The following is a 111,686-nucleotide window of genomic DNA, read 5'->3' on the forward strand; positions in this document are numbered from 1 at the left end:
TGTGCCATATCTCCCAGTTACGGGCATCTACGGTAGCCTGGCTGTTCGGCTCGTCCAGCATGTCTACATAAGAATCACGCATTGCGAAGTCACTAAGAGCAGCCGTATCCAGCTGAATGCGGATAATTTTATCAGCCACTTTCTGTGCTACAGGATCGCTGTCATAAACCGTCAGATGATAATACAGCAGCTTACCGCCCGTGGCGGCTGTTACCGTTGGCTGCAATGCCTTAACATCATTTAACGTTGCTTCATTGCCCGGTATAGGCACCCAGCGGGCGGTAAAAGGAGCAGTACCGTTGGTAATGACCGGGATCAGGTGGGGGACCACACCATTACTGCTATAACCCGGTGCGCATATGGTATTGAACTCCACACCTTGTATAAACATCGTTTGGGTGGCTGGGTTGTTGCAAAGAGAGGAAAGGTTAGAACTTGCATAGTTTAGTGCAACCCCTGCTCTTAAACCGCCAGCGCCAAGTCTGCCGGTATATCGTAAATTCTCTGAATAATTCAATATTGCAGTATCAGCTGTACTTTTAATAACCCATTCTAACTGATATGGGCTAATGCAAGGGCTTAAACTATGCAATAATCCTGCCACCCCAGTCACTTGCGGAGCTGCGAAAGAAGTGCCAGTCCCGGCTAAGGGCAGGTAATGTCTTGAAGTATCTGCACTGTCTGCGGTAATAGCCCCCAAATCAAATGCAGGAGCGCATATATCTACACGGGTGTTATGCTGGTAGCAGTGATTAACCGAATCTCCTTGATAGCATTCGTGCGCTCCCTGTACATTATAATTTGTACTACCATTGCGGGCGTTTGCCCATCCTACATTGGTTACGGACATAACGTGATCCAGCGACGCAGGTGTAAAATATTGCCCTGCAAACCCCGGACTTCCTGTTTGCCCGTTGCCTGCTGCCGCTACTGTCAAAGTGCCATTCTCATAAGCATACTGGAGATTAGTTTGATCATAAACGGTAGTATTAAATATGTAGCCAAGATCAAAACCTGCGTTGGTGCCCCAGCTGGCATTAACAGCTGCACAGTTCCGATCAGACATGCTGGCCAGTACATCTGTACTTTTAATCCCTACAAGGTCGAGCCTGCAATTGAAGCCTACACCGGGATAAGCATAATGGTTGTCTGTCCCTCCGGATGCGATACCGGCCACCGTGGTACCGTGCCCAAAATCCCATGAATAATTAGGGGACACATTATACGTAAGCCTTTTTACTTTATAATGCTGTAAATCGGGATTGGCCATATCAAAATAGTTGTCTGATATACCGATCACTGTTCCTGTATCTCCTTTAGAGATATCCCATGCGTTCGGCATACCGATGTAGTTGAGATAGCCATAGTTGCCATACCCCCAATCATTCGGGTAATAAGCAAGGTTTTGCGGTATGATGGGCAGTTCATAATAGGGGAACGCAGCAGGCCAGTTGTTTTTAAGTGCCACAGCAAAAGCTGCGTCACTGCATTGCAGCGCGTACACATGTTGCATAAACTCAAAGCGGTGGCTGGGGTATAGCTGTGTAAAGCCTGTTACGTTGTACCGGCTCACCAGTACGTTAGCATCTGCAATCGAAAACGTAGGCACCCCGGCAGACACCCTTGTAATGGTTGCAGGATTGGGGATAGACAGGTAAACCGTTACCTGCGCATTGGATAATACAGGTACGTAACTTACCAGCAGCGCTATAAGCGCCACATAAAATTTAATCTTCATTGTTGTTTAGTTTTTAGTGATTAATAATAATCTTCCGTGTTATGGGTGAGAAAGAAGGGGTAAACTGCAAACGGAGCAGGTATTGGCCGTTTGGAAAGCCTGCTACATTCAGGGTGTTATTATTCACGGGGAGACGGGCAATACTCCTGCCGTCGATGCTATACAGAAGCGCATCTGCAATTGCAGCATTGGCAGGTGTATTGATGTGCAATAAGTCCGACACTGGTAATGGGTACAATGTAATATCCGGGTTAATTCCTATGTGTAGTCGAGGAACAATGAGGCGGCCGTCAGAATGATAACGAATTATTATAGCGTCAGTTTGTCCGTTTGCGACGCTGTAGTTCCCATAGTGGCCACAGGCAACAATTTTGCCATCTGTCTGCAATGTCAAATCATACATACGATTTCTATCAATGCCAATCGGCGTAAATATTTTGCCATACTGGCTGAAAGATGAATCTAAAGTGCCGTTGGGTTTAAACTGCATTACGACCCAGTTTTCACTATTGGCAGTAGTATAGCCGCCAACAACAATATTTCCATTAGCGCGCAATGCCATACAGGACGCAGTACAGGTATCAGCAGTAGCAATGCTATTGATGCCAAAGCTGTTGTCTGGTGTACCCCCACTATCGATCCGTTGCAGTACAAGGCTACCATCGATAGCCCCACCGAGGACTATTTTTCCGTCCGGCTGCAATGCCATTGTTTTGACATAGGTAAGAAACCCTGCCGCTCCCAAAAATGTGCCGGTATGATTAAATGTTGTATCCAGCGAACCGTCTGACAGGTAACGAAGGCAGGCAAAGACACTTGCCTGCGTAACCGGTTCATAAGATTGGGTGCCTACAAGTATTTTGCCATCCGGCTGCACCATTATCGCTCGGGGACTAAAACCATAACAACACGTTTCTGTATAAACCCGCCCATTGGCGCCAAAACTACTATCAACAAGGCCATTAGCGAGAAAACGATACATTACAATAGCGTTGCCACTTCCATTTGAAGCGCTAACAGTTCCCATTTCAACTATCTTTCCATCCGGCTGTATAGCGATGCCATAATAAAAATTACCGCCACCAGTAGGTGGCGCTACTGATCCGCCGGAGCCGAATGAGCTATCAGGTGTCCCATTAGTCTTTAAGCGGAATAAGGAAAAATTCGTCCCTGCAAGGCCTCCTAAAAGAATTTTTCCATCAGGTTGCAAAATGACATTATCAAAACCATAACCGGAGAAAGGTGGAGTTGAGTATTTTCCGTTTATACCAAAACTACTGTCCAGTACTCCATTATTCTTATACCGTGCGACAAACGTGGTACCCATTGCTCCACCACACACAATAATTTTATTGTCGGGTTGCATTACTATTCCTCCAAAACCGCTGCCCCACGTGGCGGGTGTAGAGTAAATAACCTTTCCATTCACCCCAAAGCTGCTGTCAAGGCCGGAGGGCTGGGCGATCCCGTTTTTAATGCAGGAAATAACAAACAATAGAACAAAACAAAAATTTCTCATAAGCAGGGATTGAATTAAAGTTAAATCAATTTAACATCGTAAGGATCACGGTAATGTCCAAGATTATCCCACATCAACAAAAAATGACAATAACCACCTGTTTAAATCCACAATAGTTAGGGGTTCTTGTTTGATCAAAGTAACTAATGGTACTTGCAACCTATTTGCAAGCATTGGCTTACGCTTTATATTCCCGGATATAATGAACGTTCAGCCAATCTATGAAAGACTGTATATCATCCGGCTCAAAGCGTATGATTCTTTCCTTGTCTTTTAGGGAAAGGATAAAGGTTTGAAGGGGCTGCACGTACCTGAAAGCAGAAATTTCATCCGCCTTTACAGGTAACTCGGGATAGGTGTTTTCAATAGCTGTTACAGTTGGGTTCATAACAATGGTTTTACACTGCATAAAAATGCCGTAGGTTTCACATTTCCGCTTCTGAGGCCGTCGAAAGCCCTACTCGCAAGAAATGCTAACGCCTACGGCATTGCCATAGACGTTTAGCATTAAACTTGGCCGCGAGTATAGAAATTTCGACGTTTCAGAGGCAGCTTTGTTTTGCTAAACGCAAATATGTTTATTCAATATTATCGTTACCGATTATGCCTTTTTTATTTTCAGACGGCAATGTTACGTAATACATTTGAAAAATTATACCGTCAAAAAACGAAACTGATTTTTTTAACTCTTTTTAAATCCGTTTAAATATTTTTAAATGGTAGTCAAATAGGATTCAAATAGGATTCAAATAGGATTCAAATGGAGATCAAATGGTTTTTAAATAGTTTTTAAATACGCTTGTGTCGTCCTGAATATGGTTTACACCTGATTTCGGTACAGCTAAAAAGCCCCAGCAGGAGAGCTTGCCGGGGATACTTATGGAAGCGGATATCTAACCCTGATTATTCAGACCTTGCGGCGGCCTTCTTTTTACTTTCCGATCATTCCAGTCTGATAATTCCTGAATTTCCAGATCAAACAAAGAATTGATCTTTTCCCTTTCTGCATTGCTTAACGCTGGTACCTTTATGTTCCCCAAATGATCTACGACATCTTTTATCCGCATTTTTCGATAAAATGTTGGGGTACTCCACTTGCATTCTTCGCACACACGTTTACGGAAGTTCACCACTGACCGGGCAAGTTCGGTGTGCATGGCCAGCAGGATATTAGTTTTAGGTGGCTTCATGGGTTTGCTTTTTAAGTATTTTGATTGATTGTTTTTTTATGTTTTTGACCAACTTGGTTTAATCCCTCGTAAAATGACTGCTCCACAGTAACCAGAAATGCCGTTACCCGTTTTTCCAGTTGGTACAGTTGCAGGTCAGTAATGATGTAATCATAATACCGGGTGGAGGTATAGGCTTTTACAAGCAGGTCGAATAGCTCCTTTTCTTCTGGTATGTCCAACTGGAATATATTCTCAAGCTGATGGGTACATCGCCCGCTGAATTGGAGTAATCGTTTAAGGTTATGAGAAACAAGATTAGTTCCTGTCAGCGAATAGACCAGCGCCATGATAGCTTGTTCTACCGCTTGGTGCATCATAAATGCCGCCAGCTCCTTTTGGTTGGTATGGCAGAAAAGCCGCGCCCCCTCTAAAAAGCCGTTTGCTTTACTAAATCGTTTGATAAAAACGCCACGTGCTTTATGTTTAATCTTCTTTAGCTCATAATTCCCATTTACAGGTAACGCTGTCTGGTTGCGGTCATAGATCAGGTACTCAGGTCGGCAAACCGCTGAAAAGAAGATATGCCCCTCCCTAATCATGCTATAGACAATACTCGTCCTATGAACAGAAATGATTACAGGGCATATGCTTTTACAGGCAGCATCAATCAGGTTTGCATAGTCTTGCAGCGACCGGGTTGCCGCTGGCGGCAATAAGACGAAAAGATCAAACACACCGCTACCTTGGCTATTTAAGTTATCGGCCTCTATTAAAAAGACCTTTTCAGGTTCGGCTATGGTACAGATAATATCCAATACCAATTTCAGCTTAGGTGTTTTTGCGACTTCGGCTGACAGGTTAGCACCGATACCTGCAGGATCATCTGCCACTACGGTTGTGGATTTGTTGACCGGCGAGCCTGCGGCCACATAGGCTGCTGCCAGCATGTAGCCGAATTGCTCCGTGAAAGCACCCAATACACCGTTATTGTTATCCTCTGTTTGGTCTGCTACTACTTTCTGTAGCAATTTCCATAGGATACTGCGTGTTTCCAGTAAGGTGTAACGATTGAAAAAACTGCGGATAATCAGTTTGGGCTTTTGTTGTGGCCCCATATGGGGCGGGGGAAAGAACAGATCATAAAGAGCTGGGGCATCCATCATACTTGTTTTCATTTTAGGTTTTATAGTTGGGTGACGGCATAAACAGGTTATTTATGGAGTGGGAGGGGACAATGGGATGTTCACAGTAAAGGTGGTACCCATATTGGCGCGGGTACTGGCTTGTATGGTGCCACCCAACAGTTCAGCATAGAGCTTACAGATATAAAGTCCCAGTCCTGCTCCCCCCTTGCCTTTATCAGTCAGTTTATATGGTTGAAATAGTAAGGGAGCCAATGCAACAGGAACGCCGCTACCTTCATCCTTTACCAGTATTATCAACTGTTCGGCAGACTGGCTGACAGTTAATAATATTTTGCTACCGGACGGTGCGTAATGAAAGGCATTGGTCAGCAGGTTACAGAGTATCTGTTCTATCTTCTCTTTATCTGTACAAATGGCGGCTTCCTTATTCCAGTAATTAATTTTGTACTCAAAGGTTATATTCTGGACACCTGCGACCAACTCGAAAGGTTTTACCCATTCCGGCAACCATCTGTCCACCCAAAAACTGCTTTTGTTGATAAGGGGAACTGCGATGCCTTTGCGGTAAACAACGGTATCTATCATGTTGGACAAGACCTTTCGGACGTGATGACAGGTAGCGCGGATAACAGACAGGTAATATTCCAGTTTATCGGTGTCCATTGTGCCAAACATGCTTTCACAGGCGATGTTAATAGCGGTTAGCTGGCTGCGCATTTCATGGGCAAAAAGGGCTAAAAAATCCTCCGCGTCTCTTAAACCTTCCGGTTGCTGCGCTATATACCCTAATTCTTCGCTACTGCCATGTAACGTATGGGCAGCTTCTATAAACTTTTCAAGATGCCGGTAGGTCATCATCAAAAAATCCCGCTGCTGTGGATTTTCCTGATATTTGCTTTGGGGATTGCTGATAGCCGCCACGGTGGCGTCCCATATGGTAGCTGTAGCTTCTTTGGGATCGAAGTCTATAAAAAAAGACCGGACGGCATCTTCTGCCAAGAGTATCCGTTTATAACCGGATACGGGCATAGTTCGCCCTGCGGGGCGTAGGTTTGCCTGCATAGTGAAAAGGATTTTGGTTTAAGGTATAGGCGGTGTAGTAACTGCCCGTTCATTTTGATACGCAAAGGAACGGGAAGGAAGCGGTGTAATTCACATTTTTTCTTTGTATCTTACAGGTAATCAAATGTTTTTTACTATATTCATTTTCATATATTTGCAACAATTATGACGACTATAGCGATGCCTAACAAAATACACCAGGGAAGAAACGTAAAGCGTATCCGCGAAATTCTGGACATCAAGCAGGATGCCCTGGCTTCTTTATTGGGGGATGACTGGAACCAGCAGAAAGTTTCCTTATTGGAGCAAAAAGAAATTATTGATGCCCCATTATTGGAACAAGTGGCAAAAGCACTGAATGTTCCGGCGGATGCAATTAAAAATTTAAACGAGGACGCTGCTAATAATTATTTCAATACGTTTAATGATAGCAGTGTCAATAATGGCACCGTTGGTTGTACCAACTATCATTGTACTTTTAACGCGATTGATAAATTAGTGGAAGTATTTGAAGAAAATAAAAAGCTGTACGAACGATTGCTGCAAACCGAAAAAGAGAAAAACGAGTTACTGGAGAAGCGATTGGCGGGGAGAGGCAAGAAATAGTAATTGCGAGAAACAATATATTATGTGTAAAAGCGGCTACATTTCTGTGGTGGCTTTTTTCATTTCTACCAATAGCAATTATTAATTCGACTGTATGGCATTGACGTTATAGACCCTCATGTGTAAAATCCCCTTATAACTAGGACGCCGCTTGTTTTCTACAAAGACAAGGAAAATAAACTACACGCAGAAGTTAAAGTCAGGTTGCCGGATGAAAGTATCCTATTACCATTTGTGTTGCATTCCTGAATGCCAGCATTACCGTTCCCCTGGGCGAACACACCAAATGCCGACAGTAGCGCAATGCCTGTCAGCAATACTTTTTTCTTTTTTTTCATAATTTGAATGAATTATTTTGTTTCTACTTTCCACTTTCTGCGGGCTTTCGGGCCAAAAGTGTCAGGGAAAAAGAAGTGCTATAACGATGTGTCTTTCAGTGGAATTACTTGGCAGTGAGTGGTTGGAATAAAAGAAATTTGTATATTAGACAGTTTATCGAGTAGGATGATATATGGGTGTAGTAATTATTTACCATCAGAACAAAACGAAAAGAGAGTAATTATTAGAATCCCAACTAAAAAGTGATTGATAATTAGAGATATTCAAAACTGTTGAAATTTGATATTAGATGAAATTTATTGACTTATTTGCGGGGATTGGCGGTTTTCATAAAGCATTACACGAACTTGGACATGAGTGTGTATTTGCCAGCGAACTTAACCCTATACTAAGAGAGACATACAAACTAAATTGGGGCAAGGATATAAATATCCACGGAGATATTAGGAAGATAGTTAAAGATAACATTGAGCTTATTCCTGACCATGATATTCTGTGTGCAGGCTTCCCGTGTCAACCATTTTCAAAAGCAGGAAAGCAACTTGGACGAGATGATGAACGAGGAACTTTATTTGACGAAATAGTAAAAATTCTCGAAGCACGAACACCCAAATTCTTTATTTTAGAAAACGTTCGTTTTATTGCCAAACATAACAATGAGGAAACTTGGAAAGCAATGAAAACTGACTTTGAAAGGTTGGGTTATGATGTTGACCATAGAGATTATTCGCCTCACGACTTCGGCATCCCGCAACACCGGCAAAGAATTTTTATCGTTGGAGCTTTTGGGAAAAATGCACTTGAACATTTCAGTTTTGATAATGTTGATAAACACAAAAAAAGTGTTGTTGAATTAGAAAATTTTATCGAACTCAGCCCTGCAAATGCAAAGAAACTTCCAAAAGCAAATCAGGACTGTATTAAACTTTGGCAAGAGCTAATAGATGCTTTACCTAAGGAGGTAAAAATACCTGGCTTCCCAATTTGGGGGATGGAGTTTGGTGCAGATTATCCTTACGAGGAAACGTACCCACATTTACTTTCAGCAAAAGAATTGGCTGAATACAAAGGTAATTTTGGTATTTCTCTCAATGGTAAGACCAAAGAAGAACAACTGGCAAATTTGCCAAGTTATGCAAGAGTTGAAGACGAATTCCCCGATTGGAAACAACGTTATATAAAATATAATAGGCAGTTCTATAAAGACAATAAAAAGGATATTAAAGAAATTGTAAATAGAATTGCGGGATTGCCTTCACAAAGTTGGCAAAAATTAGAATGGAATGTTGGCGACAGTAAACGAAAAATAAATAAATACCTTTTACAATTTAGAGCATCGGGTATTAGGATAAAAAAGCCAGACTTCTTTCCTTCCCTTGTTTGTACTAATACACAAATTCCCATCATTGGTTGGGAAAATAGATATATAACAAGGAAAGAAGGGTTGAAGTTACAATCTTTACAAGGACTAAAACTTCCTGAAAATGATAACGCCGCATTCAAAGCATTAGGAAATGCTGTAAATGCTAAAATTGTAAAACTCATAGCAACACAACTTTTAGAAAAAGAGAAAAAAGTTAATGGTGTTGCGAAGCAACGCCATTCGCCTAACTCCTTATCCAAATCTTATGAGTCAGCAAGATAAAGTAAGTATTCGTCCACAAGTCACTATGCTCTCTGTGTTGAAACACATAGAGTATCAGACTTGGTTTGCGTTGGCTGAATTTATAGACAATGCAATTGACAGCTATTTGAAAAATGAAAATAGAATCAAGGAAATTGAAGGCAAAAATTTTCAACTTGAAGTAAAAATAGAAATCAACGAATCAGAAAACAGAATTACTATTCGTGACAATGCGGGCGGAATTAGCAAAACTGATTATGCACGAGCATTTAGAGCGGCAGAAGTACCACCCGATAATTCAGGACTATCAGAATTTGGGATGGGAATGAAATCTGCCGCTTGTTGGTTTGCTGATAATTGGTGTGTAACCACGACCGCTTTAGGAGAAGACAATGTGAAAAAAGTTGTCTTTGATATGAAGAAAATTTTTGAAGATAAATTGGAGGAATTGGAAGTTGAAATCAAGACTTGTGATACAAATCATCATTATACAACTGTAGAGTTGTATAATGTAAACAGAATGCCAAGACGCAAAGGTGTTGCAAAAGTAAAAGACCATTTACGAGGCATTTACCGTGAATTTATTCGCAAGGGGATATTGAAACTAACCTTGAATGGCGAAGAACTAACCTTTAATGACCCCAACGTTTTATATGTTCCAAAACAGGATGAGCCAAGCGGAGAACCTATTCTTTGGCGTAAAGAAATTGATTTCGATATTGAAGAAGGATTAAGTGTTCATGGATTTGTCGCCATTCGTGAAAAAGCTTCGACAGCAGAAGCGGGATTTGCTTTATTTCGAAGAGGGCGCGTAATTGAAGGAAGTTTTGACGAAGGGTTTAGACCTGATTTTATTTTTGGAGCACCAAATAGTTACCGCTATCAAAGGGTTTTTGGAGAGTTGCACTTGGACGGTTTTAGTGTAAACTTCACCAAAAAGGGTATTCAATGGGATGAAAATCTTGATATTTTTCTGCGTCTTTTGAAAGACGACATTAGCACAAAAGAATTTCCGCTTTTGCAGCAAGCGGAGCAATATAGAGTAAGGGCTACCGAAAAAGAATATAAGGCAGCTGTTAAAGCTCTTGATGAAACGGTTAATGATTTTGAAAAGAAAGCCCCCAAAGCGGTTGCAGAAGTCGTAAACAATGTTGCAACAGTTGAAACATCCGAAAAAGAGGTTTTAACGACAACTGAACAAACTCTGCATCGTGAATTTGATTTGCGATTTAATAAAACAGATTGGAAAGTTTCAATAGAATTGTCTTATGACCCATCATTAACGGAGCTAATTGAGGTTGGCGACAGTTTTATAAAAGAAAGAGTTAACAATTCATTAGTAAGACAAATCGGAATAAGACTATCCCTTACTCACCCTTTTATGGTTGATTTTGCGGGCGCAGATACAAATAAAATTGAACCTATACTTCGTATTGCTGCAGCTTTTGGACTTTCTGAAATTATTGCAAAAGATAGCTATAAGAATCAAGGTGAAGTGCGTAGAAACTTCAATGAACTAATTGCCAATTTATCAAAATAAGTTACTATGACAGAGATAATTGAAATACAAGATAGCAATGGAAGCGGTGAATGGCAACCATTCGTTGGTGATGAAACAATTGAATTGCTACGGAGTAAAGGGTTTACTAATGCAGACAGGACGCCAAACGAAAGCGGTGAACGTGTTTTGAATGAAACGTACCGCATTATGCAGGTTTGCGGAAATCCTAATAATCCAACTAATAACGAAACGGGAATTGTAATCGGATATGTGCAAAGTGGTAAAACACTTTCATTTACTACACTCACAGCTTTGGCAAGAGATAATAATTACCAAATCGTTATTGTAATTGCAGGAGTTTCTACGAATTTGGTTAATCAGTCAACGAATCGTTTATCCAACGATTTGAGATTAAGTACACGTTTTGATAGACAATGGACATTACTGCAAAATCCAAGTAGTCGCCAAGACTTGGAAACAATTGAAACAACATTAGCTCAATGGTCTGACCCGACTTTCCCAAATGATAAATGTAGAACATTGCTAATTACAGTAATGAAAAACACTTCTCATTTAAATAATTTAGTAAACCTTTTACAAGGTAAAAATCTGCAAGGTGTACCAACTTTGATAATTGATGATGAGGGTGACCAAGCAAGTTTGAACACAAGGGCAAGGTGGGCAGCAAGACAAGGAATTGACGTTGAAAATTTAACCGAAAATCAAGTTTCAACAATCTATAGAAGAATAACTGCTTTGCGGTCTGTCTTCCCACACCATACATTTCTACAATATACTGCGACACCGCAGGCAAATCTATTTATTAATATAATGGATAGGCTTTCACCTAATTTTATTCGGTTATTAACGCCTGGACAAGAATACACAGGTGGAATTGAATTTTTTAGAAATAATCCGAATTTAATTGTAGAAATTCCAGCAAACGAAATTTCTACAAACAATAATCAGTTGTTTGAAATTCCCGAAAGTCTAAAAAGTGCTTTGCGGATTTATTTTTTAGGTGTTGTTGCAGGCGAAATAAACAAAGACCAACGGAATAGGACAATGCTTGTTCATCCATCAAGATTGCAGGGTGATCACAGTGATTTCACAAATTGGATTCGTAACACTTGTAACAGTTGGCAAAGATTATTGTCAGGTAATGATAATGAAGATAGAAGGGAATTAATAAACGAGTTTCAAGTTTCATATAACCACTTGCAACAAACCGTTCCAAACTTACAACCTTTTAAAGAACTGGCAGGTGTAAACCTAATTCACGCAATACGATACACGCAAATTGTAGAGGTAAACTCGCGAAACGGTGAGACACCTCAAATTCCTTGGAACGATTCTTATTCTTGGATTTTGGTTGGGGGGCAATCAATGGATAGAGGCTTTACAGTTGAGGGATTAACTGTTACCTATATGCCAAGAAATATTGGAACAGGAAACGTTGATACTATTCAACAGAGAGCGAGATTTTTTGGCTATAAGAGAAATTATTTAGGTTTTTGCCGTGTGTTTCTTGATCAAGTAACGATTGATTCTTACAATTTCATTATAGCACACGAAGAAGATGTAAGAAACAGGCTTTTAGAATTTGACTTTAACAATAAACACTTAAACGATTGGGACAGAGAAGTGGTTTTAGACCAAATGCTTAATCTGACAAGGCGTAATGTAATTTATGATGATTTAGACAGGGATACGTTCGGTAATGATTGGTTCAGGATAAATGCACCACACGACACCGAAGAACTTATTGAAACAAATAGAGAATCTTTATTTACGTTCTTACAAGCAAATTCTGCAAACTTTCTACAAGACACAGGACACGTAAACCGAACAGAAGAACAAAAACATTTGGTCGCAAGAATTAAAATCAAAGATTGTCTGGAGCATCTGCTAAATAAACTCCGTTACACAAGAGAAAGTGATTCTGCAACTTATTCAAGTTTACGCGGAATTTTGAAGGGCTATATTGCAGAACGTCCCGATGATGAATGTTTGGTTTATTTAATGAGTACCAATTCTATTGATAATTGGGAAGGTAGAACTCGTAGGCTTAATCGAAACGATGAGATTCAACAATTATTTCAAGGACGAAATCCAAGAACAGGCGAGGTGATTTATCCAGGTGATTCAGAAATTAAAGATGACTATTTACTAACTATTCAAGTTCACTTGCTGAATATTAGAGATACTGATTTCACAAAAGTACCAACACTTGCAATTTGGGTTCCCGAACACATCGGCACAGATATAATCAGGCAAGCATGAATTTAATTGAGTTATACGATACACTTTCAATTCCTGAAAGCAATAAAGTTTTCAATGCTATTACTATCCCGAATTATCCCCAATTTAGACTTGCCGTGGATATTGAGGGCAATGCAGTTTTATTATTATCCGTTACGAAACGCACAAAGGATATTAGCTTAAAAAATTTCCGCTTTAAACATTTACAACTTGAACAAAATATTGAATGTAAAATTTCGGAAAATAAAATAAGCAGATTGGAAACGTTTACTGTAATTACTTTTAAAAGTGCTGACAGAAATTTGCAAGAATATTTTTTAAGAATAGCAGAAACACTTGTGAAGACTATAGGTGCAAATCCAACACAGCAACAAGTTGTGGATTCTTTGAAAAAATTTGTGGAGGTATTTAAAGCCTTAACGGACATACCTACCAACACGGTGTACGGACTTTGGGCAGAGTTATTTTTAATTGATAATGCAAAAAATCCGCATGCCCTTTTGAATTTTTGGCATAACACACCTGAAGAAAAATTTGATTTCAATGCGGGAATAGAAAGAATAGAAGTCAAAAGCAGTTCCACTTTTGAACGTAAGCATACATTCTCGTCGGAACAGCTAAATCCGCCATCTGATACTCAAGTTTTGATTGCTTCTATATTTGTAAAACAACATAATTCGGGTATAAATATTCAACAATTAATAGATAGTATTTCAGAGAAAGTTGGCAATGACCATAATCAAATAGACAAGTTGCACGGTTTGGTATGTAAAACCCTTGCAAATACGTTAGAACACTCTATTGGAATAAAGTTTGATTATGAAATTGCCAAACAATCATTACGATTTTACAAGCATCAGGATATTGAAAAAATTGAACAAATTCATATTCCTGATAATGTCTTTGACGTCCACTATAAATCAGATTTGTCTCAAATTGTTCCTGTTGATACACTGGGTTTCCAAGATTCGATATTATTTCGCAACAGTTAATAATGGGAGTTTGCTTACAGAAACTCCCGGATGTCGAAACCGTCTAAATCCTTATTTCGCAAATTGAAAGAACTGAAATCCGTTCCGATGGGGAGGTTCTTATCCAACAGTTCTGCAATCTTCCGTGAAGCCCCTCCATTGAATGATAGAATAGTAGGAAAATATACTTTCCTGACGGGTGGGAAGCCGGCCGCTTCATTTTTGCTTAAATTGATCTCAGAATTACAGTTTAACGGAACCGTTCCAATGATAGATGTATTGACCTATTCTCAATGGCTGGCAAAGCCAATAACAGTGTATAACCATACTAAAAAGCAAAATAGGCTACTGGAGGGTTGATTATTACTGTATTGAAGGTATCTTGGGTTCATTTTATTGAGTTGTTAATCAGTAATTTAAGGTCATAAAGAGCTATTAAATGTTCATAAAATGAGTTCGAGAATTGTCCTGCCGGGATCACGAAAGAGCGTAAAAATAGGTACGCTAACGTAATTAAAACCTTGTAGAAGCTGATTCTACAAGGTTTTTTTGTTTTTGGTGGTAAATGTGTGAAAAGATAAGTAACGATAGAAAAGTGAGCGTTGAGGTTAGCAACAGAATGATTATTTTTGCTAACCGTCACTGGCCTTAAATGCTATACTGTATTGCATGACTGATTTCAAAAAGCATTCAATATTGCTCGATACCATTTTAAATTTAGTAAACTCATTTTCCAACAAGCTAATTTTTGATGCTGATTAAATGTACCTACGAAGATCTCTAGTGGGAGCGGCTTACCAGGGATGAAATTATGGTCTTGTATAAACAAGGGGCTGGTTCCGTGGTTGATCGAGAATTCGCTTACTTTTTCGAAGCCCCGGTGGAACAATATTTTTAAACGTTTGAGGAATTTGAAATTTACAAAATGAAAGCGGCTACCCTGGACATGATTGAGGCGCTAAATTTTCTAGTCAATAAAAAAAATTTGCGAATTCATTAGTTTGTAGATATATTTATGCATATCGACATGTATAGACATTTACATATGTCGATGCTGTTACTCTGTACTCAGTACCTTTACTATGAAAAAATACATGTATCCCCATGCAATATTATTATTCACCTTTATTCTGCTATTTAGCTTGAGAGGCTATTCATAGAACAATATGTTGGTCGTTTCTAAATGAGTATTCAGACTGAATTATTTTACTACTTAATTTTTATATGAAAGCATTACAAATCTTGAAAAAAGTTAGCCTATGTGGCGTAATAATGGCCTCATTATTCTCTTGTTCAAAAACTATTATCAATGAATCAAGTCCACTTCCGAAGGGCAATACGAGCGCTGATAGCGGCTTGATTGCTCATTGGCCATTGGACAGCGTTACATTGGCTAACGACGTATCCGGCCGTCACCACAATGGTATTTCCTATAATACCACGTTCACTATGGACAGGTTCGGCAAAAAGAATGGTGCTTTTTATTTCAATGGCATCAACAGCTTCATTGCTGTAAATGATTCTGCCGACCTCCGGCTGACCAATACCGACTTTACACTGAACACCTGGGTGAAGCTGGATGCTTATAATGCATCCTATAGCTCGGCTATGATTACTAAACGCGACAACGGTCCTGGTGGTTACGTTTCTGGAATCTGCGGATATGCTTCTACCGGCGGTGCAGGCTACTATGGTTATATGAGCGCCTTTAGCACTCAGGTAATCAACACCGGGGCCTGGCACATGTTGTCGAGCGTGTATACTGTAGCTGACCAGAAAATGAGTTTCTATATAGATGGCGTACTGAATAAAGTTGTCACTGGTATAATACCACCTAATGCTCCTGCAACGGTGAAACTGTATATCGGCCGTGATGACATTAACTCGCCTACCAACGGTTACTTTGTTCAGGGCGCTTTGGACGATATTCGCATCTATGGCAGAGCGTTGAGCGCTACAGAGATCCAGCAACTTTACACCCCGGCCGATCTTAACGCCGGCCTGATTGCTTACTGGCCACTAGATACCACTAACGGCGCGCGTGACCTGTCCGGCAACCATCACAATGGTATCAGCAGCAACACCACGCTTACAACAAACAGGTTAGGTGTAGCAAAAAGCGCATTCTACTTCAATGGCATCAATAGCTTCATTGCTGTAAATGATTCTGCTGACCTCCGGTTGACCAATACCGACTTCACACTGAATACCTGGGTGAAGCTGGATGCTTATAATGCTTCCTATAGCTCAGCTATGATTACTAAACGCGACAACGGTCCCGGTGGTTACGTTTCTGGAATCAGTGGATATGCTTCTACCGGCGGCGCAGGCTACTATGGTTACATGAGCGCCTTTAGCACTCAGGTAATCAACACCGGGGCCTGGCATATGTTGTCCAGCGTGTATACCGTGGCTGACCAGAAAATGAGTTTCTATATAGATGGTGTACTGAATAAAGTTGCCACTGGCATAACGCCACCTAATGCTCCTGCAACAGTAAAACTGTACATTGGTCGCGATGACATTAACTCGCCTACCAACGGCTACTTTGTTCAGGGCGCCTTGGATGATATCCGCATCTATGGCAGATCACTTACGGCAGCTGAAGTACAGCAGTTGTTTAACCTCAACAACTGACCTTAACGATTCGTGAAGACCAGGCTTGAAGGTGTATAATATGCCACCACGCTTTCCGACATTAGTGCCATAGGGATCACGAAAGAGTAAAACTAAATACTCTTACGTAATTAAAACCTTGTAGAAGCTGATTCTGCAAGGTTTTTTTGCTTTGGGTAGTAAAGCTGTGGAATGATATGTAAGGATAGAAAGTGAGCGTTGAGTAGCAAAAGAGTAGATTGATTAACTATACTAACCGTCACTGGCTTTAAATGCTATAATGTATTGCATTTGAGCAAACGCCACTTTAACAGCAGCAGTAACGAGTTTTATTATCGTGACCCGATATAAAACGAAAATCCATGTTGGTTGCCCGGATTGTTTAGACGAATTGAATAATTCAGCTTTGAGTAAAACCATTGCATTAGCTTGGTGGGGTTTGCCATGGGGAGTAATACGATCGATACAAGCAATAACTGTGAACATAAAAAGTAAGCGTAGTAATCACATGGATTCTCCAAACCAATTTTTAATATGCTTATTTCATTTGCCAGTTCTTCATTTTAATTTACTTATATTTGCGTATCATTGCTCCTGACTATAACGGTTACACGTAATCAGGTCAGCATAACGGTCAGCAATAAACGCTCACCACTATCAAATACAGGCTCTACAAGACATTACGAAGATACGTGCTACTCCCAAGGGGATCACTGGAGAAACTTGAAACCTGCGCACTGCGCGGGTTTTTTGTTTTTGGTCTATTTGTTAGTCTATCAAAGTGCGGATTCGCTGTTCTTACGTACTTAGTTTTATTTGGGTTGACTTGTCTATACTAATTTACAAAATATTTGATTACATAATTTTGAATTCTTTGGGAGGCCTAAGTACAAATTATTTAGCTAATGCTTCAAATTCAGAACCTCTTTTAGATTATAAAATTCCGGATTCCCTTCATTCCAGTCATAGTATAAAAAATCATTCCCAGGTGTCTTAGCTTCACATCTTATTGATCATTTTCATACCTGTCGTTGGATTAATTGGGTTAGTAAAAACGACGCTAATCTCAGGGGAAAAAAGTTGCTGATGATTCCGGCATTTATAGGGGTCATACTTGCGTTGGTGTCGTTTTTTGCTTTTATTTCGTCTATTCAATAGTGTTGTAATGATCCAAGCCTGATAATTGGTGGAAACTCAGACTAGCTTAACATATAATCCAGTATCGGTGAGCATTTCTCCTTACATGGCTTATAGTAGGCTCCATGTTTCCAGGTGGTTGATTTGGGAGATAAGCCCCACCAGAATTCGACTAAAGCTAAAGGTTCCATCTGATGACGAAAGGCGTATTGCAGTAATTTTGGACCAGCACATTCCCCGGCGCCTGCCGGCGGTTGTTTATAGCCGTGGGCGGTGAAGATATCTACCATATTTTTTAAATGGCCTGCCTTGTTGCTGAAATTATATTGCTCCAGGAGCCTTCGTTGTAACCTGATGGAATGGGCTTTACGTAATTCCTTTAACTGTGTAATGGCTGGTTGATGGAAGATAGCATCTTCCCGGGAGAGAGCGGCTATTTCATTGTTGATTTCTGATAAACGGATCATACCGGCATTTAGAAAGCTGCCTGTTTTAAGTCCGTCGAATACCGGTTCTACAAACCTGTTGTGATGATTTCCATTTGCCAGCTTGCCGGAAAATGCTGACAGATATCCCAAGGTTCCATACCGGGTTCTTACTACCAGTACACCGAACATTTTACCAATAACAGCCCCATTGCCATCATTGCCAAGGCCAAAATTATGTGTCCACTCATTTTGTAGGGAAAGATGTTGTTGAAGCTCAGCAACGGCAATTTCACAAAGCGGATGTACGTTGCCATCCAGGCTGAAGGTAAGTGTTTCGGCCATAGACCTGGCAGTGTCCTGGTCTATAAAGCGACAAAAGGCTGTGTCAGCCTGTTGTTCCTGTTCTGTTACAGATTGATGATAATCGTCTTCTACATCGGTCATATACACGCTTGCGGCATACTGCACCAGCCTTGATAGGTTGGCTTAAGAAGGCGCAAAGATAAGCGATTTTGTAATTATTGTGCTTTTTATAGCAGTGTTTTCTATGCGTTGCATCTGTCGTCATAGCTGTGGTTATCAACTTTGTTATATGGCCTGTTGACAAGAAAATCTTGTAAAAGGATAATAATGAAATACATTTCCTTACATTTGACGCCCCAATATGCCATGTGTATGGTAGGGAAACGATTCCGTAGCTCAGTTGGTAGAGCAATACACTTTTAATGTATGGGTCCTGGGTTCGAGTCCCAGCGGGATCACAGGATTTTTCCGAAACCCGCCGTAGTGGTGGTTTTTTTGTTTTTACTCTATAATTTATTCTATAAAAGCCGGGAAGAGCTGTTGTGGTTTACTACACTTTATGTAGCTGCCAACTATCTTTACAAAGATAACTATTCGGAACATTCACAGAGCCCAAAAATATGTTTATCTTCTTGCTATTTTTTTTGCTTTTTGCTGGTAACAATGCGTATGCGCAATCCAATTTAAAAGTAAAGACAAAATACAACTACGTATTGTTTTTGCCAAAGGGTTATTCGGAAGGAAGCAATCGTTATCCCCTTGTTATTTATCTTCATGGAGGGTCACAAAAGGGGAATGACCTGAATAAAGTAAAGGCATATGGATGGCCCCACCTTATTGATAGAGGACAAGAATTTGGCTTTATCGTTGCTGCGCCGCAATGCCCGGAAGGTAAGTACTGGTCAACTGAGAATTGGTTTGATTCGTTATATATGGATTTGATATCTAAATACCGGATTGATTCCAGCAGAATTTATTTAACAGGAATCAGCATGGGAGGATATGGCACCTATATTACAGCAATGGATCACCCCAATGAATTTGCTGCAATAATACCATTATGCGGAGGCTGTAATGATACTGACACGATAAGGATTTGCGATATTAGCAGGGTTCCAGTATGGGCCTTTCATGGGACAGCAGACGAGAAAATTCCGATAACTGAAACAGAGCGAGTCGTTAATAAACTAGATCAATGTAACGAAAATATCAGGTTTACCCGGCTCGAGGGGATAGGTCACGACCTTCAGTTTATTTATGAAAGGAAAGATGTGTTTGATTGGCTGTTGCTGAAAAAAAAGCAAGATGTACATGCTAGGTAGTCAAGTGAGTTTATTTTTTGCCTGTTTGGGTAAACTCCCCTAACTTGTCAAAAAAGGACTTGTGTAGGAAACAGATTTTGACGCAGTTGCAATCCTTCGCTACGTTTGACCTCCCCCTGAAAAACGGCTATATCCAGCAGACATTTGTAACCACCCACGAAAATTACAGTAAGGACTACCGAGGCTGGAGCCAACTTTGCAGCTGTAGTTGTTTATTATGCTTTGGCTAAAGCCAGCGGGTTACAGATAATGGGAGCAAACCGTCGGTATGGAGAACGGTTAATGCAACTTTTCGGCAAAGACCCCGACGATATGTATCAAGCTTTAAAGCTGATTGCCTGTAAAGTGCCAAAGCTTTCTCCTCATAAGCAAACCGAAATTGAGAAAAGTCTGGAAGAAGCACGCAGTCAAGAATGTAATCTACGGGATAATCGGGATCACTATCGAATAGATGAAATGGACCTATATTTCTATCGCAACCCAATACGTCTTTTGTTCTCCATAGCTGGATTGTGCAAAATGGGTATCCTTTATATATACTGTCCATTAAAAAAGCAACAGAGTCGGAGTCCCAAACAAAACAGATTTCTTTTCGTATGCCCGTGACCGGGATAATCAACAACTGACCGTTGCAGATACTAGTTGGTACAAGGCTACATCGGGAGACACCAAAACAGCCGGGTACGTTACACGGTATAAGTATACCGACCTCAGTAAATAATCGCACTACCTATAAAGCATGAGGCCATCCTGTTACGCGGGATGGCCTCGTGCTTTATTTCCCCTTTCCAGAAAAAAAATTTGGGTAACTAAAAAGTTACATATACATTTGGGTAACTTTAAAGTTACATATTGTGGCAAACACGATTAAACATCAATTCTTTTTCCCGCACCCGGCACAGATGGTATGGGATTATCTGATCAAACCGGAACTGATGGAACAATGGTTGATGAAAAACGATTTCCAGCCTGTTGTGGGCCTCGGCTTAGCGGAAAATTTCGATATGAGTCGTCCTGCGGTTTCCAAGCATATCAAAATATTGCATACCGCAGGATTTATCTCCATCCGGGATATCGGGCGGGAACGCTACTGTACATTGAAGTCCGCCGGGTTCCGTGAGTTGCAGAACTGGATCTCTTACTATGACAGCTTCTGGGCATCCAAATTGAAAAAACTGGAAACCTTACTGAATAACAAATTACCTAATTAAAAAACATCCAAATGGCAATTCCTGATTTCAACACTACCTTTGTGGTATCACAAGCACCATACGACGTATTTCAGGCTATCACGAATATTCGTGGTTGGTGGTCCGAAAACATTACTGGTGGCACCACACAGCTCAATGATGAGTTTTTCTATGAAGTGACTGGTCTTCATACCTGCAGAATGAAACTGGTAGAAATAGTGCCGGACAAAAAAGTGGTATGGCAGGTGCTGGAAAATGATTTCACTTTTACAAAAGATAAAACCGAGTGGATTGATACGCATCTCGAATTTGATATCACTCAAAAAGGAAATCAGACAGCCGTTCATTTCACCCACCGTGGATTGGTACCTTCTTATGAATGCTATGATATTTGCCATAACGCTTGGAGTGGCTATATCAACAACAGCCTGCGTGACCTGATCACTACCGGTAAAGGGCAACCCAATCCTAAAGGCGGAGGACTTCCTAAATAACGCATCTAAAAACATTACACCATGGATACAGGCATTATCGGTGCCGGCCCTATTGGGGCCGGTCTTGCAGCGCACCTGGTTAAACTGGGCCATACCGTTTCGATTGCCAATTCCCGGGGACCAGCATCCCTGCTGCAAGTAGCCGCCAATACCGGCGCCGCGGCAGCCACTGTGCCCGAAGCAATCCGGGAAAAACAACTGATCATCGTCACCATTCCGCAAAAAAACATACCGGATCTTCCTAAAGAAATGTTCCGGCAGTTACCGGCAGATACAGTGGTCATTGATACCTGTAACTACTATCCCCTGCTTCGCGATGGTGTGATCCCTGCCCTGGAAGAAAGTGGTCTCGATAGCCTGTGGGTACAGGAGCAACTGGGGGTTCCGGTAGTTAAAGTGTTCAACTCCATCTTCGCTGAAAGCCTGCATGACAAGGGCCTGCCGGCTGGCGATAAAAATCGTATAGCCCTCTCCGTTTCCGGCGACAAGGCCGCCGCGAAGAAAATAGTGCTGCACCTGGTGGAAGCCATTGGATTCGATGCGGTGGATATTGGCAGCATTGCCGACTCCTGGAAGCAACAACCGGGTTCCTCTATTTATTGCAGGGATATCACGCTGCCAGTGCTGGAAGAAAGATTAGCCGCCATGGCTACTACCGGGCGCGCCGAAGCTACCGCACAAAGGAAAGCAGATGAAGCGCTGATGAATACAGATATGGCCGCCTACCTGCGCAAAATGCGGGGATAAAAAATAGTGATGCCTGATGCTGCAAATGTAGATTACTTGTGCGTCCACCTGACTGGTGGGCGCTTTTTTTTAATGCCCTCCTTCTTCCGGAAAAACAAGGTTATCAAGTGGAGGAAGATTTTCGGAGTAAGGCACTACATTCACATTTTTTTATTTACTTTGAAGAAATAGCATGCATGAAGCACCCTTACCTTGTACTAGCCTTCCTGATATTCTGCTGTGGCCATGTATACAGCCAGAAAGTAGAGATACTGAAAAAATCTGACACCTTTCAACGCAAAAAAAAATCACGCGAGGTAGTTTATTGGAGCAACCCCGCTGACACATCAGGGCTAGAATATGTGGCCACCATTTCTTCCAGGACTGTTGCCATGGAAAGCAAAGCGCTTTCAAGGCTATGGGCTTTAGCGGTAAGTCGTGGTATGAAATCAGGCGCCAACACATTTATGTTCCACTCCTACACGGACACAGATTCAACGAAACCGGAATTAACGCTCGATTTCTTCTTTGCAGATGACTCTGCACTCCAGCGGAATACAGACCGCGAGGAAAAAAACGTGGTCTATATTTTCGGCAACAAAGGGAAAGCCATACCCTTAAATATAAATGGAGAAGAGGTAAAGATTCCCGCCGATAGCTTTCTCCGTTATGAAGTACCTTTTGGCACAGAGCTGAAGCTCAGCAAAGGTGGCACTTTCGGCGGCTCCACCGGAAGTATCAGGGCGGAAGTAGGAAAACCTGCCCTGTATTATGCTGTATCGGGCTTTGGTCTGGGCGGGATGGTACCACCTCCGGGAAGCGTAGGCCTCTCTTTCAATACCGGACGAATTACCCCTATGGATCCGCACTTCGCGCGTATGCTGATGGATATACAAAAACAAAGGAAATAGCTGATCTTCATTCCTGATACAATTGTTTATTATTGTAGCTTTCCATCCTGCTACATGGTGTTAGATTACTTTCTGTCGGGATGAGTATAACTGTCCGATTAAGTAGGAGCTTTTACATTTAAATGCTTATTATTTACTGTTGTATTCAACATCGGTCACTTTCTCTAACCAAACTGTTTCACCCTTTTCTCTTCCCGTTATTGCTAACTGAACAAAAGCACTGTTGACACTTGCTCCATGCCAATGGGGAATATTAGGTGGACACTTTATGGCATCACCTTTATGGAGTATTTTTTTAGGCTGCCCTTTTTCCTGATAGTAACCAATACCATCAATTACCAACAATATTTGCCCTGCCGGATGAATATGCCATTTGCTTCTTGCCCTGGGTTCGAAAGTTACATTTCCAACGGATATGGAGTTAAGGCTGTCTGCGTCTGCCAGCATTTGAAGATAAACTGTCCCCGTGAAATTTCCATTTGTAATTTTTTTACCCTGCGGAAATATAAGCACATCTTGCTGTTTTACGTCTTCCATTTTTTGATTGCTATTGCAAGCTGTAAATAGAACAGCTGCAAACGGGAGGATATATTTCATCGTTAGAGATTGTTTTGATAAAATTTAACCAATTTATTTACGGCTTGCGATACATATTCGGATTTCCAATAAGTCTGTATATGCGTGGCTCCATCAATCAGAAATAGTTCCTTGCTTTTTGCATGAGTTGCCTTGCGAAACGCTTCATCTGTCATATATTTTGTATCGGCTTTACTTCCGGCCATCATGAGTAGGGGCTGGTTTATTAAATCCATATTGGTTGCGGCATCCCAGGTCATTAAGTCGAGCAGGCTACTCATGGTGTATAGAAAGGTGGAATTTGGATGTGCATGGGTTCTAAAATAGTACTCGTAACCTTCACGGTATAAATCAGTTGAGATTTTGGCAATATTCTCCTCCGTTAGATTTGGGTTTGCTTCACCTGCATAAATTATTTTACCGCCTGCAGCTTCTTGTTCACGGGCATCCGATGCTTGTTTTAGGCGTTCCTGGATGGTGTTTAATTGTGAATTTTGAAAGCCATTACGTCTTACTTCACCTGTATTGAACATACTCAAGGTAGCTACTGCTTTAAAACGCTTGTCCGATTGGGCTGCTTTTAAAGTATAACCGCCGCCACCACAAATGCCTAAAATACCTAAGCGGTTTGCATCAACCCCAGCGTACTGACTAATAAAGTCAGCCATACCATGAATATCTTCAATTCGGTATGCAGGCTTATCCGTGTGACGTGGCTCTCCGCCACTTGCTCCCTGGTATGCTGCATCAGCAGCAATGCTTATATAACCCACCTCTGCCAAACATTGTGCGTATAGCCCGGCTGTCTGCTCTTTTATACCGCCGTTAGGATGTGCGACTACTATTGCCGGATATTTCATTGATGAATCGTATCCCGCAGGGGTGTAAACGTTGGCGGCTATATCAATCCCGTTCAGTTTGTAGGTTACAGGATGGATATTTACTTTTCCCTTTATATTTTCTGTAATCGCATTTTCATATACCAAGCCAAAGGGATTTTTTCTGTTGGTTTGAGCAGAGGATATTATACTTGTTGTCATAAAAATTGCTATTAGAACGAATGTTATCGGTTTCATCTTGCTTTGATTTAAAAGTTATTCCCTGTTTTTAAGCATCTCATCCAATACAGTCCCGGCTACTGTAGCTTCGTGTTCACCTACGGTCGATTTTATAATATTTACGAATTGCAGTAATTGCTCCGGTGTCAAACCTACATTCAGGCAAATATTCAGATGCGAACGCAGCATTGGCTCTACACCGCCAATCGTGCTAAGTACCGATACTGTAACCAGCTCCCTTTCGGAATAGGTTAAAACATTCCTTTCAAAGATATCAGCAAACAAATGTTCTTTCAGAAAGGTGTCTATTACAGGCGCAAAAGCTGAATAGCTTGTAAGTGTATCGGGTTGTGGTGTTTGGGTAAGCCCTCCTAAAATCTTTTTTCCGCGGTCATATTTGCTGCCTTTTTCATGGACAGGCGAAACATCATTTCCAATCTTATCATTGATGCCTTTGGCTTTGCGTTCATCAAGGACTTCCATAAAGGTTTGTAGCCCGCGAATGCTGCGGGGAAATCCGCAATAAGCATACAGATGTACTAATACTTCTTTTATTTCATTCACTGTAATACCTGCTTCAAGACCTATATTCAGCCTTTCTTTTAACCTTGGTAAATCGCCTTTTGCAGTCAATGCAGCAATAGAAATAATACTTTGCTCCTTTGGGCTTAACCTCTCATTTGTATTCGTGTTGTTTTGTGCTTTCAGATGATAGGTAAAACAAAAGACGGTTATTAGTAATGCTATGATTGTATTTACTTTAATTTTTTTCATTCAGCCTTTTTTCTTTTAACCACTCTTCAATTAAATCTGCTATCTCTTTATTGTTTAAATCTGACATGATGAAATGCGTATTACCTTTTATACCTGTTTCGGGTAAGTGAACAATGGTAGCATCACCACCGTGAGCGTTTACAACCTTTGCCCACTGCCTTGCCGTAGCCAAGACACCACGCCAAAAATTTAGCGAAGCAGCATTGCTTTCTTCATTCGGAATGTTGTCGCCATAGTAAACAACGATAGGAATTTTAGTCAGCTTCATAAATTCTTTAAGTGGTACCCCTTTGCCGCCGCGATTGTTCGCAGGTACTTCGCCTTCAGGAAATGTAAATCCGCCCGGTTCGATGGCTACAACAGCTTTTACGTGATCGCTTTTAATCGCAATTTTCCATCCTGGTGCTCCGCTCGCAGAATGCGTAAAGAGAACGCCGTCTCCCGATTTATCGAATACGGCGGTCATTGCCTTCACAATCACTGCCTCATCAACGTTGCCAGTGTTCGGAGTCATCATACGGAAAAACCTGTCCAGCGATAAACTGTCTTTCGGAAACTGAACGTCATTGTAGAAGTTAGGATATTGCCCGATACGGAATTGCGTAAACCAGGTTTGGTCATCGGGTGTCGCCGTGATTTGTACTGGTCTTGTGGTTTGCCCCGCATCGCCTCGACCCGGCTGGTCAACAAGATAAACGCCATAACCTCCTCGCAAAAATATGTCAGCGAAACCTTCCCTGCCATCAGCAGTGGTTTGCCAACTGCGGCGGGACTGGCCATATCCGTGCAGGAACACCATCGAATTGTGTTTTGCATTTACCGGAATCTGATAAAAAACATCAGCATGGTCTCCGTGCCGTGTTTGTCCTCCTTGGGGCTCATACCAAGGTTTTAGGGGGTCAAATGTTCCTTCACTTTTAATGACGGTGCCTCCCGCCGAAAATGCTCCCTGCTCTTTAATAACGAAATTGCCGCTGTTACGTTCTTTTATTGCTGCACAAGATACAATTGTAGTAACAACCACACACATTAACAGCCCACCCGATAATCCTTTTTGCATACTGATCGTTTTAGTTTTGACGTTATCAGAGGTCTAATTTTCTTTCACTTAGCCACTTAGCCATTGCCGGATCTCTATGGTCAAAGAAAAGGCTTGCATTGGTATCTAAAGCAACAATGTCCTGCATATCTTCCGGTGAAAGTTCAAAATCAAAAATGTTGAAGTTCTCAGCCATGCGCTCTTTGCGAACGGATTTCGGAATGGCAACAATACCTCTCTGTGTAAGCCAGCGAAGGATCACCTGTGCTATTGATTTATTGTATTTCGCACCAATGCCGGATAAGACGTCATTGTGAAAAATATTGTTTTTCCCTTCTGCAAACGGTCCCCAGGATTGTATTTGTACATTGTTTCCCTCCAGGAACTTTTGTGCAGCTATCTGCTGGTGAAACGGATGGGTTTCAATCTGATTGACGGCAGGTGTGAACCCACTGTTGATAATCAAATCAATTATTCTATCGGGATAAAAATTGGCTACACCGATTGCCCTGATCTTTCCTTCGTGGTATAATTCCTGCATCGCTCTCCACGAACCGAATACATCTCCGTAGGGCTGATGAATAAGGTATAAGTCCAGATAATCCAATTGTAATCTTTCCAAAGATTTTTGAAAGGCTGCTTTTGTTCTTTCATAACCTGTACCCTGTACCCAAAGTTTGGTAGTGATAAATAATTCTTCCCGGGCAATGCCACTGTTTTTAATAGCTTTTCCGACAGCGGCTTCGTTCATGTAAGAAGCGGCTGTATCTATTAACCGATAACCAGTTTCTATGGCATCGATCACCGCTTGTTCACATTCGTGTGCATCCGGTATCTGAAATACGCCGAACCCTAAAATGGGCATTTCAACTCCGTTGTTTAGCGTTACTTTTTTCATGTAGTTTACTTTGATTTTACAAAGGTGAGTTACATTTTTTGCAGAATGATTATACCGATTACTGGTCTTATTACCATTTTTACTGAATCAGGGAACTCATGCGGAAAGCAGTCTGATTATTCAGTAATTTTAACAAGCAAATGCTTAGGATGTTTATGGGTAATATGTTGAAATTCAATAGTGTTGGTGATTATAATATCTTTAATAATAACGAAACATTGCACCCCTTGGTCAGCGTGGTGGACCTTTCAAAGGCCAATCCCAGAAGTGGTTCCCGCATGTACTTTGGGTTTTATACCATCTTCCTGAAGGAGGTCAAATGCGGGGATATTGTCTATGGCAGGAATACATATGACTACCAGGAAGGTACGCTCGTGTTTCTGGCTCCCGGACAGGTGGCAGGAGTGAATAGTAATGGCGAGATGTACCAACCCAAAGGGTATGCGCTGGTATTTCACCCGGACTTAATACATGGCACCTCGCTCGGGCGCCGCATCAATGATTATACTTTCTTTACTTATGATACACGGGAGGCGCTGCATTTATCCGAACGGGAGCGGCAAATCGTGATGGATTATTTATCAAAGATCAGCTACGAACTACAACATGCGATTGATAAACACAGTAAAAAACTGATCGCCTCGAACATTGAATTGTTGCTGGATTATTGCGTAAGGTTCTATGATCGGCAATTCATTACACGGGAACACGTTTATAAAGGAGTACTGGAAAGGTTTGAGCAGCTGTTGAATGATTATTTTGAATCCGATAAGTCCCAAAATCTGGGATTGCCGTCAGTCGCTTATTGTGCCGGTGAATTGAATCTGTCAGCTAATTACTTTGGTGACCTTGTGAAGAAGGAAACAGGAAAGACTGCACAAGAATACATCCAGGCCAAAATAATAAACATCGCCAAAGAAAGAATATTTGATCTGAAGAAATCTGTTGGCCAGGTGGCAGGTGAATTAGGGTTTAAGTATCCGGCACACTTTACCCGCTTGTTTAAACAACGCGTTGGCATTACACCAAATGAATACCGGATGCAGAATTGACAACAAAACTTTACAATTCTTTACCGTTGTAGATTCATTCTGAAACCGGTGAAAGGAATCCTTTTGCAGGCAGTTATTTTCGATACATACCTACCAGCCATAAGATTGTGCTGGATGCTCAGAATAAGTAAATTTCATGCCCGACTTATTACAGAGAGGCCGTCTCCTGGTTTTTTTACATGCCTAGAGGACGACCTCTTCGTTTTATTCCTTTAAATTTTTACCGACGATTACTTGCCTGTTACTGGTTTTTAACTACTTTAAAAGTTTGAGTATTGCCATCAGTTCCTGTGATTTTCAGGATGTATGCCCCATTTGACCACTTGTCAGTGTTAACGGTTTTTGTTGGTGCGGCACTTGTTTCCCGATAGATGGACACACCCGCGCTGTTGTAAATGATAATTGTTTTCTTCTCTGTCAATCCAGCAATAGTCAACACATTATACACCGGATTAGGATAAACTATTATTTTTTCCTTAGTATCGGAAACAGAGATATTGTGGCCAGCTGCCAGTGCGCCTTGTGTAATTGTCAGTGTAGCGCTGTTGGAGACAATCTTGGGGCACCCACTGATAACGTCCAGGCGCCACTGCCGGCCATTTTGGGTGGAGGCATTCACTGTTTTCGTCAGGGTTGCTGTTGTTGAACCTGTAACAGTGCCGTCAGACCAGGCGCCATCTGCTTCATTGTACCAACCGGTCCCCTTATTGGTTTCCCATTGATAGGTATTGCCTGTACCGGCAACCGTTGCACTGAAAATAACCTGAGTACCTATGCTGGCTGTTGTTGAAACAGGTTGTGTGGTAATGGCTGCACCAGCAACAGTAAGCGTTACTGTATCCGAAATAACTGCACTACAGAAGCCGTTATTAACCAACAAACGCCATTGCTTGCCATTTTGAGTAGAGCTATTCACTAATTTTACCAGCGTTGGCGTTGTTGAACCTGAAACGTCCCCATCTGGCTTGGCGCCATCGCTTTCATTGATCCAGGTGCCGCCCTGGTAGGTTTGCCATTGATAGGCAGCATTTGCTCCTGCTACGTCTGCGCTGAAAGTCGCGTTGCTACCCATGCATACTGTTGTTGACACGGGTTGTGAGGTAATAGCAACTCCGGATACAGTAAGCGTTACAGGATTGGAGAGGATTGTGCCGCAAGAGGTGTTGGTAATCTGGAGCCGCCATTGCCGGCCATTTTGGGTGGAGCCGTTCACACCTTTTACCATGGTGGACGTTGACGATCCGGTAACCGTTCCATCGCCCCAGGCACCATCGCCCTCATTAAACCACCCATTGCCGTTATTACTCAGCCATTGGTAGGTATTGCCTGTTCCCGTCACTGTTGTACTAAACGTAGCATTGTTGCCAATACAGGTTTTGGCCGATACCGGTTGTTGGGTGATCGCTATACAGGATGATGAGATGCTGACACTATCGAAAACAGCAGTTGCGAGTCCCGTATTATCGTGATTGGTAAGGGCAAGGCCAATCCTTACATTTGCCTTCATTACTACGGTGACAGTATCGACCTTGGTCCAGTTAATCCCGTCCGCAGAGGTGTAAGATGTGAACAAGTTACCTCCCCGTATGAGCTTTACCCAATAAGGTGCTGTTGCGCCTGATGCTCCCTGTTTGCTGCTCGAAGAACCATTGGTAGAACTTCTGTACTGCATGTTAACTCCGTAGCTTGGCGTTACTGTGATGAACACCTGTTTACTGCCGGCAGTTGTTGTGTCCCGGATCATTACACCAGCTTTTGTCCATCCGCTGGAACCGCTAAGGCTTGAGACTTTTGCTATTATCTGTCCATCGCCGTTCAGTGTGGTATCATTGAACCTGAACTGGTCTGATGTATTCCAGATGTCGGCGCCGGAAGCCTTGACAGTGAAACGGTTCAAGGTCGACTGGTAACATGTTGTACCAGCTATTGACGGCCCCCCGATATCTTCTGATGACCAGCCGGGTGCAGTGCTTTGACAGCAGCCGGTTGAATCGTAGGTGATAAACCCGGAAAGTGTTTGGGTGCTGGTCCCGTATTGATCTGTAACGGTTAAGGTTACATCATAACTACCTGGCGACGCACCAAAATAGTTGACCAGCGGCGTTTCCGACGTGGAGGTGGATGGAGTGCCACCAGGGAATTGCCAGGAATAGGTGGCCCCACTGCCTCCGCTACTCACTACGCTGTAATCCCGGAACTGTACTTTCGGGGACTGGCAATTCGGCTTTTTTGTACTGGCCGATATTTGCGCCGTAGTGGAGGAATGTTCGTACAAATCATGGTCCCAGGCTCCCCGGCTGGTACCGATTAATAATTTACCTTTGTAATAATTGATAAACATGTTGCGCACCTCAAGCATTGGTAGCCCGGTGCCCAGCAGCGTCCAGTCACTCATACTATTGTTTCTATAGAAAACGCCTGACTTGTTACCAACATAAACACCGCCATTGGTACCACGTTGGAAAATTATCTTTGCAATGGGATATGAACCAAGTGTACTGGTAGTAAGATTGGTATAAGTAGCTCCCCCGTCTGTCGAATGCAATACTTTGCAGGTGTTTTGTACGCCGGAATAAGTTACCCAGATCTCGTTGGCATTCATGTCGCTTACAGCCACGTCGCTGATATTCCTGACGTTTGCGCCAGTCACTGATGTACCAGGTGTGATCTCTGTCCAGGTAGCACCACCGTCTGCAGTTTTCCACAAATGATTATTGGCAGGAGAAACAATACAATAAATGCGATTGGTATCCCTCATACAGATTTTTTCGCTCATCAGCCTGTCGCTGAAGGTATGCACCAGGGAGTTGACAGTAAGACCATTGTCGTTACTCCTGAGCAGGGAATTCCGCCAGGTCAGCCTGTCGCCGGTAGGCGTTGATTGATAAGGCTGAGGAAAGTTCCCTGCGGTGTGGCTTTCGATTGTATTGAACAGATTAGGATGGTAAGACAGATTATTAAACCAGTCTTCCCTGCCTGGATCAACCTGGCCGGAAACGGAGGTATAGGTACCGATACCGGTCCTGGTTACATAATAGGCATCATACCCTCTGGAGATCACATGAACGCTGTCGAGCGGGTTGATATCGGTATTCTGTTGATCCGCTCCCAGGAGATGATACCAGCCCCCGTTCCCAGCATAATCACGAACGGTAAGAGGTCCATGATTGCAACCTGCGGCCAGGATATCGGACTTGAAAGAGGCGCCAAAGCCCCAGAGCTCAATATTTGAGATGCCGGAAGATACATTAAAAAATGTAGCGCCTTTGTTGGATGATACAACCGTTTCTCCATCGTTTCCAACCATCACCTTGCCACTGACAATATGTATAGACCTGATGTCGTAATGCATCTGGTTGGATGCGGCAAAAGTTTGCCCGTTGTCTGTTGAATAATGAACATTTTGTTCCCCATACGTGCCATAAATGATGTTATTGGAATTATTGATATCCATGGCCACGGCATCACATCCCTGGTTATTGACCATGTTTTTCCGGACAAGTGTTGTTGTTCCCGTGCTTACGTCAGTTTTATACAACTGCAGATAGGAATAGCCACAGTTTAAAAGGGCAAAAACATCAGACGGCTGATCTGTTGTTGTAACAATTTTAATGAAGCGCAAGTCCTGCTTCGGAATGTCAGTAGGTATGGTGATGCTTGCCAGCGAAGAAAAGCTTCCGCCCTGATTGGCAGATGAATAAATGGTGGCTGTTTGCCCCCCTGTTACGGCATCTATACAAAAGACCCGGCTGGTGTCGTTGTTGCTCCATTCCAGGATTCCCCCGGTATTATTGACATAGCCGTCTGCGCTGATGTTATTTAACGCAGATAGAACAGAAGTCCATGTTGTACCGCCATCCATTGTCCGGTATAATGAATTTCCCCAACGTGCAACAACCATATTGGGATTGGCAGGAGATACCGCAATATCATATCCCTGTGTTGAGGAATAAGTGGATACGGAACTATTGAGTCCGGTCGTTGCCCAGGTGTAACCTCCGTCGGTCGACTTGATGACTGCGGACTTTGAAATTGCATAAACAATGTTCGGGTTGGCAGCGCAGGGGATAATGTCAAAATAGCTATTGTCAGGCATGTTGCCGTCTGTGAGCTGCCATGCAATTCCCCCGTTGGATGATACCCAAAGGCCACCGGTCTGAAAACTGATGAACATTTTTTGTGTATTGGTAGGGTCCATCCGCACGCAATAGGAGAAGCCGCCCCTGGTAAAACCATCTTGCAGCGTTTGGTTGCGCGGCCCCGTCATGTGCCAGTCTCCGGCCATAGTGTCTGTAACGGTTGACGCCGAAGCAACGCCCGCGCGCAGACGTTGGTAGTTAAAAGCGGGGGGAGCTTGAACCCTTCCCTTGCTATCCAGGTAGTATATATTGTTCCTGAACCATTCTTCTCCTGTTTCTTTGGGGCCATCCACCAGCGGATGTTGTTTCATGTACCGGTCGAATTTCTTTTTAATGCTGAAATAGTTGGCATTGGGCTTTTGCATTAATTTATACCATTGGGTATTTTTAAATTCCTGGTCAGATTGCTCATTTTCTTCGGGTTCCCTACTTGCTTGAACTGTTCGTTGTGAATGCGCACATTGAAATACCCCCAGGCATAGTGCGGTAAGAATAAAGTTTTTGATCATAAGATTACAATTCTGAAGATTAGGATAAATAATTAATTGCACTCCTTTTTTGGAGTGATTAAATTGTATTGATAACAGCTGTATTTAAATAATAGATTGTTCACCATTTTTTAGCTTTTATACAAATATTAACCTTGAATATGAGGGTGGCTAATGCTGTGTTTTGGTTGGGAAATCAAGTTTGATGAGCTATAATGAATATCAGTGAATTGGGTTAATGAATTCAAACTTATAGATTTCCATTTTGAAAATACTGTTTTTTTTTCTATTCTACTACTATTCTCAAATTTTTGATCAGAAGTTTGTAAACTCAAAATATTTTTTTCGAATTTGGTATTTTCATATGGTACAATTGCAGGTTGGAGGTGTTATGTAAAGAATAGCATGTCGTTCTTACCGGATATCAAATTAAATGCCTGGGCGGTGATTTTTTGTTTTCTTTTTGGAGGGCGAAATCTGGCTATTATTTAATTAAAAAAGCCGGTCTCTACTGATGAGAAACCGGCTTTCCATGTTGCTATTTCCTTAGTGATTCATTGCATTTCCAGTGAGGTTTTTGTTGTTGTCTAATTCGGCCTGTGGGAAAGGATAGTACATCGCTTTGGGGGTCCATCCTATAGCTTTAAGTGGTGCCAGCCATTGTGGATCAGCCATGCCCCATCGGAGTAAGTCGAAGTAGCGCTGGTATTCGCCACAGAATTCTACAAATCTTTCGTGCTGAATAATATTTTTGATATTATTGAGCCTGATACCGTTGATGGTGGTATCTTTTGCGAGAAGGCCGTCTACATCAGGGATGGTACCTGGCGAATGCTGATACCAGAGTTGCGGTTGTTCAGAGGGCACCACTAAATTAGCGCGCTGCCTGACCATATTGATGTATTGTTTTGCGCCGGCCGCGTTTCCTGCTTCATTGAGACATTCGGCGTATAGCAGCAGTACGTCTGCATATCTTAAAAGGCGGTCGTTGATGCCATCATCAAAGTCGGCCGTCTGTTTATCCGGGCAGTATTTGCGTGTACCGTATAGATCCTTGTTGGTAGCCAGATGTGCCATCCAATAGTTATAATCTGTCACTTTACCATCGATCTGCGTATAGAAGGCGCCGTTGTCGCAGAATAGCGTCATATATTTACGCGGATCACCGGGTTCGAACTCATTATATGTTTTTTTGTTGGGTGCGAGGTTCCACCATGCCCCACCGGTACCGTCATAGATACCGATCTCCTGCCATCTCCAGGAGTCGGACATATCATCGCCCAGCCATCCTGGCCCGTTGTGCAGTTGCACTTCAAAAACTGATTCGGGATTATTTTCAGTTGCTTCGAGGGAGTTGTCGCGGAAATTATTTACCAGGCTGTATTCTTTACTATCTATTACAATTTTCAGTTGTTCCTGTGCTTTCGCAAATTCTGCTGGCTTACCAACTTCCAGTATAGGGCGGTACATATAAGCCTTTGCCAGGTAGGACTGCGCAGCGCCTTTAGTGGCCCTTCCTATGAAGGCGGCGTTGCTGTACAATTCACTTCTGAGTGGGAGAAGGCCTGCCGCCTGTTGAAAATCACTGATGATAAGTGCATAGATCTCGCCGGGTTTGGAATTTGTCGGGTAGTAATCCGCATTGCTTTTCACAGGGGTTTGAATCAGGGGAACTGTTTCACCAAACAGCATTACCAGGTGCATATAAAGTAAGCCGCGGAGAAAATGTGCTTCTCCCAACAATCTTGATTTCTGTTTATCATCTATATGCCCTGTAAAAGCATTGATCCTGTCGATGGCTATATTGGCCGCGAAAATACCGTTCCACATATCTTTCCAGCTACCGGAGGCCATACCATCGCTGGAAGGCGTGTTATAGGTATCCTGGTACATGGGTTCCCATTTAAAGGTATGGTTGAAGTCATCACCGGGAGCCAGCAGTTCGTAGTAAAAAGAGCGGGCGTAGCCACCCTGCACTTTACCGATGAGCGCCTGGTATGCCGGGATAACAGCTGCTTCCAGCTGGGCAGGTGTTTTATAATAGGTATCTATGGAAATTTCCTGCGGGTTGTTAAGGTCCATGTCAGGTTTGCAGCTGTAGGTCATCATTGCAGCAGCAAGTACGCAGGTATATACATTGAATTTTTTCATCTTAAAGCATTTATTGGTTTACGACTAAAAGGAGACCTGCATACCGAAGAAGAATTCACGGGTATTGGTAAAGGTCAGTCCCCATGGCGTTTGTGCATCTATACCGCGGTTCAGGTTATAGCGGCCATTGCTTAAGCTGTTGTCGGAGGCCACTTCAGGATCATAGCCTGAGTATTTGGTAAACGTGAACAGATTTTTACCGCCAGCGTAGAAGCGGATGAAATCTATTTTATACCTGTTCAGTAAAGATGTCGGGAGCGTATAGCCTATGGTAAGGGTTTTCAGCCGGAGGTAGGAGCCGTCTTCTATAAACCTGTCGGATACACGAAGATTTTTATTAGGATCTCCTAACACCGCACGTGGCATATTGGTAGCTGTATTTTTAGGGTATGTGGTTTTAACGCCGGAGACAGGGTTGGTAAATACCAGGTCTTCCGCGCGGTAGCGGTCGAGCGTAGAGGAGAAGCTGTTATAATAGTGGTACATACCTTCTCCCCAGTATTTGCTGTTGTTATAGATGTCGTTGCCGTAGGAACCCTGCCATATCATGGAGAGATCGAAGGTACCGGCTTTTGAAGCATAGCTGACATCTGTGGTAAATCCGCCGCTGAAGCGTGGGATAGGATTCCCGATAAAGGCTTTGTCGGCAGCATTGATCACGCCGTCGTGGTTACGGTCTACGAAGCGAACGTCGCCCAGTGCAGCATTCGGAGCGAAGGCTTTATCGGCGTCCAGTTGTTCTTTGGTTTTGTATAAACCGTCGGTGACGTATCCCCAGAACTGACCGATGGAATTACCAACAGCGGTACGGGTCACGTTTTCACCGCCCGGGTTTACGCCCCCCGCAAGGATTTCATTACCATTACCCAGACCTAACACTTTATTATTTACTGTTGAGAGGTTGGCGCCTACGGCATAGGTAAATTTCCCTACTGTATTTTTATAGTTGACGAGGAATTCCCATCCTTTGTTACTGATACTACCTGCGTTCAATATCGGGAAATTGTCCAGGTATCCTGCGGCGTAGGAGATAGGAACATTCACCAGCATGTCGGCGGTTTTCTTATTGAAATAGTCTACCGTTACCGATAGTTTATTATTAAACAGGGAGAGGTCAATACCGAGGTCGGTGGAGTTCTGGCTTTCCCATTTAACATTTGGATTGGCCGGTGTGGCAGGCAGGGCGCCGGTAACCATTACATCATTGAGATAATACCATACATGGTCAAAGCTGACTGTACTCTGGTATTGGTATGGACTGATATCGGAGTTGCCTAATTTTCCGTAGCTGCCTCTGATTTTCAGGTCGGAGATGAAAGGTATGGATTTCATGAAATTCTCCTGGCTTACTCTCCATGCTGCAGAGAAGGAAGGGAAGTTACCGTATCTGTTTGCCTTACCGAAATTCGCGGAGGCATCGCGGCGGAAGTTGGCGGTGAGCATGTACTTACTATCGTAGGCATAGTTGATCCGGCCTAATAGGGAGTACATGGCGGTCCGTCCTACACCTGATCCAACCACGCGTGAAGAAGAAAGCTGAGCGAGGCCCAGGATCAGCAGATCGGGACTTGGCAGCGATCTGGCGCCGGCGTTTACGGCGCGGTATTCGGAATTTTCGGAGGTGATACCCGCCAGTGCGCTGATGTTATGTTTTTTTATCTGGCGGTCGTATGAAAGGGTATTTTCGTAGAGATACCTGTTGTTTTGTGCAGTGGAGATGGACAGTTCGTCCGGATCGTGGTTCTGATATTGACCTACGGAGTAGGCAGAGTTATAATTCTGGGTACGGTTCCTGTAAAAGTCGATACCCATATTGAATTTATAGCGGAGGCCCGGAATAAATTCATAAGACACCCATCCATTACCATTGGCGCCTATTGTTTCAGACTCGTTGGAGTTGAGGTAGGCATTGGCCAGGGCGCTGGCCACATCGGTACCGTTACCTGCTCCTGCGAACCCTGTAGTGCTGTTAGGGTCGTAGATCGGCAAAGTAGAAGACCATTTCTGTCCATCAATAATATTTTTATTACTCCAGTTTCTGAGGTTGCGGCTGAGTGAAAAAGTTTCACCGGCTTTTAACTTACCCTTTGTAAAATCGGATATGAACTGAATGCCATAATTTTTATAAGCATCTTTTATGATAACAGGCTTATCTGTAGAATAATTGGTATTGATGCGGAAGCGGGCATTTTCATTACCGCCAGAAATGGCCAGGTTATGTTTCTGGTAGCCTCCTGTTCTCAGCAGGGCGTCTACCATGTTATATCCTTTCCCGATTTTGGCGGGATCTGACAAGGCTGGGAGGTAATCCGTGCGGGAAGGGTTTTGGTTATACATTTCTTCGTTGATCAGCTCAGCCAGTTGCTGACCATTGAGGAGGCCAACATTATGCGACATCTCCTTGGTACCACCATAGCCATTATAGTCAATTTTTGTTTTGCCGGCGGCGCCTCGTTTGGTGGTTACCAGCACAACGCCGTTTGCACCTCTGGCGCCATAGATGGCGCAGGAGGCGGCATCTTTCAGCACCTGGATGCTTTCTATGTTATTTTCGTCCGGCATGGCACCACCGATCATACCGTCTACCACGTAGAGTGGGTCTGTATTGTTGATAGATCCTACCCCCCTGATCCTGATCTTATCGCCGGTGATTTGTACGCCTGGCACCTGGCTTTGCATGGCTGCCTGGAAACCGCCGGGAACCTTCAGCAGGTCCTTAGGGTTTACTGTTGCAATGGAGGAAGACAGGTCTGCTTTTTTCTGGGTACCATATCCTATAACTATTACCTCGCTCAGGGCTTTGGTGTTTTCTATCAGTACAACATCTACCACAGTACGTCCATTGAGGGATATCTCCTGTGTTTGATATCCCATGAGGGAAACGATCAGTGTTGCCTGTGTGTTGGGAGTATTCAAAGTAAATCTGCCTGCACGGTCAGTAATGGCGCCGGTGGAGGTTCCTTTTACCATGACGCTGGCCATTTCAAGCGGGTCCCCTTTTTCATTTTTAATGGAACCGGAAACCCCAATTAACTTGCTGGTATTTGCAGCAGGCGCCATGGCATAGGCTGCTTCTGCCCGGAGCGTGTTGCTGGTCAATAGTAAAATGGAGGCAGCAAGCATAAGGCGGCAGGTAGTGGAAATACCAAACCTCAGGTGGAATTTTGCATGACCTGGGCCTGCCAGGCTGCTGGATAACACTAATTTCATAAAATAAATTGTTGTATTTACCCCACTATAGTATGGTCTTTATACGTACCTGAGTTTGTACGTATAGGAGAGACGTATAGTTTCATAACGGGACTATTAAATAAAATCAGAAGTATTTCATAACGTTTCATTCCCTCCGGAGGGGTGATGAAACAAATATACCGTGGATGCTGAATAACAGTATCCAAAAGCAGATATTTCGGTTTAACTTTTAGATAATATTCCGTAAATGTAGTGCGTTTTTCATAGTCGATAAACGATGCATGCAGCCATGGGCAAAGAAATGATACCTGTTACTTTATTAAATGTATTTTAGACAATTAATAAACAGCGGGTATATATTTTATGCCTAATGCAGGTCTCTTTTTATAATTAATTGTAAAAATGATAATTACACCTCTGCGGGGGATTTTCCATAAAATTTCTTGAAAGAAGTGCTGAAATAGCTGACACTGGAAAAACCGCACAATTCGCTAATGTCCATCACACTATGTTTTCTGGACTGCAGTAACCCGAGTGCGTGGTTAAGTCGGATAGATTTGATGAAATCTACCGGCGACTGTCCGGTAAGGCTTTTTAATTTTTTATAGAGCAGGGAGGAGCTGACGAACATGGCAGCGGCAAACTCTTCTTTTCCAAATGCCGCGTTGGCGAGGTTGTCGCGGACTACCATTACCGCCTGTTTCACGAATTTGTCGTTGTGCTCATTTTGCAGGATGGGAATATTATTTTCAGGTTGAATCAGGCGAAGGGCTTTTTCCCTGATGACCGTTCTGTTACGTACGATGGTTTTAATTTTCTGGACCAGCAACGGTATATCGAAAGGTTTGGTCAGGTAATCATCAGCGCCCAGCCCGAGGCCATAAAGCTGGTCGGTTTGGGAATTGAGTGCCGACAACAAGATCAATGGGATATGTGAGGTTTCGAATGTAGCCTTTATGAGCCGGCAGAGTTCATGGCCGTTCATTTCAGGCATTAATATATCGGAAATTACAAGGTCCGGCAGCTCTTTCCGGATGAGCGGCCATGCCTCCTGTCCGTTATTTGCGGTGAATACCTGGAATTCTGTTTGTAAGGCAGTGAGGAGGAAGGCCCGTAATTTTTCATTATCCTCTGCGATGAATACACGTAGTTTGTTTAAAGGTTCCGGTGCATCCACGTCTGAGCATAACGGGGCAGAGACTATTTCATGGATTAATTCCTGCCTTGGAGGTGTCAGATCCTCTACTGAAGCTATCTCTGTATAAGGGATTTCAATTTTGAATAATGCGCCTGCATTTTCCTGGCTGGCAAAAGAGATCTCTCCGCGATGCAATTTTACATAACTTTTGGTAAGCAGCAACCCAATACCGGAACCTGTAATCCTGGCGTTTACTGCATTTTCGCTGCGATAGAATTCCCGAAAAATACTACGCTGTGCTTTTCTGCCAATCCCTATTCCCTCGTTTGTTACTTCCAGTGTCCAGCTTTGTTTGGTACCGGAAAACGCGAGCAGTACAGTACTATTCCTGTACGCATACTTTATTGCATTGGATATCAGGTTATCGACTACTTTCTCCATCATCAGCACATCTACTGCTGAAGTATAATGTCTGACATCCGTATTAAACCGGATAACAATTTCTTCTTGTGTGGCCCAGGCATCAAACAGCGCTTTTCTGGCTGCAATTAACTGTACAATATCCACGCAGCTGAAATTGACTTTTTCTTTGCCGGCATCTACTTTTTGAAAGTCGAGCAAACGTGAAGCGGTCGTTGTCAGTTCTTTTATCTGCTCAGTAGCCAGTTGCAGATGTTGGTGGCCTTTCTCTGAAAAAATCTCTTTTTTAAGTTCCTCTATTGGCGCCTTCACCAGTGTGAGCGCGTTTCTCATCTCATGTGCCGTGTTGGTAAAAAAGCGGATTTTATCTGCGGTATGTTTGCGTTGCAGTTTATCAATATATAATCGCAGGGCAAAGTACATCGCCGTAACCAGCAGCAGCAGAACGGCAGAATAAAACCACCTGCGTTTCCAGAATGGCGGGATTATCCGGAGGTCTATTATTTTTTCTGCTACCATTACACCATTGGCCAGGAGATGTATTTTTAATTTGTATTCTCCAGGGGCAATATTACTATAATTTATTTTCCTTCCTTCTCCCGACTTATTCCAATCTTTGTCCCAACCTTCCAGCATCCATTCAATTGCGGAGCGGGACACACCTTCGTCCAGTATCACCAGTTCAAATGAGAAGTCGTGCTGTAAATAATTAAGTTGTAGTGTGGCTAATTTTGAGAGGTCGATATCCCTTAATGGCGAAAGACTATCATGTACGGACCTGCCGGCAATTGTAAGATCCTGCAGAAATATCCTGCCATTGCTGGCATTGGGTTGTGTTATATCTGGGGGGAACAACACTGCACCGTTATTGGTGCCAATGATGATGCGACCATCTTTCAGAATGGAAGACGCATTCCTGTTGCAAGCCAATCGGTATATCGGTGAAATATGTGCAAATGTCTGTACCTGCTGCCGCTGCGGGTCTAATTTTGCGATGCCCCCTTCCGTACCTATCCAGATAAATGAATCAGCTACCATGATGCTGTTGGCGTAGTCTGATGGCAATCCATTATTCATGTTGAAATGCCGCATCGACTTATCGCCCATATCATAGGACAGTACGCCGTTTCCGGCAGTGGCCAACCATACTTTGTTTTTGTAGTAAACAATATCGCTTACCAGGAACCCATCAACAATAATCTGTTTATCACCATTCTGTTTGTCCATGACCCCCAATCCATAGGTACATCCCATGAGCAGCTGATGATTGCTTAGCTCAGCGAAAGCAGAAACAGGCTGATAGTCATATTTTTTAAAGCTATTTTCAGCAGTGACATATCTTACAATATTACCCAGGCCACCGCCGTACCATATATCCTTGTTACTATCTACATATATATCAAATACATAATTGTTAAAAGGCCGGTTACTGCCTTTTTCCTTTGCGTAGTGTGCCAGCTCCCTGCCGGTAGCCGGATCAAGTACATATACACCTGCCCCGTATGTGCCCGCCCATATGTTACCTGTACTATCTTCTGCCAGTACCAGGAAAGCGCTGACCGCTTCTTTTCTATCTGCGTAAAAGGTCTGCCATTTATCGGTCTTTTCGTTCCACCTGGAAATACCATTGTTAGTAGCAAACCAAAGATTACCCAAATGATCCTGTAAAACGCTGTTAACATGATTATTTACCAGGGAGTTTTTGCTGTTTATCTGATGCACAATATGTACTGCACCTGGTGGATGCTGTTCGAAGTAAGACAACCCTCCGGTGAGTGTGCTGATCCAGATCCTGTTGCTATCACAAAATATATCATAAACCCCATTCCCTTTCAGTGATTCAGGATCGTTCATATCCTCCTTGTAATGATGCAGTATCTTTTCCCCCGACCTTGAAAGCTCCCAGATGCCTTGTCCATCTATTCCCAGTAGCATTGTAGCGGCCGTGTTAAATGCAATTGCCAGAATCGGCTGCCGGGGCAAATCAATATTCACCTTTTTAGCGGCACTCTTTGCAGAAAAATCGTAATACATCAGTCCATCTGAAAATGTGCCGATCCAAAGCTTGTTGGAAATTTTATCATACACCAGTGCCGAAACGTTTTTGGGTATATTACCACAAACGTATTTCTGCTCACAGGTGCGCCTGTCTACAGTATATAGTGCGTTTCCGCGGACTACAGCGAGCAAACGGCTGTCCGATATAGCTACTCGCGACATCTCGTCGGCTTCCCTGCCTATTGCCCGGAGCTTACCATCATAAAATCTGTGTAATCCCATGGATGAAGCCACCCAGATAGCCCCGCTCTCGTCTATTACCGCATTATTGACGCTAAGATGCCCGGTTTTCAGTGGCCCCCTGAGATCAATCAGCAGCTCAAATTTGTCCAGTCTTTTATCGAACCTGAAAAGTTGACCGTTATTGGAATAGGCTACCAGCATGCCGGCACCATACATTAGTTTCAAAGAAATAACATCCGCCGAAACATAGGGTAAACGGTAAATCCTGCAGTCTGGTTCTGCCACCCGCAATACCCCCATCCGGGATGAAGCCCAGATGAATCCATCCACATCCTTGCATACCGATGCCATTTCTCTGATGGCAAGGGCATAGGTATTATTGAGACTGACAAAATTAACCTGCGAAGCAAAAGTAACCGCTGCATAAAGCATTGCTGCAACAAGCAGACCTCCCCTTTTCATTTAATAAGTTTTAAAGACGTGGACTTTTAATAGGTAATACTATTAAAGTATACCCGCGATCAATAAGTGCGTTATAAATTAAACGAACTTCTTCCCAAAAAACAAATATTAAATGTTAATATGACAATAATAGCAATTGCCAAACAGATGATCTGCTTATTTCTTCACCGGAATATTCATAATATAAATATTTATAGTATTGAATATGAGTTGATTATATCTTGTCTGAACTTTGTTCCCACTTTGTTTATACTTTCGAGGTGTTTCCATTTGCCTTCCGTTATGTGAGATCATAGATTGGGAATTATGGCGAAAAATTGATCCGGCTTTACGGGAAGTATCAAAAAAATGGGCCATGCCCATTAGAAACTGGGGCATGGTCCTAAAATCAATAGTCAGTTTACGCTCCCGGTTTTTTATTTGTCATTGCTCTTTTTAACAGTTCTTCATACACAGGTTCTTCCCGCTTTTCCGTGCCATCAGAAAGTTTTATTCCGGCCTTCTCAAATTCCTGGATTAATCGTTTCTCGAAACCTGTGATGTATGATGCAAATGACAAAGAATCTTTTGCGTCAGGAATTGTCTGAAAAGGAACCTGCGATTCTTTAAACCTATATAAAGTGGCTTTAGTACTATCGTTGCCCTCAAGCAGTACTGAGTCGCCATAGTCGGTAATCTTAGCCGCATAGTGATTGGTAAGGTATTTCAAGGAATCATTTTCTATTTTGTAAGGAAGCCCGAACCGGCCAACTTTCTGATTGTAGAAGACTATGTTTTGCGAATCAATATCAAATTCGCTATATCCATTTTCCATTGAAAATCTATGCCATTTTCCGATTAGAAAATTTTTATTTCCTTCCATGGTTTTAAGATTCGGTGAATGGCAGGCAGAAAGCGCAAGAATGAAAACTGTAAGAAAATAGGGTGTTGATCTCATCAGAACTAGTTGTTGAATAATATTAAATAGGTATTCAAGTGACAGGGAATACCCGCACTGAATACTGCCCCCGCTTTCTGCGGGGGCAGTATTTGCCTGTTGTTAATTTAAACCAGTGTTTATTGCGCCCAAATAGTACAGTTAATATTGCCATTAGTATTAGAGCCCCAGGTTTCTGACACCATAATAGCCGGAATATTTAACTGACCAAGCGTATATCCTAAACTACTCCACTTGTTATAGTGGTTGGCGAAAGTAATGACGTGGTTTTGCCCGGTAGTAACTTTTGTAACCCTGGAGCTGTAAATCTGTCTGAAGCCATCGCCGCCATCGATATTTTTACCAGTCATCCAACGGGTCCATACATTATAACCTGCACCATCGCTTTCAAATGTCCCTAAATAGGTGCCGGTATGAGGTGATACTGCACCCCATGTTTCATTCACATAATACTCATAATAAGGATTTCTGCTCCATCCATACCAGCCGAAAGTACCGCCACCAGAATTTGAATAGATACCCAGATTATATCCTATTTTATAGGATGCTGAACCTACGGAATAGCCTTTACCGCACGTAAAGTTGCCGTTAAATCCGGTCCAGTTAACACTGTAATTTCCGTTAGGGCCATTTGCGTAATTAACGGTACCGGTAGCGCCGTCACTTTTCCAAAGCGACCAAAAGAAGCCGTCATGTGTACCCGATTGGTAGAATTGGGCCGCGGCCTGAGCTTTGGAAAACGTCTCAATACCTGCTACCTCGGGCTGGGTTTTTGCCTCTTTTCTACAGCTTGTTAAAATTGTAGCGCCTACGAGTACAATGGCTACAGTAGTGCCAAAAGCAACCTTCCTGGTTACTCTTGCGAGTGGGTTTTGTTTTTTCATATCGTGGGTTTATTGGTTAGAGGGGCAAAAGAAACCTATTTAGAAATAGAACCATGCTAATAATCGCCAAATTTGTTACACAAATGTTCATACGCGGCGATATTCAAAGATGTCGCATTGACTACAGAAAGCATTGAAAAATACTAGTTTCCGGGGTAGGGGGAAATATTGAGGTAATGACCCTCTTCAAACTGTGGAGGAAATATGGGAATAGCTTTCATCAAATGAGGCGACCGGCTAATTTCCGCAGTTCATATATAAAGGTTCGGGGTCTGTACCATATGAATCACCTGAAAATAAACCGCAAAGCGTCATAATAGGCTTTTACGGGCTCTGTCATATGCGTTTCGTCGGGATAGCGAACATATTTATGATCTAACCCTGTTATCTTTCTATTGGTTATTATGGAGTCGAATTTTACCAGGTTGGTATGAAAGCTGGATAATGACATGCCTTCGTCCGCATCACTATAAAAGATCCTCTTATTCATAACGCGGTTATTTTTCAGTCTTTCATCGGCAAGGCGAAGTAAATATCCGTTATCCCACCAAAAGGATGGGCTTATGGCTATATATGCATTAAACATATCCTGCTGCGTTAATAAACAATTGATCGTGGTGATACCGCCAAATGAATGTCCTGCAAAAATTTTAAAAGGTTGTGTTTTGTAGTGCGCGTCAATATAAGGAATTAATTCAGTACCAATGAATTGTAAGAAATTATTTCCGCCACCACTTGACTTAAACCGGGAGTTGGAACTGGTATCCGGCTTTCCGTCGTAATCAATAATACTATGGTTGGGGGTAAGGTCCCTGGTACGGTTGGTGTTTGGAATGCCAATTATAATCATCTCAGGCACAACATTTACATCCCGGCGGCTAAGGTACCGGCAGTATTCTGCCATAAGGCTAAAATGATTGTCCCCGTCAAGAACGTATAATACCGGGTAACGCTTATCGCGCTGTAAGGTATCTGCAGGCGGTAGATAAATATAAACTTTCCGGTCTTCCCCTAACACCTTCGACGGAATTTTGATGATATCTGCCGATATGGGTTTAAATACCGGGTCGGTTTGGGCAAGCAGGTCTTGGGGAATTAACAGGATGAGAAAAATGTATACTATGCTATTTCCAAAATAACGCTTTAAGCTGCAGTTGTAATTCATGCGAATAACGGGTTAAAGTAGGGTGATGAGTTTATGCTTTCTTACACAGTTTTATACTGATAGCTGATCCTCACGAAAATACAACATTTCGGCTCTCATGTTCACCACTATATTTAAGTATGCTTATACAAAATCACAAACAATGACCGGCTATGCGCCAATAAAAAGCATTGAAAGCATATCATTTGGGGGATAGTATATATTGCGTCAGTATTGGGTAATATAAGATTAAATAATTTGAGAAAATATCCCAATTTTTGAGTTTAGTTAGACGGGTAAACTTTCAACTATATAATGTAATGGCAGAGATTTTCCGGAATTCCACTTATGACCCTGGGTGTGTCATGCGGGCTGGCATATTTGAAATTCCATTTATAAGAGCCAGTATAAGTAATAATTTTATTTGCAATGAAAAAATAAATAAGTAACAGTATGAAGATTATTTTATCAGCCGTGCTGATTTTTCTAACTTCTATAACATTTGCGCAAAATAGCCTTCCTCCGAAAGCCTATGGAGCGATACCTGCTGAACGCCAAATAAAATGGCAGGATATGGAGCGTTACTGCTTCCTCCATTTTACAGTGAATACCTTTACAGACCGGGAGTGGGGCCTGGGAAGCGAGAATGAAAGTGTTTTCAATCCTACGAATTTCGATGCGGATCAAATCGTATCCACTATTGCCAGGCATGGATTTAAAGGCGCTATTTTAACCTGTAAGCATCATGATGGTTTTTGTTTGTGGCCCTCCAAATACACAGAACACTCTGTGAAAAATAGTCCCTGGAAGAATGGAAAAGGAGATGTGGTGAAAGAAATATCGGCCGCCTGTAGAAAATATGGAATTAAGTTTGGTATTTATTTGTCGCCATGGGATAGAAACAGCGCCTTATACGGTAAGCCTGAGTATATTGCCTATTACCGGAATCAACTCACGGAATTATTGACCAATTATGGCGACATTTTCGAAGTATGGTTGGATGGAGCCAATGGCGGCGATGGATATTATGGAGGGGCGAATGAGAAGCGGGAGATTGACCGGAAGACATATTATGATTGGGAGAATACCTGGTCCATCATCAGGAAATTGCAACCCAATGCATGTATATTCAGCGATATAGGCCCCGACGAGCGGTGGTGTGGAAACGAAAGTGGTTATGCAAATGATTCCTGCTGGGCTACATACACGGCTCACGGGCCAGAAGGTGATAAGCCAGGTATAGGACATACCAGGTATAAGGAAGGGGAAACAGGTACATTAAACGGCGAAGCATGGATTCCGGCAGAAGTGGATGTTTCTATTCGCCCCGGTTGGTTTTATCACAGTCATGAAGATAACAAGGTAAGAAGCCTGGAAAGTTTAAAAGAGATCTACTTTAAATCGATTGGCAATGGAGCCTGCTGGAACCTGAATCTTCCTCCTGACCGCACTGGTCAAATCAATACGAATGATATCGTTGCGTTAGATAAATTACAGGATTATCTCACCAGATCATTTTCGACAGATCTCTTGCAGGGAGCGAAGGTTAAAGCCTCCGAGGTAAGAGGAAATTCACAGCAATATGCCGCATCCAATGTGCTGGGCAACCAGCATTTGTACTGGACCGTCAATGACAGCACTACAACGGCTTCGCTTTCATTTACACTACCCAAAGCAAAAAGCTTCAACTGTTTTGAGATAAAGGAATACATCCGGTTAGGACAGCGTGTTCAGTCCTTCTCGATTGAAGTGGAAAAAGACGGAAAATGGGAGCAGGTATTCAAAGGAAGTACAATTGGAAGAAAGAAATTGGCAAGATTCGATGCTGTTACAGCATCCAGGGTACGAGTAAACTTTATAAATTCGCTGGCCTGTCCTGTGATTGAATCTGTTAAGCTTTACAAGATTTTATAAGCATATCTTGTTCTAAAATAAGTTTAAAAACAGATCTGCATTTAGATACTATGTATAAGTCATAGAAATCGGGGTGTGAGCAGAAGATATTGCCGCCCGGCAAAACCGGCCCTAATGGCCGGTTTTGTTCATGTTAACCCCGCCTTAGGGAGAGATTACGGGAGAAAGCCTGTTTAAATACTTTACGCAATTCCTTAGCAGTAACAAACTGCCATTCAAACAAGCTGCTTTTAAAATATAAGGGAAGAATTCTTTTTTCTTTGGTATGTCTTAAATGTGTGTACCATTTTTTGTAGAGTATTTCATTGAATACCTGGGTGGGATAACTACCGGATGCAGCATTGCCCAGTTTTAAGGCCTCAAAAAATTGTTGGAATTCTTTTGCGCTCCTGGCTGAAAACCGGTAAGAGAAGTAATCATGATGAATCCGGATTAAATTTTCATCTTTGGGAATACCCAGGTTGGTATGGATGTTTTCGATGATACGAAATTCTGCATTGAGTATTCTCTCATGCTGAACCTTTGAAATGTTATTCCCATGAAGGCGGTAATAAACGAGCACCTCGCTGAGGTTGGCTACCGGGTGACGTAAAGAGATCCTGTACGAGAGATCATAATCTTCTGCGGGAGAATAATCTCTATATCCACCTGCCTCCAGCATGGCTGATCTTTTGATCATCAGGGTGGAGTTGATAAAGGTATTGTGAAATACCAATTCGGGAGATATATTCTTATCGCCGGCTATCACGTTTAAGTTTCCTGTTTCTTCACCGGATTCATTAATAGCGATGGCTTGTCCGCCACATATGGCGATGTCAGGATGCAAGCCTAAAAAACTGATTTGCGCTTGAAGACGATCAGGCAAGGCTATATCATCACAATCCAGGATGGCAATGTATTGTCCTTTAGCCTCTTCAATCCCACGGTTACGGGTGAAAGTAAGCCCTTTATTACCATCATTGTGAACTAAACGGATGCGGGGATCTGTAAATTGACGAATGATGTCAAGCGTGCGATCCGTAGAGCCATCGTTAATAATTAATAGCTCAAAATCAGTAAAGCGCTGATCGAGGACACTTTGTATGGCTTTTTCAATATATGCTTCGCCGTTATAGGCTGCCATAAAAACAGTAACTAAGGGATTGTTTATATTAATATCCATGTAGGTGATAGTATTGAGCTGGGTAGATCCTTTTTACGGTATTTACCCCACTGCTGCTAGTTTTGCGACCGAAGGTAACTTTCATTTTTGATACCTGTGCATATTTTTTCTCATCAATTAGCAAATGCTCCTACCTTCTATAAATAAACCCCTCTTTCGATTCCATTCCAATAAAAAACAACTCAAAGGAAGGGTGCAGTTTCGGTAAATGATACAATTGCCCGACTGCATATTGCAGCATCTCCTGTTGAAGCGGGAAGATCTCATACCAGCATTTTCTTTCTGTATAGAATTCGAAATTCTTTGGGATAGAGGTGTTTTTCACAATAGCAACACCGGGAAAAGCATATTTACCCGGCTCATCATAATTGCGCGGTATGTTATTAATATCCGGGAGGCGATCCCTTTTTGATAATTTCCCTTGCCCGGATTTTAAACGGTACCGCTTCTCCAAAGCTGCAAATAAATTATGTCTGTATTGATCACTGGTCTCAACATTGTCGAAAGAGATGGTTGTTTCCAAATGATAGATGTTGGTAGCTATGCAGCAGGTATACAACTCCACAGCGCTATATTCGCTGATCTTCTGGAATCCGAGATCAATTACATTTTTCAGTTCCGTTACATAGCTCTCTTTATTGAACTGCCTGAGATAGGGTATGATCTCTTCGGGATACAAACGGCCGTTAAATAATTGCATTAGTCAGGATTTTTAAATAATCTCTGCAAATTAAAAAAAGAGGACCATAGTCCTCTTTTTTTAAACTTTATAGTACTGCTCCCAGCCTTTTCTTGGAGGGGGACCTATCAGTAATTCATTAGCATGTTTATTATTCGTGATGATCTTCTTTTCCCGGTCGAATTGTAGTTTCTCTCCCGTCCATTGCGCCAGTACACCGAGACAGAATACCTGGCTGAGCGGCCCTGCAATAGCGAATGGAGACCGTGTTTGCTCTTCGCCTTTACAAGCCCGCAGGAAGTTCTGAAAGTGGTTAGATGGACTAGCCGGTACTACCGGCAGTTTACCTGCCATTTCTTTTGCTTTTTCCTCCGGAATGATAGAGAGGGTACTACCATGTGAGCCTCCTTTAAACGTAAGATCCTTACTGTAGATAATCTTACCGGGGTTCAGTTTAGCCGGCGCGATAGGACCATTGCTGGGAGGTGGAATATTAGGGTCGAGTCCTGATACGCCGTATCCGGGAGGAATAGGTGGCAGGTTATCCACGCCATCGTACCAGGTGATATCCAGTGCGGGCATATTTCCTCTTTTCGGGAATTTGAATGCCAGCGTGGTAGACATGGGGTAGAAGAAGTTATTATGACCCGTGAGCTTGACCGGATCCACTTCGTATGGCAAGCCAAGATCGAGGAATTGGTGGGCCGTATCGATGATATGTGCACCCCAGTCGCCCAGTGCGCCCATCCCGAAGTCGAACCAGCAGCGCCATTGGCCGTTTACGAAATCCTTGTTATAAGTGTGTCCCTGTGTTGTCATCTGCCAGATATTCCAGTCGAGGGTGGCAGGCGCCTGTTCGGCAGGGGGGAAAGCTGTAATATTGGGGTTCCAGCCATGCCAGCGCCGTGGAGAGTTCATATGGGCGGTAATGGCTGTTACATCTTTGATGATACCAGCGTCTGTCCATGCTTTAAACTGGAAGTAATTAGCTTCAGAATGCCCCTGGTTGCCCATTTGCGTCACTACTTTTGGATGCTTCCGGGCTGCTTTCATCATCAGTTCTACCTCGTTGAAGGTGCGTGCCATTGGCTTTTCCACGTATACATGTTTGCCGAGGCCTATTGCCATCATCGTGATCGGGAAATGCGCGAAGTCGGGTACGCCGATGGATACCGCATCAATCTGGTTGCCCATTTTATCGAACATCTGGCGGAAATCCTGGAAACGAGGCACGTTGGGGAACATTTTCATTACCTCCAGGGTATGCGGTGCGCCCATGTCTACGTCGCAGAGTGCAACAATGTTTGCCAAACCTGTCTTGTAGAGCGCCTGGGCGATCTCTCCACCCCGGTTGCCTATACCAATGAAGGCAAGGTTTACTTTTTCGTTAGGCCCGATTTTGCGGGTATAGGGCTTCGCTGCAGCCATCAGCAGGCCTGGAGTAGCGGTAGCCAGGGTGGCCAGCGTTGCCTGCTTCAGGAAGCTCCTTCTTGAGTTGTTGTGATTCATTGCGTGGTTGTTAATTGCCTCCCCAATATATATAAAATGGTTTTGCAATCGAAAGCATTAACAAAGAAAAGCACAAAACTTTATATAAATGGTAAAATAATGGAAAATCTGTGTGGGTTCAGCTAGGTAATTTGGGGAAGTGGCCGTCTCGTTTTTTATGAACTAGCAACGAAAAGAATATCTTTCAGCATAAGAATGGAGGATATAAGAGTGAGAAAATACCCTGGCCAGGAAAATAATGGCGGTAGGTTGTCACATTTGGACATCACGTGGTGTCTTGATGTTTGAACAAAAAAATTAAGGAGGACCTTCATTATGGCATTACGTATTTCAAAAGCAGCGCTCCCCGTGGAGCTAAGGGAAAACTTGATTAAGCAATTCGGCTCCGTTCCTGAGCCTGTTGAGGTAGTATGGCATAACCCTAAAGTAGCCGCCGCCAGTCTTGAGCTGGGACGCAACGTAGGGGAGTGGAACGTATGTGATGAGCATCTTAAATCATTTGCGCACATGGCTGTTGCAGCAATGATTGGCTGCAGCTGGTGCCTCGACATCGGCTATTTCCAGGCACAGCACAAGGGTTTAGACCTGGCTAAGGCCAGCCAGGTGCCACGCTGGCGGGAGTCGGACGTGTTTACGCCATTGGAGCGGGATGTGATGGAATATGCGGAGGCGATGAGCACCACGCCAATAACCGTCACTGATGAATTATCGGCTCGTTTGCTGAAACAGCTCGGGCCTGCGGCATTGGTAGAGTTGACTGCGCTCATCGGCTTTGCTAACCTGTCGACCAGGGTCAACACGGCGCATGGCATCAAATCACAGGGATACTCTGATGCATGCGAAATTCCATTAATCAAAAAGTCCGGCGTAGTATTGACATGATAGAACAGGATCCCTTTATTATCCATCGGAACCTGCTATTCACGGTAGCTTACGAGATGCTGGGTTCGGCAACGGATGCAGAAGATGTGCTACAGGAAGCGTGGCTCCGGTGGGTCGATATTGATCAATCGCAGGTGCGCAACCCGCGTGCCTACCTTATCCGGATGGTGACGCGGCAGGTGCTCAACTGGAAGCGGACGTTGTTGCGTCGCCGTGAGGAATATGTGGGAGAATGGCTGCCGGAACCGTTGCTGACTCATCCTGGTGTTGCCGAGGACCTGGAGTTGTCGGAGAGTATTTCGATCGCTATGTTGATCGTGCTGGAAACACTTGGGTCCATGGAGCGAGCCGTATTCGTGCTCCGCGAGGTTTTCAACACGCCATATGACGAGATCTCTGAAATAACCGGTAAGCCAGCGGCTACCATCCGGCAAATCGCAAGGCGGGCGCGTGAGCATGTTGCGGCCAGGCGTCAACGGGAGCCGGTAAGCCGCTCTGCACAGCAAGTGGTGGTAGAGCGTTTCCTGGCAGCGTTGCGAACAGGGGAGTTGCAACCACTGATGGCAGTACTGGCGCCTGATGTTACGCTGATTGCGGATGGTGGTGGATTGGCAGCTGCAGCTGCTGCTCCGGTTTACGGAATTGAGCTGGTAGCGAATTTACTGGTACGCCCGAACCGGGTAATTGCCGCAACTACGTTATGGCTCAATGGTGAGCTGGGAGGCCTTGTCGAAAGCAATGGCGCAATGGCCGCAGTGAGTTTCGTGGTAGAAGATGAGCGGATCGTCCGGATTTATGCGATCGCCAATCCACAAAAGCTTACGAGGCTGGACAAGCCAGTTGAACTGGCCAGGTAAAGTATTGAGACCCGCTGCTACGGCGGGCCTCAATACTTTACGCTATAACGGCTTACATAGAAGGACTTTTCTCAGGCCAGGCAAACCCCTTTCCTCCAGGCAGGTATCTTTCCGTTTCCTGCACATAAAATGTATTTACTCCCTGGACTCCAAGCCCAAAATAGTAGACGAATTGGTCTACATGTTCCTGGTACTCTCCAAACTCCCGGTACTCTCTGTGTAATGTAAGCAGCTCCTCGAGATCTTCATTGTGGATGCGTAGCGTCTCCTTGCAGGCCTCTTCGAGCGAAAGACCGTATTGCCGCTGAAGCACAAAAACAACATTAAAGACCTCTGTTCCTTTGGCCAACTCTTTTGGCAAAGAGTGAATATCATTTTGCCACACAATAATTCTCACCATCAGGCTCATCATTCGTTGAATGACGCAGTGCTCTACGATATGATCGGGCAGCACCAGGCCAGACTCAATTTCCCCCAGGACCAGGTAAGGGTACATCAGGACGGCATATTCGCGGATTGCTTTATATACTGCGAAAGAGGGCGGGGGTTGATTGGTTACCTTATAAGAATGTTCTACTTCAATCCCATACCTAAAGGTCAGGTAGAAGTATCGAATGAAACGCTTCATCCATATTTCCGGCATAAATGCACGAAATTCATCCCTGATGAGCGCCAGGTGCTGGTAAATTGCATTTTCTTCCGGCAACGGCGAGGCGCCATTTAAAATTTCCATGCAACGGATACGCTGTTGTTGCTTTTCCTCCAGCGATAAATCTTCCAGCTGATCATCGAGTACCACATATTGGAGCATGAACCTGTTACAGGGAATAGTTTGTTCATATGTTAAGTCAGGCCACATACACGCAGTGCACGCATGCAACCGCATTTTTTTGTACTTCACTATTTGTTTAGGCGTCAGAAAAGTATAGTCATTATCGATCCATGATTCCATATCCCTACCCATTTGTTCCAAATGAGGATTCACGCGGTTGGGCCATGGGTAGTAGTTTAGAGGCAGATAGTCTCTTGGATTAATTTCTGCAGATGCCATTGAGATCGTTTTTGCTGTTTAATGATAAATATATCCGGATGCTTTTACACATCCGGACTAAACACGTATGCTGAAATTTCTTTAGCCCAGGGCCTGTTTTACTGTTTGTACATCGGGAAATCCCTGTATTGAATTATACCTGTCGAGTGTAGATGAAATAGACTTCCATCCGTTCAACGTCATACTGATATAATGAATCCTGTTTGTTACGGCATCCTGCCAGGACCCAAAGTCTGGCAGGAAATCCTGTAGATATTGAAATTCCCGCAGGTATTCATTGTGGATGTGCAGTGCTTCCAGACATGCTTTCTCCAGTGAAATATTCCGTTGGTGTTGGATAGCCTTCACTACATTATAGTAAATGGCGCCGGTAGCTTCGTCTTTAAGTACCGACTGCACTTCATTGAAGCATGCCATCATACGAACAGCCAATGCTTTCAGGCGTTTTATAGTATGATGCTGATGTATAGATGCTGGTAGAAAGACTTCCGTTTCAAGATCGAGTAGCTCCAGGAACGGGTAGAGGCAGAGCGAATCTTCGCGGATAGCCAGGCATTCTTCTACAGAAGGAAACTCTTTTCGGACCTTGTAATAAAGCTCTTGTTCCAGGCCATCGAAGTATTTTTGAAGGCCACTGATAAACCGGTTCATGGATTCTTCGGGGAGAAATTGAACCAGTTCTTCCCTGAGCGTGAATAGCAGCCCTGCAAGCGGAATGGTCAGTTCATCTCTGGCAGCAGTTCCTTTTAAAATTTCCAGGGACTGATCACGCACAAGATGCAATTCATGAAGATTACATTCTTCGCACCTGTCATCATTATAAAGTGTCCATAACATGAGCCTGCATACCGGTTTCAGTCGTTCGGCACTGGCTGTAGGAAACCATTGGGAAGCGATATGCGCAGTTTTGGTCATTTTATACTTCTTCCTGGTGAGAGGGTCATTGTTATAAAGGGCTAAATACTCTCCGTCTATCCAATGCTGTTCAGTTATTTCCTGCATGGCGCCGGCAAATGTATTTTTGAGCATGGGGAAAGGATAGTGGAACTGGGATAGTATAGAAGTTATCACCGGATTCATAGAAATCAGTTGGGTTAAGTTGAGGGTGAAATAAAATCAATCTAATATTCTTATCATGTCATCTCAATGATGCTGCCTGAGTGGATCTTTTCTTTTTTTTCGATTTTATAAATTAAATATTAACGATTCCAGCGACCCCTATCATGCCTGTCACGCTGTTGAAGAATAGGGTTTGTCATTATATTTCTGATTACTCTTTAAGGTTACTTTGGTTAACTATCCGTCTTATATGAGCTTGTGGATGTAGGGTTTGAATATGGGAATTTACAAAAAGTTCCAAACTTTTGGCATTTTTTGGAACTTTTTATATGATGGCAGGGATATTTTAGATCAAAATGTAAACTTACGCACAATAAGTCTTGGCGATAACTCCCTTCGGAAAAACCTTTACCTCGTCCAACTTCAGGTAAAGCGGCATTTTCGCATTGCCGAAGATGGGCAGTCCTGATCCCAATACAACAGGATGAATGGCCAGGTGGTACTCATCAACGAGACCTGTGGCAATAAGGCTCTGCATAAATCCTGCGCCGCCGATGGCTACGATTGGCTTCCCTGGCTCAGCTTTAAGTTCCCTGATCCCTTCGGTAAGATCGCCATCGAAAATCCGCGCCCCGGCCCAGGAAGCCACGGCAGGCGACTGTTCCAGCCCGTGGTCGATGCCTTTAAATCCTTTTTGGGTAAAAACGGCCTTGGGAATCTCGTTCATTGGTGCAGCAAATGGCCCGGTCGCAGTAGGCCAGTAAGGGGCCAAAGTTTCAAACGTTTTCCTGCCCATGATGATTAACCCGGCTTGCCGGATCTGATCAACACTCCAGGCCGCCGACTCTTCGTCCCCGGTTTTGAACACCCAATCTTTCCCGCCATCCGCGGCACTTACAAAACCATCGATAGAAACCGACATTTTCACTATTAATTTTCGCATAGCTAAATGATTTGTTTCACAAATGTAACCGAGTCTTTCTTCAAGCAACGGGGGCTAAAGCGACAATCTCAAGGGGTAATTGCGACTTATCACTGGACCACCATTTTTATGAAAAACTGGACCACAAGCATAGTCCAGTTAAAAAGTAGTTTTGTTATTCATTCAATATAATTTATAGCAATGGATTACAAAATTAAAAAAGCAGGTTTGGAAGACTTAAACGATGCCGCGGAATTATTCAACCTGTACCGGATTTTTTACCGCCAGGCCGACGATTATGAGAAATGTAAGCAGTTCATACGGGAAAGGCTGGACAATGAGCAGTCCAATATTTTCCTCGTTTATGTGGAGGATAAAGCAGTGGGGTTTGTGCAGCTGTACAAGATGTACCATTACATTAAACTGGCAAAGCAGTGGTTATTGAGCGATTTGTTTGTTCATCCCGATTACAGGGGGAAAGGGTTATCTGTTGCCCTGATAGATCGTAGCAAGCAATGGTGCAACGAAACGGAAGCTTGCGGTTTGATGCTCGAAACTGAAAAGATAAATGATATCGGTAATAAACTCTACCCTCGTTGTGGATTTGAATATGATGGGTTGCACAACTATTACTACTGGTGGAAATAAAACAGGGAATGGCGAAACGATGTCGTTTCGCCACTCTTGCGCCATAAGTCGGTTAGTGTTTGAAATGAACCAACCAGGGCAAATAGCATTTGCGCCGGGTTTATTAATAATGAAAATTGTTTATATGGACTTGTGATATCCCGAAATAAAATTTGGATGATTGGAGTTTAATATTGTTATATTTAACATTGTATTCACAAACCGATGTTACTTTTGGCGGCTCATGACTGCTAATCATACAGATGATTTACAACTACTTGCCCGCATAAAAGTGGGGGAATCGCGGGCATTTGATCTGTTGTTCGTGAAGTATTATTCCAACTTGTTGCATTTTAGCAAGTCACTATTGCCTTATCCGAGTGATGAGGCGGAAGATGTTGTATTGGAAGTATTCCACCAGTTCTGGCGAAACAGGGATACCATCAACATACATTCCTCTCTCTCCGCCTTTCTATACGTTTCTGTTAAAAACCGTATATACGATTATCGCCGTAAGTTGAAGCTCAATACACCGCTGGAAGATATTCACGGCGATACCATGGCCAGCCAGGAAGGCCCTGACCATACCTTAAATTATAAAGAGACAGCCGAAAATATTGAGAAGCTCATCAGGTTACTACCTGAACGGATGCAGCTGATCTTCCGGATGAATCGGGAAGATGAACTCAGCTACCAGGAAATTGCAGACCTGCTGGAGATCTCCATTAACTCTGTCAAAACACAGATGTACCGCGCCATCAAATTCTTAAAGGAAACCTACCGCTTCGACAGCTCCGTTGTCTAAAAAAATATTTTTTTTCGTTGTCATGATTTGTGATTGTTCTTTCGTCTTATAGTAAAAGGACGTATAAATTGAGAGAACAAGAACTTTACCTGTTGGTCACCAGGTACCTGTCGGGACAGACCAGCGACGCGGAGAATGCCTGGCTGATGGACTGGATGGCGGCGGATAAGCGTAATCAACAAGACTTTGACGAAATAAAAAGAGTGTGGCAGGAGCATCAGCGAACTACCGACGAACAGGTAGGGCAGGCATTATCTGTTTTGCGGGCGAGGATTGCAGCCGATGAACAACGTCCTGCGCCGGTAAAATCCAAACGGGTACAACTATATTGGTTTGCGGCAGCAGCCGGCATATTGGGTATGGTACTTACTACCTGGTACCTCTTTACACCTAAGCCTACCAACCATTTGCTTTCTTTAAAAGTTGTTACTCGCCCGGGTGAGAAAAAGACCATTGTGCTGGAAGACAGTACCAGGGTGATATTAGGACCCGAAAGTGAACTTTCCTATCCAGCAGCTTTTGATAAACACAACAGAACCGTATCGGTAAAAGGACAGGCCTACTTCGAGGTAAGCCAGGCGCCTCATCAGCCGTTTGTGGTAGAAACTTCCCTATTATCTGTGCAGGTATTGGGTACCCATTTCAATGTACAGGCAGATCCGAAAGCGCCCGCCAATACCGTGGCTTTGCTGGAAGGTGCGGTTAAAGTAAAACTGAAAGGAGAGAAAACTTATCTGCTCAAGCCGGGGCAGGAGATCTCCGTGGATAGTCACACTAATCAAATAGCGTTAAATCCCCTGGATTCCACGTCGGTATTGGGATGGCAACAAAATGTGCTGGTATTTAAAAATGAAGAATTCGGCAGCGCTGCTGCAAGGATAGAAAAAATGTACGGTGTAAAGATTGTCTTTAATAATGGAGAAGCAGCAGCAACACATCTCTATGCACAATTTAAAAATGAACCGCTGGACGCTGTAATGGCTGCCATCTGTACTTCCGGTGTGCTGACCTACCGCCAGCAGGGCGACACTATTTATGTGAATATGAAGAAAGGAACTAAATAAAAAACCGGTATCTACGAAATGCCGGTTATCGCTATCAAATTGTTGGAATGTACATGTATCTGGCGCAGGCGCCAATTGAATTTAACTACCACCTAAACGACTAAAACTTATTGCAACATGAAGACTATGTAAGCCGCTACCAGGTATGAGTTAAAAAGAAACCGGCATCTACGAAATGCCGGTCGGATCGCTATTAAATTGTTGGAATCTAATTAACGAATTTGCTAATTTATGAAAAAAAAGAGTTATCCTGTATCTCTGATTTTACGTCTTTGCAGACTTTTAACAGTTATTGTACTTTTTTTGTGTACCCAGCAAGCATGGGCTGCAAACAGGGTCGGAAATTTGCAGGACCTGTCAAAGGTAAAATGCTCGCTGGCTGCGGTGAATATGCCACTCAGCGATGTATTTGACATACTGCAAAAACAAACTGAATTTAATTTTATCTGTGTAGACAATACCAGGTTGCTGACAAGAAAAGTTAACCTGGTGAAGCGCGATAAAAGCCTTGCCATCATCCTCGATGAAATTGGCCAGGAGTTAAGCTTCTCTTATCGCCTTTCCGGCCGTCAAATCATCATCGAACCTTTACGCACGTCTGCCGCAGCGGCCCCAGCACCTGCACCCCGCCTGGTAAAAGGGCATGTAACAGACGCAAAGAAGGTAGGCCTTCCCGGCGTATCGGTGCTCATTAAAGGTACCCACACTGGTACTATCACCAGCCAGGAAGGTGATTTCTCCATCAAAGCCAGTACCGGCGACATACTCGTTTTCAGCTTTATTGGCTTCCTGGTAAAGGAAGTACCCGTAGGTGACGGCGATAAGTACGACGTACAATTGGAAGAAAACTCCAAAGGCTTATCAGAAGTGGTAGTAACCGCTTTGGGTGTAAAGAAGGAGAAAACCAAACTAGGCTACGCTGTGCAGGAAGTACAGGGCGAAAGCCTGGTGAAAGCGCGTGAACCCAACCTGGTTAACTCCCTTACCGGTAGGGTAGCGGGCTTGAATATTAAGAACTCCACTGACTTATTCCAGGACCCGGGCATATCATTGCGCGGTCGTAAGCCATTGATCGTGATCGACGGGGTACCTGACCAGACAGCCGATTTCTATAAGGTAAATGCCGATGACGTAGAAAGCATGACCGTCCTGAAAGGCGCCAGCGCTTCTGCGCTGTATGGGTCTATTGGCCAGAACGGCGCTATTATGATTACTACCAAACGTGGTAAAGGCAAAACATTAAGCGTAGAGATCAATTCCTCCACGCAACTGCAACCCAGCTTTATCCGTATTCCTAACGTGCAAACCGTTTACGGTGCAGGCTTTAAAGGAAAGTATACGTATGTGGATGGTTCCGGTGGCGGACCTGAAGGTTCGGGCTGGATCTGGGGACCCCGGCTTGATCAGCGGGATCCCAGCACGCCAAGCGGGTATTTCGAAACCCCGCAATTCAATAGTCCTATTGATACAGCAACCGGCAAACGTATTCCGCTGCCATTCATCTCCCGTGGTAAAAATAATGTGAAGGACTTCTTCAACACCGGCGTGGTGGCGAGCAACACCATCAGCATCATGCAAAGCTCCGATAAAGGATCTTTTCGTGCCTCTGCTTCACATATCTATCAAAAGGGGATTGTACCTAATACTGGTTTGAACAACAGCTCATTTACAGTAGCCGGTAACTACAAATTATCAGATGCGTTAACCATGGATGCGCGGTTGAGTTATAATAAACAGTATACCGACAACTTCCCTGAAACCGGCTATGGTCCTACCAACTACCTCTATAATCTTGTATTATGGACGGGCGCGGATGTAAGTGTAAAAGACCTGCGCAACTATTGGATGCCGGGTAAAGAGGGCATTCAGCAACGTAACTACAACAACTCCTACTACAACAACCCTTATTTCCAGGCATATGAATACCTGCGTGGATACAATAAGGATAATACTTTCGGCTCCCTGAACCTCTCGTATAAGATCAGCCCTGAGTTTTCAGTACAATTCAGGAATGGTATCAATACGTATGGTCTTAACCGTACCTATAAGGAGCCTAAGAGTTACATCGGCTATGGCAACAAGTCGCGGGGCCAGTTTACAGTAGCAACACAAAACTACTTCGACATTGCTTCTGACCTCATTGGCGACTATAACCATACCTTCTCCAGCAAGTTCAAGATCCATGCACAACTTGGCGGATCGAACTATTATCGTAACTACAAGTGGGGAGATGCCAACACAGATGGTTTAACTGTTCCGGGTTTCTATAGTCTAAGTAATTCTGCCAACCCCGTACAGGCCGAAAACTTTGTGGAAGAGAGAAGGACCAGCAGCGCATATGGGGTGATCGACCTCGAATTCCTGAACGCGATCTACCTTTCTGCTACCGGAAGAAATGACATCATCTCCACTTTACCAACAGAAAATAATAGCTTTTTCTATCCATCTGTCAGCGCTGCTGTAGTCATCTCTCAACTGACTAAGCTGCCATCATGGATTACTTTTCTGAAGGTGAGAAGTTCCTGGTCGAGAGTATCCAGCGCTACGCTCAACGATAACAGTTATACCTATAGCTACCTGCCTTCTTTCAATAAAGGTACTATCTGGAATAACGTACCCTCTTTAACTTATGGAAATGCCCTGCTAAACAAAATGTTGATTCCGCAAACATCGGACAGCTGGGAAGCCGGCGTAGATGCGAAGTTCTTCAACAGCCGGATTGGCATAGAAGCTACCTACTACCAAACCCGTGATTATAATAATATCGTTTCCGTACCAATGTCTGTTTCCAGTGGTTACAATAGCCAGCTGGCTAATGGTAATGTGTACCAGCGCAAAGGAATAGAGCTGGCGCTGACAGGTTCTCCAATACGGGGTAAAGCATTCAGCTGGGATGTGGCGGTCAACTTCAGCAAATACCGTCGTTACCTGAAAGAGATCTATGGCAATGCGGAAACACTGGACTTCCTGCGGGTAGGTGATCGCACCGACAAGATTTTTACAGGTGTATATCAGAAAGACCCGCAGGGTAACATCATCTATGGCAGCAATGGTTTTCCTTTGAATGATGCCTTCTCCCGTTTTATTGGGTATAATGATCCTGACTGGACTTATGGTATGGAAAACAGCTTTACCTATAAGAACTTCACGTTTAAATTCCTGGTTGATGGCCGTATCGGCGGTATGATGTATTCCACCACCAATCAGAAGATGTGGTGGGGTGGTACGCATCCGGGCACAGTAAATCATTTCCGTGATGAGGCGAATGAAGGCAAATCTACCTATGTGGGTAAAGGGGTAGTGGTAACAGGCGGTGAGGCAACCTACGACAGCTATGGCAACATCGTGAAGGATACCCGTACGTTTGCGCCTAATACCAAAGCGGTGAATTATATCGACTATATGACCAACACCAGCAATGGCGCCAACAATAACTACAATTATTTTTCACAGACTTTCCTGAAACTCCGTGAGGTAACGCTCACTTATCAGTTCCCATCGTCGTGGCTGCACAGGTCATTTATTAAAGGTGCTACCGTATCCTTTGTGGGCCGCAACCTGTTGCTGTTCTCAAAAATGCCGAATGTAGACCCGGATCCGGCTGCGGATAACCTGCAGACACCATCTACACGCTCTATGGGTATCAATTTTAATATTAAGTTTTAATGCGCTGGTTTATGAAAAAAATCGTCTTTATATTATTAAGTATCCTTGTCATACAGTCGGGATGTAAAAAATTCAGCGAATTCCAGACAGACCCTAACAAGTCCACCATCGCTACGCCCGACCTGTTATTGAATGCGATCATACAGAATGCTTTTCAGTCAACCACCATCGGTGCTGCGCTGGCGTGCCGGCAGATGGTGTATACGGATGCGGCTAACGCCAACCAATATTATGGCTGGAACAGAGCGGGCTTTGATACCTATGGCAGCTTACGCCAGGTGCTGAAGATGGAGCAGGCGGCCACCGCACAAAGCAAACCTGAATACCAGCCGTTAGCCAAATTTTTCCGCGCCTGGTATTTCCTGCAACTTACCCAAACCTTTGGCGATGTGCCCTATTCCAGCGCACTGAAAGGAGATGATGGGATAGGAGCCCCTGCCTACGACAAACAGGAGGATATTTATCTCAATATCCTGAACGACCTGAATGCGGCCAATAGCCTCATTGCTGCAGGCACTACCGCTGTGCAGGGTGATATTCTCTATAACGGTAACATGCAGCAATGGAAACGCGCCATCAATGCACTGTCGTTGCGTGTATTGATGAGTTTATCGCTGAAGGAAGGAAAGTCTAAAATTGACGTGAAAAAGCGTTTTGCAGATATCGTGAACAACCCCGCTACTTATCCGCTACCAGCGGGCAACGATGACAATGTGGCTCTGAAGTTCTACGACCTGCAGGGGAACCGCTATCCGTACTTCAATAACAACGACTTACAAACGGCAGATTATATGGAGGAGAGTTTTGTTAATCTCCTGAAAGGGCTCAAAGATGCGCGGCTATTCAGCTTTGCAGACAAGGCCCCTAAATTCGCCGCTTTACCTGCCACTGATTTCAATGCCTATGGTGGTGCAAAAGCGAGCGCACCGGTGAATGAAAATAACGCGCGCACCGTTGCGGGAGAGGTGTCTAAAATTAACCCACGGTTTTATAATAACCCGGTAAATGAACAAAGCATTGCCCTGGGATATCCGGAGTTGCAGTTCATCCTTGCAGAAGGGGTGCTGAGAGGCTGGATCAGCGGTACGGCTAGCGACTACTACGAAAAAGGCATCCGGGCATCCATGGCTTTTTACAAGATTGATCAGGCGGCTATTGATAGTTATGTTGCGCAGACCGCTGTAAAGCTATCATCAACCGATGGCTTAGGCCAGGTTATTACACAGAAATACATTGCCGCATTCTTTAACAGTGGCTGGCAGCCATTCTACGAACAACGCAGAACCGGCTTCCCGGTATTTGATGTTTCCGGCGCAGGTATGCTTAACAACAATAAAATACCTAAAAGATGGATGTACCCGGAGAGCGAGTTGCAACTGAACAAAGACCATGTACAGGAAGCTGTTACGAACCAGTACCCAGAGGGCGACAACATCAATGGCGTCATGTGGCTGATTAAACCATAGGGATTTTCATAAATATAAATAGGCTACGCTGCACCCATACCGGTGCAGCGCAGCTGTTAAAACAGTATGACAATGAATAAATGGACAAAATCACTGGCGATTGTATTCCTGGCTTTTCAGTCTGGCGTATATGCGCAAAATGTTAGAAAAACGGTCTTTGTAATTGCAGATGGTATCCCTGCAGATGTAATAGAACGTTTGGAGCTTCCTAACATTAAAAGGATTATCAGCGACGGTACCTATACCCGGATGCATGTGGGAGGCGATAAAAGTTCGTACAATGAAACGCCCACTATTTCTGCAGTTGGCTACAACAGCCTGTTGACCGGCACCTGGGTGAACAAACACAATGTGCCCGATAACGATATAACGGCGCCGAATTACAACTATCAGCACATTTTCCGCCTGTTTAAAGCGCAGTACCCTGGTAAAAAGACGGCGATATTTTCCAGCTGGCAGGACAACCGTACCAAGTTAGTCGGCCATGAGCTGCCCGAAGCAGGCAACGTAAAGATGGATTATTATTTTGATGGCTATGAGCTGGATACCATCCACTATCAGCATGATAAAGCACATCAGTTCATGCACCGCATTGATGAAAAAGTGGTAGAGGAGGCGACGGCCACCATCAGGAAAAATGCACCGGACTTATCATGGGTGTACCTGGAATATACGGATGATATGGGGCATATGCACGGCGACAGCCCTGAATTTGAAGCCGCTGTTAAAATGCTGGATGCACAGATGGGCAAACTGTATGATGCTATTCAGTATCGTAAGAAACAGTTTAAAGAAGATTGGCTGTTAATGATCACTACGGATCATGGCCGGGACGAGAAGACCGGCAGGGGGCATGGGGGACAGTCGCCGCGCCAGCGAACCACCTGGATGGTAACAAATTACAAGCCGTTGAATGCTTATGCTACCCGCTACCAGCCGGCTATCGTGGATATCATGCCAACGATCAATCGTTATATGAATATTAAGGTGCCATCCGACGTGCAGCGGGAAATTGATGGTACACCACTCATTGGGAAGGTATCTATCTCCCAGGCGCTGGTTAACAGCGTGCAGGGACATCTTGATATTACCTGGAAAGCGTTGGAGCCGGCAGGGAACGTGAAGATCTGGTTGACTACCACCAATGATTTTAAAGCAGGTAAGGCAGATCAATACCACCTGGTAGGCGAAGTGCCGGTAACCAGCCAGCATGCCTGGATTGATGTTAAAGATTATCCTTCGGATTATTACAAGATAGTGCTGGAAGCCCCGGAAAATACGTTGAATCAGTGGATAACAAAGGAGACTAAAAAATAAGATCTTAATTCGGGGCGCACTGCGGCCCGAATTATAATATCATTGCCTCAGTTCATATTAAATGATTTCCGGAATTCCAGCGGCGTAAAGGAAGTCTTGCTTTTGAACAGTTTGCTAAATGATTGCGTATGCTCAAAGCCCAAATTATAAGCTATCTCGCTGACGCTAAGGTCAGTGATAGACAATTGCTCTTTGGCTAAATCTATCAGTTTATCATGGATAAACTGCTGCGCTGTTTGTCCTGTCAGGGTTTTGAGCATTGTGCTTAAATATTTCGGCGACAGGTGTAACTTTTCCGCGAAATACTGTACCGTAGGCAGGCCCTTTGTGGTGGCGATGTCATCATTGAAGTAAGCTGCAAATAATGATTCCAGTTGTTCCAGCATCTGGTGGCCGGCTCGCTTCCGGGTAATAAACTGGCGATTGTAATACCGCTCGGAGTATTTAAGCAATGTTTCGATCTGGGAAATAATAATTCCCTGGCTGAATTTGTCGATATTAGTATGATACTCCCGCCTGATGTTGCTGATGATATCCATCATGGTATCATCTTCCTTTTTGGATACAAACAACGCCTCATGGATGGTATAGCTGAAATACTCATACTGCTTTATTTCTTTAGCCAAAGACGTGTTCCAAAGAAAATCCGGGTGGATGAGCAACATCCATCCGGATCTGCCGGATAGTGAGCCCGTGGTTGGTTCTATGCGGAAAACCTGTCCCGGAGCGATAAAGAACATAACGCCTTCGTCAAAATCATAGGTTTGTTGGCCGTACTTTACTTTGCCGCCGATATTTTTTTTAAGTGATATTAAATAGAAGTCAAGCGTCCAGCTGCAGTCGAAGTATTCCGGTTGCAACTGTACATCCTCATAGTCTACCACACTGATTAAGGGATGTGCCGGCGGCGGGAGGTTCCGGGTTTGATGAAACTCCTTAATGGTCCTTAATTTTTGAATTTTTTCCATGCGCTCCAATTTTCGGTAGGGTTATTAAGTAAATGAATCCTACGCATCTTGCGGTATCTTTTATCCGAAGTTAAAAAAATACTTTCAATAGCACGGTTATCTGGCTACCGCCATTCCTTCGTTTGGCGTGCCGGCTCTCTGGCCGCTGGCGCGCCAAACGAAGGAAATCTTCTTTGTAAGGTGGCTTTATTGCCGGTTATAGGCCGCTGCAAAGTCCTTGACGAAGTCTTTCAGTTTCACCTGGCCTAACAGCGGTTTATGCTGATTATAATCCTCGTAAAGGTTGCCGTTACCCTGGCTTTCCTGTAGTTCAACGAAGCCCTTAGCTACCTGCTCATTAAAGCCAATGCCTAGCCAGCCATCCAGCAGCTGTTGGCTTGGAATAACGCGCCATTGTAAGTCGGGTTTGCCGATGGCTTCGCCCAATGCCCTGGCAATTTCATTGGGTGACACTTCATCACTGGCCACGTAGCGTATTGTTTTGCCCTCAAATGGCTTGTCCACCTCCTCAGCAATGACAGCAGCAATATCTTTCGGGGAAACCCATGGTTCTTTAACATCGCCGCCGTAGTTGGAAATGATGGCACCCTGGGACTTGATCGTGTGAATGAGTGAAAACAGGTTGATATAGAAGCTGACGGGGCGAATAAATTTGATAGCTACTTCGGCCGGCAGTTGCCGGAGTATGGTTTCTACCTCGTGGTGGAAACGGATAATGCCTGTGCCCTTATCCGTATGTGCACCGATACTGCTGAGATGTATTACCTTTTTTACGCCGGAGCGTTCTACGGCTTCTTTATAATTTTGACCGATTTTGGCAATGCCGCTGATAAAGTCGACCGATGTATCGAACATATCGCCTACCGCTTCCATTGTTTCCATCAGGTAAACAATATCGGCGCCTTTGAAGGTTTCCGCCAGGAAATCCACCTCCTGCAATCTGCCTATGGCTGCTTTTGCGCCAAGGAGCTCAATATCTTTCTGACGGGTTGCATTACTGCTGATAACAGTAACAGTATGGCCGTTATTAACCAACGTTGCTGTCAGTGGCTTTCCAATGTTTCCAAGCGAGCCTGTGAGTACAATATTCATTGTCGTGTTTTTTTGTTGACTCAAAAGTCCGAACAATGAATAAGACAGATGTAGCCAAAAGTCGCAACGTTGTAGCCAAAAGGATAATTCGGTTTTGTATTATTAATCTTAAATAAATAAGCTGAAAAAGGGTGAGCGAAGGTCCGTCTTCGCTCACCCTTTTAAATTAAAAGAATCATTATATTATTTTATCAGCCACATCTTTCCATTGATGTCGTCAGTACCGCTGTACTGGCTGGTAATGGCGGATTGATAATTAGCATTGTTATAGGTAATTTCATCCTGCGGATATTGCCAGCGCATCGGTATCATGTTGTTGGCAGTACCGATACCAGCGCCACCCTGGCTAAAAGTTGGTATGCCGGTTCTGCGCCAGTTGTAGTATGCTTCAAAACCGGAGTTCATGAAGAAAGCCACGTATTTCTGTGTCAGGATCTGGGTAAGGCCCTGAGCCGGATTATAAGCAACGTTAGGGTTAGCCAGGAAACTGGCGATATCGATCGTTGCAGTACCCTGGCTGGGTTTAGTGCCATCTACATTGCCTATCGTAACGGTTTGTCCCTGTGATAAGCCATACCACTTCATAGAAGCGTTGATGCCATTTAAATACCAGGCAGCAGGATCTGCTGTGATCCAGCCGCGGTAGGCCGCTTCGGCAATGTTGAAGCACAACTCCGGATAACCTACCAGTACATAAGGTTCGGCATTTGCGCCGGTGGCAGATGACATATAACGGTTATAGCTCAGCGAAGAATATTTCCCATCAGCAGAAAAGCTGGACATCAACCCCTGTGATTTACTATTATCTTCTCCTACATAGGCGGTGAAATCGCTCACCTGTTTACCTGCTGTCAGTTGTGCAGCAGCCGGAATGGCAAGTACAAACACACGCGGATCGTGATAGGTAGCTGTAACGTTGAAGAAAGTCTGGCTGATGTTTGCACAGTTGTTGTAAGGCGCGTTACCAGAGCGGTTAGGAGGATACAGTGTTACCGTAGTATACCGGTATACCATATTGTCGTCTGTAGAAGTCATTATGGGGTAGTTCACCGGATCGCCAATGATAGTGGCAAATTGTGACTTAATATTCAGGTCTGCGTTATCATCGGCGCGTTTGCTGAGACTGATCAACACACGCAGGCGGTAAGTATTGATCACTTTGCGCCATTGCAGGTAAGTTAGACCGAAGATATCACCGTTAGCGTCTACTTTGCTGGCAGCAACACCCGGAGTGGTCATCAGCGTACCCATCATAGTGTTGGCAGCGTCCAATAATGCCAGGCTATTTTTGTATACGTCGTGCTGTTTGTCGTAGACAGGCGTTAGATTATTGATATCGCCGGCTTGCGACATGGGGATGTCGCCTACACGTTGCGACATCCAGATAAAGGCATAGGCTCTGAAGAACTTACTGAGCGCGAAATATACGTTGGTAGTGTTACCATACTGCGTTTTTGCCTGTGATTCCAGCTGGTTGCAGTAACGGATCATATCATACGTATTGTTGGTATTGGACCAGTTATATGCATTACTGCCGAAGTAGTAGGAATAGTTGGAAACGAGATCCTGGTTATACCGGTATACCGTGGAGATCACCGGTTCTTCTTCTCTCGTGAGGTTGCTGGTAAGATGGTTGAGCAGCAGGGATACCGGTACCGTAGCGTTTTCTGCGGCTACGTTGGGATTGGAGAGCAGGTCTCCTTTTTGGCAACCACTGATTGCGGTTACGGTTACCAGCACTGCAATTTTGATATATTTGAAAGATTTCTTCATACAGAGGATTTTAAAAATTAGAAACTGAGATTGACGTTAAAACCAAACCTTCTGGCTGTTATGCTCTGGAGTACACCGCCGTTGTTGAGGGAACGGTCGGAGTCATTATAGCCGGAGGCAAACTGGTCGAGGTCAATATCCTTACGCTTAGCCCAGTATAACAGGTTACGACCCACCAATGAGAAGGTAGCAGATTTGATAAAATGGTTGTTGTTTAACAGTCTGGCAGGGAGGCTATAGCCGAGGCTTACTTCCCGGAGCTTCGCAAAAGAGCGGTCCATCATCCAGTATTCAGTTACGCCGCCAATACCGGAAGAAATGAAGTTTTGCACGGTAGTAGCCACATTGTTTGGGTCAATTTTGAGGTCTTTGAAGTTAGTGATCTGACCGTTTTCATATACTGGCGTACCGGAGGTGATCATTGAGCCCTGGGCAGTATAATGCCCCTGGGGAGCGGTAGTACCGTTAACGGTGGATTGCCAGTCGGCCAGGCGCGCTGTACCAAAATCGCCGCTGGCGCTGGCCAGGGCGGTACCGCCGTTCATTCCATCTTTATATACTTCGTTGTAAATTTTACCGCCTATACGACCATCGATCTGGAAGCTGAGCACGAAATTCTTATAAGTAAAGCGGTTGCTGAAACCAAAAGTGAAGTCTGGATTAGCATGGCCCAGGAATATGTTATTGCTGATACCGGAGGGCGCGCGCAGCGGCAAACCACCACTGTATATAATATTACCAACCTGGTCGCGTACAAAGCCGGTACCATAGATAGCATCAATTCTTTCGCCTTTTCTATAGCCGTGGCCGTTAAGTGTAATCACCTGCTCGTCGCCATAGATGTTGTCCAATGTTTCCTTGTAAGTAGCATAGTTGGCAGCGATATCCCAGGACAGACCTTTGGGGTTTTTCAGCGGGGTAGCTGTCAGTGTAATCTCATAACCTTTTTTCCGGGTGGTGATGGCATTTACGTTATGAGAATTATAGCCAGTGGAAGGAGCTATTGTCAACGGGAATATCTGTGGACCATTCAAACTGGTGAAGTAAGTAAAGTCGGCTCCCAACCTGTTATGAAACAATTTCAGGTCAACACCGGCTTCATAAGAAGATACGCTGAAAGGTTTCAGTGTCGGGTTGCTGACTACATTAGAGAAATCAACAGATGGTTGGTTGTTATAATACGTGTTGTAGCTATAAGCCATCTGGTTATTATAAGTAGGACCATCATATGAAGTATACAAATCTGTACCATAGCCCAGGAAGCCGTTGGTGCTTTTGCCGGTTACCTGTGTAAAGGCAGAAGGTACGGTGGGGGAGGTCAGCGCTCCTTTCACGTTGGCATACGAACCACGTACCTTCAGCAAAGAAATGAAGGTGGGCAGGTTGGCATAATCACTGATGACAGAGCTAAGGGAAACCGATGGATAGTAGAAAGTATTATAGCCATCAGCCAGGGTAGATATATGGTCTACACGGCCGGTGTGCGATAAGGTCAGGTATTTGTCGTAAGTAAGGTCAATAGAGTAGAAGCCGCTGTATACCTGCATTTTAGATCCCCAGGTATAAGGTGCGAATTGCTCTTTTGAGTTAGCGAGCGAATATACGTTTGGAATAGCCAGTGCTTTGGTGGTTCCCCAGAGGGAGTTGTAGTTGAAAGAGCGCATGCTGGCGCCAGCCAGGCCGGAGATATTGAACCTGCTTACTTTTTTATTGTAGTTCAGGGTGAGGTCGGTGTTATTTTCGAAGAGGTTCCTGCGGTCTTCACGATAGTCGCCATACCAGCCAAAGTAATACCAGGGCGTATAGGTATTCAGGTTCGTACCGGCGGGCACCTGTTCTGTCCTGAGCTGGTTCCAGGTAGTGATCTGGGTGCGTAGGTTCAGGTCCAGTGCGTCGTTGAATTTGTAGCTGGCTTTGATATAGCCGTTTATATCTGTTTTATCGTGAGAGCGCAGCCATTTTTTAGCGATAAACCAGGCGCTGTTCTCACGGCCGTATTCCTGTGCGTAAGGGATCAGGTTAGGTACACCCTGTGGACCTTTATAAATGTCTTTCAGGTCGTTCACATCGTAGTCGGAAGAACCATATACCTGGAACATGTAGATGTAAGAGTTCGGTCCATAGCTTACATCCGGCATATTGGGGGAGTATTGTTTGTTGATATTGGCGCTGGCTTCTATTTTGAATTTATCCGTAATCTTATAACCTGCACTCAGCGACATGGCATAGGTATGTAACTTGGTATTGGGCCCCATGCCTTTCTGGTTCATGTTAGACAGGGAGATCCTGATATCAGAACGGTCGTTGGCGGTAGACAGGGATATGTTGTTGGTATTGATGACGCCCGTTTCCATGAAATTTTTGAAGTTGTCTTTACCGCGGGCAGTCCAGGGAGTGGCGGTCCTGGTGTGTGTTACCGGGTCCCAGGGGCTGTCGTATTGCTTTATCTTCTGACCTTCAAAGCGGGGCCCCCATTCCGGCAAACGCTGGTTGTTGTCATACAGCTGATCGCCATAGGAATATTTAAAGTTGGTACCGCGGCCATATTCTTCCTGTACCTGTGGTAAAGCGAGGAAGCCTTTTTCAAACATGGTGCTGCTATTTACATCCACTTGCCATCCTTTGGCGTCTTTGGTACCTCTTTTGGTGGTGATAACGATGGCGCCGTTGATACCCCTGAAGCCATACAGCGCAGCGGCATTCGCACCCTTGAGCACGGAGTAGGATTCGATATCATCGGGATTAATGTTCCAGGTATCAGAGTTGATGGGTACGCCATCTACTACGAAGAGAAGGTCCTTGCTGCCACGTAATACGATTTCCGGGCGACCCAGCATTTCGGGGTTGGCGCCCACCGTAAGGCCGGCCACTTTACCGGAGAGGGAGTTGATAGGGTTGGCATCGCGTGCTTTTACCAGGTCGGCGCCTTTTACCTCCTGTACAGAATACCCCAGTCTTTTAGCTTCTTTGCGTATTCCCAATGCCGTTACTACTACTTCGTCCAGGCGTTTATGATCTTCCTGCAGGGTAATAGTGAAATTGTTGCCGGAAGTAGTATTGGTTTCCTGTGATACATAGCCCACATACGAGAAAATAAGTACGGCGCCTGGACCGCTGGCTTTAAAGGTGAAGGTGCCATTGGAGTCTGTGAAGGTTCCACCGGTTTTTCCTTTTTCCCGTACACTGGCGCCCGGGATACCGGCGCCGTCTGCCGCTGTTACTTTCCCTTTAATAATTCTTTCCTGTGCAAAGGCATTGCTCACAATGAGTAAAAGGGCCAATGAGAGGGAGAGACATGTGCTGCGTAGCGTAAATAATCTCATTTTAATTTTGGTTTGGTAATAGTGAAATAGGTATTACCGCAAAAATCAAAATGCTGTTAAACTAATACGACTACGCCCAATGGGAAGGTCAAAAAATGTATAAGCCAGCGGGTGAATACATGTATATTAGCCACCATGGCTTGTTTGTGTGATGTTACGTAATTCTTACTGAATTGTTAACGGAATGTTTTGTTGTATTTGTTTCCGGTAAATAGAAGGCGTAACCCCTGTTATCTTTTTAAAATAATTATTAAAGGAAGATTTGGAATTGAACCCACAGTCATATGCCAGCGACAGGAGGTTGATATCCAGCGCCGGATCTTTTAATTTATTCATGGCTTCTTCGATCCGGTATTCATTAATAAAGGAGTAGAAGTTTTTATGAAGGCGTTCATTTAGTAACTGGGTGACATGGTGTTTGGGTATCCTTGCTTGTTCCGACAGTTCTTCCAGTGATAGTTCCGGCTCCAGGTATATCCTGCTTTGTTGCATAAAGCCCCGGATACTGTGTTCATAAGTATCGAGCATCTCATCGTCCAGGCCGGATTTTTTATATTGTCTCACTGGTTGACTTTCCGCACTGGTTATCGTTTCCGGCGGCGCTGCGATGGTGATGGTGGTAGTGGTGGTAGCTTCCATCTTGTACCGGAGTATCATTACTACCAGTAACGTAAAACAGATATACGGCAGTATCCACAGGTTTAGATCCCAGTGGCCTGTTTGAATGGTATATATGGTCATGCAGGCTAGTCCGAGTAGTATGCCGGTGAGGATGGTCCGTATGATAGCGGCTAATAGTTTGTGTTTAGGGTTGGCAGCATCTGCTTTTGCCCGCTGCAGCAGGCGCCATGCCAGCAAGGGATATATAATGAGTGAGGCAGATACGCCTATTTGAAAGATCATTGAATAGGTACTGATAAACTGCCTGGAAATAACTCCTTCCTCATATCCGGTACTATTAGCCAGGAATATTAATGGCGAAATGAAGAGGGGCGACATATGCCACAAAATTTTACGGTTACTTACCGGCTTTTTGAGGTAAAAGAGCGTAGTAAGATATAACAGCGGTCCATAGGAAGAGCTGAAGCCCGTAGCATTATTATTATAGAGAAAGGCGCTTTTCCATACAACGAGTAATGATAACTTGATACCCAGGTGAACAAACAATATGATCAGGAAGGCATTGAGGGCTTTTTCGAAATTGTCTTTTGGTCGAAAGAGGTTAAACAGATAAATAGCGACACAGGTCTGCAAGTTAACGCAGGACAGAAGTATAATGCTCATCATATCCGGAAAATTATGATACTAATTTATGTGATCAATGTTACCAGAACCTTAACTAAAATTAAGCGGGGCAACATGATTTTCATTGTTTATTTCAGTGCTCTTATTTGCAGGCGCGAATATAATTGTTTTGTTAGTTCATCAACAAATTTTGTAAGAGGCCCGGCTATTTATTTGCAAAAATCGATGGATAGATGGTGGTTGTTTTTGTCATAAAGTCAACCTGGTTGTTTTCGCTTCTTTGACTGTTGTTTATATGTGCTGACAGCCGCCAGACACGATTTGCAGCAAGGTTTAACGGGATCGTTTGTTTAATAATTATTTAACCCGGAGCCCTTGGATGTTAAGTTAAAATTATCGTATGATTAAGTTTTAAATTTAGGGCCCAAACTACAGATTATACTCAGAATTGGCGGATTGTTTTGTTATAAAAAAACATGATCAGCCACTCTTATCGCTATCTGCTATCTATCCTGCTTTTTCTTCCCCATTTTTTATTTGCACAACAAGCTGTGATCAGGGGAACGATCACGGATGCAAAGAGCAATCGCCCGCTGCAGGGAGCATATGTTCACCTCGATGGCGCTCATTTACGTATGACTACCGACGCTACCGGTAACTATGAATTTGCCGGTGTAAAGCCCGGGGAGTACAAACTAAAAGTGAGCTTTATCGGCTATCAAAAGTTTGAACAGAAGGTAGCGCTTGCCGGAGTGCAGGTATTAAATGTACCACTGACGCCGGGCATTGCAGCCTTACACGGTGTAAGTGTATTCGGAAAGATCAATGGTGAAACAGATGCGGCTTCCAGGTCGTCAGAAAAAACGGCCAACAATATTACCAACGTCATTGGTGCGCACGCCATGGAACGATCGCCGGATATTAATGCGGCGAATGTACTGCAACGTGTTTCCGGTGTAACCATTCAGCGCAACAGCGGCGCCGACCAGGCTTATGCTATTGTGCGCGGCCTGGAACCCCGCTACAACACCACCCTTATCAACGGCATCAAAATTTCCAGTCCGGATGAAAAGTCAAGATATGTTTCGCTGGATGTAGTTCCCTCCGATCTGTTGCAACGCATCGAGGTGAGTAAGTCGCTGCTACCCGAGATGGAAGGGGATGCCATCGGTGGTACCGTGAACCTTATTTTTAAAGATGCGCCGGATGCGCCGCTGTTTAAAGCCATGGCTGCTATGGGGTACAGCAATATCTTTTTTAACAGGAAGTATCATTACTTTTCATCAGCCGACTTACAGCATAAAAGTGTGTTTGATAAATATGGCCCTTCTTATGTGGCCAAACCAGGCGATTTTAGCCGCTCCAATCTCGATTTCAAGGAAAAGACGGCGCCACCTAATACAATGGCAGGGATCACGTTCGGACGCCGTTTTATGAAACGTAAACTGGGAATACTCATTGCCGATAATTTTCAGCAGCAATATTATGGCACCAATTCGGAGTTTAATATTGTGGCGCCGGACAATCAAAACCATTTTAAACCAGGGATCACGGATGTGGCTAATCGCACTTATTCCACGCTGCAGCTCAACAATGGCTTAACCGCGCACGTTGATTATAACATCAATGACCGCAATAAGCTGTCCCTCAATAATGTATTCCTGTACAGTAAATTGGTACAGTCCCGTTTAAGTATTGATACGTCTATCACGGGAGGAAACGGCGGCCGTGTAGGACCGGGTACAGGATCCATCTTCAACGATAACCGATCGCTTACGAACAATCAATACCTGGAGAATTTAAAATTGGAAGGAAAACATATCCTCACCAAACATCTGCTGTTTGACTGGGCCGGCGTGTACTCCAGCGCGGTAAAACGTTCTCCCGACAGGGCTGATATATCTATCGACCATAAAGTGAATGCGGATTTTACCAGCACGCCTTATTATTTTGATGGCATCAGCAGGATCTGGCAACACAATTCAGACAAGAACAACCAGGTACAGGGTAATCTTACTTATAAAGAGGATATGGGGCAAAGCCTGCTGGAGCTGAAGGTCGGCGGCCTATACCGTCATAAGATCCGCGACAATGCCCAGGATCAGTACCAGCTGCGGCCTTTGCTGGGCGCTGGCAACACCAAGCAACCTTTTACCGATATCTACAGCGCACAATGGGAAGTATACAATCCAAAGGGAACGGCAGACTATGATGTGAATGCCTATCATGCCTTTGAAAATATCAGCGCCGGGTATGGACAGGCTAAATTATCTTTCCAACGGGTAGAGGTAATGGGCGGTTTACGCATGGAGGCCACGTCGCAGGGTTTTGACTATGCAAACTACATCGCTACACTGGCTAATAATGTACGGATTAAATATCGCGACCTGTTGCCCAGCGCAATGGTTAAATTTAAACTGAGCAACACGACTAATCTGAGGGCATCTTACTATAAATCTATTTCCCGTCCTAATTACTTTGAGCTGGTACCTTATACCATCCTGGGAACAGATTTTAACCAGATGGGTAACCCTAACCTGAAACATACCGTAGCCAATAACTATGATGTGCGTTATGAATGGTATCCGAAGGATGACGAGCAATTGTTTATCGGTGGTTTTTATAAAGACCTGACCAACCCGATCGAAAATGTATTGCAGTCGCTGTCCGGCGGTGACCTGGTATACCAGCCACAAAACGCCGCCGCCAGGGCAAAGATAGGAGGAGCAGAGCTGGCATTTACCCGCTTCTGGGGAAATATAGGCGTAACCGGTAACTACACGTATATCTATTCCGATGTGTACGCTCCTAAAATTGATCCGCTGGCGCCTACAGTAGATAAACGGGTGGTATACCAGCACCGGCCGTTGCAGGGGCAGGCGAATAATGTACTGAACCTCTCGCTCGAATACCGGAATACGGTGAAACATTTGTTTGCGCAACTGGCCTATCAGTATGTAGGTAAAACGTTATCGGATCTCTATTTCAATACCGATTATGATTACTATCAGCAGCCGCAGTCTTTCCTGTCGCTTTCCGCCGATAAAACCTTTAACCGGCATTTTACATTGTTCGCTAAACTTAATAACCTGTTAAACACGCCAACGGTTATACGAATTAATGGTATCACCGTTGGTAAGGACATCTATAACGCCAACTTCAACATAGGACTCCGCTATTCACATTAATATTCAAACACCAGATTATGAAAAGCATTACACAATTTAGTATATATATGGGGATAGCACTGGCAACAGTGCTTTCTGCCTGTTCAAAATCAGAAGAAGTGACTTTCATTCCGCCGGATATTCCCACTTCCAATCCTATTACTTCGGATACTATTCCTGCTTTTGCAAAAGGTACCCTGCTGGCTAATCATACCTATACGATCCTGCAGGACGTTACCGTAAAAGCTGGTGATACATTATTCGCGCAGCCGGGAGTAGTGGTGAAGGTGATGAATAATGCCCAGGTGATTGTGGAAGGCGTATTAAAGCTGGAAGGTACCAAATCGGCGCCGGTGAGCTTTGATTCCGATACCCACCAACCTGGGAGCTGGGGAGGCTTTCACTGTAATTCGGCCCAGGCAGTCACCATCCTGTGGACGCATGTGGATAATACCGGGGGACCTGACCCTACCGGTAGTGCCAGGCCATCCCTTACCATTAAAGCACCGATAGTGGTAGATATTGAAGATTCCTGGTTTTCCAATGGACAAGACGACCTGATGGCCATTTCCGGAGGAGCAAAAATCACTATCCTGAGAAATACCATTACTTCTTCTGGTAAAGCCGATGGAGAAGGGATAAACCTGAAAGGCGCGGTAACCGGGGATGTTGCTTATAACGTGATCTATAGCCAGGCCGGTAGTGGTGTAAAGCTGGAAACCAGCAAATCGGCCCCGTTGCCGCAAACAGAAGTGAATGTGTATAACAATACGTTGCTGTCTAACGGCTGGCGCAGGGGCGCTGCAGAACCTGGCAGGGGGGTGTCGGTAGGACTCAACGCCATTGGTCATATTTACAACAACATCATTGTAAACTGTTACCAGGGCATTGAAATTTTTACAGATGCAGATGCAACTAAAACCACCTACGACAACAACCTGTTTTATGCCACGTCGGATACCTATACCGATAATACCGTTACGCCAGCAGTGTCGATCGTACTGAAGGATAATTTTTATCCATCAGATGGTGTTGGTAAACGTCAGCCTAACGACCTGGTATCTACCGGGGTGGGAAATATGGATCCTAAGTTTAAGCAGTTTACCGGTGTGTTTGCAGCGCCGAATGGGGCGCCGCTGGCAGCGGATTTGTCTTTGCAACAGGGTTCGCCTGCCTTGGGGCATGGAAATTCAAAGTACAATGTGGATATGGGGGCTTATACTTCTGATGGGAAAGGAAACCAGCATACGAATAACTAAGAGATCACATCGGCCTTGATGGTACAGAGGCTGTCTCCTATGTTTGTAAAAAAACTAGGAGATAGCCTCATTTTATTTATAGGCTTTCACCGTTCACCGGATCACCACTACAGCGGCACTTCCCCGGGGTACGTTCACAATGAAGTTGCCATTTGAGGAACTGTATGTTACGGGGCTTGCAGGAGTGAATTTACCATTCGCATCGGGTTGACTACCCGCAAAGGTTACGCCGTCGGTTGATGTGATGCCGGGCGCAGTGAGTATAAACACTTGTGCTGTAGTGGCTTTTATACCGGGTGTAATGGTGAAGGAAATATCCTGGTTATCTTCCTTATTGACTAACGTAACATACTCCACACTGGCATCTTTACAAGCATACACGCTGGCATTGAGTTGCCCTGTGTTTACATCGGCGGGGACCAGGTTACCATGTGCCGCCTGGTGGAAAGCCAGCATGGCATAATATTCTGGGCGTGCTACAGGCATACCATTCACCATAGCGATGGGCGTATACGCGCCGCCGGTGCCGCCATGGAAGTTGATGCCCTGGCTGTTATATTTTGCTACGGTCCACATATAATCCAGTGCCCATAGTGCTGAAGCAAAAATATCACTCACACCTTTTCTCCCACCGGAGTAAATGCTGTTACATTCGGAAATACGGTATGGCAGTGAATAAGGCTGCGCGCTATTTTTCAGCGCGGTGAGGTACACAGGCAGCTTAGTGTCTGGCGCCAGTATGGTATGATAGGTAATGTTACTGTCGGATCCGGGACCAGTAACATAGTAGTGGCCATCCAGCAGGCGGATGTTTTGATGCTCGGCTATAGCAAAACTGTTGATCCAGGCCGTTTTATAGGCCACGTCCGGTCCTGCGAAAGGGGCTGCCGGCAGGGTATTGCGGACTGCCTGGAAGTATTGACCCCATTCCTGTTGGTAGTTGGTATACTGATAAGTGGCATCGCGGTGGCCATTCCTGCTGAAGAGGTCTGTTTCATTGCCGGTTTGAAACGCCATCAGGTTAGCACCCAGCGCATGACTTACATAACTTGCTTCCGCTGCAGCTTTCCCGGGATCATACAAACCCAGGTTAAGGCCAAAGAGTACCGGCCAGCCGGTGGCCTTGGCAAAGGCGGCAAAGCGGTCTATATCTGTAGTGGTAAGGGAATCCTTACCGGTGGCGGCGGTGCGCGCGGCGTTAGTCCACGCCAGGCGGTCGCTGCTGTTGCCGCCCACCCGGAGCACGCCATCGCCCAGGTTGCGGATCAGCTGTATCAGCACGGTATTGGAAGGTGTGAGAAAACTGCTGTCTGGCAGTATGCTGGTTTCATAACTGAAGCCTAAAAACGATGTTGAAACAGGTATACCTGGTTCGTTGGGATGTATAACTACCGTTGCCGGAGTACCTTTGGGCTGCACTGGCGGCGAAGCGGATAAGGCGTCGTTGCTTTTTTTACTACAGCCGGCAGCTATTAAACTGCCCGCTACCGCCATGATAACAAACTTACCGGGTGAAAGAAACATGCTCATATTGCGATTCAATTTGCTTGATAATAAAGACGATGTGGGCGCCGGGAGGTTTAATGCCATACAAAGTATCCCCTGTGAGAGACAATATTACCCCTTTGGCATATAACCATCTCTAAGGATGAAAGAAATGCAAGTATGCAAAAAAAGCACCGGTTATTGTCAAATTAGTGGAGGTCTTGAGCCACATAATTTCCCTAGATTTAGCCTGTCGCAATATCTATGATCAATCATCAACGAGATGGAATGTGCCAATGACTATAATGAGCCAGCACTACTCACCATGGTTGCCCTGGGCAACGAATTGGCATTCCTGAAATTATTCAATCACAATAAGGGTAAGGTTTATACAATTTTATTAGCCATCACCCGCTCTCCCGTGCATGCAGAAGAATTGCTGCAGGATGTTTTCGTTATTATATGGAAAAGACGGGAGCGTCTGGAACAGGTATCCTGTTTTCAGTCCTACCTGTTTATTATTACCCGTAACAAAGCCTATAAGGCCCTCCGTCAGATAGCGCAGGAGCGGCTTTCCATCGGCGCCGCTGGTTTGGAAGAACTGCATCATAATGAGGTGATGGAAACGATCATCGCATCGGAGCGCCGGCGCTTACTCCAGCAGGCCATCAGTACTTTGTCGCCGCAGCAACAGCAGGTATACCAGTTAGTGAAGGTGGATGGTTTGTCGAGAGAACAATCCGCTCACGTGATGCACATAAAGCCTGAAACGGTGAAGGCGCATCTTGCCAAAGCAGTGAAGCTGGTGAGGGAGTACTGCCGCGCAGGTCTCCGGTTATTCACCTTATAATTGTCTCTTCTTTTTAAATAAAATTATTTTCAGTTGCGCTAACCCGTTTTCTTTTTCCCCCTACTCTTTACTATTAATAACTGCTTTTTATCATTATGCAACAGGAGAGGCTACAATTTCTTTTTGACCGCTATGTATCGCGCGAGGCGAGCGACGCGGAGGAGCGCGAGCTGATGGAGATGGTAGTTGCCCCGGTAAATAAGGGACTGCTGATGAACATATTGCGGACTTATATGCATAAAGAGTTACCGCTCAGCATTCCGCCTGATACGACGGAAGATGCGTTGTTGGCGTTTATCCGGGAAGAGCGGAAGGATCCGCCGGGAGGAGTTTTCCGTATGCGTTGGTGGATGATCGCGGCAGCAAGTATTATTGTGTTGCTGGGAACTTTTTTCCTTTTTCAGTCCCGGCGCCCGCCTGTTACTATCGGACATAAGCTGGCCGCCGCCGACCTGCCAGCAGGACATACCGGTGCGGTGCTTACACTCGGTAATGGAAAGGTGATCCAGCTGGATGATGCCGGCAATGGGGCGTTGGCAGCACAGGGTAAGGTTACGATCAGTAAGTCGGCGGATGTGGTGAGTTATCAATCATCCGGTCGTGAAAGCGGGCCGGTAGTATACAATACATTGAGTACACCCAGAGGAAGGCATATGTCGATCATATTGGCAGATGGTACCCAGGTATGGTTGAATGCAGCCAGCAGCATACGTTTTCCATCGGCGTTTACCGGCGGTATACGTCATGTGGAGGTAACCGGAGAAGTTTATTTTGAAGTGGCGAAGGCATTTACACCCGATGGACAACGCCGGCTGCCTTTCACCGTGGCTGCACGTAATATGACCGTAGAAGTGCTGGGTACGCATTTTAACGTAAACGCCTATACGGATGAACCATGTGTTGCCACCACGCTGCTGGAAGGAGCCGTAAAAGTTAAGAAAGAAGGGCAGGAGGTAGGGCTGGTTCCGGGGCAACAGTCGATGCTGGGACAAGATGGACATCTCACCGTAAACACACATGTTAATACAGCAGAAATAATGGCCTGGAAAGAAGGATATTTCCATTTCGAAAGCACTACATTGGCATCGGCGCTTCGCCAGTTTTCGAGATGGTATGATGTAGATATTGTGGTGGAAGGAACCATGCCAGAAGACAGGATATTTGCCATTATCAAGCGTAGCAATAGTTTAGCCACGGTATTGAAGGCACTGCAAACAACCAATACTCACTTTAAAATTGATGGGGGATTAACTACCGGAACAGGAAAGAAACTGATCATCAGCATGCAGTAATCGATTATTATTTACCACGTTATTAAGCCTGAAAAAAGCCAGAAGTGGCCTTAACACTTCTGGCGGGGAATGGGCTTTTAAATACGATTGTCAACCAGATTTACAAACCCAAACATTGCAAAGTTATGCAATTAATTCCTATTTACATTTTATCGAACCAAAGGGCAGGATGGCCCACTCAAAAATTTTTGAGGATCATGAAAGTAACTGCGTTCCTAATACTATGTATAGGCTTGCAATCGGCAGTTGCGAGTACAAACGGGCAGAATGTTACCATGTCGGTAAGGAATATGCCGGCGAAGGAAGTCTTTCGTGAGATACAGCAACAGACGGGCAAAAGCCTGGTGGTAAGCGAAGAGACATTAACGAAGATCGGCAGCCTTACGCTGGATGTGAAAAATCAGCCGGTGGAGAAAGTGCTGGATCTATGTCTGAAGAAGGATCGTTTTGCCTATAACGACGTGGATGGTATCATCGCCATTTCAGTAAAAGACGCTCCGGCATTGCCTAAGGCGGCCGCTCCGGTGGTGGATACCCCGGGGATGGTGATCACGGGCCGGGTGGTGGACGTCAATGGTAACCCACTTCCGGGAGCATCGGTATCCAGGGACGGCACTCATGATGGTACCGCCACGGATGCCAGTGGCGCTTTCCGGTTGAGAATACCTTCCGGCAATGCCGTATTGCTGGTAACTTATGTGGGATATCAGCAAACCCGTGTGAATGTTACCAAGGCTGGTTTCCAGGCCATCACCCTGAAGCCCTCCGAATCAAAGGTGGATGAAGTGGTGGTAGTAGGATATGGTACCCAGAAAAAAGCAAGTCTTACTTCGGCTGTTAGTACAGTGAATGCAAAGGAAATGACGAATATTGCAACGTCCAACCTGTCAAATGTATTGGCTGGGCGGGCTTCCGGTACCTTTGTACAAACAGGCACCGGTGTGCCGGGTAAGCCGTCTATCGTGCGTATCCGCTCCTCCTCCTCCTGGAACAGTGCAGGACCGTTGATTGTTATTGATGGTATTGTGCGTGACCAGGTGGCATTCGATGCGCTGGACCCCAACCAGGTGCAAACGATCACTATCCTGAAAGATGCGGCATCAGCTGCCATCTACGGCTCCCGCTCGTCCGACGGGGTGTTGCTGGTAACTACCAAAACAGGAAAATCAGGCAAGTCTACCGTTCAGTTCAATTCCGTATTCGGTGTATATAGCAGGCCAGAAATAGATGTGAAATACCTGAGCATGGATGAGGGCATGGATATGTATAATTCTACGCATACCGGCGCAGCCGATTTTCGTTACAACCAATATGACCGCGACTGGATACACCAGCATAATCCCAAGGGGAATCTGCACTATGATGAACTTTATCAGAATCCTTTCAATCATCGGCAGTCACTGAATATATCAGGTGGTTCCGACCGGGTGACTTACTTTATCGGAGGCACTTACTATGATGAAAATGGATTCCTGCCACAATTGTCTTACCGGAAATATAACCTGCGTAGCAATGTACAGGTGGCCGTTACCAAAGACCTTTCTATCGGATTGAACCTGAGCTATAATAATGGACAGCGGCATAGTATACCAGGTCAGACCGATGATTTATCCGGTTTGTATGAAAAGTTGAAATACATCATGCCACCTACCACTTATGCATATATCGATGGTAAACCGATGTCTCCCAACTGGGTGACTAACCCGGTGGAATTCATCAAGAATGGGGGGTATCAACGTACCACCAAACAATATATGGACGGTATTATTAACCTGGAATATAAGGTGCCCTTCATAAAGGGGCTTTCATTAAAAGGAGTGGTGGACCTGTACAATGGGAACGATTTTTCTAAAGCATATGCTATACAACCGCTACTGTACCAGTTCAAGTTAGATCCCAAAAGTGGTATACAGCAGCTTTATACCAATGAGGTAATTGGCACCAGGGTATCCACTACGCCTGCACAACCATATGTAGGCAATGAAAATGGGAGAACTAATTCTTACCAACTGAACGGCATTGTTAATTATGAGGCAAATTTCGGTAAGCATCACCTCAATGTTACGGGCGTTTATGAACAGTCCGATGGATATTATACTTATTCCAGCATCTATAAATACAATTTCCCGGTATATACTACGGATCAATTTCCCTTTGCCAGCCGCGCTTCCGGCGATACCAAGGCAGATGGATTTGAAAATTACCTGGATGCGCGTGTCTCTTACGTGGGCAGGGTGAATTACGACTATGGGCACAAGTACCTGGTATCTGCCTCTGTACGTGCTGATGGCTCGTCCAAATTTTCGAAAGATAAACGCTGGGGATATTTCCCGGCAGCTTCTTTCGGCTGGGTATTATCTGAGGAAAATTTCATGGCCGGTTTGAAAAGAACTGGCGTGGATATGCTGAAACTACGTGCATCCTACGGATCCACCGGTAACGACAATATCCCCGCCTGGTTGTTCAAGGAGATATATAATGCGTCGTCTACGCCATTTTACCTGGGCGATCCGGCTTCCCTGAAATCTATCCTTGCCTATAACGGTATTGCACAAACGAATTATACCTGGGAAGGCGCCAAATCCTATAATGCGGGCGTAGACCTGAATTACAGGCAACATTGGAGTGCCGTATTTGACGTATGGACAAAGAACACTTTTAACATTCTTGGACAACGTATACTGGAGACTCCGGTGGAATTTGGTTCCAGCTACCCGATAGAGAACTATGGAAGGATGAGCGCCAAGGGGATGGACATCGAGTTGGGATATATCAACGGAAAAATAGGGAAAGACTTCACCTTCGACGTGAAAGCCAATTTCGGGCTGGCCACCACCAGAGTGCTGGTAAAGGATAAAGCCCTGGGTGCTACGCCGGCGGAAGATCCTGTTGGCAAGCCATTGAACTACCAGGTAGGATACCAGACTTCGGGTATCCTGCGCACCGATGCGGACGTATCCGCCCTCCCTGCCGGCTATACCATCTTTGGTGTGAAACCAGAGAAAGGAATGATGAACTTCGTTGATGTAAGCGGCCCTGGGGGAAAGCCAGATGGAATAATAGATAGCTATGACAAAGTGGTGGTAGCGAAATATTCCAATGCACCGATCCTGGGTAGCCCCAGTAACGGAGGTGCACCCCAGTCCAATAATGCTCCTATCTCTTATGGGCTTAATATCAATCTTGCATACAAAGGCTTCCGCCTGAACGTACTGTTCGCCGGCCTGGCAGGTTACAAGGTGATTTATAATGACCCATGGGGCAGGAACGGCGGTCAGATTCCATATCCTGCGTATTACGCGGATTCATATTCCGATAGTAATCCCAACGGCAAATTCCCGAAACTGTATAACTCCAGCGGGAATCAGCGCCAGGACTATTCCGTAGTATCGTCCCTGAATATATTCAACGGTGATTTCCTGCGTCTCAAGAATCTGAACCTTTCATATGATTTTGCTCAAACATTATTAAAGAGGAGTGGCCTGAGCTCTGCACAGGTATTTGCAGGGGCTACCAATCTCTTCTGCCTGAGAAAGTTCAAGTTGTATGATCCGGAGGTATATTCCTATGGCAGTTATCCGATTATGACGAATGTTACCCTGGGCTTTAACGTACAGTTCTAATGCTAAAAAGTGCAACCATGAAAAGCAATATTTTAAAATATATATTACCAGCCATATTGGTACTGGCAAGTTTTGCCAGCTGCCGGAAAATATTGGAAAGAGATCCGTTGAATGCCCTTACCAACGAGCAGGTATGGGGATCGGAGCGGGCGGCAACAGCTTACCTGGATACCGTTTACTATGACCTGATGCCTTGCTGGCCATATGGTATGGGGAATCCCGGTGGATGCTCCAGGGTATATAATAACTGGTTCTGGGACGGCTGGGTAAAAAACTGGCAATTTGTAAATTTTGGTACCGGTAATGGTACCGATGAAGCGATATCTCCGCATCGTTATTCCGATAAGGTATTGTTGGGTACCGCCACGTACGACTGGCTGGAAAACTACGATAATGCGGCTGCCGGCGTGCGCCTGAACTGGGCAGTGAATACCTTCGGCGATATCCGTACGTGTAACAACGTGCTCGCCAATATCGACAAAGCCACCTTTGCGCAGCAGTCGAAGGATCAGATAAAAGGACAGGCATTGTTCTGGCGTGCATGGGCTTATTATAAGCTCGTGAAAGATGTAGGCGGCGTGCCCCTGATCCTCACGCCACAGGCGGCAGTGAGTGATCTTTCGCAGGTGCAAATGCCACGTAACAAAACTTCCGAATGTGTAAAGCAGCTATTGAAAGACCTGGATGATGCGATTGCTGTGCTGCCAGACAGCTGGAAGGGCGCGGATATTGGACGGATCGACAAAGGAATAGCGATGGCTTTCAAGGGCAGGGTATTATTGTTTTTTGCCAGCCCGTTGTTTAATGGATTGAATGGGATAGCTACCTGGCAAATGGCCTATGATGCCAACCTGGCCGCTAAAAATTTCCTGGCAGGAGTAGGAAAAGGATTGTACCCGGTGTACGGCGATATCTGGAATACAGAGCAGAACAAGGAACAGGTAATGGTGCGGCGCTTCACTTTCCCGGATGCATTTTATGCTGCGCCCGGAAATGCGCCACTGCGTTATTCGGCAGACGATTGGGATAATGACGCGCCATCCCTGGAGCTGGTCAATGCATTCCCGATGAAGAACGGTAGCCGTTTCGTACCGTCAAATGCCAATTATCCTACCCTCTTCCAGAACAGGGACGATCGCTTCTACGCCACTATCTATTACAACGGGGCCCCGGTGCAGTTTACGCCCAAAATGGCCGCCAAGAATGAATACTATTGGACTTATCTGACCAATCCCACCTTTACGCCAGCCGGTGGCGTAACAGGTACCCTGAATTCCATTGTGACCGATGGCAACTGGATAGGTCAGGGCATGGGAGAACTGAACTGTTTTTTCCTGAAGTTGAAAGGGGTAGACAGGCATGCATCCAACGTGGAGCAGTCGGATGTAGACTGGCCGGAAATACGTTATGCTGAAGTGCTGATGAACTATGGCGAAGCAGCCAATGAGCTGGGCAAGACCAACGAGGCGTTGCAGGTCTTGTATGATATCCGGCAGCGTGCCGGTATTTCCCAGGGAACAGGCAATTACGGGATCACCGCCACCAGCACCGACGATATCCGCAAAGCTTACCAGGATGAACGTTTTGTAGAATTTGCCTTTGAAGGCAAGCGTTGGGATGACCTCCGCCGCTGGAAAAGATTTGACCTGCTGAGAGGCAAGCAGCGGCATGGCCTGGCTATCACGCTGAAGCAGGGAGAAACTGATCCAGCGCCGATGGCGGATATCAATAAAGTGTACAATAAGTTTAACTATACGGTGATCACTACCGATAAAGATAACCTGGCTATCCCGGACAAGATGTATATATACGGCTTGCCTTATAGCTTTTTATCAAGGAATCCAAAACTACAGCAGAATATGATGTGGGGCGGTACGTTTGATCCGTTTCAGTAAAAGTAGATCAATAATCGGTAGTTAATAGCATGAAAAGGGCCTCCCGTTTCCGGGGGGCCTGGCCGTTGATGGGCGATTTATAAAACAGGATTTCATTCGCAAAAAGACAGTTTTTTTTCGCAATCAGACAATCCTGCAACTAATGGTTTCTTCTATATTGTTGTTACAGATCTATCACTTATCAAGCGTCGTTATGAAAATACAAGTATCCACATTATCATTTGATTTGGCCGACCATAGTGGCCCTGTTGGGGACCTGTTCCCACAGCCTGTGCATGCAAAAGATTGGGAACCCTATATACTGAGTGAAGCGCAGGTGCGTGCATTCCAGGAAGACGGGTATATTTCCGGTATCCCCTTACTCAGCGGGGAACAGGTAGACGTGCTCAATAAAGAGTTGGAACAGTTGCAAACGCCGAATGAGCAGGAGCAGGAATTGTTTTTTCATTATGAAAGCAATGAATCTGAAGATCCTGACAAGGTGCTTTTTCATGCTATCGGGGGATGGCGGGTAACGCCAGGGTTTCACGATCTGATTTGGAGCCCTGCCTACCGGATGGCGGCGTATCAGTTGCTGGGCGTGCCTTTCCGGCTTTTTCATGATCAGTTGTTTTGCAAGCCGGCAAGACATGGCGGCGTAGTGGCCTGGCACCAGGATTTCTCCTACTGGACTTTTACCAAGCCGATGCACCACCTCACCTGTTGGATTGGACTGGATGATGCTACGACGGAGAACGGTTGCTTGTATTATGTGCCGGGTAGTCACCAATGGGGGCTGCTGCCGATCACGGGGCTGACAGGTGATATGGATGCGGTGCGGGAGATATTAACAACGGACCAGGTGCATGTTTTCGATAAAAAAGTTGCTAATGCACTACCACGGGGCTATGCCAGCTTCCATCATCCACTGATGATGCATGGTTCTTATGCCAACCATTCCGAACGCCCAAGGAGAGCTATTGTACTGAATGCCATGGCAGACGGCACCCTGGGTAATGTGAATAACTATGAGCGGCTGGATGCCTTGCATCGTTTTCCGCCCATGCCGCAGGATGTAGCACTTAACAGCAAGCATTTCCCATTGTTGTTTAACGAAAGCAGTGAGCTACAATCTTTGCTGGATGCGGTACCAAAAGTAGATGTGGCAACACTGTATCCCTGCAAATATAGTATGTAGCCGCTTCGTTGAACGGTTTCGGGAAGTTGAACGATCTTTGTGTTTGTCTATGATGTTATCAATGATTAATAATGTGAACAATAAGCAGAAAGTGGCCGTATTGCTGGATGTTTCCAGGGCTTATGACCGGGATATACTTACCGGTATTTCAGATTTTAACAAGATCCACGATAAGTTCATTTTCTTTTTCTTCTCTCCGCAATTCATACATGCCGGTCACCAGCACCACCTCATTGAGCGGGTGAAGGCTTGGAAGCCTGACGGTATCATCACGAGAGAGATAGAAGGGCTTGACAGCCTGTTCCGGTGGAAGATCCCCCTGATCATATTGCCACATACCCGTCCCTATGAAGAACAGGTGAACGTGTGGGGCGATAACTATGCGGTGGGCGATATGGCGGCCAGGTATTTCATTCCGAAGGGATACAGGAATTTTGCATTCCTGGGATTCAAGGATTTCAAATGGTCGCAGGAGCGGGAAGTGGCCTATGTAAAATGTGTAGAAAATGCTGGTTATGATGTTCATAGTTTTTATTTCGATAATACCCATTTGTTATGGGAAGACCTGCCCGGTAAGCTGGCAAAATGGTTGTCTAAACTGCCAAGGCCCTGTGCCGTTTTTTCGGTCACGGATGAGTTGAGTACCCGGTTGCTTGAAGCCGCGAAAACGTTGGGGGTGAGGGTGCCGGATGACCTTTCTATACTGGGCGCCGATAATGATGAGTTGATCTGCGAGCTGTCGAGCCCTACTTTATCCAGTATTAACCATAGCGCGCGGCAAGCCGGTACACAGGCTGCAATGGCGTTAAACCGCTGGATAGAGTATAAAGAAAGGCCCGCGGATATTATTGCAGCAAAGCCGGCGGGTATTATGGCGAGAAGTTCCACCAATGCGATGGCGGTAGATGATGAACAGGTGCGAACGGCCCTTCACTATATTTCCAATGCGGCGCCCGTGAAAGATATTACTGTGGGAGATGTAGTGCGCACCACCACGCTGTCGAGGAGAGCGCTGGAGAAAAAGTTCCAGCTGTTATTACAAAGTTCGATCCTGGAAGAGATCAAGAAAGTGCGGGTGGAGCGGATTAAGTATTTACTGGAGCATTCAACGTTTACCGTACAACAGATTGCCTGTGAGATGAACTTCAGGAACCTGGATAATATCACGCGGTATTTTCGCGAATATGCAGGGGTTACTCCCAGGATGTATAAGCAACAATGCAAGTAAAAAGAGTGTTCGCAAATTGACAGTTTTTTTTCGTAAAATGACATTCCGCAAAATGGAAGATTAGGATAACTTGCTATGAGCATCATTTGCGTGTTGTTGAAGATGCTTGCCTGCATATATTTAGGGCAACCGGTGTTTTATTCCTCGTTTTAAGAACATATACGCGTTAATGGGAAACTCAAGCATGCCTGTAACCGTCACAACTGCCAATTTACCAGGAACGGAGCTTGTCGCCGCCGGTGTGAACCAGCGTTATGTATGGCTGTTTACCGGCGTGGCGGCATTAGGGGGATTATTGTTTGGATTTGATACTGCGGTGATATCCGGAGCCATCCCTTATATTTCAACCTATTTTTCATTGGATGAATATTCGCTGGGATGGGCAGTGGGGTCAATATTGATTGGTTGCGCTGCAGGATCGTTGCTGGCTGGCGGGGCGGCCGACCGGTATGGGAGGCGGTTAGTGTTGCTGGTGTGTGCGTTGCTGTTTGCAGCTTCGGGCATTGGTGCCGGTTTATCGCAGCAGTTATACTGGTTTGTTTTCTTTCGTTTGCTGGGTGGTTTGGGAGTAGGCGCTGCGGCGCTGGTATCGCCGATGTACATAGCAGAGATGGCGCCAGCCAGGCTGAGAGGCAGGCTGGTGGCTTTTTACCAGATGGCCATCGCTTCCGGCATATTGCTCGCATATTGTTCCAACCTGCTGTTGGACCACACCGGTGAAAATAACTGGCGCTGGATGTTTGCATCACAAGCGATTCCATCTGTATTGTTTCTTGTTTTGTTACTGCTGGTGCCTGAAACGCCCAGGTGGTTGATCAGGAGTGGCAGAAACCGGGAAGCAGGAAAGATACTGGAGAAAATATACGGTGAAGCGCCATCTGACGCGGAAATAATAGGGATACAAAACAGTTATCAACAAGAACATCGCTCTTTCGTTAAAGAGCTGTTTAATACGAAGTACCGCGCTGTGCTATGGTTGGGAATACTCGTAGCCGTATTCCAGCAGATCACGGGCATTAACGCGATCCTTTATTATGCGCCGGTCATCTTCCGGGAAACAGGTATCAGCGGTTCTTCTTCCCTGATGCAAACCATTGGAGTAGGGATTGTAACGGTATTGGCTACACTATTTGCTATTGGGTTTGTAGACAAGTTGGGAAGAAAGGCCTTTTTTCTGACGGGGAGCCTGACTATGGCGGTGTCGTTGTTGGCTGTGGGGGCCTGTTTTCAACTGTCTTATTTCGACCATTATATTGTCTTGATCTTTATGCTGCTATACGTGGCCTCTTTTGGCTGTACGCTGGGCGCTGTTACGTGGGTGTACCTCAGTGAAATTTTTCCCAACCGGGTGCGGGGCCTCGCTATGTCGGTGGCTACGCTGGCACTTTGGCTGGCTGATTTTGCGGTTACCTACACATTCCCGGTGATGGCCAGGCAGTTGGGCACGGCAGTTACCATGTATTGCTATGCCGGTATCAGCCTTATAGCATTCGGGTATATGCTGGCCAGGGTAAAAGAGACGAAGGGCAAATCACTGGAGGAAATCGAGACATTATTTCTCCCATCAAAATAATTTTTATGAGCAGTGAACATGCTTTTATACCGGCAGCTGGTATCAGCGAAGAAAATATTTCCTTTTATACCAGCAATGGTTACCTGGTAGCGCCTTCCTTATTGCAGGCGGAGGAAATAGCGGCATTAAAAAAGGAAACGGCTGCTATCTTCAGAGGTGAGCGCGGACAGCTGGAAGGCTTGCTGAATGTAGCGCCAGGCGAATCGGATGATGAAGTGTTGAAGAAATATGTGGCCATCCATTTTCCGCATAAGATATCCCCTGTTATTTATCGCTACCTGTTCCATGAAAAAATAGTAAAGACCTTGCAACGCATTATCAGCAGTAATGTAAAATGTATGCAGTCGATGTTGTTTGTGAAGGGACCCGGAAAGGCGGGACAGTCATGGCACCAGGATGAATATTATATCCCCACCCGCGACCAGTCGCTGACAGGTGTATGGATTGCCATTGATGATGCCTCTGTGAGGAATGGCTGCTTATGGATCATCCCGGGGCGACCAGGTTATATTATGCCGAGGGTGGCAAACAGCAGTGATGAATATGCAGATGTAGATACGGTGGATGCATCCGGATATGGGGGACAATCGATCCCGGTGGAGGTGAAGAGCGGATCAGTGGTATTTTTCAATGGCTATACTTTACATAGTTCACTGCGTAACAAAACTGCGGACTGTTTCAGAAGCGCACTCGTCAACCATTACATGAGTGCTGAGTCGATGCTGCCCTGGGATCAGGATGGGAAATTATCGCCGACAGAGGACTTACGGGATATTGTGATGGTAGCCGGCGAAGACCCCTATGCCTGGAAGGGAGTAGTAGATGCCAACAAACCTTATCTCCGCCCGGAGGTATTAAGAGTAATAAAAAATACATAATATAATATGGCTATCCTGTTCTTTTGTCCGCGCTGGGGAAGTGAAAATTTGTCGTGGGAGGTATTTATTAATAAGGTAAAAGAGGAGGGATATGATGGTATAGAGTATGGCATAGGGTTTAACATGCCGGAGCAGGCGCTGGATATGATTTGGAATCAAGCCGATAAAGCAGGGTTAAAAATTATCGCACAACATTACGATACCAATGATGCTGATTTCTCCCGACATTATGATCATTATTGCCAATGGTTGGAGAAACTAGCGGGATATCCTGTGGTAAAGATCAATTCGCAGACAGGCAAGGATTATTTTTCCTTTGACCAGAATAAACAGCTGATCGATGTGGCTAATGCCCAGGCCCAGTCAGTGGTGCATGAAACGCACCGCAACAAGTTTTCATTTGCGGCGCACACGACAAAAATGTACCTGGAAAATATACCGGCATTGCGTATTACGTTGGACGCTTCGCATTGGGTATGTGTGGCAGAGTCGTACCTGGAAGACCAGTCCGCTGCTATGCAGCTGACGATGGAACGTACAGACCATATCCATGCAAGAGTAGGCTATCCCGAAGGCCCGCAAGTCCCCGATCCCAGGATAGCCCAATGGGAATATGCCCTGGACAAACATCTGTCGTGGTGGGATCGCATTGTAACCAGGATACGGGGAGAAGAGAAAATAGTGACCATTACCACCGAATTTGGACCTTATCCCTATATGGTACCTGAGCCGTCTACAGGTAAACCAATAGTGGATCAATGGGAAGTGAATGTATATATGATGCACTTGTTGAGAGACAGGTATTTAGTATAGCGGGTTATTTGTTCACTTTGATAAGAGATGAAAATGCCCGCGGATATTCATTTGCGGGCCTACTTTCTGATCTTGGATATAAGTGGATATCAATTATTCGAAATTTTTGGTTTGTGAATTTATAATTCAGTGGGATGCACCCTCTTTTCCAGGAGGTTGATTATTTTTAAATTCGCTTTGGTAAAACGCACAAGGCAACTGGGACAACAGGCTGTTCTCAGCCTGTGATTTTTTTTAAATTATTATAACATGGAGATAAAAACAAGGAAGAATGGCTTTTGCCTGCTGATTTTTGTGATGATCAGCAGTATAGCCGTGGGGCAACACGGCGGTAAGGAATACCATGTATCGGTGAATGGAAGTGATAACAGCGATGGCAGTTTGCAGCACCCTTTAAAAACAATCTCCGCAGCGGCTAATGTGGCTTTGCCGGGAGATGTGATCACGGTGCATGCGGGCGTATACCGCGAAAGGATCACGCCGCCAAGAGGAGGCGATTCCGATACAAAACGTATCATATACCAGGCAGCAAAGGGGGAGAAGGTAGAAATAAAAGGATCAGAGATTGTGAAAGGCTGGAAGCGGCTGCAAAACGATACCTGGGAGACGGTAGTTCCCAATACCTTTTTTGGTGACTTCAATCCGTTTAAGGAATTGATACATGGCGACTGGTTCTGGCCTAAGCCGAAAGACCGGCAATATCACCGTGGCGCCGTTTATCTCAATGGCAGCTGGCTGATGGAAGCAGCAAAACCGGAACAGGTAATGACTATAGCCAACGCAGGCGATCCGCTGTGGTGGGCAGATGTTGATAGTACTAACACTACAATCCGGGCGCAATTTAAAGGTGTTGACCCCAATAGCGCATTGGTGGAAGTCAATGTACGGCCGGTGGTGTTTTATCCCGACAAGCCTTTTATCAATTTCATTACCGTGCGTGGTTTTGTGATGGAACAGGCAGCCACCAATTGGGCGCCGCCCACAGCAGAACAAATGGGTTTGATCGGCACACATTGGAGCAAGGGTTGGATCATAGAAAATAATACGGTTCAATACTCCAAATGTGTAGGCATTGCCCTGGGCAAGTATGGAGATACTTTTGACAATAAAGATACGGAATCAGCAGAAGGCTATGTAGGTACGATTAAACGCGGGCTGGCTTTCGGATGGAACAAAGGTACAATCGGTAGTCATATAGTGCGTAACAATACGGTAGCCTATTGTGAGCAAACAGGTATCGTAGGTAGTCTGGGATGCTCCTTCAGCGTAATTGAGCACAACACGATACATGATATTCATGTGCACAGGTTATTCGATGGTGCTGAGATGGCAGGCATCAAGTTTCATGGCGCCATTGATGTACAGATCATCAATAATCATATTTACAATACCAATATGGGTATCTGGCTCGACTGGATGGCACAGGGAGTGCAGCTGCAGCGCAACCTGATGCATGACAACGGGCTCGATATTTTCCTGGAAGTAAATCACGGGCCAATGTTGGTGAGCAACAATATCCTGCTCTCCACCACTTGTTTGTCGATGAATTCCGGTGGTGCTGCCTTTGTGCATAATATTTTGGGAGGCAAAATAGATGTGATCCATTATGATTCCAGGATGACGCCTTTTATGCTGCCACATTCCACATTTGTGACAACACTGCACGATAACCCGGATGGCGATGTGCGCTTTATCAACAATTTGTTTATCGGCGGTGGCAATGCCAGTCAATACAGCAGTGCATTATTACCTGTCAGTTTTAAAGGAAACGTATACACGAAAGGAGCTACCGGTATCAATAATACTAAGTTGAAAAGGGGATATGGTGAAATGGACCAGCATGCGCAGGAGAAAATGCAGCGGTATAAGGACCAGGATGCAAAAGAGGAAAAAGCAGTGATTGACACAGCTTTTGATGCGGCTGCACACCTGGTAAACCAGGGTACAGACGTTTTTCTCGAAATGAATGTTAATAAGAACTGGCTGAATATAGAAAGGGAGATGATCACAACAGAAGGGCTGGGGAAAGCACTGATACCCGGCCTTTTCTTTGAAAACCCTGATGGATCGCCGGTAAAGATCAGTACAGACTATACTGGCAAGCAAAGAAAGGTACATCCTTCTCCCGGACCTTTTGAAATGAGCGCTGGTGGCAAGCTTCGTCTCAAAGTATGGTAACGTTATTTGATACAAAAATCCCTGTTGATAGATATCAACAGGGATCAAATCTGAGTTGTCAGTACTGTATCTGGATAATGATACCCAATCATATCATCACATTAAAATAACTACTTTCTAAGTAATAATAGGGTAGAAAATTGTCCTGATTTATTAATAAAGCGCATAACATTTTGCCGTCTGTTACATGAATCGTTTTTAAATTCGTTGACATATAATGATGCTGTATCTTGCAGGGCCTCTTTTTAAAGAGGCCTTTTTATTTGGGTTATTTTAAAATCAATTGGCCCGATTTCGATGAATACGAAGGGTAATAAAGCATCTTCATGAAAGAGGATAGAAAATAGCAGGTATTAAAATAAGGAAAATTTTACCCCATTTGTTCACACAGTTTTTAATAGTTTAAGGAAAGTTATATGCTGGGTAGTAGCGATGCCGAATTTTTTCGTCATTATAGTGAACGAGGCTGGTACGCAACATAGCTAACATGTAGACAGCGCCTTTCCCTCTTATTACTGTCAATTATTAGAGACGGACTCAGCTAAAGCAGGAGTCTTATTGTAGTCGTGAAATATGGAAGAGAGCAAAATTCTGATCATCGGGAGCCATGAAATGAGGGCTGATATATCTGTCTGCCTTTGTAAACGATTTATTAAACTGGAAGCCAGGAATGAGATTCAGGGTTGGCGCATGGCATTAAAAGAAGCGCCTGACCTGATTATTCTTGGGGCAGAGGTTTGTGGTATAGATGGAAATTTTTGCCGGTTGCTCAAAGCCGATCCCCGAACCCGGCACATACCGTTGATATTATTATCAGCTGTTTTATTAACTGACACTGATGCCGACGTATCGTTATGCGAGCCATTGACTAACGAGAAGCTACAGTCATGCATTAATAATATTTTCCGGTTGCGGAAGACGTTTAGCTATCACACCGAAGATAAGTCTATCGTAGATGCGCAGTCTTGTGCAGTTGGTAGCCCGGATTTTATGGCGCAGTTGATACAGGCAATAGAAGAAAATATGCATTTGGCGCGTTTCAGTGTACCCGACTTATGCAGGGTAGTAGGTATCAGCAGATCGGCACTGTACAAGAAATTTAATATGCATGGAGGGATGACGGTGGGAGAGCTGATGAAATCACTTCGTTTAAAACGGGCGGCTCACCTGTTGAAAGGTAAACGCTTAAATGTATCCGAAGTGGCCTGGGAAGTAGGTTTTAACGACCGTAAGTATTTTAGCAGGGAGTTCAGGAAATTTTTTGGGCAATCGCCTACGGCGTATATGATTGCTAATAACATATTATTTAATCAGCCTCACCGTGCGTAGCACAGCCCTTTGTAACCGGATGTTCATTTGTGAAGGCTGATGAGCGGATATTTCCAGGTTTTCTTTCATTAAAAAGCGACAAATAATAAAGCACAAGACTTTGTCTACTTATAAATATCACAACGTAATACCGGCGGATCTCTATCCGCTGGCATTCTTGGCTTAATTTGTGAATAGAATGAAGAGTGCCTGGCTTTCACTATTCGGTAACCGGGTGTAGTAAATGAAACAAATGATAACGACGACAGGCAACGTAGCTAAACCGCTTGATATTAGTATTTTAATGAGGTATCTGGATAGCCCGGGTGAGCAGGATCCGTTGATTGTGGAAATGCTTGAGCTGTTCCTTGCTGAAGGTATAAAAGTATGGCAGCAGCTGACCGGAATAGACGCAGCGGATGAGGGGGATTTATTGAAACATATTTGTCACCGTATGCAGGGGATAGCGCGGTATATCGGTTTGTTAACACTTGAGCGTGCCGCATTGTCGATCGAAAATACCGGAGGTAGCCCAGATTCACTTGCGCAGCTCGTCGCTGAGGTGGAGTATATGATCCAGGCTATCCGTTTGACGTTGGCGTTTATAACGTTGGAGAAACATTGAAAGAACAGGAAGACGTGTAATAATCAGGATAATATTACCCCCTGATGTATACATACCTGTATTAATTTTGCGTAGGGATTATAACCGGATGTGTATCAGATAATAACTTCCGGCGTATGAAGCTAACGTGTTTTTATATTCGCTATAATAGGTCTTGATCGGGAATAGGCATAAGGCTACGTATAGAATTCATATTGTTTACTTAGGAATACCCGCAGATCTTCTATCTGTGGGTTTTTTATTCATATCCTACAGTTGACTTAAATAGGGCTGCAGTGATACCTTTCTAACTATTACCAGCACCAAAATGAAAATGAGATTATTTACGCTACGTAGTACATTTCTCTTTCTGTCATTGGCGCTTTTGCCAGAATGCAGGTGTTCAATTTTTTATTGATAAGGATGCAGTATGCAGTATGCAAAACTGGTGTAATGCAGTTAAAGCGTGAAAGCCAGGAGTATAATGATCCTGGCCTTCCTTGCGAAATGACTACTTCTCTTTCAGCAGAAAATCAATCCTGTCAGTTATTAACAAAAAGAGCTGCAAATAAAACGGTTGTTTTTGATAAAATAGCATCGAAAATTAAAACAGCCAAAAAGACTAGCCGACCTAACAGGAACGGGTACTTTTAGTCCAGCTAGTTTTTTCGACTGTTTAAGCGTGCCTTTGGGTAGACAGAGATGGGGTGTTATTTCCCGCGTGTGTAGCTAAGTTCCACGTTGTTGCTATTTTTTAGCACAAGCGTAGAGTCGGTTAGCTGTTTGATGATGGTAGTGTCAATACCCGGGCCCGCCGACTTAACGCCTGTTGTATGATTCCACATGATCAGTGTATCACCTCTTAACTCCCATTTATCATACAATAGTGTGTGCATATTAATTGAGCGGGCGATTCCACCTGTATCTAATTGAAAACCCTGTTGGGCCGGCTCCTGACCTGGGATTGGCTGTACCCATTTCCCTACTAGTTTATTACCTGTTGCCGGTTGTTCTGTTGCTACAGCAGTCGCTGGACTTGTTGTTGCCGGATTCTCGTCTTGCTTGGTTGCATTGTTACATGCTGCCAGCGTAGCTGCAAATGTAATTGTTACAAGGATTAACGTTTGTGTTTTCATATTTTTCATTTTAGATTTCGGTTAGGAACAATTTTTATTCCACCTTTTCCTGTCTTGCACAGAAAGTAGGTTTCCGGTAGCCAGGCGCGGTATCCTGAAGCTTGTGCAAGATGTTGGTAATATACTATTGCTCAATGTGAATTTATATCCAGTTAGAATGTTGTAATATGCAGATCTTTAGTATTGAATTCCACTATACAGGATATTTCCCATTTTTTAGGTGCATGTTTGAAGTCCGATGCAAATGGAGGAAGGAACGAGTCTTTTTATAATATATTTAATATTGGAGGCAATTTAATATTATATGATCCATCCACTGGAAAATGAGAAGGAGATACTGAGAGAAGTAGCGGCAGGCAGCAGACTGGCTTATACTATATTATACCGTCACTATTTTCTTCGGTTATATCGCTTTGTTGAATTCTTCTGCGAAAACCATACAGATGCTGAAGAAGTGGTTCAGGATTGTTTTTTGAAGATTTGGGAGAGAAGGAGAACGGTGGAAAGTATTTACTCTTTTGAGCGCTATATTTTCCGGATGGCGAAGAATCGACTGTACGATATTATTAAACAGGAGGCACGCCGACGCAAAACAGCTGCACATGCGTCACTAAATGTACATTTGGAAGATGAGTTGGTTGAAAAACAGGTGGTATTTAACCAGTACTACGAATTAAGTCAGCAAGCCATTGCTATGCTGACTCCCAGAAAACGTGAAATTTTCCTGATGAGTACGCAGCAGGGAATGTCGCTGGATGAAATAGCCGCAGCCACCGCTTTATCCCGGGCAGCAGTAAAGAAGCACCTCTATGAATCCATACATTTCATTAAATCACATTTGAAATCCAACGCAGGCTGGTTTTTTATTTTGCTTTTAATGGGATTATTACTCCCTGAAAGTTTTTTTTAAAAGGCAGTATCCAATTTTTATTTCCAATGGTCTTATTATTGGACAGAGCTATTGGCACTGAATACGGTTGCCCTGAATATTCGAAATGGGAAGGCAATCATGATTATCCTTTAACGGTTTACTGGCAGGTATGGAACAAGATGAACTAATTTTGCTGCTTCGGAAATATAAAGAAGGAAGGCTTTCTGCAGAGGAATGGGATACCCTTTGGGATTGGCTGGATCAGGGAAATACAGATGAGTTTCATTTAGCCCTGGATGCGATGGGGCATAATAATACAGATACGCTTCCTGATCTGGATAGGTTTGCTGCCAGGCTTGAAGAAAAGCTGGATGAAATAGACCGGCCGTTTGTAAACAAATACAGGTGGCGTTTTTGGAGTGCAGCCGCGGCCGTACTGTTGCTGTTGTGTTCAGTTTTTTTTCTGCGGAGAGAGAAACATCCGCATACAATGCCGCCCGCTGTTGCGTTGAAAGAGAATAGGCCGGGCATTAACAAAACGGTGCTGCGGCTTCCTGGAGGGAAAGAGGTAGCCCTTGATGACACTGCCTCATTAATTGACCTCGGTATTCGCAAAGACAATTCGCAATTATCTTATCTTCCAATGCAGGGAAATACCGCTCCATCTTACCATACATTGGTCACTCCAAGGGGAGGACAATGTAGTCTTGTGCTCTCCGATGGTACCAGAGTATGGTTGAACGCTGCTTCTTCATTGTACTACCCCACCAGTTTTTCAGGCAAGGATAGAGAGGTAATGTTAACAGGTGAAGCTTATTTTGAAGTATCACCGTTACCATCCCAACCATTCAGCGTTAGGGTGAATGACACGCGGGTAATTGTGTTGGGCACCAGTTTTAATATATCTGCTTACCCGGAAGATAATAAATTCCAGGCCACGCTTGTAAATGGCGCGGTTAAAGTATACACTCCATCTACCAATATAGTGTTGGCGCCGGGTGAACGGGCCAGTCTGCCTTCCGGGAGCACTACTTTCAGGGTAGAACGGGTAGATACCGATATGGTGACTGCATGGACAAAAGGTTTATTCCATTTTGACAATGCCGACATAAAGACAATTACAACTGAAATAGCCAGGTGGTACGACATTGAAGTGGAATTCCGCGGAGAGATGCCGGTACGAAGGTTTGGGGGGGTACTTAGCAGGAAGGCCCCATTGGCTGCTATGTTAAAAGTGCTTGAGGATGCGGATGTGAAATGTGAAATGAAGGGAAGAAGGCTGCTGGTAAGCTCTTCTCATAATAAATAAGTGAAATTGGGCCTGTAATCGCCCGTACATTAGTGGGTCGACGGAGCTTAACCAAAATCTTTCAGGTAATGAGATGGACAGCAATTGTGATGCTGACAGCTTGTTTACTAGTCAGCTCAAAAGGGTTCTCGCAGGCAATTTCCTTGTCTGTGGATAAAATGCCCGTCAAAAAAGTTATTTTACAACTCCAGGAACAAACCGGGTATTATTTTCTGTGTGATCAGGATCTGATCGAAGAAAATGAGCCGGTTTCTTTGCATGTAAAGAATAGTGCTATCGACAAAGTGCTGAAACTATGTTTTCCCAATAAAGAATTTACCTATACAATAATTGATAAAACAATCCTTGTCAAGAAGAAGGGTACCACTACGCATTCAGAAAGAGACAGTACGGGAAGTTTACGTGGCGTCGTTGGGGATTCGTCGGGATTACCTTTGCCAGGGGTTACGCTAACGGTTAGCGGGAAAAAAAGTGGCGCGATTACGAACAGCGATGGTCAGTATATGTTGTCAGGCATTATGCCAGATGATATTATTACGTTTACGTTTGTGGGAATGAAACCGGAGGTAATAAGAGTTGGTAACAGATCTGAGTTGAATGTGACAATGAAAGTGAATGTTGTTTCGATAGAGCAGTTCGTTGCTGTTGGCTACGGCGCCCAGAAAAAGGATGCTATTACCGGTTCCATTTCTACTATTCAGATGGATGATATGGTGAGGGTACCGGCCTCCAATCTTTCCGGTAATTTTTCGGGTATGTTGGCGGGAATGTATGTGAGAACGGGCACTGGTATGCCTGGAACGGGTTCCACGTTGCGCGTGCGTTCATCCGCTTCCTGGAATGCCAGTGATCCACTGATCGTAATAGATGGTATTATCAGGGATCAAACCAGTTTCGATGCGCTGGACCCGATTGAGATAGACCAGGTGTCTGTTTTGAAGGATGCTGCATCGGCGGCTATCTATGGTTCCCGGTCGGCAAATGGCGTTATCCTGGTCACTACAAGAAAAGGCAGCCCATTCAAAATGTCCATTGACTTTAGCGCGGTGTCTGGCTGGCAGCGTGTAGGCTCCCTGCCAGCGTATATGGATGTGTATAAAGCGCTGAAAACAACCCAGGCGGTTGTTGGTGGTATTTCCGATGAGGAAATAGCCTGGGCCTTGAAGGCCAACCCTCGTGGAGAGGCAGCCTATGACGCCGTTTATCAGCACCCTGCTGATCAGAAATATTCATTTGGCGTTTCGGGAGGAAATGAGAAATTCACCTGTTTTTTTGGCGGTTCTTTTTATAATGAGAACGGGTTCCTTCCAAAAGTATGGTATAAAAGATATAATCTCAGGGCGAATGTATCTTACAAGCCGAATAAGGATTTTACAGTAGGGCTTAACCTGGGGCACAACAACGGTACAAAGAACCGTTTTAATTTTATGGATGATAATAGTGCTGACCTTAATGCCTTCTGGGGAAAACTGCTTTACTTCGATATTTTTTCCATTCCTTATATGAATGGTAAGCCTGTGAACCCGGGCTGGCTGGGTAATCTGCCGGAGATGATCAAAAACGGTGGTTACATGCAGCATAATAACCAACAGATGGATGCCCTGATAACGGTCGACTATCATATACCAGTTATTCAAGGCCTTTCTCTGAGGGCCTCCTATAGCCGAAATGGGAATAATGCCTTCGATAAGAATTATGCCAAGAAACAGACGATCTACAATTTCAAAAGAACTGGCCCTAACAATCTGATCATTACAGATGAAATTGTTGGAATCCAGAAAAGTGGAGACCCTGCGCAGGAATATATTGGTAACAGTTATGCTAAAACGGACGCCTATCAGTTCAACACCCAGATAAGTTATGACCGTCATTTTGGAAAGCATTATGTCAATGTCACGGCGGTTTATGAGCAGTACGAATTTCAGAGCAGTGCTTTTTCCATGGCCCGGAATACCTTCCCTCTTTTCGCCGTTGATCAGTTCTTCGGCGCAAGTAATAAGCCCGACGACTGGCAAACTGGAGGAAACGAAAAACAGGATGCCCGCCTGTCTTATATCGGTCGCTTTAACTATGAGTATGGAGGAAAATACTTCTTTTCCGCCTCTGTACGGCGGGATGGTTCCATCAAATTTGCACCGGATCAGCGATGGGGATGGTTTCCCTCGGTATCAGGAGGATGGTTGATGTCGGAAGAGCGTTGGTACAGATCTTCTATTTTATCAAAGGTTATCAATAGGTTGAAATTAAAAGGAGCCTTCGGTACGATAGGAGATGATGGTATTGGAGGTTGGAAGTGGCTTGATCAGTACAATATTGAGAGTGGAACCTACTACCTCGGGGCGCCTGGTATAGCGCAGCCAAGGCTTAGTTATGGTGGGCTCCCAGCCACTGCGCTTACCTGGGAAAAATCCAGGATATATAACCTGGGCGTGGAATTGATGATCGGTGGCCGTTTATCCCTGGTGATAGAATACTGGCGGAAGCATACCTACGACATCCTGGGAGAACGCTTGCTGGTATTACCGGCGGAATTTGGCAGCATGCTGCCGGCATCCAATTATGGTGTTGGGAATGCAAAGGGTATTGATATGGAGTTGGGCTATTACAGCAATCCCTCCCAGGTACTTAGTTATAGTGTGAAGGGAACTTTTGGTCTGGCCACCACAAGAACGATTCTGAAGGATCATGCCACTAACGCGCAACTTTATGATAATCCTGAAGGCAAAACGTCAACTTATGGGACCGGATATTTAGCGACAGGTATTCTCCGGAGTCCGGACGATGTAAAGAAGCTTTCGCCAGGTTATACGATTTGGGGCGCAGTTCCTGAACCAGGTATGATGAACTTCGCTGACCTGAGTGGCCCTAATGGAGTGCCAGACGGTAAAATAGATGCTTATGACAAAACAATTATCGGGAAGTATATGGGCCCCGCCGCTGCCCCGGTTTCATTCGGGCTTTCTGGAAGCCTTACTTATAAAGGATTCACGCTGGCCTATCTCTTTTCAGGTTTGGCCGGTTTCAAAATAACTTATAACGACCCGTGGGGGCGTAATTTTGGAGGAAGTGGGAAGATCCCCCGTTATCATGATGATGCCTGGTCTGAAACCAATACCAAAGGTTCCACTCCCAAATTATTCGCCTGGGGCGACCCAAGGGCAAGGGGCTATGTGGAAGCATCTACTTTTAATACTTACCCGGGAGACTTTATCCGTCTTAAGTATGTTAACCTGGAATATGCGCTGCCCGTTTCTCTTTTCAGACGCACGGGTATTACCAGGATACAGGTGTTCGCTTCCGCCACTAACCTTTTTTATTGGTCGGCATTTAGATTCTACGATCCGGAACTCAGCGCTTTCACCAGCTATCCTATTATGCAGAATTTTATGATAGGAGTGAATGTTAGTATCTGAAAAAAATATCCCCTTTGCTGCCTGCTTCATATGAAGCAACTCCGCTACCATTTTTTAAAAATATTGCCTTATCACAGTATCCACTTTTAGTTCCCAGCAGTCTTATATAATACGAATACTTGTTTGACGGCGACAGATCAGGCCGGAAAAGAGTGGCTGTTTTATTGATGAACGTTAGCATCTAAATTTTGATCAATGACACATTTATACGAAAATTTTGTATGCCCGGCAGATGAATCATTTACTGTACATACAGAGATACCGGAGATGGAGACGCATAATATACTTAAATGCCATTTCAATTTTAAGATAGCATTGATCGAAAACTGTATTGGCAAAAGGTTTATTGGGGATCATATTGATGACTTTGAAGGTCCTGAACTATTATTGCTGGGCAGCTCACTGCCACATCGCTGGCAGTACCAACAGGTACTGGATCCAACACGCACGCCAACGGCATACGTGGTACATTTTTCCCCGGATTTTATCGGTGAGGGGCTGCTTGAAATGCCAGAGGCCAGAGAATTACAAGTGTTGTTTAACAATGCAGGGAGAGGCATTGTATTTTCCGGCGACACCATAACGCAAGCCAGGTTTATCCTGCAGCAAATGCTGAACGTAAAGGGACTGGCGAGGCTGGCCTATATGATACAGCTCTTGAGTGTATTGACTCATTCCAAAGATAGCAGGTTATTAGCGTCGCCTTATTTTAATCTTGTTGAAACCTCGACGGAAGGGCAGAAAATTAGCCAGGTGTTTGACTATATCTATAAAAATTTCAGGAACGATATTACCCTGCAGGAAGTAGCAGGTATTATACCTATGTGTACAAGCAGTTTTTGCCGTTTTTTTAAGCAGCGCACAAATAAAACGCTTGTCGACATTATTAAGGAGGTCCGGATCAACCATGCTTCCAAATTACTGATGAAAGGTGGGCACAATGTAACCGAAGCCTGTTATAGCAGTGGTTATAATAGCTTGTCGAACTTTAATAAGCACTTTAGGGAAGTAAAAGGGCTTTCCCCAAGAGATTATTTAAAGCAATACCGGGTACGTTTGGACTCCGTTGCTGTTTAATAGTGCAATATTGCAGATGGCGTAATCAAATTCAGGCATACGGGCTACGTAGGGAAAGCGGAAGCATTAGATGAGATGACAGCCATGGCAGACATGACCAATGGGAAATAATTGCCGCTGGATAGATAATGAATTAAGAGGCTATCTCAAAAGTAATTTGAAGGCTCTGAGAATTGCGTAAACGAAAATTCTCTCCATCAGGTACCCGAATAAAATCGGGGAAAAATTACTTTTGAGACAGCCTCTTTGTTTTCCCTGTTTATCTTTTCCGCCATTGATAACCCAGGAAAAGGTTGAACTGTTGGTTGTATATTTTCCATTGATGTTGCATGCGGGGATCTTCCATCACCGGTATAAATCCCCGGGAGTAGCCAGCACCTATATTCCAGCCGTTTTTACATTCATAGCGCAGCTGCACCACCATGCCCGCATCTAATTTGTAGCGAAATCCTCCCGGAGTAGTAGCGGTGCCGAAAATGTTTTTATCTGCCGTTATTTGTCCATCAGGGCCTTTTCGTTCTATACTGCTATGTAGCAAACCACTTACATAAGGACCAGCAGATAACCGGAACCCGTGGAAGTATGCCGTAGGCGTGATGGGGGCAATGAGTAGGTAAGTACTGTTAAAGCGACTGTTATATACCTGTTGGCTGTTGCTGTCTGACCGGTGCAACATCACCCGGCTTTGCCCTACTGATAACTCCGACTGTATGCCAAAATACTTGCCTAGCCTGGTGTGTACGGTAATACCGGCAAATATGCCCGGCAAAGGTTTTACGTAGCTACCGGCCGACAATAAATGGAGGTCCTTGCCATATAACGAACTGGCCGACATCCCTGCCTTTATACCAAATGATACTTCCCGGTATCCGCTGCTATCTTGCTGGGCGCAGACAGGCAGGAGCAACGCGAAGAAAAATATCATCATCAAAATATGTTTCATATCATTTGTTTATAAATTAATGTCCCAGATACCGGCTGTTCTTTCCATTTCTACCAGTGCTGCGGCATACCCGTTCAATGCCTCGTAATAGCTTTGTTTCAGGCTGTTGTAGGTACGTTGGGCATTCAATACTTCCAGCAGGTTGATGTCGCCGGACCGGTAACTGTATATTTTACCTGCCAGTGCTTTTTCTGCATCTTCCAATATCCCGGTGTGAAATTGATTTACCTGTTTGCGGGCAGCGAGATAGTTATAATAGCTGGTAGCTACGTCGGTTTGTACCTGTAATGCCGCCTGCTGATAACGGGCGGCAGCCTGGGCGGCGCTGTATTGGGCCGATAGCAGCTCCGCCCTGGACCTGCCGGAGAATTTCAATGGGATGCTAATGCCTGCAGAAATAACATTGGTAGAAGGCGTAGGGGCGATAACGTTAGTGGCGCCGGAGTTTTGTGCCATCCCCAGTGTCAAACCCAGGTCGGGCATCCGGTTGGCCTGCGCCAGTTTCACCAGGTTATGAGCTACCTCTTTATCCTTGCCAGCCGCCAGGATATCCGCGCGGTGGCTGATCGCGGCATTGATCAGATCTTTTAAGTTAAACTCCCGGTCAAAGCTGTATTTGAGAGCCGCAGGATAGTAAAGCGTATCCGATGATTTTCCCATCAGCATGCCTAGTTGTAATAAGGCGGCCTTAAAGCTGGCTTCATTCCGGTACACCGTATTCAGCATATTGGCGGCTTCCAGTTTACTCTGACGGGCATCTACTGCTTTTATTTCTCCCAGCTGAAAGCGGATACTATCTGCACGGGCAAACAGCGACATGCTTTGATAAGATTCCCGGGTTACGGTAAGCAGGTTTCCCTGTAGTATGGCTTGCAGGTAGGCCAGCGTGGCATCTGCCTGGAGGTTACGATAGTAGTTTTCCAGCAGGAGGTTTGTCAGTTCCAGCTGACTCAATGCTACACTACTTCTCGCTTGCCGCTTATTGCCCAGCTCCAGCAACCAGCTGACAGAGGTATTAAATCCATACCCCATTTTCATTCTTTTCTGCCCGTTATCCACCCAGCCAAATGACAGGCTGGGGTCCGGGAAAACCTTTGCCGCCGCAACCCTTGCGGTGGCGAGGTTCACGTTGAACCGCTCTGCTGCATACGCCAGGTTGTTATTGGTGACGTCCGCCAGGAAGCGGGGATAGATCAGTGAATCTTTGGTTTGTGCATTTCCCTGTAGTGCTAAAAAAAGCAATAGCAGGATATTACCATATCTGATAGCCATCTGTTTACTATTTTTCATCCTTTTGCTGATAGTCTGTAGCGCCCCATTTGCTTTCAGACAGATAATACAATGCCGGCAAAACAAATAACGTGATGACGGTGGCGGCCAGCAATCCATACACTACTACGGTAGCCAGCGGGCGTTGCACGTCTGAGCCAATGCCGGTGGCCAGCGAAGCAGGCAATAAGCCAAGAATGGCCACGGTAGCGGTCATCAGTATAGGCCGGAACCTGTTGGCCGCACCGGCAATCACCGCTTCCAATAAGGTAGCTCCCTGTATACGCAGTTCATTGAAATTGGAAATCATGATCACCCCATTTTGAATAGCTACGCCAAATAAGGCAATAAAGCCCACTGCAGAAGATACATTCAACGTCATACCCCGGATGTTGAGCGCCAGCATGCCGCCAAACAGCGCCAGCGGAACAATGCTCAGGATCAGCCCCGCCTGCCTGAACCGACCGAATGCACCGTATAACAGGAAGAACATAAACAGCAAGGTGACCGGTACCACCACCGCGAGTTTTGCATAGGCGCGCTTTTGATTCTCGAATTGCCCTCCCCATACAATCCGGTATTTCCCGTGATCATAAGAGATGTCTTTTTCAATACTGCTCCTGGCCTGTTCCATAAAAGAAGATAGGTCCACGTTCCGGAGATTTAGCTTTACCGTTAAATGCCTTTTATTCATTTCCCGGGTGATGGTGCCCTCACCAGTAGTGGTGCTGATAGCAGCTACCTGCGACAAAGGAATCCTGGCGCCGGTGGGGGATGCCAGCATCAGGTTGGCAATTTTCTCCGGCGTATTCCGGCTATCTTCTTTATAGCGGCAGGTAATATCATATACTTTATTACCGGTAAAAAGCTGGGACACCGGCTTGCCGCCAATGGCCACTTCTATCAGCTCTGACACCGTACTCACATTCAACCCGTATTGTGCCAAAGCAGCCCTGTCGATTTTAATTTGCAGCTGTGGCAGCGGAGGCTCCTGGTCGATGGACAGATCTACCGCACCCTTTATTTTTTTGAGGGTCTGTAATACCTGTTGCGCTATCCGCCTGGTTTCTGTAAAGTCGTCCCCATATACTTTTACCACTAATTCACTATGGGCGCCTGATATCCGGTCCATCACATTATCGATCATGGGTTGACTAAATCCTACCGTGTAACCCGGCATTGCGGCATAGTCGGCCACCAGTTCTTCAATGAGGTCCGATTTGGTTTTTCCTTTGGGCCATTCCTTATAAGGCCGGAGTCCTATCGAACATTCAAAATGGGAGGCCGACCAGGGATCTGTTCCATCGTCATTTCTGCCGGCATGCACCATCATATAGGTGATCTCCCTGTGTTTCATGGTCACTATGCGTAATGAGTCACTCATCTCTTTCGACTTCTGCAGCGATATACCCGTGGGGAGTTGCACCTGTAGCCAGATAGAGCCTTCATCTAAAGAGGGAAGAAAGTCTTTGCCTACGGTAGCGGAAAGTATGGCGGCGCTTATCAACACCGCGCCCAATGGCCACAATACCCTCTTGGGCTTCTGCATAATCTTCCTGATACGGGCCAGGTATGCGACAGATAATTTTTCCAGCCATTTGTTGTGGTATAGCTTGCGCGGCTTCCTGTATACGCTGTAAGCGAGACCAGGTATTAGCAGCATTGCCACTATCAATGCGCCTACCAGGGCGTAGCTCACCGTAAAGGCCATCGGTGTAAACAGCTTTCGTTCTACTCTTTCAAAGGCAAACAAAGGCAGGTAAGCGGTAATGATTATAATGGTAGCAAATAATACCGGCTTGCCAACGAGCGCTGCCCGTTGCGCGATGGAGTGCTCTTCCAGTGGCGCCGCCTCGTTTTCTTCCCGTTTTTTCAGGATCGTTTCCATCATCACAATAGCGCCGTCTACGATAATCCCAAAGTCAATAGCGCCGAGGGAAAGCAGGTTGGCCGGGATGTTGGTGAAGTACATCAATATAAAAGCAATCAGCAAAGCCAATGGTATCGTAATGGCTACAATCAACGCTCCACGCCAGCTGCCAAGGAATACGATGAGCACGATGATGACCAGCATCATGCCTTCTATCAAGGTATGCGAAACCGTATTCAGTGTGGTATTCACCAGGTCTGTACGATCCATATAGGGCCGGATCCGGACGCCATCGGGCAGCAGGTGATTGTTGAGGTCATCAATGGCATTGTGGACTCCCTGCAATACCAACGAAGGGTTTTGCCCTTTTAGTAATTGTACTACTCCTTCGATGCTCTCATTGTAGTTCACTTCCCGGTCGGTGAAGCCCAGGATGCTCTTTCGTTCCAGGTTACCGTACCTGAGCTCACCTACATCTTTCAGCAGGATAGGAACGCCGTTGGTGGTTTTGATAACAAGATCGCCAAGTCCTTCCAGTGTTTTCACCAGTCCGATACCGCGGATAACGTAGCCAAGATCGCCCTGGTTGAGAATACTGCCGCCGGCGTTGGCATTGTTATTAACGATGGCTGCCTGGATATCGCTGAGCGACAGCTGATATTGCTCTAACCGCGCCGGGTCCAGTTCTACCTGGTATTGCGTGGTGATGCCGCCGAAATTGGTGACGTTGGTTACCCCGGCTTCCTGCTTTAAGCGTGGTACAATGACCCAGTTTTGCAGGTCGGTAAGCTCCCGCAGATCGTGGCCTTTACTTTCAATAACATACCGGTAGATTTCCCCGATGGGGGAAGTCAATGGATCCATGCCTGGTTTGGCGCCATAGGGCAGCGTCAGTGCATTTAATCTTTCATTGATGCGTTGCCTGGCCCAGTAATCTTCGTAACCATCCTGGAAAACCACGGTAACGATAGATAAGCCAAACGTACTTTTACTGCGCATGACGCTCATGCCGGGAAGTCCATTCAGCACCCGCTCTACCGGGATGGTAATTTGTTGTTCCATTTCCTCCGCTGCCAGCCCGGGTACCTGCGTAATAATCTGGGCACTTACGTCCGCAATATCCGGGTAGGCTTCGATAGATAATTGTTTCCACGAATAGTAGCCAAACAGCGCCAGCATTATAAAAAAGCCTATCAGTAACCATCTCTTCCGGATGGTTATATAAATCAGGTTCATCATGTTGTTCTCAGATTAATAGGTAATGGCTACCTGGCGTCCAGTAGATAATAGGCGCCATCGCTGATGATGGTATCGTTTTTTGAAAGCCCCGACTTTACCACCACCTTGTTGCCGAGGACACCGTTTGTTGCTACCTGCTGGCGTACGTATTTGCCAGCAGCGATCTGCCGGAATACGAAGGAGGTATTGCTTTGCTGCAGTAATGCTTTGGGGGCAATCAGGATGGTAGGTTGCGGCGTGTTTTCAAAATTAACGTTCACATACATACCCGGTTTAAGCACGTGATCGGAATTTTCGCACTCCATCAATACTTCCACGCTGCGGGAGCTTTCCTCGATCAGTTCGTTGATATGGAAGATGGTTCCCCGTATAATTTTACCTGGCAGCGCGGCAATCGTGATCTGTGATTGACTCAGCTGGCGAATAGCACCCATGTCTTTTTCTTTGACGTGACCTGCCACCCATACCTTTGACAGTTCCGCTACTGCGGCCACACTGGCGCCGTCGTTTTTTACCAGTTGGCCTACTACCACTTTATTTTCTACTACTTCACCAGCGATGGGGGAATAGATGATCAGGGGCTGTCCCAGGATCAATTCATCGGGATTGGCCTTGAATAGCCGGATGCTTAGCCGTGCGCTTTCATATTCTTTTTTTTCTACGTCATAATTCATTTGCGCCTCTTCCAATTCCCGCTGAATGCCTACGCCGTTTGCCACTAAGTTGCGCTGTCGCGCCAGTTTTTTCTCCGCCAGCAGCAGTTGCTCTTTCGCCTGGAAAAATGCTTTCTGTGCGGTAATAAAATCCGGTGAACTCATGGCAAATAGCGGCGTGCCCGGCGTTACGTTCATGCCAAGTTTCAGGTAGGCGGAAATGATCCTGCCTGAAAAAGTAGGCGCTATTTCCGCGAACTTGTTCGGAATCAGTTTTACCAGGCCCACTGCCGGCATCTGCTGGCGTAGCAGCTGCGTGGTGATGGTATCAACATGGATTTTTTTTGCCAGGCCGGATTGTGGATATACAATCACGGTATCGCCGTGTAGTTCACAGCTTTTGACAGGTGCCCGGGAAGTGGGTTGTGTACATGATGCCAAGAGTAAGGTACCATAAAATAACGCCTGTATATGTTTCATTGTGCCATTGTTAAGAGTCATGAGTGCGGGTGCCTGGCTTTTATCTATGCAACCATAGTTGTAAACCGGTGGCAGCATCTGCTTTGCCGTCGGTAAGGCCTTTCAGAAATAGCGTGACTGTTTTCTTCCCATCCAGCTGAAGCGAAGGGATATCCAACAAGGTGACTGTCCTTGCGCCAACCTGGGTTTTTACTTTTACCCGGTAGGTACCGGCAGCAATGGTTTTGAAGGGTGCAAGCGCAGCGGCATCCGGATTATTACCAATATAGGCAGTGGCCTTTACCAGCCTGGTGCTGTCTTTGTCCTTGAATACATCAATATCCACCGGCGTAGTATTGGGCGAGAGGTGAAGGAAACGGACATTTGTTTTAGTGGCGCCGGGGTTGCTAACCATGTCTTTAAGCACAATGAATTTTACTTTGTTATTCTTGAGTGTATCATATATGAACAAGCTATAGCTCACCGCATTTTCGAAGGTAAATTTACTTTCCGCTACCACATCGTTTCCCAGCGTTAATTTAATAGGAAGGTCTTTGCCCGGTTGCAGCATGGTATATGGTTTTTGCGCAGACAGGTACTGTACTTTTTGCTGCGTTTTCTTTTCGTTTACATTGACCATTACTTCTGCTGTTTTGGGGGAGGCGTGTATCACCTGCAGATACGATACTGCTACATCGGGCGTATTGTCTGATTTCTTGTTGCAGGCGACTATTGATAGGCCAGCTAATACACATACAGATACTACTTTTAATGCGTTTGTTGTTTTTCTCATTTTCATTAATTTTTGGTTTGCGGATAAATATGTAATGCTGATGAACTACATGCTTTATAAACAGGAAGGAGCATGATCTTCCTATCCTTTGTGAGCGCACACCCGATCTTTAACATTTTATTTTATAAGTATCCCTGGATCTTATGCAAATGAGAATAGAGGGCGTCTCAAAAATAATTGAGGCGCCCTTTTATTTTTTGGTACGACTATGCTCATTTTGCTCTGGTTTATTCCAAGATGCAATTTTTAATGCCGTATTAATTGTTAGATTACTGTATGAGTAG

The 111,686-nt window shown here is 44.7% G+C and carries 78 protein-coding genes and 1 tRNA gene; 40 read left to right on the forward strand and 39 right to left on the reverse strand.

All coding sequences use genetic code 11. The features are described from left to right. The 6 genes from HGH91_RS30055 to HGH91_RS30080 form a co-directional block, all read right to left on the reverse strand. Nucleotides 1–1,738: S8 family peptidase (locus HGH91_RS30055; protein WP_168742941.1), on the reverse strand; the 1,738-nt coding region annotated here is incomplete at its 3' end. A 13-nt stretch (nt 1,739–1,751) separates the two neighbouring features. Continuing rightward, entirely contained in the window at nt 1,752–3,257 is a 1,506-nt protein-coding gene (locus tag HGH91_RS30060; protein WP_168742942.1) for a hypothetical protein, read from the reverse strand. Nucleotides 3,258–3,435: 178 nt separating this feature from the next. After that, nucleotides 3,436–3,645 carry a hypothetical protein gene (locus HGH91_RS30065; RefSeq protein WP_168742943.1) on the reverse strand — a complete coding sequence of 70 codons (210 nt, stop codon included), beginning with the start codon at nt 3,643–3,645 and terminating at the stop codon, nt 3,436–3,438. A 505-nt stretch (nt 3,646–4,150) separates the two neighbouring features. Then, a complete protein-coding gene (locus tag HGH91_RS30070) occupies nt 4,151–4,447 on the reverse strand; it encodes a hypothetical protein (RefSeq protein ID WP_168742944.1) in 297 nt (98 codons plus the stop codon). Between the two features lie 11 nt (nt 4,448–4,458). Next, nucleotides 4,459–5,604: a HEPN domain-containing protein gene (locus tag HGH91_RS30075; RefSeq protein ID WP_168742945.1), complete on the reverse strand. Its 1,146-nt coding sequence runs from the start codon at nt 5,602–5,604 to the stop codon at nt 4,459–4,461. A 39-nt stretch (nt 5,605–5,643) separates the two neighbouring features. After that, entirely contained in the window at nt 5,644–6,636 is a 993-nt protein-coding gene (locus HGH91_RS30080; RefSeq protein ID WP_168742946.1) for a sensor histidine kinase, read from the reverse strand. Between the two features lie 165 nt (nt 6,637–6,801). On the opposite strand from HGH91_RS30080, the gene HGH91_RS30085 reads away from it, so the two are divergent. Continuing rightward, nucleotides 6,802–7,242, forward strand: coding sequence for a helix-turn-helix domain-containing protein (locus HGH91_RS30085; RefSeq protein WP_168742947.1), 441 nt, complete (start codon nt 6,802–6,804; stop codon nt 7,240–7,242). 158 nt (nt 7,243–7,400) lie between these two features. Here the strand turns inward: HGH91_RS30085 and HGH91_RS30090 are convergent, their stop codons facing one another. Further along, nucleotides 7,401–7,580, reverse strand: a complete 180-nt coding sequence (locus HGH91_RS30090; RefSeq protein WP_211092480.1) for a hypothetical protein — start codon at nt 7,578–7,580, stop codon at nt 7,401–7,403. A 290-nt stretch (nt 7,581–7,870) separates the two neighbouring features. Between HGH91_RS30090 and HGH91_RS30095 the strand changes: the two genes are divergently transcribed. The 5 genes from HGH91_RS30095 (at nt 7,871) to HGH91_RS30115 (ending at nt 16,576) form a co-directional block, all read left to right on the forward strand. Continuing rightward, nucleotides 7,871–9,226: a DNA cytosine methyltransferase gene (locus HGH91_RS30095; protein WP_168742948.1), complete on the forward strand. Its 1,356-nt coding sequence runs from the start codon at nt 7,871–7,873 to the stop codon at nt 9,224–9,226. After that, a complete protein-coding gene (locus tag HGH91_RS30100; RefSeq protein WP_168742949.1) occupies nt 9,210–10,745 on the forward strand; it encodes an ATP-binding protein in 1,536 nt (511 codons plus the stop codon). Before HGH91_RS30095 ends, HGH91_RS30100 begins: the two co-directional genes overlap by 17 nt. Before the next feature lie 6 nt (nt 10,746–10,751). Beyond that, nucleotides 10,752–12,989 (forward strand): Z1 domain-containing protein, encoded by a 2,238-nt coding sequence (locus tag HGH91_RS30105; protein WP_168742950.1) that lies wholly within the window; start codon nt 10,752–10,754, stop codon nt 12,987–12,989. After that, nucleotides 12,986–13,960, forward strand: coding sequence for a PD-(D/E)XK motif protein (locus HGH91_RS30110; RefSeq protein ID WP_168742951.1), 975 nt, complete (start codon nt 12,986–12,988; stop codon nt 13,958–13,960). The genes HGH91_RS30105 and HGH91_RS30110 overlap by 4 nt, the downstream gene beginning before the upstream one ends. A 1,203-nt stretch (nt 13,961–15,163) precedes the next feature. Then, complete coding sequence (locus tag HGH91_RS30115) at nt 15,164–16,576, forward strand: LamG domain-containing protein (protein ID WP_168742952.1); 1,413 nt, start codon at nt 15,164–15,166, stop codon at nt 16,574–16,576. A gap of 231 nt (nt 16,577–16,807) precedes the next feature. Here the strand turns inward: HGH91_RS30115 and HGH91_RS30120 are convergent, their stop codons facing one another. Further along, a complete protein-coding gene (locus tag HGH91_RS30120; RefSeq protein ID WP_168742953.1) occupies nt 16,808–17,041 on the reverse strand; it encodes a hypothetical protein in 234 nt (77 codons plus the stop codon). A 713-nt stretch (nt 17,042–17,754) separates the two neighbouring features. After that, nucleotides 17,755–18,564, reverse strand: coding sequence for a pseudouridylate synthase (locus HGH91_RS30125; protein WP_211092481.1), 810 nt, complete (start codon nt 18,562–18,564; stop codon nt 17,755–17,757). 244 nt (nt 18,565–18,808) lie between these two features. Between HGH91_RS30125 and HGH91_RS30130 the strand changes: the two genes are divergently transcribed. The 6 genes from HGH91_RS30130 (at nt 18,809) to HGH91_RS30155 (ending at nt 23,066) form a co-directional block, all read left to right on the forward strand. Next, nucleotides 18,809–18,881 (forward strand) — tRNA-Lys (locus HGH91_RS30130). A 162-nt stretch (nt 18,882–19,043) separates the two neighbouring features. Beyond that, nucleotides 19,044–19,745, forward strand: a complete 702-nt coding sequence (locus tag HGH91_RS30135) for a prolyl oligopeptidase family serine peptidase (protein ID WP_168742954.1) — start codon at nt 19,044–19,046, stop codon at nt 19,743–19,745. 854 nt (nt 19,746–20,599) lie between these two features. Beyond that, nucleotides 20,600–20,956: an ArsR family transcriptional regulator gene (locus HGH91_RS30140; RefSeq protein ID WP_317166867.1), complete on the forward strand. Its 357-nt coding sequence runs from the start codon at nt 20,600–20,602 to the stop codon at nt 20,954–20,956. Between the two features lie 11 nt (nt 20,957–20,967). After that, nucleotides 20,968–21,429 carry an SRPBCC family protein gene (locus tag HGH91_RS30145; RefSeq protein WP_168742955.1) on the forward strand — a complete coding sequence of 154 codons (462 nt, stop codon included), beginning with the start codon at nt 20,968–20,970 and terminating at the stop codon, nt 21,427–21,429. A gap of 21 nt (nt 21,430–21,450) precedes the next feature. Then, on the forward strand, nt 21,451–22,176 hold the full coding sequence (locus HGH91_RS30150; protein ID WP_168742956.1) for an NADPH-dependent F420 reductase: 726 nt from the start codon (nt 21,451–21,453) through the stop codon (nt 22,174–22,176). A 176-nt stretch (nt 22,177–22,352) separates the two neighbouring features. Beyond that, complete coding sequence (locus HGH91_RS30155; protein ID WP_168742957.1) at nt 22,353–23,066, forward strand: hypothetical protein; 714 nt, start codon at nt 22,353–22,355, stop codon at nt 23,064–23,066. A gap of 129 nt (nt 23,067–23,195) precedes the next feature. On the opposite strand, the gene HGH91_RS30160 is transcribed toward HGH91_RS30155, so the two are convergent. Genes HGH91_RS30160 through HGH91_RS30180 form a run of 5 tightly spaced genes read right to left on the reverse strand, consistent with a single transcriptional unit; the run spans nt 23,196 to nt 27,411 of the window. Then, nucleotides 23,196–23,663: a cupin domain-containing protein gene (locus HGH91_RS30160; protein WP_168742958.1), complete on the reverse strand. Its 468-nt coding sequence runs from the start codon at nt 23,661–23,663 to the stop codon at nt 23,196–23,198. A 2-nt stretch (nt 23,664–23,665) separates the two neighbouring features. Then, nucleotides 23,666–24,718, reverse strand: a complete 1,053-nt coding sequence (locus HGH91_RS30165) for an alpha/beta hydrolase (protein ID WP_168742959.1) — start codon at nt 24,716–24,718, stop codon at nt 23,666–23,668. Between the two features lie 18 nt (nt 24,719–24,736). Further along, entirely contained in the window at nt 24,737–25,474 is a 738-nt protein-coding gene (locus tag HGH91_RS30170; RefSeq protein ID WP_168742960.1) for a carboxymuconolactone decarboxylase family protein, read from the reverse strand. After that, nucleotides 25,461–26,534 carry an alpha/beta hydrolase gene (locus tag HGH91_RS30175; RefSeq protein ID WP_168742961.1) on the reverse strand — a complete coding sequence of 358 codons (1,074 nt, stop codon included), beginning with the start codon at nt 26,532–26,534 and terminating at the stop codon, nt 25,461–25,463. Before HGH91_RS30175 ends, HGH91_RS30170 begins: the two co-directional genes overlap by 14 nt. 25 nt (nt 26,535–26,559) lie before the next feature. Continuing rightward, the gene (locus HGH91_RS30180; protein WP_168742962.1) at nt 26,560–27,411 is read right to left on the reverse strand and encodes an aldo/keto reductase; all 852 of its coding nucleotides are present in this window, start codon (nt 27,409–27,411) and stop codon (nt 26,560–26,562) included. A gap of 140 nt (nt 27,412–27,551) precedes the next feature. Between HGH91_RS30180 and HGH91_RS30185 the strand changes: the two genes are divergently transcribed. Further along, on the forward strand, nt 27,552–28,463 hold the full coding sequence (locus HGH91_RS30185; protein ID WP_317166868.1) for a helix-turn-helix domain-containing protein: 912 nt from the start codon (nt 27,552–27,554) through the stop codon (nt 28,461–28,463). Between the two features lie 241 nt (nt 28,464–28,704). On the opposite strand, the gene HGH91_RS30190 is transcribed toward HGH91_RS30185, so the two are convergent. The 7 genes from HGH91_RS30190 to HGH91_RS30220 form a co-directional block, all read right to left on the reverse strand. After that, nucleotides 28,705–32,967, reverse strand: coding sequence for a T9SS type A sorting domain-containing protein (locus HGH91_RS30190; RefSeq protein ID WP_168742963.1), 4,263 nt, complete (start codon nt 32,965–32,967; stop codon nt 28,705–28,707). Between the two features lie 669 nt (nt 32,968–33,636). Beyond that, on the reverse strand, nt 33,637–35,241 hold the full coding sequence (locus HGH91_RS30195; RefSeq protein ID WP_211092482.1) for a RagB/SusD family nutrient uptake outer membrane protein: 1,605 nt from the start codon (nt 35,239–35,241) through the stop codon (nt 33,637–33,639). 24 nt (nt 35,242–35,265) lie between these two features. Then, nucleotides 35,266–38,451: a SusC/RagA family TonB-linked outer membrane protein gene (locus tag HGH91_RS30200; protein ID WP_211092483.1), complete on the reverse strand. Its 3,186-nt coding sequence runs from the start codon at nt 38,449–38,451 to the stop codon at nt 35,266–35,268. Between the two features lie 391 nt (nt 38,452–38,842). Continuing rightward, a complete protein-coding gene (locus tag HGH91_RS30205) occupies nt 38,843–42,694 on the reverse strand; it encodes a hybrid sensor histidine kinase/response regulator transcription factor (RefSeq protein WP_168742964.1) in 3,852 nt (1,283 codons plus the stop codon). Between the two features lie 400 nt (nt 42,695–43,094). Continuing rightward, on the reverse strand, nt 43,095–43,631 hold the full coding sequence (locus HGH91_RS30210; RefSeq protein ID WP_168742965.1) for a hypothetical protein: 537 nt from the start codon (nt 43,629–43,631) through the stop codon (nt 43,095–43,097). A 119-nt stretch (nt 43,632–43,750) separates the two neighbouring features. Next, the gene (locus HGH91_RS30215; protein ID WP_168742966.1) at nt 43,751–44,515 is read right to left on the reverse strand and encodes a glycoside hydrolase family 11 protein; all 765 of its coding nucleotides are present in this window, start codon (nt 44,513–44,515) and stop codon (nt 43,751–43,753) included. Between the two features lie 286 nt (nt 44,516–44,801). Beyond that, on the reverse strand, nt 44,802–45,680 hold the full coding sequence (locus HGH91_RS30220; RefSeq protein WP_168742967.1) for an alpha/beta hydrolase: 879 nt from the start codon (nt 45,678–45,680) through the stop codon (nt 44,802–44,804). Between the two features lie 552 nt (nt 45,681–46,232). On the opposite strand from HGH91_RS30220, the gene HGH91_RS30225 reads away from it, so the two are divergent. Further along, nucleotides 46,233–47,573, forward strand: a complete 1,341-nt coding sequence (locus HGH91_RS30225; protein ID WP_211092484.1) for an alpha-L-fucosidase — start codon at nt 46,233–46,235, stop codon at nt 47,571–47,573. A gap of 133 nt (nt 47,574–47,706) precedes the next feature. On the opposite strand, the gene HGH91_RS30230 is transcribed toward HGH91_RS30225, so the two are convergent. The 3 genes from HGH91_RS30230 to HGH91_RS30240 all read right to left on the reverse strand — a co-directional run bounded on the left by HGH91_RS30230 (nt 47,707) and on the right by HGH91_RS30240 (nt 50,923). After that, complete coding sequence (locus tag HGH91_RS30230) at nt 47,707–48,735, reverse strand: glycosyltransferase family 2 protein (RefSeq protein WP_168742969.1); 1,029 nt, start codon at nt 48,733–48,735, stop codon at nt 47,707–47,709. A 130-nt stretch (nt 48,736–48,865) separates the two neighbouring features. Continuing rightward, complete coding sequence (locus HGH91_RS30235; RefSeq protein ID WP_168742970.1) at nt 48,866–49,435, reverse strand: hypothetical protein; 570 nt, start codon at nt 49,433–49,435, stop codon at nt 48,866–48,868. Between the two features lie 60 nt (nt 49,436–49,495). Further along, the gene (locus tag HGH91_RS30240; RefSeq protein ID WP_168742971.1) at nt 49,496–50,923 is read right to left on the reverse strand and encodes a Gfo/Idh/MocA family protein; all 1,428 of its coding nucleotides are present in this window, start codon (nt 50,921–50,923) and stop codon (nt 49,496–49,498) included. 315 nt (nt 50,924–51,238) lie between these two features. Between HGH91_RS30240 and HGH91_RS30245 the strand changes: the two genes are divergently transcribed. Continuing rightward, nucleotides 51,239–51,805 (forward strand): carboxymuconolactone decarboxylase family protein, encoded by a 567-nt coding sequence (locus HGH91_RS30245; RefSeq protein WP_168742972.1) that lies wholly within the window; start codon nt 51,239–51,241, stop codon nt 51,803–51,805. After that, on the forward strand, nt 51,760–52,662 hold the full coding sequence (sigJ, locus tag HGH91_RS30250) for an RNA polymerase sigma factor SigJ (protein WP_211092485.1): 903 nt from the start codon (nt 51,760–51,762) through the stop codon (nt 52,660–52,662). Before HGH91_RS30245 ends, sigJ begins: the two co-directional genes overlap by 46 nt. 52 nt (nt 52,663–52,714) lie before the next feature. Here the strand turns inward: sigJ and HGH91_RS30255 are convergent, their stop codons facing one another. The 3 genes from HGH91_RS30255 to HGH91_RS30265 all read right to left on the reverse strand — a co-directional run bounded on the left by HGH91_RS30255 (nt 52,715) and on the right by HGH91_RS30265 (nt 55,715). Beyond that, nucleotides 52,715–53,713 carry a terpene synthase family protein gene (locus tag HGH91_RS30255; protein ID WP_168742973.1) on the reverse strand — a complete coding sequence of 333 codons (999 nt, stop codon included), beginning with the start codon at nt 53,711–53,713 and terminating at the stop codon, nt 52,715–52,717. 81 nt (nt 53,714–53,794) lie between these two features. After that, a complete protein-coding gene (locus tag HGH91_RS30260) occupies nt 53,795–54,793 on the reverse strand; it encodes a terpene synthase family protein (protein ID WP_168742974.1) in 999 nt (332 codons plus the stop codon). Between the two features lie 343 nt (nt 54,794–55,136). Continuing rightward, the gene (locus tag HGH91_RS30265) at nt 55,137–55,715 is read right to left on the reverse strand and encodes a dihydrofolate reductase family protein (protein ID WP_168742975.1); all 579 of its coding nucleotides are present in this window, start codon (nt 55,713–55,715) and stop codon (nt 55,137–55,139) included. Between the two features lie 180 nt (nt 55,716–55,895). On the opposite strand from HGH91_RS30265, the gene HGH91_RS30270 reads away from it, so the two are divergent. From HGH91_RS30270 to HGH91_RS30295, 6 genes are all read left to right on the forward strand, one after another. Then, nucleotides 55,896–56,342, forward strand: coding sequence for a GNAT family N-acetyltransferase (locus tag HGH91_RS30270; protein ID WP_168742976.1), 447 nt, complete (start codon nt 55,896–55,898; stop codon nt 56,340–56,342). Nucleotides 56,343–56,565: 223 nt separating this feature from the next. After that, entirely contained in the window at nt 56,566–57,126 is a 561-nt protein-coding gene (locus HGH91_RS30275) for an RNA polymerase sigma factor (protein ID WP_168742977.1), read from the forward strand. A gap of 68 nt (nt 57,127–57,194) precedes the next feature. Beyond that, nucleotides 57,195–58,190 carry a FecR family protein gene (locus HGH91_RS30280; protein ID WP_168742978.1) on the forward strand — a complete coding sequence of 332 codons (996 nt, stop codon included), beginning with the start codon at nt 57,195–57,197 and terminating at the stop codon, nt 58,188–58,190. A gap of 345 nt (nt 58,191–58,535) precedes the next feature. Further along, nucleotides 58,536–61,856, forward strand: a complete 3,321-nt coding sequence (locus tag HGH91_RS30285; protein WP_247651891.1) for a SusC/RagA family TonB-linked outer membrane protein — start codon at nt 58,536–58,538, stop codon at nt 61,854–61,856. Nucleotides 61,857–61,867: 11 nt separating this feature from the next. Beyond that, a complete protein-coding gene (locus HGH91_RS30290) occupies nt 61,868–63,322 on the forward strand; it encodes a SusD/RagB family nutrient-binding outer membrane lipoprotein (RefSeq protein WP_247651892.1) in 1,455 nt (484 codons plus the stop codon). A gap of 72 nt (nt 63,323–63,394) precedes the next feature. Next, nucleotides 63,395–64,639, forward strand: a complete 1,245-nt coding sequence (locus HGH91_RS30295) for an alkaline phosphatase family protein (RefSeq protein ID WP_168742981.1) — start codon at nt 63,395–63,397, stop codon at nt 64,637–64,639. A gap of 47 nt (nt 64,640–64,686) precedes the next feature. Here the strand turns inward: HGH91_RS30295 and HGH91_RS30300 are convergent, their stop codons facing one another. From HGH91_RS30300 to HGH91_RS30320, 5 genes are all read right to left on the reverse strand, one after another. After that, complete coding sequence (locus HGH91_RS30300; RefSeq protein WP_168742982.1) at nt 64,687–65,607, reverse strand: helix-turn-helix domain-containing protein; 921 nt, start codon at nt 65,605–65,607, stop codon at nt 64,687–64,689. A 186-nt stretch (nt 65,608–65,793) separates the two neighbouring features. After that, nucleotides 65,794–66,699 carry an NAD(P)H-binding protein gene (locus HGH91_RS30305; protein ID WP_168742983.1) on the reverse strand — a complete coding sequence of 302 codons (906 nt, stop codon included), beginning with the start codon at nt 66,697–66,699 and terminating at the stop codon, nt 65,794–65,796. A 183-nt stretch (nt 66,700–66,882) separates the two neighbouring features. Further along, the gene (locus HGH91_RS30310; RefSeq protein WP_168742984.1) at nt 66,883–68,472 is read right to left on the reverse strand and encodes a SusD/RagB family nutrient-binding outer membrane lipoprotein; all 1,590 of its coding nucleotides are present in this window, start codon (nt 68,470–68,472) and stop codon (nt 66,883–66,885) included. 17 nt (nt 68,473–68,489) lie between these two features. Then, on the reverse strand, nt 68,490–71,795 hold the full coding sequence (locus tag HGH91_RS30315; protein WP_168742985.1) for a SusC/RagA family TonB-linked outer membrane protein: 3,306 nt from the start codon (nt 71,793–71,795) through the stop codon (nt 68,490–68,492). A 165-nt stretch (nt 71,796–71,960) separates the two neighbouring features. After that, nucleotides 71,961–73,082 (reverse strand): helix-turn-helix domain-containing protein, encoded by a 1,122-nt coding sequence (locus tag HGH91_RS30320; protein ID WP_168742986.1) that lies wholly within the window; start codon nt 73,080–73,082, stop codon nt 71,961–71,963. Between the two features lie 434 nt (nt 73,083–73,516). Here HGH91_RS30320 and HGH91_RS30325 point away from each other — a divergent pair, with 434 nt between their 5' ends. Together HGH91_RS30325 and HGH91_RS30330 are read left to right on the forward strand one after the other, a co-directional pair. Next, the gene (locus HGH91_RS30325; protein WP_168742987.1) at nt 73,517–76,228 is read left to right on the forward strand and encodes a TonB-dependent receptor; all 2,712 of its coding nucleotides are present in this window, start codon (nt 73,517–73,519) and stop codon (nt 76,226–76,228) included. A 17-nt stretch (nt 76,229–76,245) separates the two neighbouring features. Then, nucleotides 76,246–77,466 (forward strand): right-handed parallel beta-helix repeat-containing protein, encoded by a 1,221-nt coding sequence (locus HGH91_RS30330; protein ID WP_168742988.1) that lies wholly within the window; start codon nt 76,246–76,248, stop codon nt 77,464–77,466. A gap of 93 nt (nt 77,467–77,559) precedes the next feature. Here HGH91_RS30330 and HGH91_RS30335 read toward each other — a convergent pair whose 3' ends face one another. Continuing rightward, entirely contained in the window at nt 77,560–78,996 is a 1,437-nt protein-coding gene (locus HGH91_RS30335; RefSeq protein WP_168742989.1) for a glycosyl hydrolase family 79 C-terminal domain-containing protein, read from the reverse strand. A 238-nt stretch (nt 78,997–79,234) separates the two neighbouring features. Between HGH91_RS30335 and HGH91_RS30340 the strand changes: the two genes are divergently transcribed. The 12 genes from HGH91_RS30340 (at nt 79,235) to HGH91_RS30395 (ending at nt 96,391) form a co-directional block, all read left to right on the forward strand. Continuing rightward, nucleotides 79,235–79,801: an RNA polymerase sigma factor gene (locus HGH91_RS30340; RefSeq protein ID WP_168742990.1), complete on the forward strand. Its 567-nt coding sequence runs from the start codon at nt 79,235–79,237 to the stop codon at nt 79,799–79,801. Nucleotides 79,802–79,896: 95 nt separating this feature from the next. Continuing rightward, nucleotides 79,897–81,093, forward strand: a complete 1,197-nt coding sequence (locus HGH91_RS30345; protein ID WP_168742991.1) for a FecR family protein — start codon at nt 79,897–79,899, stop codon at nt 81,091–81,093. A gap of 197 nt (nt 81,094–81,290) precedes the next feature. Next, complete coding sequence (locus HGH91_RS30350) at nt 81,291–84,716, forward strand: SusC/RagA family TonB-linked outer membrane protein (RefSeq protein ID WP_168742992.1); 3,426 nt, start codon at nt 81,291–81,293, stop codon at nt 84,714–84,716. 17 nt (nt 84,717–84,733) lie between these two features. Continuing rightward, the gene (locus HGH91_RS30355) at nt 84,734–86,611 is read left to right on the forward strand and encodes a RagB/SusD family nutrient uptake outer membrane protein (protein WP_168742993.1); all 1,878 of its coding nucleotides are present in this window, start codon (nt 84,734–84,736) and stop codon (nt 86,609–86,611) included. Nucleotides 86,612–86,804: 193 nt separating this feature from the next. Beyond that, on the forward strand, nt 86,805–87,788 hold the full coding sequence (locus HGH91_RS30360; RefSeq protein ID WP_168742994.1) for a phytanoyl-CoA dioxygenase family protein: 984 nt from the start codon (nt 86,805–86,807) through the stop codon (nt 87,786–87,788). Between the two features lie 49 nt (nt 87,789–87,837). Next, nucleotides 87,838–89,016 (forward strand): XylR family transcriptional regulator, encoded by a 1,179-nt coding sequence (locus HGH91_RS30365; protein ID WP_211092486.1) that lies wholly within the window; start codon nt 87,838–87,840, stop codon nt 89,014–89,016. A gap of 184 nt (nt 89,017–89,200) precedes the next feature. Further along, nucleotides 89,201–90,589: a sugar porter family MFS transporter gene (locus HGH91_RS30370; RefSeq protein WP_168742996.1), complete on the forward strand. Its 1,389-nt coding sequence runs from the start codon at nt 89,201–89,203 to the stop codon at nt 90,587–90,589. A gap of 5 nt (nt 90,590–90,594) precedes the next feature. After that, nucleotides 90,595–91,467 carry a phytanoyl-CoA dioxygenase family protein gene (locus HGH91_RS30375; RefSeq protein WP_168742997.1) on the forward strand — a complete coding sequence of 291 codons (873 nt, stop codon included), beginning with the start codon at nt 90,595–90,597 and terminating at the stop codon, nt 91,465–91,467. Between the two features lie 6 nt (nt 91,468–91,473). Next, nucleotides 91,474–92,280 (forward strand): sugar phosphate isomerase/epimerase family protein, encoded by an 807-nt coding sequence (locus tag HGH91_RS30380; RefSeq protein WP_168742998.1) that lies wholly within the window; start codon nt 91,474–91,476, stop codon nt 92,278–92,280. 249 nt (nt 92,281–92,529) lie between these two features. Next, on the forward strand, nt 92,530–94,458 hold the full coding sequence (locus HGH91_RS30385; protein WP_168742999.1) for a right-handed parallel beta-helix repeat-containing protein: 1,929 nt from the start codon (nt 92,530–92,532) through the stop codon (nt 94,456–94,458). Between the two features lie 573 nt (nt 94,459–95,031). Further along, nucleotides 95,032–95,787: a DNA-binding response regulator gene (locus HGH91_RS30390; RefSeq protein ID WP_168743000.1), complete on the forward strand. Its 756-nt coding sequence runs from the start codon at nt 95,032–95,034 to the stop codon at nt 95,785–95,787. 223 nt (nt 95,788–96,010) lie between these two features. After that, nucleotides 96,011–96,391 carry an Hpt domain-containing protein gene (locus HGH91_RS30395; RefSeq protein ID WP_168743001.1) on the forward strand — a complete coding sequence of 127 codons (381 nt, stop codon included), beginning with the start codon at nt 96,011–96,013 and terminating at the stop codon, nt 96,389–96,391. A 689-nt stretch (nt 96,392–97,080) separates the two neighbouring features. Here HGH91_RS30395 and HGH91_RS30400 read toward each other — a convergent pair. After that, complete coding sequence (locus tag HGH91_RS30400; protein ID WP_168743002.1) at nt 97,081–97,506, reverse strand: lipocalin family protein; 426 nt, start codon at nt 97,504–97,506, stop codon at nt 97,081–97,083. A gap of 304 nt (nt 97,507–97,810) precedes the next feature. Between HGH91_RS30400 and HGH91_RS30405 the strand changes: the two genes are divergently transcribed. The 4 genes from HGH91_RS30405 to HGH91_RS30420 all read left to right on the forward strand — a co-directional run bounded on the left by HGH91_RS30405 (nt 97,811) and on the right by HGH91_RS30420 (nt 104,176). Beyond that, on the forward strand, nt 97,811–98,416 hold the full coding sequence (locus HGH91_RS30405) for an RNA polymerase sigma factor (RefSeq protein WP_168743003.1): 606 nt from the start codon (nt 97,811–97,813) through the stop codon (nt 98,414–98,416). 130 nt (nt 98,417–98,546) lie between these two features. Beyond that, complete coding sequence (locus HGH91_RS30410) at nt 98,547–99,686, forward strand: FecR family protein (protein WP_168743004.1); 1,140 nt, start codon at nt 98,547–98,549, stop codon at nt 99,684–99,686. Between the two features lie 68 nt (nt 99,687–99,754). Continuing rightward, entirely contained in the window at nt 99,755–103,099 is a 3,345-nt protein-coding gene (locus HGH91_RS30415; RefSeq protein ID WP_168743005.1) for a SusC/RagA family TonB-linked outer membrane protein, read from the forward strand. 195 nt (nt 103,100–103,294) lie between these two features. After that, nucleotides 103,295–104,176, forward strand: a complete 882-nt coding sequence (locus HGH91_RS30420; RefSeq protein ID WP_168743006.1) for an AraC family transcriptional regulator — start codon at nt 103,295–103,297, stop codon at nt 104,174–104,176. Nucleotides 104,177–104,435: 259 nt separating this feature from the next. On the opposite strand, the gene HGH91_RS30425 is transcribed toward HGH91_RS30420, so the two are convergent. The 5 genes from HGH91_RS30425 to HGH91_RS30445 are packed head-to-tail and all read right to left on the reverse strand — an operon-like array spanning nt 104,436 to nt 111,402. Beyond that, on the reverse strand, nt 104,436–105,119 hold the full coding sequence (locus tag HGH91_RS30425; RefSeq protein ID WP_168743007.1) for an outer membrane beta-barrel protein: 684 nt from the start codon (nt 105,117–105,119) through the stop codon (nt 104,436–104,438). A gap of 9 nt (nt 105,120–105,128) precedes the next feature. Then, nucleotides 105,129–106,391, reverse strand: a complete 1,263-nt coding sequence (locus HGH91_RS30430; protein ID WP_168743008.1) for a TolC family protein — start codon at nt 106,389–106,391, stop codon at nt 105,129–105,131. Between the two features lie 7 nt (nt 106,392–106,398). Then, entirely contained in the window at nt 106,399–109,497 is a 3,099-nt protein-coding gene (locus HGH91_RS30435; protein ID WP_168743009.1) for an efflux RND transporter permease subunit, read from the reverse strand. Between the two features lie 26 nt (nt 109,498–109,523). Continuing rightward, nucleotides 109,524–110,630, reverse strand: a complete 1,107-nt coding sequence (locus tag HGH91_RS30440) for an efflux RND transporter periplasmic adaptor subunit (protein ID WP_168743010.1) — start codon at nt 110,628–110,630, stop codon at nt 109,524–109,526. A 40-nt stretch (nt 110,631–110,670) separates the two neighbouring features. Next, nucleotides 110,671–111,402: a DUF4397 domain-containing protein gene (locus HGH91_RS30445; RefSeq protein WP_168743011.1), complete on the reverse strand. Its 732-nt coding sequence runs from the start codon at nt 111,400–111,402 to the stop codon at nt 110,671–110,673. Nucleotides 111,403–111,686: the final 284 nt, after the last annotated feature.

The organism is Chitinophaga eiseniae (assembly GCF_012641265.1).
GTDB lineage: Bacteria > Bacteroidota > Bacteroidia > Chitinophagales > Chitinophagaceae > Chitinophaga > Chitinophaga eiseniae_A.

Excerpts from the sequence above, each read along its gene's own strand:
- HGH91_RS30105 (WP_168742950.1), top strand. The coding sequence starts at position 10,752 with ATGACAGAGATAATTGAAATACAAGATAGCAATGGAAGCGGTGAATGG.
- HGH91_RS30440 (WP_168743010.1), bottom strand. The coding sequence starts at position 110,630 with ATGAAACATATACAGGCGTTATTTTATGGTACCTTACTCTTGGCATCA.
- HGH91_RS30085 (WP_168742947.1), top strand. The coding sequence starts at position 6,802 with ATGACGACTATAGCGATGCCTAACAAAATACACCAGGGAAGAAACGTA.
- HGH91_RS30420 (WP_168743006.1), top strand. The coding sequence starts at position 103,295 with ATGACACATTTATACGAAAATTTTGTATGCCCGGCAGATGAATCATTT.
- HGH91_RS30405 (WP_168743003.1), top strand. The coding sequence starts at position 97,811 with ATGATCCATCCACTGGAAAATGAGAAGGAGATACTGAGAGAAGTAGCG.
- HGH91_RS30205 (WP_168742964.1), bottom strand. The coding sequence starts at position 42,694 with ATGAAAAGGGGAGGTCTGCTTGTTGCAGCAATGCTTTATGCAGCGGTT.
- HGH91_RS30190 (WP_168742963.1), bottom strand. The coding sequence starts at position 32,967 with ATGCAAAAGCCCAATGCCAACTATTTCAGCATTAAAAAGAAATTCGAC.
- HGH91_RS30350 (WP_168742992.1), top strand. The coding sequence starts at position 81,291 with ATGAAAGTAACTGCGTTCCTAATACTATGTATAGGCTTGCAATCGGCA.
- HGH91_RS30185 (WP_317166868.1), top strand. The coding sequence starts at position 27,552 with ATGCTTAGGATGTTTATGGGTAATATGTTGAAATTCAATAGTGTTGGT.
- HGH91_RS30370 (WP_168742996.1), top strand. The coding sequence starts at position 89,201 with ATGCCTGTAACCGTCACAACTGCCAATTTACCAGGAACGGAGCTTGTC.
- HGH91_RS30365 (WP_211092486.1), top strand. The coding sequence starts at position 87,838 with ATGATGTTATCAATGATTAATAATGTGAACAATAAGCAGAAAGTGGCC.
- HGH91_RS30240 (WP_168742971.1), bottom strand. The coding sequence starts at position 50,923 with ATGAATCACAACAACTCAAGAAGGAGCTTCCTGAAGCAGGCAACGCTG.
- HGH91_RS30125 (WP_211092481.1), bottom strand. The coding sequence starts at position 18,564 with ATGACCGATGTAGAAGACGATTATCATCAATCTGTAACAGAACAGGAA.
- HGH91_RS30145 (WP_168742955.1), top strand. The coding sequence starts at position 20,968 with ATGGCAATTCCTGATTTCAACACTACCTTTGTGGTATCACAAGCACCA.
- HGH91_RS30080 (WP_168742946.1), bottom strand. The coding sequence starts at position 6,636 with ATGCAGGCAAACCTACGCCCCGCAGGGCGAACTATGCCCGTATCCGGT.
- HGH91_RS30235 (WP_168742970.1), bottom strand. The coding sequence starts at position 49,435 with ATGCAATTATTTAACGGCCGTTTGTATCCCGAAGAGATCATACCCTAT.
- HGH91_RS30410 (WP_168743004.1), top strand. The coding sequence starts at position 98,547 with ATGGAACAAGATGAACTAATTTTGCTGCTTCGGAAATATAAAGAAGGA.
- HGH91_RS30180 (WP_168742962.1), bottom strand. The coding sequence starts at position 27,411 with ATGAAAAAAGTAACGCTAAACAACGGAGTTGAAATGCCCATTTTAGGG.
- HGH91_RS30255 (WP_168742973.1), bottom strand. The coding sequence starts at position 53,713 with ATGGCATCTGCAGAAATTAATCCAAGAGACTATCTGCCTCTAAACTAC.
- HGH91_RS30335 (WP_168742989.1), bottom strand. The coding sequence starts at position 78,996 with ATGAGCATGTTTCTTTCACCCGGTAAGTTTGTTATCATGGCGGTAGCG.
- HGH91_RS30095 (WP_168742948.1), top strand. The coding sequence starts at position 7,871 with ATGAAATTTATTGACTTATTTGCGGGGATTGGCGGTTTTCATAAAGCA.
- HGH91_RS30360 (WP_168742994.1), top strand. The coding sequence starts at position 86,805 with ATGAAAATACAAGTATCCACATTATCATTTGATTTGGCCGACCATAGT.
- HGH91_RS30390 (WP_168743000.1), top strand. The coding sequence starts at position 95,032 with ATGGAAGAGAGCAAAATTCTGATCATCGGGAGCCATGAAATGAGGGCT.
- HGH91_RS30290 (WP_247651892.1), top strand. The coding sequence starts at position 61,868 with ATGAAAAAAATCGTCTTTATATTATTAAGTATCCTTGTCATACAGTCG.
- HGH91_RS30070 (WP_168742944.1), bottom strand. The coding sequence starts at position 4,447 with ATGAAGCCACCTAAAACTAATATCCTGCTGGCCATGCACACCGAACTT.
- HGH91_RS30275 (WP_168742977.1), top strand. The coding sequence starts at position 56,566 with ATGACTGCTAATCATACAGATGATTTACAACTACTTGCCCGCATAAAA.
- HGH91_RS30155 (WP_168742957.1), top strand. The coding sequence starts at position 22,353 with ATGAAGCACCCTTACCTTGTACTAGCCTTCCTGATATTCTGCTGTGGC.
- HGH91_RS30245 (WP_168742972.1), top strand. The coding sequence starts at position 51,239 with ATGGCATTACGTATTTCAAAAGCAGCGCTCCCCGTGGAGCTAAGGGAA.
- HGH91_RS30355 (WP_168742993.1), top strand. The coding sequence starts at position 84,734 with ATGAAAAGCAATATTTTAAAATATATATTACCAGCCATATTGGTACTG.
- HGH91_RS30430 (WP_168743008.1), bottom strand. The coding sequence starts at position 106,391 with ATGGCTATCAGATATGGTAATATCCTGCTATTGCTTTTTTTAGCACTA.
- HGH91_RS30380 (WP_168742998.1), top strand. The coding sequence starts at position 91,474 with ATGGCTATCCTGTTCTTTTGTCCGCGCTGGGGAAGTGAAAATTTGTCG.
- HGH91_RS30300 (WP_168742982.1), bottom strand. The coding sequence starts at position 65,607 with ATGGAAAAAATTCAAAAATTAAGGACCATTAAGGAGTTTCATCAAACC.
- HGH91_RS30315 (WP_168742985.1), bottom strand. The coding sequence starts at position 71,795 with ATGAGATTATTTACGCTACGCAGCACATGTCTCTCCCTCTCATTGGCC.
- HGH91_RS30100 (WP_168742949.1), top strand. The coding sequence starts at position 9,210 with ATGAGTCAGCAAGATAAAGTAAGTATTCGTCCACAAGTCACTATGCTC.
- HGH91_RS30200 (WP_211092483.1), bottom strand. The coding sequence starts at position 38,451 with ATGAAATTAGTGTTATCCAGCAGCCTGGCAGGCCCAGGTCATGCAAAA.
- HGH91_RS30110 (WP_168742951.1), top strand. The coding sequence starts at position 12,986 with ATGAATTTAATTGAGTTATACGATACACTTTCAATTCCTGAAAGCAAT.
- HGH91_RS30115 (WP_168742952.1), top strand. The coding sequence starts at position 15,164 with ATGAAAGCATTACAAATCTTGAAAAAAGTTAGCCTATGTGGCGTAATA.
- HGH91_RS30225 (WP_211092484.1), top strand. The coding sequence starts at position 46,233 with ATGGAGCGTTACTGCTTCCTCCATTTTACAGTGAATACCTTTACAGAC.
- HGH91_RS30165 (WP_168742959.1), bottom strand. The coding sequence starts at position 24,718 with ATGAAACCGATAACATTCGTTCTAATAGCAATTTTTATGACAACAAGT.
- HGH91_RS30260 (WP_168742974.1), bottom strand. The coding sequence starts at position 54,793 with ATGAATCCGGTGATAACTTCTATACTATCCCAGTTCCACTATCCTTTC.
- HGH91_RS30120 (WP_168742953.1), bottom strand. The coding sequence starts at position 17,041 with ATGTTCACAGTTATTGCTTGTATCGATCGTATTACTCCCCATGGCAAA.
- HGH91_RS30330 (WP_168742988.1), top strand. The coding sequence starts at position 76,246 with ATGAAAAGCATTACACAATTTAGTATATATATGGGGATAGCACTGGCA.
- HGH91_RS30305 (WP_168742983.1), bottom strand. The coding sequence starts at position 66,699 with ATGAATATTGTACTCACAGGCTCGCTTGGAAACATTGGAAAGCCACTG.
- HGH91_RS30400 (WP_168743002.1), bottom strand. The coding sequence starts at position 97,506 with ATGAAAACACAAACGTTAATCCTTGTAACAATTACATTTGCAGCTACG.
- HGH91_RS30265 (WP_168742975.1), bottom strand. The coding sequence starts at position 55,715 with ATGCGAAAATTAATAGTGAAAATGTCGGTTTCTATCGATGGTTTTGTA.
- HGH91_RS30345 (WP_168742991.1), top strand. The coding sequence starts at position 79,897 with ATGCAACAGGAGAGGCTACAATTTCTTTTTGACCGCTATGTATCGCGC.
- HGH91_RS30135 (WP_168742954.1), top strand. The coding sequence starts at position 19,044 with ATGTTTATCTTCTTGCTATTTTTTTTGCTTTTTGCTGGTAACAATGCG.
- HGH91_RS30215 (WP_168742966.1), bottom strand. The coding sequence starts at position 44,515 with ATGAAAAAACAAAACCCACTCGCAAGAGTAACCAGGAAGGTTGCTTTT.
- HGH91_RS30060 (WP_168742942.1), bottom strand. The coding sequence starts at position 3,257 with ATGAGAAATTTTTGTTTTGTTCTATTGTTTGTTATTTCCTGCATTAAA.
- sigJ (WP_211092485.1), top strand. The coding sequence starts at position 51,760 with ATGCGAAATTCCATTAATCAAAAAGTCCGGCGTAGTATTGACATGATA.
- HGH91_RS30075 (WP_168742945.1), bottom strand. The coding sequence starts at position 5,604 with ATGAAAACAAGTATGATGGATGCCCCAGCTCTTTATGATCTGTTCTTT.
- HGH91_RS30090 (WP_211092480.1), bottom strand. The coding sequence starts at position 7,580 with ATGAAAAAAAAGAAAAAAGTATTGCTGACAGGCATTGCGCTACTGTCG.
- HGH91_RS30340 (WP_168742990.1), top strand. The coding sequence starts at position 79,235 with ATGGAATGTGCCAATGACTATAATGAGCCAGCACTACTCACCATGGTT.
- HGH91_RS30385 (WP_168742999.1), top strand. The coding sequence starts at position 92,530 with ATGGAGATAAAAACAAGGAAGAATGGCTTTTGCCTGCTGATTTTTGTG.
- HGH91_RS30230 (WP_168742969.1), bottom strand. The coding sequence starts at position 48,735 with ATGGATATTAATATAAACAATCCCTTAGTTACTGTTTTTATGGCAGCC.
- HGH91_RS30425 (WP_168743007.1), bottom strand. The coding sequence starts at position 105,119 with ATGAAACATATTTTGATGATGATATTTTTCTTCGCGTTGCTCCTGCCT.
- HGH91_RS30210 (WP_168742965.1), bottom strand. The coding sequence starts at position 43,631 with ATGAGATCAACACCCTATTTTCTTACAGTTTTCATTCTTGCGCTTTCT.
- HGH91_RS30170 (WP_168742960.1), bottom strand. The coding sequence starts at position 25,474 with ATGAAAAAAATTAAAGTAAATACAATCATAGCATTACTAATAACCGTC.
- HGH91_RS30395 (WP_168743001.1), top strand. The coding sequence starts at position 96,011 with ATGAAACAAATGATAACGACGACAGGCAACGTAGCTAAACCGCTTGAT.
- HGH91_RS30175 (WP_168742961.1), bottom strand. The coding sequence starts at position 26,534 with ATGCAAAAAGGATTATCGGGTGGGCTGTTAATGTGTGTGGTTGTTACT.
- HGH91_RS30320 (WP_168742986.1), bottom strand. The coding sequence starts at position 73,082 with ATGATGAGCATTATACTTCTGTCCTGCGTTAACTTGCAGACCTGTGTC.
- HGH91_RS30375 (WP_168742997.1), top strand. The coding sequence starts at position 90,595 with ATGAGCAGTGAACATGCTTTTATACCGGCAGCTGGTATCAGCGAAGAA.
- HGH91_RS30325 (WP_168742987.1), top strand. The coding sequence starts at position 73,517 with ATGATCAGCCACTCTTATCGCTATCTGCTATCTATCCTGCTTTTTCTT.
- HGH91_RS30435 (WP_168743009.1), bottom strand. The coding sequence starts at position 109,497 with ATGATGAACCTGATTTATATAACCATCCGGAAGAGATGGTTACTGATA.
- HGH91_RS30295 (WP_168742981.1), top strand. The coding sequence starts at position 63,395 with ATGAATAAATGGACAAAATCACTGGCGATTGTATTCCTGGCTTTTCAG.
- HGH91_RS30270 (WP_168742976.1), top strand. The coding sequence starts at position 55,896 with ATGGATTACAAAATTAAAAAAGCAGGTTTGGAAGACTTAAACGATGCC.
- HGH91_RS30220 (WP_168742967.1), bottom strand. The coding sequence starts at position 45,680 with ATGAATTACAACTGCAGCTTAAAGCGTTATTTTGGAAATAGCATAGTA.
- HGH91_RS30310 (WP_168742984.1), bottom strand. The coding sequence starts at position 68,472 with ATGAAGAAATCTTTCAAATATATCAAAATTGCAGTGCTGGTAACCGTA.
- HGH91_RS30195 (WP_211092482.1), bottom strand. The coding sequence starts at position 35,241 with ATGAAAAAATTCAATGTATATACCTGCGTACTTGCTGCTGCAATGATG.
- HGH91_RS30065 (WP_168742943.1), bottom strand. The coding sequence starts at position 3,645 with ATGAACCCAACTGTAACAGCTATTGAAAACACCTATCCCGAGTTACCT.
- HGH91_RS30150 (WP_168742956.1), top strand. The coding sequence starts at position 21,451 with ATGGATACAGGCATTATCGGTGCCGGCCCTATTGGGGCCGGTCTTGCA.
- HGH91_RS30445 (WP_168743011.1), bottom strand. The coding sequence starts at position 111,402 with ATGAGAAAAACAACAAACGCATTAAAAGTAGTATCTGTATGTGTATTA.
- HGH91_RS30415 (WP_168743005.1), top strand. The coding sequence starts at position 99,755 with ATGAGATGGACAGCAATTGTGATGCTGACAGCTTGTTTACTAGTCAGC.
- HGH91_RS30160 (WP_168742958.1), bottom strand. The coding sequence starts at position 23,663 with ATGAAATATATCCTCCCGTTTGCAGCTGTTCTATTTACAGCTTGCAAT.